Here is a 115,343-nt window from a genome sequence, read left to right on the forward strand (position 1 = left end):
GCCGTTACCTCACCAACTAGCTAATGCGCCGCGGGCCCATCTGTAAGTGTCAGCGTAAACCGACTTTCAGCTTTTCCTCATGAGAGGAAAAGGATTATCCGGTATTAGCACCGGTTTCCCGGTGTTATCCCAGTCTTACAGGCAGGTTGCCCACGTGTTACTCACCCGTCCGCCGCTAACCAAGAGGTGCAAGCACCTCAAGATTCGCTCGACTTGCATGTATTAGGCACGCCGCCAGCGTTCGTCCTGAGCCAGGATCAAACTCTCCAAGAAAGTTGATTAGCTCAAAAATGTTACGTTGGCTTAGCTTTTATAAAAAGCTAAAAAAATTGTTTGTTGACGTTCTTGTTTGTTTAGTTTTCAAAGATCAATTTTTCATTATCGCTCAGAAGCGACTTTATTAATATATCATCTATTAATAAGAATGTCAACGTCTAATTGTTTTTATCTTGCTTTACAATTACTAATCTTGCCGACTCAAATGAGTATACCAGCATTAATACTATCAATCAAGAGAAAAATACCAAAAAGCGATAATTAATTTGAAAAGGAGTACCAAACTAGGTACTCCTTTCAAATATAATTTATTCTTCAGTAGTTTCAGAGCTATCCTCTTCAGAATTCAACTCATCATCTGCAGCATGATCTTCACCTGTTTCAGCTGCTGCTTCTAAGCCTTCTGTGCCTTCCGTATCCTCTGAATCTGTTTCTTCTGAAACCTCTTCTTTTTCTACTTGTGCAACAGTTGCAACAAAATCATGCTCGTCGCCTTTAATACTAATTAATTTAACACCTTGTGTGTTTCGCCCCATAGTCGAAATGCCAGCTACATCAATACGGATAAGGACACCGCCAGTAGTGATTAACATTAAGTCTTCTTCGCCCGTTACAGCTCTTACGGAAACTAGAGGACCATTTTTCTCGGTAACGTGGCATGTTTTAATACCTTTACCGCCCCTGCCTTGAATACGGTACTCTTCTGCTGGTGTGCGCTTACCAAATCCGTTCTTGGTGACGATAAGGACACTGCTATTTTCCTCAAGTACTTCCATACCGACTACTTCATCATCACTATCTAAGGAAATCCCTTTTACGCCCGTTGCAGTTCTTCCCATAGACCTGACATCTGTTTCAGGAAAACGGATGAGCATTCCTTTTTTCGTACCAATAATCATATGCTTTGTTCCATCCGTTAAACGGACTGAAATCAGTTCATCACCTTCACGGAGACTCAACGCAATAAGACCATTATTACGAATATGTGCAAAAGAAGTTAATGGTGAACGCTTAGAAATACCCTCTTTTGTTGTAAAGAATAGGTACCAATCATCCACAAATTCCTCAATTGGAATAATGGCATTCACCCATTCTCCTTTTTCAATTCCAAGAAGATTAATGATTGGCAGTCCTTTAGCCGTACGGCTGTATTCAGGAATTTCATAACCCTTTGAGCGATAAACCTTCCCTTTATTCGTAAAGAAGAGAATTGTATCATGAGTAGACGTCGTGATTAAATGCTCAACAAAGTCATCTTCATTCGTACCCATTCCTTGTATACCGCGACCGCCTCTTCTTTGCGCGCGATACGTTGAAACAGGGAGGCGTTTAATATAGCCATTATGTGTAAGTGTAATGACAATATTTTCACGTGGAATGAGATCCTCATCTTCAATATTTTCAATTCCGCCCGTTTGAATTTCCGTGCGGCGAGTATCATTAAATCTCTCTTTAATTTCAATCAATTCTCCACGAATGATTTCAAGCACCTTTTCATCATCAGCTAAAATAGCTTTTAACTCAGCGATAAGCTGTACCAAGGCTTGATACTCTTCCTCAATTTTCTCTCTTTCTAAACCTGTCAAACGCTGCAAGCGCATATCCAGAATAGCCTGGGCTTGTTTTTCAGAAAGGTTAAATTGTGTCATTAAACCTTCGCGGGCAATATCCGTTGTCCGTGAACTTCTAATTAAACTAATGACGGCATCAAGATTATCTAAAGCAATCCTTAAACCATCCAAAATATGAGCACGTGCTTCTGCTTTACGTAACTCAAACTCTGTTCGTCTGCGAATAACCACTACTTGATGGTCTAAATAATGGACTAGACATTGTTTTAGATTTAATACCTTTGGATGCCCACTAACAAGAGCTAATGTATTGATTCCGAAGCTCGTTTGTAGTGATGTTTGTTTATATAAGTTGTTTAAGAGGACATTCGCATTCGCATCTTTACGAACCTCAATAACAATTCGCATCCCTTTGCGATCTGATTCATCTCTTAAATCGGTAATGCCTTCTATTTTTTTATCACGGTGTAATTCCGCAATTCTTTCAACTAATTTTGCTTTATTTACTTGGTATGGTAACTCATTAACAATAATAACTTCTTTACCATTTGATTTTTGTTCGATTACTACTTTCCCGCGAATGGTTATTGAACCTCTGCCAGTTTCGTATGCCTTACGAATACCACTTCGGCCCATGATGATTCCTCCGGTTGGAAAGTCGGGGCCAGGAATAATTTCCATTAACTCTTGAATTGTTATATCTGGATCCTTAGAAATAGCTAATACGCCATCAATCACCTCGCCAAGCTGGTGCGGTGGAATATTAGTAGCCATACCAACAGCAATTCCAGAAGAACCGTTAACTAAAAGGTTGGGAAATCTCGCTGGTAAAACGGATGGCTCTCTTTCCTCACCATCATAGTTATCTTGAAAATCAATCGTATCTTTGTTTAAATCTCTTAATAATTCCATTGAGATTTTAGACATCCTTGATTCTGTATAACGCATGGCTGCTGCTGAATCACCGTCTACCGAACCAAAGTTTCCATGTCCATCTACAAGCATATACCGATAGTTAAAATCCTGTGCCATCCGTACCATCGTTTCATAAACGGCGGAATCACCGTGAGGGTGATATTTACCGATTACATCACCGACGATACGGGCTGACTTTTTGTAAGGTTTATCAGCATGTATTCCTAGATCATGCATAGCGTATAGAATACGGCGGTGGACTGGTTTTAATCCATCTCGTACATCTGGAAGGGCACGTGAAACAATAACACTCATTGCATAGTCAAGAAAGGATGTTTTCATTTCATGACTGATATTAATATCTTTTATTTGAGAATTTGGTGTTTCTGCCATTTGAGTACCTCCTATTTTGGTGACAATCTGCCTTTGGATGTCATCCAGTGAAATCTATATAAACGAAAAAAGGAGGATAGTGGTAACCCCTCTATCCCTTTCTATATAGGCATTTCTTTATATATCTAAATTCTTCACGTATTGTGCGTTTGCTTCTATGAAGTTACGGCGCGGTTCTACTTTGTCACCCATTAACATTTCAAATGTCTCATCCGCTTCAATTGCATCTTCAAGACTAACCTGAAGCATGGTTCTAGTAGATGGGTCCATGGTTGTTTCCCATAATTGCTCAGGATTCATTTCACCTAACCCTTTATAACGTTGGATATTAGGCTTAGGCTGACTTGGCAGCTCTGCGAATATTTGATTCAGCTCTTTTTCATCATACGCATACCTAATTTTTTTACCTTGCTGTACTTTATATAATGGCGGCTGGGCAATATATACATAGCCAGCTTCTAATATTTTTCGAATATAACGGTAAAAGAAAGTTAACAATAGTGTTCGAATATGAGCACCATCAACATCCGCATCCGTCATAATGACTATTTTATGATATCTAGCTTTTGCAATATCAAAATCTTCTCCAATACCTGTTCCAATTGCCGTTATCATGGAACGAACCTCGTTATTAGATAGAATCCTGTCTAAACGTGCCTTCTCAACATTAAGGATTTTTCCTCTTAATGGGAGAATTGCTTGGAAATGACGGTCACGGCCCTGTTTAGCTGAACCGCCTGCTGAATCACCCTCTACAATGTACAATTCGCTAATAGAAGGGTCCTTTGATGAACAGTCTGCTAATTTCCCAGGTAAACTGGAAACTTCTAAAGCACTCTTACGTCGCGTCAGTTCCCTTGCCTTCTTAGCAGCCAGTCGTGCCCTTGCAGCCATAAGTCCTTTTTCAACAATTTTTTTAGCGACTTGAGGATTTTCTAATAAGAACTTATCAAAATGATTCGAGAATAATGAATCTGTTATGGTTCTTACTTCGGAGTTTCCAAGTTTTGTTTTCGTTTGTCCTTCGAATTGCGGATCTGGATGTTTGATTGAGACAATCGCTGTTAATCCTTCACGCACATCTTCACCAGATAAATTCGTGTCATTCTCTTTAATTAAACCATTTTTTCTTGCATAATCATTAATAACACGGGTTAATCCTGTTTTAAATCCAGATTCATGTGTTCCGCCTTCATAGGTATGGATGTTATTCGCAAAGGAGTAAATGCTATCTGTATATCCCTCATTGTATTGAAGAGCGACTTCAACACTAATACCATCGCGTTCTCCCTCAATAAAAATAGGTTCATCATGAATGACTTCCTTTGTGCGGTTTAAATGCTCTACATAGGATTTAATTCCGCCTTCATAGTAATATTCATTCTGTTTATTTTCCACACGATTATCTTTAATTGTGATTTTAATACCGCGATTTAAGAATGCCAATTCACGCAAACGAGTTGCCAGAATATCAAACTCATATTCCAATGTTTCCGTAAAAATTTCCCCGTCTGGTTTAAAGTGAGTAATCGTACCTGTTTTATCGGTAGTTCCAATTTTTTCTAATTCCTTGACTACAGCTCCACGTTCGAAATTAATGGCGTAAATATTACCGTCACGATGAACAAAGACCTCTAAATTGGTGGAAAGGGCATTAACAACTGAAGCACCTACACCATGCAGACCGCCTGAAACCTTATATCCGCCGCCGCCGAACTTACCTCCAGCATGGAGAACAGTCATAATAACTTCAACGGCTGGTCTTCCCATTTTTTCTTGAATTCCGACGGGAATCCCACGTCCGTTATCTTTAACGGTTATACTGTTATCTTCTTCAATGATGACATTGATTTCATCACAATAACCAGCCAAAGCCTCATCGATACTGTTATCTACAATTTCCCAGACAAGATGATGGAGACCCTTTCCGCTCGTTGAACCAATGTACATACCTGGTCTTTTTCTAACAGCTTCTAGGCCTTCTAGAACTTGTATTTGATCCGCGCCATATTCTTGTTCCTCGACTAATTTTTGTTCCATTGTCATACCGTTCACCCCGCACTTTCATTCAAAAAATACTCTATTCACCTAAAATGAAAAATAATAATTTCAATATACCTGCATTTCCTTTTGATTTGAACGTTTTTTTAATGTTCCGGAAGAAATAGGGGATAAATAAACCTTGTCATATGTAATTACGACCGATTTAAAGGGGTTTTTTGAAAGATTAACGAGCTTTTCCTTATGCTGTTTTAAGAATTCCTCAAGTAAGTTTGATGAATTCACGCACCCTTTATCAAGAATGGCGATGATATCCTTCGCCCTGATATTTAAATCTTCCCCAACATGTATATACACACTTCCACCTCAATTAACTTTATTGATAAAACCAGACTCTACTTCAAAAGTTGAAGCCTCTTTTAATGTTTGATGATGGATGCCGTCAACGCTAGTTGTTGTAACGAATGTTTGGACTTTCCCCTGAATGGTATTAAGCAAGTGTGACTGACGATAGTCATCTAATTCAGATAAGACATCGTCAAGGAGTAAGATTGGATATTCGCGAATTTCTGAATGAATTAACTCAATTTCGGCAAGTTTAACAGAAAGCGCGGTTGTTCTTTGCTGGCCCTGTGACCCAAACGTTGAGACATCTCTCTCATTGACAAAAAACAACAAATCATCACGATGAGGTCCAAATAGGGTTGTTCCTCGTTCTATTTCCCTTGTTCTAACTTTGCTAAATTTTTCCTCAAAGCATGCTTTCATTTTCGACAAATCTTGCTCTTCTAATACATCCACTGATGGTTTATAGACAATTTCCAATGATTCCAGTCCTCGAGAAATGCCTTTATGAATAGGTTTGGCCCAATTTTCAAGCAAATGAAGAAATTCAAATCTTTTTAATACAATTCTCACAGCCATATCAATAAACTGCTCTGTAAGAATTTCAAGCATGGTTTGGTCTGTCTGTTTTTTAATTTGCAGCATCTTCAAAAAATGATTTCGCTGTTGAAGTATTTTTTGATACTGACTCATATCATGTAAATAAATGGGCGAAACCTGCCCAATTTCCATATCAATAAACCGCCTTCTTATTTGAGGGCTGCCTTTAACTAAATTTAAATCTTCCGGTGCAAACATGACTACATTCATGTTCCCAACATATTGACTTAATTTTCGCTGTTCCATATGATTGCATCTGGCCTTTTTGCCTTTTTTAGAAATAATTAATTGCAAAGGCAAAGAACTGTATTGTTTTTGAACCCTGCCCTCTATTTTAGCATACTCCTGATCCCAGCGAATAAGATCTTTATCATTTGATGTTCGGTGGGATTTAGCCATGGCTAAAACATAGATAGACTCCATCACATTTGTTTTACCCTGGGCATTTTCCCCAAGGATCACATTTACTTTATTTTCAAATTCAACTGATAAGCTCTCATAATTCCGATAATTTCTTAGCGATAACTGTTCAATATACATGAAAACGACACAACCTTTAGTTACTCGGTTATCAAAAATTCTCCGTGGCCAGGAATTCTCACTTTATCTCCTACTCGAAGCTTTCTGCCTCTTCTTTGATCTTGTTCACCATTAATAAAAATATCGTTTTCACTTAAAAACCATTTGGCCATACCACCAGATTGGATGACGTCAGCTAATTTAAGAAATTGTCCTAACGTAATAAACTCTGTATTTAGCTTTATTTCTTCGGGCAATGTTTATCACTCATTTCTAAAATGGTCTCAATACTTTATTTTACTAAAAAAAGATAAATAAAGAAAGTCACCAAAATCATGGTGACTATTTGTAAAATTTATCTTAGTAAGTTCTAACTGGCAAAATCAATTGTAATGTTGTCTCGTCATGTAACGGTTTAATAACAAATGGCCGCATAGCACCAGTAAAACTCACTCTTATATCTGTACCCTCAAGTGCCTTTAAGGCATCCATCATATATTTAGCGCTAAAGGATATCTTTAATTCTTCTCCATCAATCGATTGACTTTGTATTTCCTCGACAACTTTCCCTACTTCAGGTGTGTTAGAAGAAATTTCAATTACACCGCTATCAAACGTTGAAAGTTTGACAACATTGTTTCTGCCTTCACGCGCTAATAGGGAAGCACGATCGATAGCATGAAGGAATTCCTTTGTATTAACAATGATTTCTGTTTTACTTTCATTCGGAATCAGTCTAGAAGTATCAGGATAATTCCCTTCCAGCAGCCTTGAGAAGAATAACAGATGCTTCGCTTTAAACAAAATTTGATTTTCAGTTATAACGATATCAATTAATTCGTTCGAGTCATCAATGATCTTACTCAATTCATTCAAACTCTTACCCGGTATGACTACATTGTAACTTTCATTATTTTCTGTTTCAATTTTTGCCTTTCTTAAAGCCAGCCGGTGACTATCTGTTGCAATACAGTTTAATTCGCCATTTTTCTTCGGGCAATGTTTATCACTCATTTCTAAAATGGTCTCAATACTTTAAAAAAAGATAAATAAAGAAAGTCACCAAAATCATGGTGACTATTTGTAAAATTTATCTTAGTAAGTTCTAACTGGCAAAATCAATTGTAATGTTGTCTCGTCATGTAACGGTTTAATAACAAATGGCCGCATAGCACCAGTAAAACTCACTCTTATATCTGTACCCTCAAGTGCCTTTAAGGCATCCATCATATATTTAGCGCTAAAGGATATCTTTAATTCTTCTCCATCAATCGATTGACTTTGTATTTCCTCGACAACTTTCCCTACTTCAGGTGTGTTAGAAGAAATTTCAATTACACCGCTATCAAACGTTGAAAGTTTGACAACATTGTTTCTGCCTTCACGCGCTAATAGGGAAGCACGATCGATAGCATGAAGGAATTCCTTTGTATTAACAATGATTTCTGTTTTACTTTCATTCGGAATCAGTCTAGAAGTATCAGGATAATTCCCTTCCAGCAGCCTTGAGAAGAATAACAGATGCTTCGCTTTAAACAAAATTTGATTTTCAGTTATAACGATATCAATTAATTCGTTCGAGTCATCAATGATCTTACTCAATTCATTCAAACTCTTACCCGGTATGACTACATTGTAACTTTCATTATTTTCTGTTTCAATTTTTGCCTTTCTTAAAGCCAGCCGGTGACTATCTGTTGCAATACAGTTTAATTCGCCATTTTCAATCTTCCAGTTTACACCTGTCAAGATGGGTCGTGTTTCGGAAGTGGACACTGCAAAAAAGGTCTGACGAATCATCATTTTTAACAAATCAGTAGCTATATGAAATTTATTATTTTCTTCTATCTGTGGCAGGTGCGGGTATTCTTCTGCATCCAATCCGTTCAAGTTAAATTCTGATTTACCAGAACGAATAACAGTCTGTAATGACCCAAGCACCTCAATTTCAACACTATCTGTAGGTAACTTTTTAACAATCTCACTAAAGAATTTTGCTTGAAGGACAATGGAACCACTTTGTTTAATCTCAACGATTTCGTCCCCGGATTCCTCATTTGGAATAAATGATTCAATTGAAATATCTGAATCACTTCCAGTTAGGGTAACTCCTTCGCTAGTAGCTGTAATTTTAATTCCTGTCAGTATTGGAATGGTTGTTCTTGATGTAACAGCCTTCATTACATCTTGGACACTTTGAACAAGACGGTCCCTTTGGATGATAAATCTCATATCAAAATCCTCCCAGCAATTTTTTATTTCTAAGTACGAATAAATGGCATTTCTTAAACATATAATAATAAGTTTTTTAAAAGAAAAAATAGTAGAAGTACTAGTAGGGCCTGTTGATATGTGGATAACTCATTTTTTACAATGGAAACACAGTCTATCAACATGTGGACAGACTGTGTGTAAACTAGGGCAAGTTATTCACAATTACACTAAACTTTCAACAGCTCATTTAATTCCTTCATCTGTTTTTGCAGCTGAAGATCAGATTGCAGCAGCTTGGATATCTTTTCATGAGCATGGATGACCGTAGTGTGATCACGTCCTCCAAACTCTTCTCCTATCTTTGGCAGAGAATAATCGGTTAATTCACGTGATAAATACATAGCAATTTGTCTAGGAAAAGCTACAGACTTTGTCCGTTTTTTGGCTTTAAAATCTTCAAGCTTAACGCTGTAGTGTTCACCGACAGTTCTTTGGATTTCATGAATCGTGATTACCCTTGGCTTTGAACTTGGAATGATATCCTTTAATGCTTCGGATGCTAAATCTGCATTAATATCCTTATTGATTAAGGATGAATAAGCAACTACACGGATTAATGCTCCTTCTAGCTCTCTGATATTTGTATCGATTTGATTAGCAATATAGAGCATAACTTCGTTTGGAATGTCTAAACCTTCTGCCTTCGCTTTTTTCCTGAGGATGGCAATTCTTGTTTCTAAATCTGGCGGCGTAATATCCGTAATTAATCCCCATTCAAAGCGTGAACGAAGGCGGTCCTCAAGTGTCGGGATTTCCCTTGGCGGACGATCACTCGAGATAACTATTTGCTTGCTTTCCTCATGAAGAGTATTAAAAGTATGGAAAAATTCCTCTTGAGTTGATTCTTTTCCAGCTAAGAATTGAATATCATCAATTAAAAGCACATCCACATTTCGATATTTATTGCGGAATTCTACCGCTTTATTGTCACGAATGGAATTAATAAATTCATTCGTGAATTTTTCTGAAGATAAATAAACCACTTTAGCGTTCGGCTTATGCTCTAAAACATAATGGCCAATCGCATGCATTAGGTGAGTTTTTCCTAATCCAACGCCCCCATAAATGAATAAGGGATTATACGCTTTTGCAGGTGCTTCAGCTACAGCAAGGGATGCAGCGTGAGCAAACCTGTTGCCAGAACCAATGACAAACGTATCAAACAGGTATTTAGGATTTAATATATTTTGCGGAAAATCATGTTGATCTTCTTCCTTTTTTGCCTTTTTAGCTGGCAATAATAAATCTGGGTCTTCCTCTTTTTGATTTTGCGGAATAATGAACTTGACAGATAGCTCTTCACCAGTAATTTCATACAGAATACCAGCAATTAACTGGGAATAACGCTCCTCGAGCCAATCACGTGCAAATTCATTTGGAGCAGTGATCACAAGTAGATTGCCTTGAAGGGAATGGGCCTTTGTGGACTTCAGCCAGGTGTCATAACTAGGTTTGCTAATCTTCTTCTCAATATTGGCTAGAGCAGCATTCCAAAGATCCGCAATATTCTCCAACGGTTGTCCCTCCTTTTTTCTTTTATCTATCTATTATTGAAATGCAATTTGCAGTATGTTTCTCGTCTAGACTCCATATATAGTGATATTTTTTCACAAAGTGTAAGGAAGTATCCTCATTCGTAATGAACAAAAGTTCTGTGAAAAAACAACGTTATACAAGCTGTACAACCTACTAATTTATAAATATACGAAACAATGGTTGTGGAAAAATATATTATAGGAAATAAAGTGGAGTTTCGACAATATCCACCGCTTGTGGACAAGTTTCTGCAGTATGCTAGAATAACTTGTCCACACCTTATCCACAATTTGTGGATAACATATTTTTATGACGAAGTTATTCAGAGTGAAAACACAAATATAATATCAAATAAAAGGCAGACGTGCAATGCCTTTTCGTGGTTTATCCACAACTGTAACAATATGTGATTAAAACTTGTCCACAAGTAGTGTGTCCTGTGCAAAAACTGTCAATATCTTGTGAAACTGCGTAAAAAAAGTCGAAAAAAATATCCACAGGGTAATTTTAATAGACATTTGGAAAATAATGATTTCGTGACTGAAAAAGATCTCACTGCAAAAAAATTAGATACTGGGGGACAATATGATTGGGCAGGTTGACAATATTGAGGTCACTCTTTATAATAAGTTAGACTGTCTTTAACAGCTATTCCTCAGGGAGGTGTCTTATAATGAAAAGAACATATCAACCAAATAAACGTAAACATAGTAAAGTTCACGGTTTCCGCAGTCGTATGAGCTCAGCTAACGGACGTAAAGTTCTAGCGCGCCGTCGTCTAAAAGGAAGAAAAGTATTATCAGCTTAGGCCACTGAAACATCAGTGGTCTTTTTTCTAATAAATATCTTTCTCAAAGGAAAAGTTTTTGCGTAAATGGAAGGTGTTTTCTATGAAGAAAGAATTACGGGTAAAGAAGAATAAGGAATTCCAAGGGGCATTTCAAAAGGGACAATCATTCGCAAATCGACAATTTGTTGTCTATAGTCTGAAGAAAGAGGATCAAGACTATTTTCGAATTGGGCTGTCTGTCAGCAAAAAAATTGGAAATGCTGTGATTAGAAATCAAATTAAAAGATACATAAGACAAGCTGTTTTCGAATTGTCAGATTTACTATTACCAGGTAATGATTATGTCATTATTGCTAGAAAACCTGCAGCCGAAATGGACTTTTTTGAGGTAAAAAAGAGCTTAACCCATGTATTTAAGGTTGGAAAGGTTTTAAAGAAAAGGTAGTCTGGCAAAATAATATTGTATTCGCTTTAAATTTATGAGACAAATTATTCTAATAGATGGTAAAATACCTATGAAATATTCCAATTTGATATTCACAAAAAAGGGTATTCATACTTAAATAGTATATATATTGTTCAAGGAGGAAAATTCGGTTGAAAAAACGAATATTACTATTGATTGGTATCGTTTCTGTGTTTTTGTTCTTAACAGGATGTACAGAAATTAATAAGCCGATTGATGCTGAAAGTACAGGCTTTTGGAACGAGTACATTGTCTATCCGCTTTCCTGGATCATTGTGAAAGGTGCAGAAATCCTTGGTGGAAGCTTTGGTTTTTCATTGATTGTCGTTACACTCTTAATTCGGTTAGCGATCTTACCACTGATGATAAAGCAGACTAGAAGCTCAAAGGCCATGCAGGCTTTGCAGCCAGAGATGAAGGCTCTTAGGGAAAAATACAGCTCCAAGGATCAGAAGACACAACAGAAATTACAGCAAGAAACCATGGCACTTTTTCAAAAGCATGGAGTAAATCCGATGGCTGGATGTTTTCCATTAATCGTCCAAATGCCTATCCTAATTGGTTTCTACCATGCAATTTCAAGAACAAGAGAAATTGCTGATCACAGTTTCCTGTGGTTTGATCTAGGGGATAAGGATCCTTTTTATATCTTACCGATTATTGCAGGTATCACCACATTTATTCAGCAAAAATTAATGATGGCCGGACAAGAGCATAATCCGCAAATGGCGATGATGCTTTGGATGATGCCGATTATGATTGTTATTTTTGCTTTTAATTTCCCTGCAGCTCTTTCCTTGTATTGGGTAGTAGGAAATCTTTTCATGATCGTTCAAACCTATTTCATTAAAGGACCGGATCTGAAAAAGGTGCAGGAATCCGGTAAAGCGGGAGGAGCAAAAAAGTGAAACAAGTAACTGCTACCGGACAAACAGTCGTAGAAGCAGTGGAATCAGCTTTAGCTCAATTAAACACAACAAGAGACCGCGCAGATGTAGCTATTATCGATGAAGGTAAAAAAGGTATATTTGGAATTTTTGGTTCGCGTCCAGCTGTCGTTAAGGTTACGGTGATTATTGACCCAATTGAGGAAGCAAGGAAGTTTCTGCTTCAGGTTAGTGAACAAATGGGAGCTCCCATCAGTATTGAAATGAAACGCGATGGAAAACAAGTTTTGTTCGTTATGACGGGAGAAAAAATTGCTCTTTTGATTGGAAAAAGAGGACAAACTTTAAATTCACTCCAATATTTAGCACAGCTAATCATTAATCGCTTTTCAAATCAATACTTAACACTTATCTTGGATGCGGAGGATTACCGGAATCGAAGAAATGATACGTTGATACAATTAGCTCATCGTCTTGCACTAAAGGCTTTAAAGACTGGCAAGGATGTAGCATTGGAACCGATGCCTTCATACGAGCGTAAAGTCATTCACACAGCTTTATCCGATAACAAACGAGTAAAAACTTTTTCAGATGGATCAGATCCACACAGACATATCGTTATTTCACCAGCCAAATAATATAATTCGAAAGACATCCTTTGTCGAAGGATGTCTTTTTTTGCCGTTTGTCGAAAGTTAGATTCAAAAAGCAGCGGTTTATAACAATTATATGAAATCTCTTGTTTTATTGTTATTCACATGTGGATAAGTTAAAATAATACGTAGTCATTAAACAGGTTGTGGATAATTAGCTAAAGGATTTCTGGTTTTTCAGATGAGGATTCTGTGGTATTCTAATAATTTGGTGCAAAATAACGTTTATATATATAGATTAATTTTAAAAAGAGTGGTGAAAGTAATGGAATTTGATACGATAGCTGCTATATCGACACCAATGGGTGAGGGAGCAATTGCAATTGTACGATTGAGTGGCGATGATTCCATTAAAATTGCGGATCAAGTTTTTCGAAGCATCGGTGGTAAAAGGTTGATAGAAGTTCCGACACATACGATCCATTATGGACATTTAATCAATCCTAAGAATGAGCAAGTGATTGAAGAAGTAATGATATCAGTTATGAAGGGCCCAAAAACTTTTACAAAAGAGGATGTAGTGGAAATTAATTGTCACGGCGGGATTGTTTCCGTTAATCGAGTACTGCAGCATGTATTAGCCTATGGGGCTCGGCTGGCAGAACCAGGTGAATTCACGAAACGGGCATTTTTAAACGGACGGATAGATTTATCTCAGGCAGAAGCTGTAATGGATTTGATTAGAGCCAAAACAGATCGGGCTATGAATGTAGCATTGGGCCAAATGGAAGGGCGATTATCAAAATTAATTAGGGGATTGCGCCAGGAAATTTTAGAGGTACTCGCACATGTTGAAGTGAACATCGATTATCCGGAATATGATGATGTCGAAGAAATGACTCATAAAATGCTATTAGAAAAAGCCATGTATGTTCGTGATGAACTAAAAAAATTGCTGCAAACTTCTCAGCAAGGAAAAATATTGCGTGAAGGACTTTCTACGGTCATTGTTGGCCGCCCAAACGTTGGAAAATCTTCGTTATTAAATAGTCTTGTACAGGAAAACAAAGCGATTGTCACAGATATACCTGGAACAACCCGTGATGTTATTGAGGAATATGTCAATGTACGCGGAGTGCCGCTTAGACTGTTAGACACGGCAGGAATAAGGGAAACAGAAGATATTGTTGAAAGAATCGGAGTTGAAAAATCCCGACAAGTTTTAAAAGAAGCCGATTTAATCTTGTTAGTGTTAAATCATGCTGATAAATTTACAAAAGAGGATGAAAATCTTTTTGAGGCTGTTAAAGGCATGGATGTGATTGTCATTGTCAATAAGACAGACCTCACGCAGCGAATTGATATGGATCGTGTAAGGGAATTGGCAAGAGAGCATAAAATTGTCACTACCTCATTATTAGAGGACCGTGGCGTGGATGAGCTTGAGGAAGCAATATCCTCCTTGTTCTTTGCAGGGACAATTGACGCTGGTGATATGACCTATCTATCGAACAGCCGCCATATTGCTTTGATTGGCCAAAGTTTGCATACAATAGAAGAAGCGATTGCTGGAGTAGAAATGGGAACTCCAATTGATATCGTTCAAATAGATATTACAAGGACCTGGGAATTGCTTGGTGAAGTAATCGGAGATAGTGTACACGAAAGCCTCATTGACCAGCTATTTTCACAGTTCTGTTTAGGTAAATAAGAAAAGCGGAGGCGGCTTCGGAACAAGCACAGCTTGTTCCTGCGAAGGCTATTCTAAGGAGTTTTCCTTAGTGTTCAGCCCCGACAAGCGCTGGACCGAAGTGACCTCGAGGGGCTAGACGCCGGAGCTAGACAATAGTTTTTGAAAGAGGAGGAAAGAGATGTCATACGAAGCAGGTAATTTTGACGTTGTGGTCATTGGTGCCGGACATGCTGGCTGTGAGGCGGGCCTCGCGGCGGCACGATTGGGTGCGAAAACATTAATGATTACCATTAACCTTGATATGGTTGCCTTTATGCCTTGTAATCCATCGATTGGCGGACCTGCAAAAGGAATTGTTGTCCGGGAAATAGATGCACTAGGCGGGGAAATGGGGAAAAATATAGATAAAACACATATTCAAATGAGAATGTTGAATACTGGAAAGGGTCCTGCAGTCCGTGCATTGCGGGCACAGGCAGATAAAGTTGACTATCAATCTGAAATGAAAAAAACGATTGAAGACACACCAAACCTGACACTCCTTCAAGGTATGGTTGAAAGACTGATTGTTGAGGACGGGATTTGTGTAGGGGTCATTACAAAAACAGGTGCCATTTACCGCGCAAAAACAGTTATTATTACGACGGGTACGTATCTTCGTGGTGAAATTATCCTTGGAGAATTGAAGTATTCAAGCGGCCCTAATAACCAACAGCCATCTATCAAGTTATCTGAGCATTTAGAAGAACTTGGGTTTGCGTTGGTTCGTTTTAAGACAGGAACTCCGCCACGGGTTAATAGTCATACGATTGATTACAGCAAAACAGAGATTCAGCCGGGCGACGAGGTTCCAAGAGCATTCTCGTATGAAACGACTAAATATATTACTGACCAGCTGCCATGTTGGTTAACTTATACAAATGAACAAACGCATACGTTAATTGATCAAAACCTGCATCGTTCACCGATGTATTCTGGAATGATCAAAGGAACAGGTCCGCGTTACTGTCCATCGATTGAAGATAAAGTGGTTCGTTTTAATGATAAACCGCGCCATCAAATTTTCCTTGAGCCAGAAGGAAGAAATACACATGAGGTTTATGTTCAAGGCTTATCGACTAGTCTGCCTGAGGATGTCCAGCAGCAGCTCCTTAGATCTATTCCAGGATTAGAAAATGTTCAAATGATGAGATCTGGATATGCGATTGAATATGATGCGATTGATCCAACTCAGCTTTGGCCGACACTTGAAACAAAGGTTGTAAAAAATCTCTTTACAGCTGGTCAAATTAACGGTACCTCCGGATATGAAGAAGCAGCGGGACAAGGTATTATGGCTGGTATTAATGCTGGATTGAATGCACTTGGAAAAGAACCGTTAATTCTTAGTCGTTCAGATGCCTATATTGGTGTGTTAATTGATGATTTAATCACAAAAGGAACAAGTGAACCGTATCGTTTGTTAACATCAAGAGCGGAGTATCGCTTGTTACTACGCCATGATAATGCTGACTTACGGTTAACGGAAATTGGTCACTCAATTGGTCTGATACCAGAGGAGCGTTATCAAAGATTTTTAGCTAAAAGGGACGCGGTTGAGGCGGAAAAAGAAAGACTTTCATCGGTCCGCATAAAACCTTCAACAGAAGTTCAAGAGTTAATCCGAAGCATGGGCGGCAGTGAGCTTAAAGATGGAATCCTTGCTGCAGATTTATTAAAACGACCTGAAATGTCCTATGAACACATTGAAAAGCTGACACCTAGTGAGGTGGAATTAGATCAGGACATTAAAGAGCAGGTAGAAATCCAAGTTAAATATGAAGGATACATTGAAAAATCGCTTCAGCAGGTTGAACGTTTAAAGAAGATGGAAAACAAGAAAATCCCTGAAAATATCGATTATGATTCCATATCAGGACTTGCAAATGAAGCAAAGCAAAATTTAAAACAAATCAAACCATTATCACTTGCCCAAGCTTCAAGAATCTCTGGAGTAAATCCAGCCGATATCTCAATCCTCCTTATCTATTTAGAACAAGGAAGAATAGCAAAAACAAGTAATTCATAATTTTTTTAAAAAGAGGAAGTTTTGCTGATGAACATCGAACAATTCAAAGCCATGCTTCTTGAGAAGGGGATTACCCTTAGCGATGAGCAGCTAGATCAATTTGAGAAATACTTTCATACCTTGGTTGAATGGAATGAGAAAATGAACCTAACGGCCATCACCGAACAAGGTGATGTCTATTTAAAACATTTCTATGATTCCATATCTGCTGCGTTTTATTTTGATTTCACGCAGCCCCTTCATCTCTGTGATGTCGGTGCAGGTGCAGGATTTCCAAGTATTCCATTAAAAATCGCCTTTCCTCATTTAGAAGTGACAATCGTTGATTCATTAAATAAGCGAATTTCCTTTTTAAATCATTTAGCAAATGTATTAAAATTGGAAAAGGTCCACTTCATTCATGATCGCGCTGAAACCTTTGGGGTTAATCCGTCCCATAGGGAGTCCTATGACCTTGTGACAGCCAGAGCCGTTGCTAGAATGTCAGTTCTTAGTGAACTTTGCCTTCCTCTTGTGAAAGTGGGAGGACATTTCGTCGCGATGAAGGCAGCTCATGCGAATGATGAATTAAGTGTTGGACAGAAGGCAATCAGTACACTTGGGGGAAAATTAGAACAGATGTTTACCTTCACTTTACCGATGGAAGAAAGTGAAAGAAATATCCTTGTGATTAAAAAAGAAAAGCAAACGCCGAAAAAATATCCGCGAAAACCAGGGACACCTGGTAAAATGCCAATTGAATAATCGAGTTAAGAGTGGATTATTTTGTTGAAATAATCAATCGGTTTTGGCAGGAAGAAAACAGTTTGATAGCGAAATAAGTAATAGGGAGTTTCGTAAAGGTGGTGTTGGGGATGAAGAATTCGTTTTCACGCTTTTTTGGCCTCGGCGAAAAAGGAGATCAAAAGGTTGAGTTAGAGAAAGAGCTTGAAACGGAGTTAGAAGAAGAGCTGGATGCTGTAAAAAATGAGGAAATAAAAAGGATTCCGATTGATAGTATTGTTCCAAATCGTTTTCAGCCTCGAACCGTATTTGATGATGAAAAAATAGAGGAATTATCACGAACAATTCATACTCACGGAATCATTCAGCCAATTGTAGTACGGCAGTTTGAAGGAAATTATGAAATTATTGCCGGTGAGCGCCGCTACCGGGCTATGAAGAAGCTCGGCTGGGAGGAAGCACCAGCAATTATAAAAAATTATTCAGACAGAGAAACCGCCTCTGTTGCTTTAATTGAAAACCTGCAGCGGGAAGAACTATCGCCTATTGAAGAGGCAATTGCTTATGGAAAGCTTCTTGAACTGCACAACTTAACGCAAGAAGCGCTTGCTCAGCGCCTCGGAAAAGGTCAGTCAACCGTTGCAAATAAGCTCAGACTTTTAAAGCTGCCACAGCTTATTCAAGAATCCTTGTTAAATAAAGAAATAACAGAACGGCATGCTCGAGCACTTATTCCACTTAAAGATCCTGAGAAGCAGGTTTTGTTCTTACAAGAAATAATTGAAAAGAATCTTAATGTAAAGCAAACAGAGGACAGAGTTGCCAGGATATTAGAAGAAAAGAACCAAAAACCAAAGCCAAAAAGGAAAGCATTCTCAAAAGATATGAGAATTGCTGTAAATACCATAAGGCAATCGTTAACTATGGTTTCTGATAATGGGATTAATCTCGACTCGGAAGAAGAAGAATTTGAAGATTATTATCAATTTACAATAAAAATTCCAAAGAAAAAATAAAATAATCACAAAATGGAACCAGACTTTTAAGCAGTTTGGTTTTTATTTTTGTATACAAGGAATCATTTTTGTAAAATAATGTAAAAGCAACTTCCATCTTCACTAATATTTTTTCAAAAAAAATAACAATAAATCAGTTTCATGATAAAATAAATAGCATGGAAATTTTAATTTACTAGTTTTACTAGTTTATATGACTAAATTTAGTATTTTATTTGAAACAAGGTAGGTGACATCGTGGGCAAAACCATTGCAATCGCGAATCAAAAGGGCGGAGTTGGAAAGACAACAACCTCTGTCAATCTAGGCGCCTGCTTAGCATACATTGGGAAAAAGGTTTTATTAGTAGACATTGATCCACAAGGGAATGCAACAAGCGGAATTGGTATTGAAAAAGCAGAAGTAGAACAGTGTATATATGATGTTTTGGTAGATGATGTGGAAGCAAAGGATGTTATAAAACCAACATCCGTAGAGAATTTATATGCTATACCAGCTACTATTCAGCTAGCAGGAGCAGAGATTGAGCTGGTTCCTACTATCTCAAGAGAAGTCCGATTAAAGCGGGCTCTTGAAGAAGTCAAGGATCAATTTGATTATATTATTATTGATTGCCCGCCTTCATTAGGATTATTGACGCTTAACTCCTTAACTGCTTCTGACTCTGTGTTAATCCCTGTTCAATGTGAATATTATGCTTTAGAAGGTTTGAGTCAGTTACTAAATACAGTGCGATTAGTACAAAAACACTTAAACCAAGACTTGAAAATAGAAGGCGTATTATTAACGATGCTCGATGCCCGAACCAATCTAGGCATCCAAGTAATCGAAGAAGTTAAAAAGTATTTTCAAGACAAAGTATATAAAACTATTATTCCAAGAAATGTACGTCTAAGTGAGGCTCCGAGTCATGGTGAACCAATTATTAATTATGATTCAAAATCTCGTGGGGCAGAAGTTTATTTAGATCTAGCAAAGGAAGTGGTCTCAAATGGCTAAAGGTTTAGGAAAAAAAGGCATAAATGCGTTTTTTACAAATATCGAAGCCGGTAAGGAAGAGACTGTCCAGGAAATTAGTTTAAAGGAATTGCGTCCAAATCCTTACCAGCCAAGAAAAACCTTCCAACAAGAGGCCATTGATGAGCTAAAGGCTTCTATATTAGAGCATGGAATACTCCAGCCTCTTGTGGTAAGAAAAAGCATAAAAGGGTATGAAATTGTTGTCGGAGAAAGACGCTTTCGAGCTGCTAAGGAAGCAAAACTAGACACTGTTCCAGCTGTTGTTAGAGAGTTAACAGAGCAGCAAATGATGGAATTAGCAGTATTGGAAAATCTTCAGCGGGAAGATCTAAACGCGATTGAAGAAGGACAAGCATACCAAACGTTAATGGAAAAGTTAAATTTTACCCAAGAAGAGGTAGCAAAGCGTCTAGGAAAAAGCCGCCCGCATGTAGCCAATCATATCCGTCTTCTCTCTCTACCTGCTAAGATTCAAGAGTTAATTTCAACCGAGAAAATTTCAATGGGACATGGCCGAGCACTCCTAGGGCTGAGACAAAAGGCAAAGCTGCCAGCTGTAGTTGATAAAATTATTCAGGAATCGTTGAATGTCCGCCAACTGGAAAAACTTATCCAACAATTAAATGAAAATGTTCCACGTGAAACAAAAAAGCCAGAAAAGAAAAAGGATGTGTTTATCCAGGAGCGTGAACACTCCCTTCGCGAACGCTTTGGTACGACGGTAAACATTAAGAAATCCAAAAATAAAGGGAAAATTGAAATTGAATTTTTCTCCGAAGAAGATTTAGAACGGATTCTAGAAATGCTAAGCAAGGAAGAAGCTTATTAAACCATCAGAGGATGGTTTATTTTTTTGAAAATAAATAACTTTTCAAGTCTGCTTAAACATGATAGTTTAATACTATTATAAATTTCGAGATTCGAAGAATAGGTGAATAGATAATGTTTTTATTAGGAACACTTGTAAATGGAGTACTAATTATAATTGGAGTGTTAATTGGAAGACTTTTAAACAGAATTCCGGAAAGCATGAAAACAACAGTCATGTACGCGATAGGACTATCAGTGATTGTCCTAGGCTTACAAATGGGATTGAAAAGTGAGAATTTCCTAATTGTGATTATTAGTTTGGTTATGGGAGCTGTTTTTGGGGAGCTTCTGCAATTGGAGGAAAAACTGAATCAACTTGGGCTTTGGCTGGAAAAGAAAATAGGTTCTAACGGAAAAGCTGCTGGAAAAGGCAGTATTGCTGAGGGATTCGTTACAGCAACCTTGATCTTTGTTATTGGCGCTATGGCAATAATAGGAGCACTGGATAGCGGAATACGCGGTGATCATGATGTTTTGTATACAAAAGGGCTCATCGATGGATTTACGTCTATTATTTTAACGACTACCTTAGGGATTGGTGTTATTTTTTCTGCCATTCCTGTTATGCTTTATCAAGGAATTATTGCCTTGTTTGCCACCCAAATTAATACATTTGTTCCACAATTGTTGATGGACCAGTTCATTGTTGAAATGACAGCGACAGGCGGTGTTATGATTTTCGCTATCGGTCTAAATCTAACAGGACTAGTGAAAATAAAGGTAGCAAACCTCCTCCCTGCTATTGTCGTGACAGGGCTTATCGTTACGATTCTCTATCTATATAATCTTTACTTGTAATAGTTTACAATTTTTGTAAAAACAAAAGAGCAATTGGAGTTATTCCAAATTGCTCTTTTAATTGGTTTTTTTCTGCTCTTGCTGTGCAAGTTCTTGCAGTCTTCCTTTTGTATGAAGAATACTTGCCTGATAAATTCCATTTGCGATTGTTTTTGCCATTTTCATAACCAGGTTAAGCCGTGTATTTTGTAAGACAAAAAACTCCATAAAGCCGCTTACGTTGACGATCCCTGTTATGTGGATATTTCCAACGGCAGGAAGTTCTTTATTTACACCAGCACCAGGTTTAACCGGGCCATCACCTACCTGGATAACTCCAACATTTTTCATTCGTCCTAAACAGGCATCAATCCCAATAATATAGGGATCATGATGTTTTATCGTTATTTCTTGCAAACGTTCATTTAGATTTACAGCATGAATGGGCTCATCTAGAGTACCATACACATGAAAGGAAGAAATGTCCTTTTCCTCTAGTAGTGATCCTACAAGTGGTCCTAGTGAATCTCCGGTTGAGCGGTCAGTTCCAATACAAACAAAAACGATTGGCCGCTCCGCATTCCTTGGCAGGAACCTTAAGAGCTCCATCGAAAGATTGTCAACAGCTTGAATATCATCATGAGGTATTCGCTGCGTGTTAGCCCTCCTATCCAAGAAACTAGGTATCAGATTCATAAGTCCACTCCTCGGTCTTTTCTTTTTAACAGTATACGGAATATTAAGAAAATCTATACGTAGTCAAGCAAAGAATTCCAGTTGAAAAAATGAATAATTCACAATACTATAAAGTACAAAGGAAACTTGGTAAAATAAGTGTGATTCATCAGGTAAAGGGAAAGGGTGTTTAAATGAGTTCTACTCAAAGGATTATTCAAAGATTTATTGATAAATTCCAAAATGAAGATACGTGGCTCGCTATAGGGGAAGGTTTACTTAAGATTATTGCGATTATGATCGTTGCTAAAATTCTTATTAAGTTAGGCAGTCTGGCCATTGATAATGTTTTCAAAATAAGAACGCGGTCTCCACTTAAGACTTCCGAACGCAGGGAAGAAACATTATCAAAGCTTCTCGATAATGTACTTACATACGTTGTCTATTTTATTTCTTTTATGATGATTCTTTCTGTCTTAACCATTGATGTAAAAGCGCTGATTGCTGGGGCTGGGGTTGTCGGACTCGCCGTGGGTTTTGGAGCGCAGAGTCTTGTCAAAGATGTAATCAGCGGTTTCTTTATTATTTTTGAGGATCAGTTTTCAGTTGGTGATCACGTTCGAATAGACCAATTTGAAGGAACCGTTCAAACGATTGGTTTACGAACAACCAAGTTAAAAAGCTGGACAGGAGAAGTCCACATCCTGCCGAATGGAAGCATTATTCAGGTAACAAATTTCTCATTAAATAATAGCCTTGCCATTATTGATATCTCTGTGGCATATGAAGAAGATATCGAAAAAACGCAAAAGGTCATCAGGGATTTGCTTGAAAAAATGCCGGATCAATACGAAGAATTAACGAAGGCACCTGAGCTTTTAGGTGTCCAAACCTTAGGACCATCAGAGGTTGTTTTAAGAATTGTTGCTGAAACACTGCCAATGAAGCATGCGGGTGTTACAAGGAATATTAAAAGAGATGTTAAAGAATGTTTAGATGCGCATGGAATTGAAATTCCATATCCACGTATGGTCATGTACTCAAAGAATTCTGGAAATATCACTGAACCTGGTGTTTAGAAGGAGAGGATTTCAATGGAGGAAAAAGAATTTGGGTTAAATGATGTTGTTGAAATGAAGAAACAGCACCCATGTGGAACCAATCGCTGGAAAATTATTCGCATGGGGATGGATATTCGCATTAAATGTGAAGGCTGTGATCATAGTGTAATGATCCCGAGGCGTGAGTTTTCCCGGAAAATGAAGAAAATATTGGTGAAGCATGAACAGTAGTTCATGCTTCTTTTTTTGGCTTAAATATATTATCCTATTAAAAAAGTAGATAGATTATTTTGGGGGTGAGGGAATTTGGCTGAAGTTCTGAAATCAGCATGTCCTTTAAATTGCTGGGACAGCTGTGGTCTTCTTGTAACGATTGAAAATAATAAAGTAATAAAGGTCGAAGGTGACCCCTCGCACCCGATTACCAAGGGGAAAATTTGCGGCAGAGGAAGAATGCTCGAAACAAGGACCAATTCTCCTGAACGGATTCTATATCCCTTAAAAAAGGTGAATGGAGAGTTTAAGCAAATTTCATGGAACCAAGCACTTGATGAAATTTCACTTAAGTTGAAGGAAGTTAAAGAACAATATGGTTCCACTGCTGTCCTCCATAGTCATGATTATGCAAACAACGGAATACTAAAAAGTCTAGATCAACGATTTTTTAATGGTTATGGCGGCGTTACAGAAATTTTTGGATCACTTTGCTGGGGTGCGGGAATTGAGGCGCAAAAGTGGGATTTTGGTGATGCTTATGGTCATGAACCAGACGATATCCTAAATAGTAAAAACATTATTATTTGGGGAAGAAACGTCGCGCGGACCAACATGCACTTTTATGAAAAGCTACTAGAAGCAAAGAAAAATGGTCTGAAAATTTATGTAATAGATCCTCTATATAATGCAACTGCAAAAATAGCAGACGAATATATATCAGTAAAACCTGGAATGGATGGTCTACTTGCTGCCGGTATCATAAAGGAAATTCTCCGATTAGGAATAGAAGATCGTGGGTTTATTGACCAATATACGTATGGCTTTGAGGATTTAGAAAACCTTATTGATACTATTTCTTTAGAAAAAATCAGTGAAATGACAGAAGTACCAATTGAAACGATCCACTCTTTAGCAAAGGTCTTTACAGATAAACCAACAGCGACTTTTATGGGACTTGGCCTGCAGCGTTACAAAAACGGCGGGAATACGATCCGTTTGATTGATGCTCTTGTAGCGGTAAGCGGCAATATTGGAATTCTAGGCGGAGGCGCAAATTATGCAAATCTCCAAGTAGGTCAAAGCTTTGATATTGCTAATTTAACAATGAGTGATCGCAAGACCAGCCATAGACAGTTTTCGATTATGAAGCAAGCGGAGGAAGTACTCGCTGCCATTGATCCAGAAATTAAGATGATTATCGTCACCTGTGGCAATCCTCTTACACAGGTACCGGATTCATCCATCGTAGAAAAAGCCTTTGCGTCTGTTTCGACATTAGTGGTTATTGAGCAATTTATGACGGATACAGCGCAGCATGCTGATTATGTGCTGCCAACTACAACATCATTTGAAGAAGAAGATATTTATTATTCTTCTATGTATCATCATTATGTGAACTATGGTCCGAAACTCATTTCAGCCCCTGGAGAAGCAAAGTCGGATTTATGGATTTGGACACAGCTTGCACAGAGACTTGGATTTGGTGATGATTTTAAGTTTTCAAGAGAGCAGTTGTTGGAATTGTCTCTTCAGTCGTTAGCTGAAAAGGGAAAAACGTTAGATGAACTTAAAGAGAAAAGTGCTCTTGAATTGCCGGTAAAGCGAGTTCCATGGGAGGATTTCCAGTTCAAAACGGCCTCTGGGAAATATGAATTTACATCTATGAATAAGGGCGAAGAAGGTAAGTTGAAATTAGCCGTTCCTGAAGAATCAAAATGGAACAATCCCGACCTAGCTGAGAAGTTTCCATATAACTTATTAACCATCCATCCATTAAGATCAAATCACTCTCAAAATTATCATCTTTTTCCAAAGGAACCTCAACTGAAGGTAGAAGTGGCAGGGAATATTGCGGCTGACAAGGATCTTAAAGATGGGGACTTTGTAAGAGTATGGAATGATCGTGGTGAGGTGAAAGGATATCTCGCTATTTTGCCTAAAGCCCACCCAAACACGATAAATATCGATGAAGGGATTTGGAAGAGGTTTGGCGGTTCTGTAAATACCTTAACCTCAAGCGGTGAATCCGATAATGGACTAGGCAGTACCTTATATGATTGTCTTGTAAATATTGAAAAAATTAACTAACTGGTGACTCGTGCGCCAGTTTTTGTTGTTCTTGTCTTTTTAATAACTAATGCCTATAATTGTGAGAGGCATTTTTAATTAATTTCGTACTTATTTTTAATAAAATAGATGTGATTTCTAGAGGAGTGAATGTTATGGCTTTAACAGCAGGAATTGTAGGTTTACCGAATGTCGGGAAGTCTACATTATTTAATGCAATCACACAGGCTGGAGCTGAATCAGCTAACTATCCGTTCTGTACGATTGATCCAAACGTTGGGATTGTGGAAGTACCAGACCACCGTCTTAATAAATTGACGGAGCTTGTTCAGCCGAAAAAGACAGTTCCCACTGCATTTGAGTTTACGGATATTGCAGGAATTGTAAAGGGTGCAAGTAAAGGTGAAGGACTAGGAAATAAATTCTTATCACATATTCGTCAAGTAGACGCAATTTGTCAGGTTGTCCGCTGCTTTGCAGATGATAATATTACCCACGTTTCAGGGAAAGTCGATCCTATTTCAGATATTGAGGTCATTAACTTAGAGTTAATCCTTGCTGACATGGAATCGGTTGAGAAACGAATAAGCCGGGTTGAAAAACTAGCGAAGCAAAAAGATAAAGAGGCTGCGGCTGAGTTTGAAGTGCTTTCTATGCTTCGTGATGCTTTTGAAGCTGAAAAGCCGGCACGGACGGTTGAGTTTACTGAAGAACAGCTGAAAATCGCAAAAATGCTTCATCTTTTGACGATTAAGCCAGTTCTTTATGTGGCAAACGTAGGTGAAGATGATGTAGCAAATCCATCAGAAAACGAATATGTTCAGAAGGTTCGTGAGTTTGCAGCGGCAGACAATGCGGAAGTAATCGTGATTTGTGCAAAAATTGAAGAAGAAATTGCTGAACTCGAGGGCGAAGAAAAGCAAATGTTCCTTGAAGAGCTTGGAATTGAAGAATCTGGACTTGATCAATTAATACGTGCGGCTTATAACTTACTTGGATTAGCTACCTACTTTACAGCGGGTGTGCAAGAAGTTCGCGCGTGGACGTTTATAAACGGAATGAAGGCTCCACAATGTGCGGGTATCATTCACTCTGACTTTGAACGCGGATTTATTCGTGCCGAAACGGTTTCATATGATGACTTATTAGCAGCAGGAAGTCACAATGCCGCGAAGGAAGCAGGAAAAGTCCGTTTAGAAGGAAAAGAATATTTAGTAAAAGATGGAGACGTCATTCACTTCCGTTTCAATGTGTAAAATGATCAGCCTTGCGTTTGCAAGGCTTTTTACATGGAGAGACTAGCTAGGGGAAAAACTTGAATTTGTGAACAACCTTGCATTTCCTGATTAACTATGCTAAAATTTTACCTTGTGAGTAATGAATAATTGCTCCTTGCCCAAATGGGCCGTTTAGACCAAAAGGAGGTGACTGTGATGAATAAGTACGAAATCATGTACATCATCCGCCCAAATATTGAAGATGAATCGAAAAAAGCTCTTGTTGAGCGTTTCAACGGAATTCTTCTTGAAAACGGTGCGGAAACTGCTGAAACAAAAGATTGGGGTAAGCGTCGTTTAGCTTACGAAATCAACGATTTCCGTGATGGTTATTACGAAATCGTGAAAACTACATCTTCAGCTGACGCGGTACAAGAATTTTCTCGTCTTGCGAAAATCAGCGAAGATATCATTCGCCATTTAGTAATTAAAGAAGAAGCTTAATATAAATATATTTTTGGTCAGAATGTTTCACATGGAACATTCGCCGAGAAAAAAAGGAGTTGATTCTGATGATGAATCGTGTCGTGCTTGTTGGCCGTTTAACAAAAGATCCCGATTTGCGTTATACACCAAATGGGGTTCCTGTTGCTACCTTTACTTTAGCAGTTAACCGTCCGTTTTCTAGTCAGGCAGGTGAGCGTGAAGCAGACTTTATTAATTGTGTTGTTTGGCGTAAACCAGCTGAAAATGTGGCAAACTTCTTGAAAAAAGGCAGCCTTGCAGGAGTGGATGGCCGCATTCAAACCCGCAACTATGAAGGACAAGATGGTAAGCGTGTTTACGTTACAGAAGTTCAGGCAGAAAGTGTCCAATTTCTAGAACCTAAAAACTCCTCTGGCGGCGGCGGAAGAAGCGACAATGATCATTTCGGTGCCCCACCAAGAGAACCACAAGGAAATCCTTATGGCGGCGGCAATCAGAATCAACGTCAGTATCAAAACAATAATAATAGTAACAAAGGTTTTACTAAAGTGGATGATGATCCGTTCGCAGGTAACGGTCAGATAGACATCTCCGATGATGACTTACCATTTTAAAGTAAACTTTGAATGAACGTTTTGAAAATAACAGTAATGAAGGAGGGAATTTTCATGGCAGGTGGAGGACGTAAAGGCGGACGCGCGAAGCGCCGTAAAGTGTGCTATTTTACAGCAAATGGTATCTCTCGCATCGATTATAAAGATGTAGATTTACTTAAAAAGTTTATCTCTGAGCGTGGAAAGATTTTACCACGTCGTGTAACTGGTACTAGCGCTAAATATCAGCGTAAACTAACAGTTGCAATCAAACGTGCACGTCAAATGGCATTATTACCATTCGTTGCAGGTGAATAATAAAGCGTAAGCGCCTTGTTCAGGGGCGATAGTATAAGACAGCAGGGATCTTCCCTGGCTGTCTTTTTATTTTATCTTGCAGATTTGTTGAATAGCAGCGCGTATCTAGCTAAAATTAAGAAATAGGGTTTTTTGAATTAATTGGGGTGAAGCAGTGAAAAATGTTCGTAAATTAACAGAAGGTGCTATCCTTTTAGCAGCCTTTGCCGTTCTATTATTACTTACCATCTATGTTCCGTTTCTTGGGATGGTCGTAAACTTATTCTTAGCTGTGCCATTCATGCTTTTTGCGGCCAAGAATGATGGGAAAAGTCTTTTTGTTTTTATCATCGCCTCCCTTTTTCTATCATTCATTGTGGGAAGTATTATGTCGCTTCCATTAACACTTGCCTATGGAACAACGGGAGTCGTAATCGGGTACCTTATTCAAAAACAAAAGAATATGGGTATTCTATTCATCGCAGGTACGCTTGTCTTTTTAGTCAATTTAATTATTATTTACGTATCAAGTATTGTTCTTTTTAAAGTAGATATGATTACCGAAATGATTGAAATGATGCGTGAATCACTCAATGTTTCCGCAGATTTACTGAAGAATTTCGGGAATGCGCAAGACTCGGAAAAGGTATTGGAGCAATTTAATAATGGATTAAACTTAATTAAAACCTTAATCCCAACTTTATTTGTGCTCTCTTCCTTTTTCATCGTATTCATCATGCAGCTCGTATCGTTTCCGATTATTAAGAGATTTGGGGTTAAGATAGAAAAGTGGAAAAGCTTTAAAGACATTTCCTTACCAAAAAGCATATTATATTATTTTCTTCTTACTTTAATTCTCAGTATGTTTATGAATCCTGAAGAAGGTACCTTCTGGTATATGGCAATTATCAATATGACCTACATCCTGCAATTCCTAATAGTCCTGCAAGGATATACGTTTATATTTTATTACTTCGACCAAAAGGGTATTTCAAAAGCTATTTCTATAACAATAGCGATTGTCTCTTTCATCATTCCAATTTTCCTTTATATTGTAGGGATATTAGGTATAATTGACTTAGGCTTTGATTTACGAAAGGGCTTTACGAAAAAAGAGAGATGACTACTGTTTAGGAGCTGAAAAAATTGCCTGCATTTATTGAAAAACGCTCGATTCGTTACCCTTTTTACGGGCTAATAGGCATTACAGTGGTGCTGCTCATTGTCCTGTCCTACTATAACTGGATACTCAGCTTGGTTGGGTTATTTCTCATCATCCCGCCGCTGTACTATATGATAGTCATTGAAACTAGCCAAAGAAAAGAGATGGAAGATTATATCTCAACCCTTTCCTACCGAGTGAAAAGGGTGGGCGAAGAAGCGCTGATGGAGATGCCGATTGGAATTATGCTCATTAATGATGAGTATTCTATAGAGTGGACCAATCCCTTTCTTTCCTCCTATTTTGATGAAGATACCCTTATTGGAAAATCTCTTTATGAAATAGCTGACACGTTAATACCATTAATTAAACAGGAAGTGGAAACAGAAATCATTACCCTGCACGGGAGAAAGTTCCGCGTCATTCTTAAAAGCGAGGAAAAACTTCTTTACTTCTTTGATGTGACCGAACAAAAGGAAATTGAAAAACTGTATCATGATGAGCGGACCGTTATTGCGATTATCTTCTTAGATAATTACGATGAACTAACACAAGGTATGGATGATCAAATGCGTGGAAGCATCAACAATATGGTTACTTCCACCCTAAATAAATGGGCTCAGGACAACGGTATTTTTCTTAAAAGGATTTCCTCTGAACGGTTTATTGCTGTTTTTAATGAGGCGATCTTGCTGCTTCTCGAAAAAGAAAAATTTACTGTCCTTGATGAAATTAGAGAGATGACTTCTAAGCAGAATATCTCCTTTACACTCAGTATTGGTGTAGGTGCCGGGACACCATCCCTGCCTGAGTTAGGCGTATTGGCGCAATCAAGCCTTGATTTAGCCCTAGGAAGAGGCGGTGATCAGGTAGCCATCAAACATCCTAATGGCAAAGTGAAATTCTTTGGCGGCAAAACAAATCCAGTTGAAAAACGGACAAGGGTGCGTGCACGCGTTATTTCGCATGCATTAAAGGATCTAATTACTGCAAGTGATAAAGTAATTATTATGGGTCATAAAAATCCTGATATGGATTCTATTGGTTCTTCGATTGGCATTTACAAGGTTGCTCAAATGAATCAAAAAGAGGCCTACATAGTTTTGAACCCTCAAGAAATGGACGGCGCTGTTCATAGGCTCATGGAAGAAATTCGCCATCAAGAGCAATTATTTTCTCGATTCATAGGTCCAGAAGAGGCATTGGAAATCTCAACAGAAAAAACATTGTTAGTAATCGTCGATACCCATAAGCCAGCACTCGTCATTGAAGAACGGCTGCTTAATAAAATTGATAATGTTGTAGTGATTGACCATCATCGCCGTGGAGAAGAATTTATTACAAATCCAGTTCTTGTTTATATGGAGCCCTATGCTTCCTCCACTGCAGAGCTTGTAACCGAATTTCTTGAATACCAGCCGAAACGCGGTAAAATAGAAATGATAGAGGCAACGGCACTGCTCGCAGGAATTGTGGTAGATACGAAAAGCTTTACTTTACGAACAGGTGCTAGAACCTTCGATGCTGCTTCCTATTTACGCGGCCAAGGGGCAGATACCATCCTGGTACAGAAGTTTTTAAAAGAAAGCGTTAATACGTATATTAAGCGCGCTAAATTAATCGAATCGGTGTTTTTTTACCGCGATGGAATTGCGATTGCTAAAGGGGATGAAGGGGATCTTCATGATCAGGTCCTTCTCGCCCAGGCTGCGGATACACTTCTGACTATGGATGGTGTAGCGGCTTCCTTCGTGATTGCGAAACGAAATGAAGGGCTGATTGGAATTAGTGCGAGATCGCTTGGAAATGTAAATGTCCAAATTATTATGGAAAAGCTTCAAGGCGGCGGGCACCTGACAAATGCAGCCACCCAGTTGACCGGGATCTCCGTAATAGAAGCAGAAAGACAATTAAAGCTTGCGATTGAAGAATATTTTGAAGGTGGGAAAAAAGAATGAAGGTAATTTTTTTAAAAGATGTAAAAGGTAAAGGTAAAAAAGGTGAAGTGAAAAATGTTGCGGATGGATATGCGCAAAATTTCTTAATTAAGCAAGGCCTTGCTATTGAAGCGAGTAATGCAAACATCAGTACGCTTGAGGGTCAAAAGAAAAAGGAAGACAAACGTGCAGCAGAAGAGCTTGCAGAAGCTAAAAAGCTAGGAGAACAGTTGGAAAAAACTACAGTTGAGCTATCCGCAAAAGCCGGTGAAGGCGGCCGCCTTTTTGGTTCAATTACGACAAAGCAAATTGCGGAAGAACTTCAAAAGAAACACGGTATTAAAATCGATAAACGCAAAATGGAATTATCAGATGCGATTCGTACCCTAGGACATACAAAGGTTCCAGTTAAGCTTCATCATGAAGTTTTAGCAACGTTAACCGTTCATGTAAAAGAAGTAAATTAATTTCCAGTTCAAATTTTAGATAAACATGTTAAAATAATAAAAGTTAAAGGGAAAAGTTAGTTTCTTTTTCTTAAGTGAGTGATGTGATCGGTTGAGGCTGGTCACTTTTCTTTATTATGGACATATTTAGGTTTAATACTATTAATATATAAAATATCCTCTTCAAAATAGGAGGTTTTTGATAAATGAATGATTTATATGCAGATCGTCTGCCACCGCAAAATATTGAAGCTGAACAGGCTGTGTTAGGTGCGATATTCCTAGAGCCCTCTTCTTTAACGGTAGCTTCCGAAGTCTTAATACCAGAAGACTTTTATCGTGCTGCTCACCAAAAGATATTTAATGCGATGCTGAAGCTGAATGACGAAGGTAAGGTAGTTGACCTTGTAACGGTAACAGAGGAGTTAGCAGCAGCAAAGCTCATTGAAGATACTGGCGGGGTGAGTTATTTAAGTGAATTGGCCAGCTCTGTCCCGACAGCAGCCAATATTGAGTATTATGCGAGAATCGTAGAAGAAAAGTCGCTGCTGAGACGGTTAATCCGCACGGCAACAGAGATTGCTTCTGATGGTTATTCTCGTGAAGATGAAGTGGAAGCACTATTAAGCGAAGCTGAAAAAAATATCCTCGCTGTCGCTCAGCGGAAAAATGCTGGTGCCTTCCACAATATAAAAGATGTTCTTGTACGTACGTATGACAATATTGAAGAAATGCATAACCGCGTTGGAGAAATTACCGGTATTTCCACAGGATTTGCAGAGCTTGATCGAATGACTGCAGGATTTCAGCGAAATGATTTAATTATCGTTGGAGCCCGTCCTTCCGTTGGTAAAACCGCCTTTGCCTTAAACATTGCGTCAAACGTCGCAATCAAAACAGGAGAAAATGTTGCGATATTCAGTCTTGAGATGGGCGCGGAACAGCTGGTCATGCGTATGCTTTGTTCGGAGGGAAATATCGATGCACAGCGTCTGCGTACCGGCTCTCTTACCGATGACGACTGGGGCAAGCTGACGATGGCAATGGGTGCTCTTTCAAACTCAGGTATCTTTATTGACGATACGCCGGGGGTAAGAATCAGTGATATCCGTTCCAAGTGCCGCCGCTTAAAACAAGAGCACGGTTTAGGTATGATATTGATTGATTACTTGCAGTTGATCTTGGGAAGCGGCCGTGCCGGCGAGAACCGTCAGCAGGAAGTATCGGAAATTTCCCGTTCCCTTAAGCAATTAGCCCGTGAGCTTCAAGTACCAGTTATCGCCCTTTCTCAGCTTTCCCGTGGAGTTGAGCAGCGTCAGGATAAACGCCCGATGATGTCCGATATCCGTGAATCCGGTTCGATTGAGCAGGATGCCGATATCGTTGCCTTCCTATACCGTGATGATTACTACGATAAAGAATCCGAGAATAAAAACATCATCGAAATCATCATCGCTAAGCAGCGTAACGGCCCAACCGGCACCGTTTCCCTCGCCTTTGTAAAAGAATACAATAAATTCGTAAACCTCGAAACCAGGTACGATCCAAGTGCATAACTTTTTTGAGAGCTAGCCAAACCTTTGGCTGGCTTTTTTTTGATAGATTCGTAACTCTACAAAGCTAGGCTTGTAATGTTGAGGCTATTCGTGCCTATTCAAGCTGAAAAAGGAGGCCGGTGGTAACGAATAGAGGCTATTCGTGCCCGTTCAATCTGAAAAAGAAGGTTAGCGGTAACGAATAGAGGTTATTCGTGCCCGCTCTAGCTTAAAAAGTAGATAGACGGTAACGAATAGAAAAAATTACTGTTTTAAACTGTAATAAGATGATCTACTATGTCTTATTAGTTCAAGGTTTTTTGCTAAAATTCGTCTAATTGTTTTTTTAGACTTTATTATGTCGCACCAATCATGAATAGTATTTGTCGTAATTTTTTTATCTGGAAAAAGCAAGCTAAATTCGTTCACACTTCTTAATATAGCTGACTCAGCCTCCTCTATACATCCACAGTTCTTACATATCAGTGTTTCGTTAGTTAAAAAACGATTACAGTTGCAGCAAGCCATACCTTTATTCAATTTTTCAAAGTAATATTGAGGTAGTTTCGAATAGGGAGATTCAATTTTATGCAGACTTTCTAACTGCTCTGCTAATTGAAAATGCTTTTGGTTTAGTTTTACTGGTCGAGTATTTAGTTTTTTCAAAAAGCGGTTAAGCTGTGTTGGAAAAATAATGTCGGGTTGGGTTGAGGGTATATATAAATGAAACTCGGGGTTGTTGAAGATAAGATAGGATTCAATTGCAAAATGATTTCCTAAGTCGTGCAGCAATTTTTTAAGTAAGGTTTCACAGCGTTCAAGTTGGTGTAATGGGTTCTTTTGCAGGACACCAGCGGGGTTATACCATTTATCATCTTTGACAACGTAATCGCCTTCAAAATTTTTTACGTCTAATAGATAAATTTTCTCATAAGCAATGATTAACGTATCAATTTGGAAAGTAGATTGGCTATATTCAAGTAATAAGTCATGTAGAACTAACCAATTATCAGTTAGATTTAGCAGCCAAATATCGCTTCTTACCTCGCCTTCATACCCTTTATTGATTGCCCAAAAATGTTTTTTATCATTTTCTGAAAAATCCATTCTAGCATTTAAAAAGCGATTAAGCACTAATTTCAACGGTTCTGGCCTCTGTCTAAAAACCATATAACACTTCCTTCCTCTAATACCTATTTTATAAAAAACCAAACCTACTTACAAGCTAGATTCATAAATTAATATTTTACGAACATATTTTAATAAGTTTATATAAATCGTTCGTGTTTTATTGACTTTTACCTGTATTAATTGTTAAACTTGTGTGTGGAAAAAGAAAAACGTATTTAATTTGGAGGTGCCTATATGACGTCAGTAGTGGTAGTTGGTACACAATGGGGAGACGAAGGAAAAGGTAAAATTACCGATTTTCTTTCCGAAAATGCAGAGGCAATTGCTCGATATCAAGGTGGGAATAACGCAGGTCATACCATTAAATTCAACGGTGAAACATATAAATTACACCTTATTCCATCTGGGATATTTTATAAGGAGAAAGTTTGCGTGATTGGCAATGGAATGGTTGTCGATCCTAAGGCACTTGTTGCAGAACTTGCTTATCTACACGAAAAAGGGATTACAACCGATAACCTTCGCATTAGTAACCGCGCGCATGTTATCCTTCCTTACCATTTAAAACTTGATGTTGTCGAGGAAGAAAGTAAGGGGGCCAATAAAATTGGAACCACTAAAAAAGGAATCGGCCCTGCTTATATGGATAAAGCAGCACGAGTTGGAATCAGAATTGCTGACCTCCTAGAGCGTGATGTTTTTGAAGAAAAGCTTGAACGAAACCTAGCTGAAAAAAATCGACTATTTGAACGCATTTATGAGACAACGGGTTTTACAAAAGAAGAGATCTTGGATGAGTATTTCGAATATGGACAGCAAATTAAACAATATGTTTGTGATACATCAGTAGTATTAAATGATGCCCTGGATGAGGGCAAACGGGTTTTATTTGAAGGCGCTCAGGGAGTTATGTTGGATATTGACCAAGGTACGTATCCATTTGTTACTTCATCGAACCCAGTTGCAGGAGGAGTTACAATTGGATCTGGCGTAGGCCCGTCGAAAATTACCCACGTTGTGGGTGTTTGTAAAGCTTACACCTCTCGCGTAGGAGACGGACCATTCCCAACTGAGTTACATGATGAAATTGGCAGTCAAATTCGTGAGGTTGGCCGTGAATACGGTACAACAACTGGACGTCCACGCCGAATTGGCTGGTTTGACAGTGTAGTTGTTCGCCATGCACGTCGTGTTAGCGGCTTAACGGACCTATCGCTGAATTCCATTGATGTGTTGTCTGGTCTTGAGACGTTAAAAATCTGCACAGCCTATAGCTACAAAGGTGAACTGATTACGGAATATCCTGCCAGCCTTAAGGTGTTAGCGGAGTGTGAACCAGTCTATGAAGAGCTTCCAGGATGGTCTGAGGATATTACAGGAGTTAAATCATTAGATGAACTGCCAGTAAATGCACGTCATTACGTTGAACGGGTAACGCAGCTTACTGGAATTCCATTAACTACCTTCTCTGTAGGTCCAGACCGCAATCAAACAAATGTTGTTCGCAGTCCTTGGAGACAAATTTAATCACATGAAAGCCCTCAGTTTCTGAGGGCTTTCACTTTTAAAAAACTTTTATAAAAAAAGTATTGTACTTTACGTACAAGCCGTGTTATTATAAAAAGCGTCGTCACAAACGAGACGTTCTAAGTACGAGCCATTAGCTCAGTTGGTAGAGCATCTGACTTTTAATCAGAGGGTCGAAGGTTCGAATCCTTCATGGCTCACCAAAGTTTTTTTCGCGATAGCGAAAAATAACTTTCCTTTCACGGTAGCAAAATAACTTTCAATTTATGGCCCCTTGGTCAAGTGGTTAAGACACCTCCCTTTCACGGAGGTAACACGGGTTCGAATCCCGTAGGGGTCATTGGCGTTTGATTGTTGGCAAAACATCGGCAAGTCCGGTTGCTTGCTGACGATCAATATCATATGGTCTGGTAGTTCAGTTGGTTAGAATGCCTGCCTGTCACGCAGGAGGTCGCGGGTTCGAGTCCCGTCCAGACCGCCATCATAGTGGCTCAGTAGCTCAGTCGGTAGAGCAAAGGACTGAAAATCCTTGTGTCGGCGGTTCGATTCCGTCCTGAGCCATAATAAAAAAGAAGCTTGCAGATGTAAGCTTCTTTTTTATTTGTTACAAGCGTAATGCTATCGTAATAAAACATCCAATTATTTACATGATTTTGGCGAAGCTTGTCCCATTATGTAAAATGTGGTCATATAATATCACCTGCTAGAAACGTTGATATAATAACTTTTACCTATAAAAATAGGAGAAAATGCATAGATAATTCTTCTGCTTCAAACTCCTATGTTTGTAGTAAAATGTCAGCTATTATACAATTTTGTTACATTATCAAGACTAATCGTTATTCATTTTAAAAATATGCTAAAGTTATAGAGTAGAAAAAGAGGGAAATTTCTTTTGTAGTTATAAAGCACTAGATTAAGAGAGTTGTTTCCGTAATTTAGGAGGATTCCAATGTTATTTCATAATAAAGGAAGTAAATCAAGTAAATTAAAGAAAAAACAATCTTTGAAAACAGCTGTTATGACAGCGTTTGCGGCTTCTGCACTACTATTCAGCAGCGTGTCTGCAAGTGCTTCAGGTTCGTTCAATTTAACGACTGTTTACCATGTATACCATGATCAACAATATATAGGAACTGTTTCTGATAAAGCGGTTGTTGAAAACATTGTCGAAGAAAAGGAAAACCAGTTAAGAGAATCCATTAAGGATATGGACTTAAATTTGGGCTCAAACATTGAGTACATAAAGGAACAGGTTTTTCATTCAACAGCAAATGATAAAGAAACGATTCAAAAACTTGATAGTACCATCCAGATTCAAGCCGAAGCTTCCGCCATTATCATTGACGGAAAGCCTGTTGTTTTCTTAGAAAACCAAGAGACTGCAGAAGATGTTATGAAAAGACTTAAACTTGCCTATGTAACTCAAGCGCAGCTAGACGAAGTAGAAGCTAGAAAAGCTGCACCAGAAACGGAATTACAACCCTTGAAAGATAATGAAACTCGAATAATAGACGTAAAAGTAGCAGAAAATGTTTCATTCGATTCAGAAAAAGTTTCACCTGAAGAAATTTTGTCAGCTGAAGAAGCAGTTACCTTTTTACAAAAAGGTACGTTAGAAGAAAAGAAGTATGTAGTTAATGAAGGCGATGTTCTAGGAACGATTGCCAATAACCATGGATTAGCATTAGACCAATTTCTTGCTTTAAATCCTGGACTTACAGAAGATACTGTAGTGAAAATTGGTCAAGAGGTTAATGTTACAGCATTAAAGCCTGTTGTTAAAATTATTGTGGAAAAAGAAGAAAGTCGAAAAGAAGCAATAGCTTTTGCCAATGAAACCGTAAATGACGAGACTATGCCAAAAGGCGAAACAAAAGTAAAGCAAGAAGGTAAAAATGGAGAGCGGTCTGTTACCTATAAAATTTCGACGGAAAATGGAGCAACCACCAGCAGTGTAGTAACAAGTGAGAAAGTCCTTACGGAACCGGTTGCTCATATTGTTGTAAAAGGAACAAAGGTCATTCCTTCACGTGGCACCGGAAACCTTGCATGGCCTACTGTTGGCGGTTATATTTCTAGTAAGCAAGGCTACAGATGGGGAAAGAACCACAAGGGGATTGATATCGCAAGACCAAGCAATCGGACCATTAAAGCTGCTGATAATGGTAAAGTAGTATCTGCAGGCTATGATGGCGGCTATGGTAACAAAATCGTGATTGATCACCAAAATGGTCTACGTACCGTGTATGCCCATCTTGAAACGATCAGTGTAAGTGTAGGGCAAACTGTTTCTCAAGGCTCAGCTATTGGTGTAATGGGCTCAACTGGAAACTCAACCGGAGTGCATTTACATTTTGAAGTATACAAAAATGGAGCGCTTCAAAATCCCTTAAATTATGTACATCAATAATTCCACATTATACAAAAGAGTCTCTACTCGTACTAGAGGCTCTTTTCGTGTTAAATACTACTAATAGATGAATTACAACAGAAACAATGGTAAAGTAAACTAGAGTAGAAATGCCATTTAATATTTTTATCAATAGATTATTTTAAAAACAAAGGAGCAATGGGTATGGAAAAGAAAATTCTCGTAGTGGATGATGAAAAACCGATTGCGGATATTTTGCAATTTAACTTAAAAAAAGAGGGCTATGATGTTTACAGTGCTTATGATGGAAACGAGGCTCTCCAGATGGTAGATGAAGTTCAGCCCGACTTAATTCTCTTAGATATAATGCTGCCTTTAAAAGATGGAATGGAAGTTTGCCGCGAAGTCCGTAAGAAATATGATATGCCGATTATTATGCTGACGGCAAAGGATTCGGAAATAGATAAGGTATTAGGCCTTGAGCTTGGTGCAGATGATTATGTAACAAAACCTTTTAGTACGAGGGAATTAATCGCCAGAGTAAAAGCGAATCTGCGTCGACATCAGGTTGTCATTGCTCAGACAGATGAGGAAGTGGAAACAAATGAAATTGAAATTGGTTCACTTACCATCCATCCAAATGCCTATGTCGTTTCAAAACGCGGGGAGACGATTGAATTAACCCACCGTGAATTTGAACTCCTTTTCTATTTGGCAAAGCATATTGGACAGGTAATGACAAGGGAACATCTGCTGCAAACCGTATGGGGCTATGATTATTACGGAGATGTTCGAACAGTGGATGTAACGGTTCGCCGTTTACGTGAAAAGATTGAAGATAACCCTAGCCACCCTACGTGGATTGTCACTCGTAGAGGAGTGGGCTACTATTTGCGTAACCCTGATCAGGAGTAATGTTCTTCATGAAAAAGGTTAGTTTTTTTCGTTCTATACATGTGAAATTCGTGATCATCTATGTCCTGCTAATTTTAGTTGCGATGCAGATTATTGGCGTCTATTTTGTCAGGCAGCTCGAAGAAACGCTAAGGACAAATTTCCAAACCTCTATAAAAGAACGCGTCAATTTGCTTGCCTATAATGTGGTCGAAGAAATGGAAAGAAAAAGGACTCCTGAAGATCCTACCCTTGAGGAAGAAATTAAAAAGATTCTTCGTGATTTTGAATCTGCTGATATTTTTGAGGTTAGGGTTATAGAGGGAAAGTCTCGTAAAATTCTGGGAACCTCCGATGCAAACCAAGAGATCGTCGGACAGAGGACAACTGAGCTGAGGATTACGCAGTCCATCAACCTCGGGGAAGACTCGAGCAGTATCAGAATCGATAAAAAAGGCGGACACCGGATATGGGTTCTTTCGACGCCAATAAAATCAGGCAATAATGTTATTGGCGCTATTTATTTGGAAGCCAAAATAGAAAATGTATTTACCCAAATGAAGACCATCAATGGTATTTTTGCAACGGGTACAGGTATTGCATTAGCGATTACGGCTATTTTAGGAATACTGCTGGCACAGACCATAACCAGACCCATTACTGACATGAAAAAGCAAGCACTGGCGATGGCGAAAGGAAATTTTTCGCGAAAAGTAAGGGTATATGGACAGGATGAAATTGGAACTTTAGCACTTACCTTTAACAATTTAACGAAAAAGCTCCAAGAAGCTCAGGCTATGACCGAGGGAGAAAGAAGAAAGCTTTCTTCCGTGTTATCCTATATGACAGACGGGGTCATTGCGACTGACCGAAAAGGCAGAGTGATCTTAATCAATGAACCGGCGGCAGAGATGCTGAATGTTTCACGTGAAACAGTTCTCTCACAGCCAATAATTTCTCTATTAGGATTAAGTGATACGAATACATTTGAAGATTTATTAGAAGAAAAAGATTCGTTAATTCTGGATTATAGTACGAAGAAGGAACATTATATCCTTCGTGCAAACTTTTCAGTTATTCAAAAAGAGACTGGTTTTGTAAATGGATTAATTGCGGTCCTTCACGATATAACCGATCAGGAAAAAATTGACGCCGAAAGAAGAGAATTTGTTGCCAATGTATCACATGAGTTAAGAACACCTCTCACTACAATGAGAAGCTACTTAGAGGCATTGGCAGATGGTGCCTGGAAGGATGAAGAGATTGCGCCTAACTTTTTAGAGGTGACGCGGACCGAAACGGAAAGAATGATCCGCCTTGTCAACGACCTTCTGCAGCTATCTAAAATGGATAGTACAGATTATCGACTCTCAAAAGAATGGGTGAATTTTGTTGATTTCTTTGACCGCATTATTGATCGTTTTGAAATGTCCAAAGAACAAAATGTAAGCTTTCAAAGATTACTGCCAACTCATGCAATCTTCGTGGAAATAGATGAAGATAAAATGACACAGGTACTTTACAATATTATATCGAATGCACTTAAGTATTCTCCAGAAGGCGGACAGGTTACTTTTTCGATTAAAGAGGAAGAAGAAAAGATTGTCGTCAGTATTTCCGATGAAGGGATGGGAATTCCGAAGGAGAATATCTCTAAGATTTTTGATCGTTTTTATCGTGTGGATAAAGCGAGAACGAGAAAATTGGGTGGTACGGGATTAGGTTTGGCCATTGCAAAAGAAATGGTTAATGTTCATGGCGGCATGATTTGGGCTGTTAGTGAAGAGGGAAAAGGAACGGAAATTTCCTTTTCACTGCCATACGAGCAATCTGAAGAGGATGAATGGTCATGAGATATGAAAATAGTAAATCTGTCATATTAACAATTCTAATTCTGGTTAGTATTTTTTTAACCTGGAATCTGTGGACGTACCAGCCTAATTTTGACATGATGGATAACGGTAATAATGTTGCGGAGGTAATGTTAAAAGAAAAACGCGAAGTTCATAAGGTTATTACCCCTGATCTAGTGCTGTTTCATAGAAACGGGCAGCATAATGGAACCACTAATGCCGCGCTGCTAAATCAGATTATGAGTGAAATAAGGAAATGGTCTTTCTACGACGTAAAAAACTACTCTGAGAATGTAGAAGAAATCAAAGAATTAGTACATGGAAATGGCAATGCTGAAATTGTTTTTCCAACTGACATTCCGATTGAATTATATCGAAGTGTACTAAAATTTGAGGAGAAAAGAATTGATTCCTTCAATTTTAAACGAATGATTATTAATGTTGAGAATTCTGAAAAGGGAAATGGGACAGTATATTTCGTTTCTGCCGATTACCGGCAGGTTTTTATAAGCCATATATCCCCTGGGTTATTAAATGAATTCAAAAATGATTTTTATAAAAATGCTGAGCAATATCAGCGCTATTTCGCTTATGAAGCAACAGAAGAGCGGACTGTTTTTATCCCGGATGGAAATGTAGAAATGATGGAATATACCTATTTACCTGTTGTCCTTAACTCGGAGGCATTCAAAGAAGCATTGTTTAGTGACCCGCGTGTTGTACAAAGAGGAACGGTTTCCGGGGTAGAGGAATTTAGTGATGCCTCAAGTAAGATGACCGTTAATCATGATACCAATATGCTTCTTTATGTTAATCCTACTGGAGAGTCTGATTATGTTGACAATGCTTATGATTTATTAAAGAGGAGTATTGATTTTATTAATGGACATGGCGGCTGGACAGACCCTTATCGATACGTTGCTAAGGATGTAAAAAGGAAATCTGTTACATTTCGTTTATATAATAATGACGGTTATCCTGTCTTTAATGAGAGCGGCATGTCAGAGATTCAAGAAGTTTGGGGCAGAAATGAGATTTCGAGATATGTTAGGCCTAATATAGCTTTAGAGCTTCCATTAACGACAGAAATGGTAAAGGTAACACTTCCAACAGGGGCAGAGGTACTGGGATATCTCAAAAGTAGAAAGAATTATAAACCAGAATTACTAGAGCAACTTGTTTTAGGATATAGGATGACAAGGGATAAAGGTGAAAATAAACTGATTCTCCTAGAGCCTGCTTGGTTTTACCGCTATAACCAGACATGGGGACAAATCACGAAGGAAGACCTGGGGGGATTGTTACATGGATTGGAGTAAAATTAAGACGATTTTTATCTTAACTTTCTTGATACTGGATGTGTATCTTTTATTTCAATTTATGAAAATTAGAGATGCGGATCAATACGAATTCATCACAGAGGCCTCTTTTGAAGAAAAGCTAGAAGCAGAAGAGATTCGATATAAAGAGCTGCCAAAGGCACCTATTGAGGACCAGTATCTAAGTGCAAAGCCTAAAATGTTTACGAAGGATGATATCACAAAACTGAAGGGCCAAACAGCGCTTATAAAGGAACCCACGACAGCACTGATTGTGAAGCTGGATAAGCCGATATCTTTAAAGACGAAATTTGAAGCAGCTGAGTTAACACCATTTATTAAGGATAATGTTTTGTACGGCAGCCAGTATAAATTTTGGAAAAAAGATGATAAGAAAAATACCATCGTGTACTTCCAACATTATGAGAATATGACTTTATATGAAAATCTTAGTGGAATGCTTACTTTTCAAATTGATGATCATAATCAAATTGTATCCTATGAACAAACCTATCTAGAGGATATTGCAAAAATGACAGAAAAGGAGGAAATCCTCCCTCCTTTAAAGGCATTGGAAACTTTGCATCAAAAAGGTGCTCTAATGCCAAAAAGTAAAATTACAAAGGTTGAACTTGGTTATTCAACATTGATTCAGCTTGCGGCTTCACAGGCTTTAGCACCAACATGGCGTTTTGTGGTGGATGATAAAGAAAGTCTTTATGTTAATGCACTAGAAGGACAGATTATAGAATTTAACAGCGATGGAAATTAGATGTGGAGTGAGAAACTATGTCATTACGTTATAGCATTTTAGCGAGCGGTAGTACGGGGAATTCGCTTTATGTTGAATCAGACGAGCATTCCTTTCTAGTAGATGCAGGATTTAGCGGGAAGCAAATGGAAGCATTTTTTCAACATATAGATCGAGATATAAGTAAATTATCAGGCATTTTTGTAACCCATGAACACAGCGACCATATTAAAGGGATTGGTGTATTGGCCCGTAAATACAAACTGCCGGTTTATGCCAATGAAAATACCTGGCGGGCAATGGAACGGATGGTTGGAGATATTCCGACAGAACAAAAGATGGTTTTCGGTACAGAAAGCGTAAAAAGCTTTGGTGCAACAGATATTGAATCATTCGGGGTCTCACATGATGCAGCAGAGCCCATGTTTTATGTTTTTCATCACTCAGGCAAGAAATTGGTGCTAATCACAGATACAGGCTATGTAAGTGATCGGATGAAAGGGATCATATCCAATGCAGATGCCTATATTTTTGAGTCCAATCATGATGTGCAAATGCTAAGAATGGGGAGATATCCTTGGAATACGAAACGAAGGATTCTTAGCGACCTTGGTCACGTTTCAAATGAAGATGCAGGGATTGCGATGAGTGAAGTAATTGGAGACAATACAAAAAGAATATATCTTGCCCATTTAAGCCTTGATAACAATATGAAGGACTTAGCAAGAATGTCAGTAGCACAAACACTGCAAAGCCAAGGATTAATTGTTGGAGAGCAGTTTGACCTCTACGACACAGATCCTAAAGTTCCCACAATTTTAACAGCGGTATAGGTAAGAACAAAGATATCTTAATGGGTATCTTTGTTCTTTTTTTATAAAATGAGTGTGGACAGAGTATAATTATAAGTATAAGTCAAAATAAAAGATGTTGCTTACGAAAGGGAGACGTGGTGAAAATGGGTTATTATGATGATCATTCACAAGGGCGTTACCAAAAACAGAGTGGTAATAGAGGAGGATATTTTTTTGCCAGTATTATCGGTGCAGTACTGGGTGCTATGCTAGTTGTCATTTCAATTCCGGCATTATCCAGCCAAGGATTCCTTCCTTACAATGTGCAGCCAAACAATAACCAGCCTGCTGGCGGAAATAATGACAATCAAGACAATTTTATTCAACAGCAGGTGTCCTACGATGTAAATACGGATACAACAAAAGCCATTGATAAGGCCGCAGATGCAGTAGTTGGGATTAATAATATCCAAAATACAAATTTTTGGTACGATGAGTCGGGTGACGACCAAGGTCCTGCTGGAACAGGGTCAGGTGTTATTTATAAAAAGGCAGGAGATAAAGCATACGTCGTAACCAACCAGCATGTGGTAGAAGGTGCGACTCAGTTAGAGGTTACTTTAAATGACGGTACAAAAATACCTGCTAAATTGCTCGGAGGCGATGTTTGGACTGATTTAGCCGTTCTTGAAATTGATGCAGCCAAGATTAAAAAAATTGCTGAATTTGGCAATTCAGAGGCATTGAAAATGGGTGAACCCGTCATGGCAATTGGGAATCCGTTGGGTGCCACATTCTCTGGTTCTGTGACCCAAGGAATTATTTCAGGAATCAATCGAACCATTCCAGTAGATATCAATCAAGATGGCATTATGGATTGGAATGCAGAGGTATTGCAAACAGATGCAGCCATAAATCCAGGAAACAGCGGTGGTGCCTTAGTCAATATTGCTGGGCAGCTTATTGGGATTAACTCGATGAAAATTGCTCAAGATGCCGTGGAAGGGATTGGCTTGTCGATTCCAATTAATTATGCAAGACCAATTATTGAGGATTTGGAGCAATTCGGTGTGGTGAAACGACCATATATGGGAGTGGATTTGAAGTCTGTTGCTGAAATTCCTGGGTATTATCAAGAAGAGGCCTTGAAATTACCTAGAGATATCAACTATGGGGTAGCTCTTCGTCAAGTTGTTTCAAATTCTCCTGCCGCACAGGCTGGATTACAGGAGCTGGATGTTATTGTGGAAATGGATGGTATAACCATTCATAACGTCATTGATCTCAGAAAGCATTTATATCAAGAGACCAAGATCGGTGACCAGATGGAAGTAAAGTACTATCGAGAAGGAAAGTTGAAAACCACCACGATTACATTAGCAGAAGATAGGTCCTAAACGAAAGGCAGAAAGGTGTCATCACCTTTCTGTTTTTTTATGGTATGATAGGAAACTGAATGAAGCAAGTCGGAAAGTAAATAATAATGATACATAGCTTTTAGGAAATGTTGTATGAATAATGGTTTATTGCTGCGAGGAACATGTGGATTTAGCATTAGATTTGGTTATGGTTGGGTTTGAAACGCTTCCAATTTTATCTAAAGTAACTGGGGATAACTTATCAACAGGCTGTGAATATTGTCAAAATAGAGCTGTATATATTGTGGCGAACAAATGATTCCATACAAGATGTGGATAAAAATTGTGGACATGTGGATAACTTCTGTGGATAAGTTGTTTGTAAACTGTTTGTAATATAAAAAAGAGGGTTGTGGATTGTGAATATCTCGGTTGTCAGTGTTGGCAAATTAAAAGAAAAGTATTTAAAAATGGGAATTGAAGAATATTTAAAGCGAATGAATTCGTATGCGAAAGTGGAAGTCATTGAGGTGGCAGACGAAAAGGCACCAGAAGAACTAAGTGAGTTGGAAATGATTCAGGTAAAGCAAAAAGAGGGAGAAAGAATATTGGCTAAGATTAGCCAGGATACATATGTCATTGCACTCGCCATCAATGGGAAAATGCAATCCTCTGAAGAGCTAGCGGATACGTTAGACAAACTAGCCACGTATGGGAAAAGTAAGATTGCTTTTATTATCGGTGGATCGTTAGGTTTAAGTGAGGAAGTACTAAAACGTGCGAACGAAAAGCTTTCTTTTTCAAAAATGACCTTCCCCCATCAGCTGATGAAATTAATATTAGTAGAGCAGATTTATAGAGCTTTTAGAATTAATCGAAATGAACCGTACCATAAGTAAATGAGGTATAGCGGATACCTCTCCTTAAGGTTGGGGGATCAGCTTAAGGGCCCGATCTGATAAATAAACGGAGAAATTCCGCTTAGTTAGCGAATAACATCAAAAATAGTTTAAATAGACGGAGAAATTCCGCCTATGGACTCGAAAACCGTGAAAATGGAGGATTTCGCGTTGCATAAGCGGAAAACTTCCGCTTATATACCCCGAAACAAGCTTCATTCTGCAACTAACCGGAAAATCGAGACTGTCGATTAACTCATTTAACCTTTTAGAAAACGAAGATTCCAACTATTTTCTACCTAAATAGATATAAAAAACTATAAAAAGTAGCTAAAAAAGCAAATATTTGGTCACAATTTCATCAAATTGGAGTTGCTGAATTTCACTTGCATAATTAATCGACAGTCTCAAATCTCCGCTTATTTTACTTTGGCTGGTTACTTTAAGTTGGGTGCATCGATTTTAGTAATTCAAGAGTCCCCACTTTGATGCGTTACGGTGAACCTTACCATAAATGAAATCTCTCGATAAAATCAACGTAAGCAAGACTTAAGCGGATTTCCATTTAATTTTTATAGTTTCCATTATAATGGATATGGTATAGTGGTTTAGTTAAATAATTTTGAGATTAGAGGAGAAATTATGAGAAAAGAATGGATTCTTCGCTGGTCTTTTTTTGTTTTTGGACTGATTGTTTTAGCGCTAGGTGCTGCCTTAACGATTGAAGGAAAATTGTTAGGAGCAGGTCCCTGGGACGTGTTTCATTATGGGATGTTTCTGAAGCTGGGGCTGACGATTGGCACATGGTCGATCATTATAGGATTTCTATTGCTTACCGCTTCCTCCATTGCAACGAAAAAATTACCTAAAATCGGTGCGTTTTTAAATATGCTGTTACTTGGTTTATTCATAGACTTCTTTTTGTGGCTATTGCCAGGTATCGATAGTTTAACTGGCGCCTTACTATTCTTTGTTTTAGGAGTTATTCTAATGGGGTATGGAGTTGGACTCTATGTTTCCGCTGATTTGGGTTCTGGTCCACGAGATAGTATTATGCTTTTGATTGTGGAGAAAACCGGCTGGAGTTTACAATGGGTTCGTAATGGAATGGAAGTTCTCGTCCTCATTTTCGGTTGGGCATTAGGAGGACCAGTTGGAGTTGGCTCGGTGATGATTGCCTTTTTCTTGGGTCCAATTGTAGGCTTTTCCTTACCGCAATGTAAAACACTTTTAAAGAATTTACTTGTTAAAAAGAAACACCAAAAACTAGCAGCATAAATAGTCATACATTCGTGAATATCAAAAGGCGCAGAGCTTAATCTGCGCCTTTGTTTCATTTAGGTCTAATTCCACACCTTTTTGTAAAGAATGAGGAAGGTAAGTTTTATAGGTACAAGCTTAATGTAAAAATGGGAGGTTCAAGTTCATGAGTGATTGGCTTACAAGTTTAAAAACAGCAACACCTCAGGAGGGTTTTGAATTAGCCATTTTATTGGCCAGAAAAGGTGTAGCATATACCCAGCCCTCTACAGATGTAAGGAAAAAACTGAGGACAGAATATGAGGGAAACGCAGACAGTCTTACACTGGCTTCACATGTAATTGCCACTCATTTTCAAACAGTAAGTGCTGCTAATAATTATTGGAATTAAAGGAAGATGGACAAGGGGCACAAACCTTGTTCTTTTTTTGTCTTTTTAACTTGTACGCTCATATCCTTTATCTTATATCTAAACTTGTTCAAACAAGTTTATGGAAGAATATTGAGAATCTTTTAATTTTATAGTATTGTTTAATTAGCGGCAGTTTGCTAGTTTCTGTGCAAAAGGTGTCTACACTTGTATGCACAACTTTATAGAGATTGGAGGAGACTAAAAAGGTGAAAAAGTGCTTCATCATTATTGGTCCGTACAATGAATAGGAGGAGATAGGATGAAAAAGAAAGGTCTTTTTAAGAGTTTCATAACTGTTTTTCTAATACTGCTGTTGTTAATACCCATTAGTGCGTTTGGCAACGAGGCAGCAAGTAATTCGGAACCACTTGAGTTTAGAAATGCTTCCGTTCATGACCCTTCCATCATTAAAGATCCAAAAACAGGAACTTACTATGTCTATGGCTCACACATTGACGGTGCTAAATCAACAGACTTAGTAAATTGGGATAAATTTACGAATGGATATACTACCCCAGATAATAAAGTTTATGGAGATTTGTCAGCAAATCTTGCTGGTTCCTTTGAATGGGCTGGAGAGAATGATTCTGACAGCAGAGGCGGCTATGCCGTTTGGGCTCCAGATGTTTTTTGGAATAAACATTATGTAAATGAAGATGGTACAAAGGGTGCCTATATGATTTACTATAGTGTGTCTTCCACTTATATCCGTTCTGCAATCGGGATAGCGGTGTCGAAGAACATTGAAGGGCCATTTCAATATCTAGATACCATTATGTATTCAGGTTTTACCAACAATGAAGCTTATGATCGAAACAGTGATGTGAATAAGCACTGGGAGAATACGAATATCGCAGATCTCATTGAAGAGGGTGTGATCGATGAAGTAAATCCTGAGTGGTTTACGGAAAGCGGTGCGTATAATAATAAACTTTATACGAATGCAATTGATGCCAACATTCTTCAGGCTAAAAATAATAAGCTATACATGACTTACGGCTCCTGGTCTGGCGGGACCTTTATTTTAGAATTGGATAAGAAAACAGGTCTGCCAAAGTATCCTGGTAAAGATGGTAAAACAGAAGATGGAAGAATGATAGACAGATATTTCGGTACAAAAATTGCTTCCGGCTACGGCCGTTCGGCTGAAGGAACGTACGCGGTATATGATAAGGAAACCGGCTATTATTGTCTATACATTACGTATGGCGGTTTAGCATCTGATGGCGGTTATCAGATGAGACAGTTTAGATCAGAGAGTCCTGATGGTCCATATGTAGATGCAGAAGGAAACCCTGCGGTATTCTCAGAGTCATTTGATATCGGAGTAGGTAACTTCCCGAGTAATAAGGATCATAAAGATATCGGTAATAAAATGATTGGGAATTTCTTATTTAAAAGAGATCTTGGTGAAGCGGGCACAGGAATCGGTACAGGCTACCTATCTCCAGGACATAACTCTTACCTCATTGACGAAGAACTAGGCAAGGAATTTATCGTGACTCATACTCGTTTCCCGCAGCAAGGGGAAATGCATGAAGTTCGTGTACATCAAACATTTAAGAACCGTGAACAATGGCCAGTGCCGACACCATACCGCTATGCGGGTGAAACAATCAAGAAAGTTTCAGAAGCAGATGTGACGGGTGACTATAAATTCATTAACCACGGAAAAGAAATTACAGGAGAATTGACCGAATCTACATGGGTGAAGTTGAACAGTGATCACACTATTTCTGGTGCAGTAACCGGTACATGGAAACTGTATGGCAAGTACCGGGCGGAATTAACCATCGATAATGAAGGTACGTATGATGGTGTATTTATCCGCCAATATGACCCTACATCGGAGCAGTGGGTGATGACGTTTAGTGCAATGTCAGATGAAGGAATGGTCATTTGGGGAAGTCATGTGGAAGCCTCTTCTGATGAAGAATTAGTTCAGGCGATCAAACAAGAGTTAGGTACTAGTTTCCCGTCTACTGTAATTAGTGATTTAACGCTGCCAACCGTAGCAACAAGAGGAGCGCAAATCACCTGGGAATCTTCTAATCCAGAGGCAGTGTCCAATGAAGGCGTGGTTACACGACCAAGCTATGACGCTGAAGACGCTGTGGTAAACTTAACGGCGGAGATTACATTAGGTGATGCGACCGAAACATTAACCATAACCGTTACAGTGACCAAAAGGGCAGAAGGCGGCTTAGCGGCTTTTTACGATTTTAATGATGGTTTTAAAGATCGTTCTGGGACAAATAAGGCGGACGCAACCGTGACGGGAGATCGTCTTGATAATACTGGCGGACAAATTCCATTTGCCGAAGGTGTTGCAGGACAAGCAGCTAAATTCGATGGAAATTCAGGACTGCGGTTAGCTGACGGCTTAATTACGAGTGATACATACTCTGTATCATTATGGGTAAAACCAGATCAAATTACTGAATTTACAACCTCATTCTTTGGGGCAAAAACCGCGAATAATTGGATTAGTGTTGTACCTAAAACTGGATGGGGTAATACGATGGTTTGGTCACACAATGGTGACCAGTGGTATGATGCGGTAACGGATCGGACCATAACTATAGGTGAGTGGTCACATCTTACTTTAACGGTAAAAGAAGGCAACGTTGTTTTTTATGTTAATGGTGCAGCGAAATTTACAGGGACCAACTTCCCGAATGTATTTACCTCCATTAATGCAGCATTTGGTTTAGGTGTGAACTACTGGGATACTCCTTTTAAAGGATTAATGGATGAAGTACGAGTATATGATGGATTAGCCCTTCCTGAAAGCGAAGTTCAGTCTCTTTATCAAAATCCAGCTGGAGAGTAACAACTGTTGAAAAAACAGGAATAGAATTTTGAGGTTCATCCCCTTTTGCTGATAAAAGAGCAAAAGGGGATTTTTAATTATATGGATGTTTTCGCAAAAGATTGTTGTTTTTATTATTGGTTACTACGTTTTTTGCTTTAGTCTCCTCTGGTTCGGACACCATGCCTCTTAATTTCATCAAGCTTGTCTGAAGTTGCCTTTGGTATTTGTACAGAAAACAACAAAGTTTACGAAAGAGCCATTTTTATAAAATTCATTTTGATGAACATCACGTATCATTCCAATTGAAATTATAGGGTATTTTGCGAAAAAGAGAGGATTTTGTCAATAAAAGAAGAAAAATATTTCGATAATTTTCAATATTTAATCTTTAATTATTTCCATATAGTTAGTATGATTGAAACGTCTAGAAAGATATAAGGAGGAAACAGACATGGACCAAAGCTTTAACTTTTATGATATGTGGAAGGATTATTATTCCCAAACTAGTAAATTATTTGATGAAAAAATCAGCAAGGAGTTCCCTTCTGAAGGGATGGGGCAGATTTTGGAGATGAATCTTCAATTTAAAAAGATGATTGATGAATCAACATTAAAGTACTTGGAGTTTATGAATGTACCAAGTCGAAATGACATTGCGAACATTTCTTCGTTGATTGTTAATGTGGATGCAAAAGTGGATGATTTAGAAGAAAAATTAGAAGAGAAATTGGAAAGCCAAGATGTTCAGGAATCATTTAAAGCGGAATTGACTCATATAAAGAAAGATATGAAGAGCTTGGACACTAAATTGAATCAAATTCTTACCATGTTAAAATCACAAGAAAAAGTGAAATAGAAAAGTATTACATAGATTTATTAACAACTACTATAGACGGGGTGGATAAAGATGACAGGATTAAGAGATAAAGTAGCAATCGTAACTGGCGGCAGCAGAGGAATCGGAGCAGCAATTGCATTGGAACTGGCTAAAAACGGAGCGAAGGTTGTCATTAACTATAATACTCGCAAAGAATTAGCGGATAGAATCGTTGCAGAAATAAATGAATTCGGCGGAGATGCTTATGCCATTCAAGCAGATGTTTCGGAAAGTAATGAGTCAGCATATCTTGTACAAGAAACAATCAATCATTATGGCAAATTAGATATTCTGGTTAATAATGCAGGAATTACAAGAGACAGCACGTTTAAAAAATTAACAGAGGAAGATTGGAGAGAAGTAATCAATGTTAATTTAAACAGCGTTTACAACAATACTTCTGCAGCTTTACCGTATCTTCTAGAATCAGATGCAGGCCGCATCATCAACATCTCGTCTATTATTGGACAAGCTGGCGGGTTTGGACAAACCAACTATGCTGCTGCAAAAGCAGGACTAATTGGATATACTAAATCTCTTGCTCTTGAACTTGCTAAAAGTAACGTAACTGTTAATGCGATTTGCCCAGGATTTATTGGAACTGAAATGGTCCAAGCCATTCCTGAAAAGGTCCTTGCAGGAATCGTTGAAAAAGTACCACAAAAGCGTTTAGGCAAACCAGAAGAAATCGCTCGTGGTGTTGTTTTCCTATGTAAAGATGGTGACTATATTACTGGTCAGCAATTAAATATTAACGGTGGACTTTACATGTAATTGTCATGAAGGTCAGGCTTTATTAATAAATTGATAGAGTAAATAAATCATGTAAGGAGTGAACAGTCATTAGCGTACTTATGCCAAACGATTGGAATGAACTGCTCGAATTTACACCTCCGCAATACAAGGAGATGTATCAACGTGCAGTAAGAGCAAATCAAGTGCTAACAACAGATGCTGAACCGGAAGTTGCGCCAACACCGAAAGAACTTGTATGGACAAGAAATAAAACGAAGCTTTATCGCTATATTTCTGAAAATCCAAAAAAACATAAAATTCCTCTTCTTTTGGTTTATGCCCTAATTAATAAACCTTATGTATTGGATTTAACAAAGGGTGGAAGTTTAGTAGAGTATTTGGTTAATCGCGGTTTTGATGTTTATCTGCTTGACTGGGGTGAACCAGGTTACGAAGATCGAAATATGAAACTCGATGATTACATTATGGACTATATCCCGCGTGCGGTTCGTAAAGTTCTGAGAAAATCAAAAGTGGATGAAGTTTCAATCCTTGGTTATTGCATGGGGGGAACAATCACGGCTGCATTTGCAGCAATGCACCCTGAATTACCGATCCGGAATCTTATCTTTATGACAAGTCCTTTTGATTTTGAAAAGACAGGCTCATATGGTGCGATGTTAGATGAACGATATTTTAATATTGATAAAGTTGTAGATACCCTAGGCGTTATTCCACCTGAAATGATTGACTTTGGAAACAAAATGATCAATCCAATGGGTACGAACTATGGACCATATATTAGTCTTTATGAACGTGCGGATAACGAAAAGTTCATAAAGAGCTATAAGCTATTGCAAAAATGGTTAAACGACGGAATTCAGTTCCCAGGTGAAGCTTACCGTCAGTGGATTAGAGACTTTTATCAGCAAAACAAACTGATAAAAGGAGAAATGGTTATTCGTGGTAAGAAGGTTAACCTTGAAAATATTACGGCTAACGTGCTCAATTTATCTGGTAAAAACGACCTTATCGCCCAGCCGCACCAAGTGGAAGCATTGATGAATGCTATATCTAGTGAAGATAAAGAATATAAATGTTTGCCAGTGGGTCACACATCGATTACATTTGGCAGTCAAGCTACAAAAATAACCTATCCAACCATTGCTGACTGGCTGGAAGAACGATCCAACTAAATATTCTAATAGGAAGTGTCCCAGATTAATCATTTGGGGCACTTTTTTTTATCAAAACAATATAGAGATAGTGGTAAAGATAATTATATTAAATTTTCAGACAATAGACAATCCTGAATGTTCAATTAGGATAGTTTCTTGAATTGCAACAAACAAACGATATTGCATCAAATAAATATCGTAATAAAAAAAGGGAGAAATACCAAATTGGCATTTCTCCCTTTTACTATAAATTTTTTACTCCTCGCCTACGTCTGCCCATTTATATTCGTATGTTGCACCGAATGGGTTCACAAACACACCTTGAACTCTTGGAGAAATCAATTGTGCACGAGAAGCTTGGTAAACAGGAGCAATTGCTGCATCTTCAAATAGCACTTTTTCAGCATCTAAGAAGTTCTTATAACGCGCTTCATTATCTGTAGCAAATTTTGTAGCTGTTTCAGTAACTAATCTGTCATATTCTGCACTAGAATATCCAGTCATATTGTTTCCGCCATCCGTAACCCATAAGTTCATGAATGTAAATGGATCAAGGAAGTCAGGGCCCCATCTAGAAAGCTGCAGCTCATAATCCATAGCAGTATCTAAATCAAGACGCTGTTCTTTTGGTACTTGTTTAATGTTCACTTTTAATCCTTCAAGATTGGTTGAAAGCTGGTTTGCAACATATTCAACTAATAATTTTGTTGTCTTGTCATCATCAGCTAAGAACTCAAGTACCACTGAATCTGTACCTAACTCGGCTAATCCTTTTGCCCAGAATTCTTTCGCTGCTTCAAGGTCATAGGTAACAAGGTCTCCGCTCACCTTTCGGAAATCCTCACCTGTTCCAGGCATTGGAGTAAAATCAGTTGGAACAAGTCCATTTGCAACGATTGATCCGTTGTTAAGGATCTCATTTACTAAGCCTTCTTTGTCAAAAGCTCTGCTGAGTGCAGCACGGATATTCTTATTTGCTAAAGCATCTGATGTTGTTTGGTTAAACTTCAGGAAGTAGACAAATGTATCAGCCGAAACTAAATAATCATCATTTGTAGAATATTGGTCGACTAAATCGGATGTTAAATCCATTCGATCAACTGTACCTTCTTCATATAAATCTAGAGCCGTTTGTGGATCCTTTACAACTTTGTATGTCAGTTTATCCATTTTTACTGTTTTTGCATCCCAATAATCTTTATTCTTCACAAGTTCCCATGTATCACTTGTACTAGTCCAATTGTTAATAGTGTAGGGACCATTCGCTAATAAGTTTTCAGAGCTGGTTGCGAAACTATCGCCTTTCTCCTCTACAAACTTTTTGTTTAATGGGAAGAATGTCCCGAAAGTTGTTAATGTTTCAAAGTATGGTGTTGGGTTTTCTAATTCAACTACAAGTGTATAATCGCCATCCGCTTTAACACCTAGCTGGTCAACTGCTGCTTCACCTTTGCTTACAGCTGTTGCATTTTTAATGACGCCATTCATCATATACGGACCATATTCAGATCCAGTTGCTGGGTCAACTGCACGCTGCCATGCAAATACAAAATCATGAGCTGTTACTGAATCGCCATTTGACCATTTAGCGTCTTCACGTAACGTAAAGGTCCAAGTTAAACCATCAGTACTAACTTCATGCTTGGTAGCAATCCCTGGAGATGGTTGTGTTTTTTCATCTAATCGGTAAAGACCCTCTAATGTTGCAGCTAAGTAGATAAAGGAAGACTCATCCGTAGCTAAAGAAGGGTCCATCGAAGGAATGGCTTCTGGGTTTAAAAAGCTAAGTACTTTTTCTCCCTTTTCCTCCTCCTTAGCATCTGTACCTGCTGGTTCCTTTGACTCATCTCCGGAACACGCTGCTAGTACACTTAGCAATAATCCAAATGTTAAAAGCAATAACCAATGTTTGACCTTCATTCGTTTTTCCCCCTAAATTGTGTTTGATTCTGAATATTATCTATCTACAGAAAATTGAGACTCTAAGAATGATTATACTCATTAACTTGTTTTCTTGTAAAGTATTGTTGGATAATTTAGGTAGTGAACTTATTAGACATAGAATAGTAGAAAAACAAAAAAAGCCCTGAAAATCAGGACCTTTTCATATTAGTCTATAATTTTTAGTGAGATTTTCATTGCTTCATGGTCTTCGGTAGCACCACAAATAGTAGAACAAATTAATTCATATTCACCTGTTGTTTCTGCAGTAAACTCAGATGGAGTGTCAGCTTTGAGGTCAATTCCTAAGTCCTCATTACTAATAGTATGCATGCCTTCTTCATTTACTAAGTTAATTTTAACCTTCGTACCTTTTTTGATCGTCAATTCTTTATCAGAAGAGAAATCCCAGTTCGTTGCCGTGATTGTGAATTCTTCTGCATCTGATGCAGATGCTGCTGTATCAACTGTTTCTGCCTCTTCCTTTGGAGCTGCCTCTTCATCTGCTCCTCCACAAGCTGCCAAGCCAAATAGGATTGCACCCATTAATAATAATAATCTGAACTTCTTCATAATATGTAGTCTCCTTTTCCTCTTTGTTTTTACTATTTTAATTTAAGGTATTATGCCATTCATTTCCTTGACATAGGTCAAGAAAATGAATGTTTTATGAGGAAAGAGAAACATATTTGAAAAGACGAATTAGAAATTATTGCCCAGATTCTACAATTTCTTCTATTTTATCTGAGATTAGTGGATAAAAGTTACTCTTAGCACTATTTGTGGAATTACCGCCAAAAAAACCGGTGCCAGGACAGGATTTAACATTATAACTAGCTGTGGCATCTAAGACTCTTTCCTTCGTTTTTAGGTGCCACCAATGGTGATACGTAATACTGTCAATGGAGGGTATCAGCCCAAACTTTATACAAAGCAAAGCATTAATGTAAAGAATAGTTTCCCTTTGTTCCTTGGTCATGACATCCTGTCCGATATCAAAGTTTCCAACATGCTCAATGGCAATTCCAACTGAATTAGCAATGGGACCAATTGTTCCTTCAGGAATGACGTTAAGTGGTCTGGAAACAGCAATTTTTCCATCTGGAAAGGTGGTGATGTTTTGGGCTATATTACTCCAGCCCATTGTTTTTTTATGATGATTCTCCATACCCATCAACATGCGGAAATGATTAGAACCATTAAAATGCTTATAGGAAGGTAACCAGGTATGATGCTGTTGGATTAACTTTATTTCACGGTTAACTTGGGTGTTAGATAACCATTCCTTAAATTCCCCTCTCGTCATAAGGATATGTTGTCCTTGAATTTCAGTTGCATGGACTGGAGCTGTAGGAAGGAACATTAAACTAAAAATGACTCCAATAACAAGTATAAGATTTTTTTTCATTTGGGTATCCTTTCAAACCTTTTAGGTATAGTTTGAAGATTAACCATAAGATTATTCTCTAAAAAACTCCTATAATATCCCCAACACTTCACTGCTTATAAACGTTATCTAGATGAGAACGATAATAACAAACGAACCTAATTGAATTTGAGAAGGAGGAAATAACCATGACCTTAAATATTTTCTTTTTCACCATAATCATAAAACCCCGTAAAGTCACACTAGATGAAGCTATTCATAGAGAGATGGTTGAAAAACGTATGCAGGAGAATTTGGATCGTAATATTTATAGGATGGGCAGGTAGTAAAGCTTACACAAAAGAAAAGAGACCGAATTTGAATTTCGGTCTCTTTGGCGAATAACTATACGTCAAATTCACTCATTAATGCATGCGTATTATCTTCACTGTCTTTAAAAAAGGCCATCCATGTTTCCGATTGTCCTATTTTTGCTATTAGGTGTGGTTCGTCGATAAATGTAACTTCCTTACGTAACAATTCATCATAAGCACCATGAATATTTTCTACTTGAAAATAGATAATAGAACTAGATTGAGCAAATTCTTCTTTCTCAGGAACACTTAGTAAAAGACGCAAACCGTTGCAGTCAAAGAATGCTAATCCGTTTGAAGAAAATAAATGAGGAAGTTCAAGTTTTTCTTTATAAAACTGTATCGCTCAATCTAGTTTCTTAACAGGTACCGCAATTTGACCAACCTTTTGAATTTCCATAGATAGATTCTCCCTTGCAGGTTATTTTATAGTGCATAGTATAGGAAAAGTAAAATGATAAGCAGCACGAATAAAGAAATAGCTTGGAATTTAAGACGTTGATAGATAGAAGCATTAAAGTTTTCAGAAGGAAGTGGTTTATCAAGATATTCTTCGAGATAACCATTTCGCGTAAACATGATACTTTTGAATCTTCTAAATCCGAAGGTAACACCATCAAAAAAGCCTCCTTTTGAGGTATACATAAACAAAACAACAATCACATAAACAAAACAAAGATAAAATACCGAATTAATAAAGTGCAGGAGATTATAGTCAGCTGCAAAAATTAGAAAGAATAAACAGGTTAATAAAATATTTATCATCAAAAACTTCCATTTATCCTTGAACATTTCCATTTCACCTTTTCATTTATAAAATTATTTTAGACATGCTATTAAGAATAAAGGTATTTTAACCCAATTCGCTTTGAAAGTATACTTTACCTGTTTTTAGGCATTAAAAAAGAAAACGCATTCCTATTTTAGAATAAAGTTTATTTCAAACATCTTCAGGAAAAGTATTGGTATATCAACTGTAATGTTAATGTAATCTATAATGATATAATAATTTTTTGACTCTTTTATATATTTAGTCTTTACAAGAGTAGGAGAAAAATAGTATGATTTCCTTAGCTTCTTTTTTAAGAGCGAATTGACAGAAAAATAAAACAATAGGAGGTCATTTTTGTTATGAAGAAAAAGTATGCATGGCTTTTAGCTCTAAGTCTTGTGCTAAGCATGTTTTTAGCAGCTTGCTCAGGCGGCGACAAGAATACAGCTGATGATGGCAAAAAACCAGCTGATGATGCGCCAGAAGTTGAACAAGTATTACACTTTATTAATGGGGATACAATTCCTTCAATGGACCCTGGTATGGTAACAGATGAATACGGTATCCAATTCACTGCTGCTATTATGGAAGGTTTATACCGTCTTGATGAAAGCGGAAAACCAACTGATGGTATTGCTACTAAGCACGAAGTAAGTGCAGACGGTAAAACTTGGACTTTCACTTTACGTGAAGATGCAAAATGGGAAAATGGTGACCCTGTAACAGCTAACGACTTCGTATTTTCTTGGCGTCGTGCAGTAGACCCAAAGCAAGGATCTGAATATGGTCCATACATGATGGGCGGCGTTATCAAAAACGCAACTGCTGTTAACAAAGGTGAAGTTCCTGTAGATCAATTAGGTGTTAAAGCTGATGGCGATTTTAAACTAGTTGTTGAACTTGAAAATCCAACTCCTTATTTTGAATCTTTAACAACCTTCCCAACTTTCTTCCCATTAAATGAGAAGTTTGTAACGGAAAAAGGTGACACATATGCAACTAGCGCTGATACATTATTAGCTAACGGACCATTTAAGTTCGCATCTTGGACTAGTACTGCTAATGAGTGGGAATTAGTTAAGAACGAAACTTACTGGGATGCAAAAACTGTAAAGTTAGAAAAAATGACTTATGTAGTAGTAAAAGAAGCACAAACAGGTGTTGACTTATATGAAAAAGGTGAAGTTGACCGTGCTGGTTTATCATCTGACCTAGTTGATACATACTCAACTCATGATGATTACACAGTTGAACCTGATAACTCTGTATTCTATATTAAAATGAACCAAACAAGAAACCCAGCTCTTAAGAACGTAAACGTACGTAAAGCTATCTCTAGAGCATTTGATAAGCAAGCATTAGTAGATGAAATCTTAAACAACGGTTCTATCGTTGCTAACGGTTTAGTTCCAAAAGATTTCGTTGCAACTCCTGACGGAAAAGACTTCCGCGAAGTTAGTGGAGACCTTGTGGAATTTGACGTTAAAGAAGCACAAAAGTTCTGGGAACAAGCTAAAACTGAATTAGGAACTGATACAGTTGAAATTGAATTCCTTGGCGGCGACAACGATGTTTCTAAAATGATGAACCAATATCTTGCAAACCAGTTATCAACTAACCTTCCTGGTTTAAAAGTTACTTTAAAAGAAGTACCATTTGAACAGCGTTTAGAATTAGATACTGCTATGGATTATGACATGCAGTTTGCTGGATGGGGACCAGACTTCCTTGATCCATATACCTTTATGAATCTTTGGTTAACTGGCGGCGGTAATAACCAAATGGGCTATTCTAACCCAGAATATGATAAGTTAATAAATGAAACTGCAACAACTTTAGCTCAAGATCCAGATGCACGTTATGAAAACTTCTTAAAAGCAGAAAAAGTTTTATTTGAAGATGCAGCAATTGCTCCTGTATATCAAAGAGCAGGCGCTTTGTTAGTATCTCCGAAAATACAAGGTGTGTTTACAAACCAATTCGGAGCAACTTACGAATACAAGTGGGCTAGCGTTGGTGCTGAAGAATAATCAGCAAAAAATAGTATAATTGCTATTATGAAAAATTGAAGAGAGTGTATGCTTTTAAGGCATATACTCTCTTTTCTCCTGTTTGGACCTGAATATTCCGATTATAACAAAAATTTATAATCGACTAGATATAACATATAATAAAGAGAAATTTAGGAGGTGCAAACATGACTCGATATTTACTTCGTCGCGTATGGTATATGCTAATAACACTATTTATTATTGCGACATTCTCGTTCTTTCTTATGAAAATCTTGCCGGGGAGCCCGTTACAGGCAGAAGATAAATTGACTGAAGAACAAAAAGAAATTATTTTAGAAAAGTATGGATTGAATGATCCAATACCTGTTCAGTATGCCAAATATCTTGGCGGACTTGTAAAAGGTGATTTGGGTGTATCCTTTAAATTTGATAATACACCGGTAACAACAATCTTGTTTGATAGAATCGGGCCATCTGCACTATTAGGTTTTCAGGCATTAGTGATAGGCTCTATCTTGGGAATATTCCTTGGATTAATGGCCTCAATCTTCCGAAATAGTCCGATTGACTTTTCATCCACAATCATTGCGGTTATCGGAACCTCGATACCTTCGTTTGTATTTGCAGGATTATTACAATATGTTTTTGCAGTAAAATTAGGCTGGTTCCCGGTTGCTCTTTGGGGTACACCTGCACATACCATTTTGCCAACGATCGCTTTGGCCATTCACCCGATGGCAACAGCTGCTCGTTTTACAAGAACAGAAATGGTAGAAGTGTTACATTCTAATTACATCATAACTGCACGTGCTAAAGGTGTTGCTGAATCTGGAATTATTTTAAAACATGGATTGCGTAATGCACTTATCCCGTTAATTACAGTATTGGGTCCAATGGCAGTTGGTTTGATGACAGGCTCAATGGTTATTGAGCAAATTTTTGCGATTCCTGGTATTGGTGAGCAATTCGTTACATCTGTAATGGTAAATGACTACCCAACCATTATGGGTACAACATTGTTATTTGCATTTGGCTTTATTGTGATTATCTTAATCATTGACCTCCTATACGGATTAATTGATCCTAGGATAAGACTAGCAGGGGGGAAATAAGTAAAATGGATAAAAATAACCTAAATAATATACCAAAAGATTTATTTGTCCCTCTTGTTCGTAAAGAGGATACGAGCGAAAAAATTTCAGCTCCCAGCAGAACGTTTTTTCAGGATGCGAAAAGAACCCTTTTCAATAATAAACCTGCTGTTTTCAGCATGATTCTTATCCTGTTTATTATCATCATGAGTATTGTTGGTCCGTGGATGAACAATTATGGTTCCGATGAACAGGATTTAAACAGGGCAAAAATGCCTCCACGTGTACCGGCTTTGGAGAATGTCTCTTGGCTTGGTATGAATGGTACTTTATCTGGAACGTTCCAAGGTAAAGATGTTCAGCAGGCAACGGCCAAGGCAAATGCAAGATTTGATAATAAAGAAGAGTTTATTGATCTTGAAGTCATTAATAAAGGTGACGGCACTAGAAATTCTGCTGAAGTGAAAGCTACCTATCGTATTTATGAAGCGAAAGATATGAAAGACACCTATTTCTGGTTTGGCAGTGATGCCTTAGGACGTGACCAATGGACAAGGCTTTGGGAAGGGACAAGGGTTTCATTAATTATCGCTTTTGTTGCTGCACTTCTTGACCTTGCCATTGGAGTTTCTTATGGTGGGATTTCTGCATTTTATGGTGGCAGAGTTGATAATATCATGCAGCGAATTGCCGAGATTTTAGTTGGTATTCCTAACTTGGTCATTATCCTCTTAATGATGCTTGTTCTTAAACCAGGTATTATATCGATTGTTATTGCTTTGTCAATAACAGGCTGGATTGGTATGTCCCGGATTGTCCGTGGTGAAGTACTAAAGTTGAAAAATCAAGAGTTTGTTTTAGCTTCAAGAACTTTAGGAACATCTAACGGTACTATTATTAGAAAACACTTGGTTCCAAATATCAGTGGTATTATCATTATTAACACAATGTTTTCTGTTCCAGGCGCAATCTTTTTTGAAGCATTCTTAAGCTTTATCGGATTAGGTATTGTTCCTCCAGATGCTTCACTTGGTTCTTTAATTGACCTTGGGTTTGATAACCTCAGACTTTATCCATACATGCTTGTGTTCCCGGCAATTGTAATATCTGTTCTTATGATTGCATTTAATATCGTTGGTGATGGTTTGAGAGATGCATTCGATCCGAAAATGCATAAATAAGAAGGTAGGTGTTTAATAAATGAGTAAATTATTGGAAGTCAAAGATTTAAAAGTATCATTTAACACCTACAATGGTGAAGTGCATGCTGTACGAGGTGTTACCTTTGATTTAAATAAAGGTGAAACATTAGCAATCGTAGGTGAATCTGGTTCAGGTAAATCAGTAACCTCAAATGCGATTATGAGACTTCTTCCAGAGCCGCATGGCTTTATTAAAGAAGGTCAAATCCTTCTCGAGGGAGTAGACCTTGCTAAAAAAACAAGCAAAGAAATGCAAAAGATTCGTGGTAAAGATATCTCTATGGTCTTCCAAGATCCAATGTCGTCTCTTAACCCGACTATGAAAATTGGTTATCAAATCATGGAAGGTTTGATGAAGCACCAGAATATGAGCAAAACAGAGGCTAGAAAAACGGCTCTTGAACTTCTAACTCTAGTTGGTATTCCAAGACCGGATGTTCGTATTAATCAATATCCTCACCAATTCTCTGGCGGTATGCGTCAACGTGTGGTAGTAGCGATTGCATTAGCATGTAATCCGAAAATCTTAATTGCAGATGAACCAACTACAGCTCTTGACGTAACGATTCAAGCTCAAATCTTAGAATTGATGAAGAGTATTCAACAAAAAACCGATAGTGCGATTATTTTTATCACGCATGACCTTGGTGTTGTAGCAAACGTTGCAGACCGTGTTGCCGTCATGTATGCTGGAAAAATCGTTGAAATTGGGACAGTAGATGATATTTTCTACAATCCAAAGCACCCGTATACTTGGGGATTGATAGGCTCTATGCCAACATTGGATAGTTCAGATGAAGAGCTTTTTGCTATTCCTGGAAGCCCGCCAAACATGCTTACCCCTCCTGTAGGAGATGCGTTTGCTCCAAGAAATCAATTTGCTTTAGAAATTGATACAGTAATGGAACCGCCTATGTTTAAGGTTTCAGACACACATTATGCGGCAACCTGGCTGCTGCATCCAGATGCGCCGAAAATTGAGCCGCCTGATGCCGTTAAGCACAGGATGCAAGGTTTTGCTCAAACAGGTACTAAGGGCGGTGGAAAACGGTGACAAGAGAAAAGTTACTTGAAGTAAAAAATTTACAAAAACATTTTGCCGTTGGTAAAAAGAATACAATCAAGGCTGTTGATGGCGTTAGCTTTGATATCTTCAAAGGAGAAACGTTTGGATTAGTAGGTGAGTCTGGATGTGGAAAGTCTACAACAGGCAGAACCATTATCCGACTATATGACGCTACTGGTGGAGAAGTTAAATTTAACGGCGAAGATGTTCACGGGAAGAAAAATAAATCTGAACTGCTTAAATTTAACCGCAAAATGCAAATGATTTTCCAGGACCCTTCTTCTTCCTTAAATCCACGTATGACCGTTTTGGATATTATTGCGGAGGGACTAGACGTTCATAAGCTCGTAAAGAATGAGGCTGAACGAAAGCAAAAGGTTGAAGAATTATTAGAATCGGTTGGTTTAAATAAAGAGCACGCTACTCGTTTTCCACATGAATTTAGCGGCGGTCAAAGACAGCGTATTGGTATTGCTAGAGCGCTTGCTGTTGACCCTGAGTTTATAATTGCCGATGAACCTATCTCTGCATTGGATGTATCCATTCAAGCACAGGTAGTTAATCTGCTTAAGAAACTGCAAAAAGAACGTGGATTAACGTACTTGTTTATTGCCCATGACCTTTCAATGGTTAAATATATCTCTGACCGTATTGGCGTTATGTATATGGGTAATCTAGTTGAACTAGCTGATAGTGATGAATTATATAATAATCCTATTCATCCTTATACAAAATCATTGTTATCAGCGATTCCGTTGCCGGATCCAAGGTATGAGCGTGCTCGTAAGCGTATTAGTTATGATCCTGCTGTACATGATGCAAATGGTGAGTTTGAACTTAGAGAAGTTGTTCCAGGACACTTCGTACGTTGTACAGCAAAGGAATTTGAAAGATACCAAAATGAGCAAAAGTAAAATTAATAGAACCATGAGAATACTTCTGCTAAAAAATCCTTACTTATAAAAAAGTAAGGATTTTTTGTGTGAAATTCTTATGGAATTAAAAATGATTCATTTCTACTATGTAGTTTTTTTCTTTAAGGACTTTATATAGCATGTCGATATGTTCTTTATTCTTTGTTTCTACGGAAATTTCCAGACCAGCATAACCTGGATAAATATTCTTGCCCATGTGATTGAGATTTACGGATTGAATATTAGCATCTAAATCGGTTAGAGCACTTAGCACCTTTTGAAGTTCTCCAGGTTTGTCCTTTAAGGTGATTGTAAAAACAGCATACCGTCCTGATTCCACTAATCCTCGTTCGATGACCCTTGAAATAAAATTCATATCAACATTTCCGCCGCTTAAAACGGCCACAACCTTCTTTTCTTTCAACTTTACTTTTTCATATAGTAGGGCTGAGAGGGAACAAGCACCTGACCCTTCCACTAACAACTTATTTCTTTCTAAAACCATTAGCATCGTTCTAGCAATTTCCATCTCATCGACACAATAAATATCATCGACATATTTTTGGACGATGTCAAAGGATCTCAGTCCAGGCTTTTTAACAGCGATTCCATCTGCCATCGTGGGTGTTGATTCTACCATAACCGGTTTGTTTTCAAGTAATGACTGTTTCATACTAGGACAGGCCAGTGTCTGGACGCCATACACAGCGATATGAGGGTTTTTCTCCTTCACTGCCATTGCAACTCCTGCAATCAGCCCGCCGCCTCCTACGGGGCAAATAATAGCTTCTACATCGGGAAGCTGATCGAGTATCTCCAACCCAACCGTTCCTTGTCCAGCGATGATGGCATCATCATCAAAGGCATGGATAAAGGTAGCGTCCCTTTGCTCTTTAAGCTCTAAAGCAAAGGCTAGTGCATCATCAAATGTAGCTCCCTCTAAAAGTACCTCTGCACCATATTGCTTGGTAGCTAACACCTTACTAAGGGGTGCACCCTTTGGCATGACAATCGTACAGTTAATGCCAAGCATTTGACTAGAGTAAGCTACTCCTTGCGCATGGTTGCCCGCAGAGGCCGCCACAACCCCTTTTTGCAGCTCCTCCTGTGAAAGGGATATTAACTTATTATAAGAGCCTCTAGCTTTAAAGGAACCCGTTTTTTGAAGGTTCTCAAGCTTTAGATATACCTCGTTATGAGACAGCTGACTAAAGGTTTTCGAATAGTCCAACGGCGTCGTATGGACAACTCCTTTCATCTTCTCTCGTGCAATAATTATGTCATCTACATTCACATTTCTTCCTCCTGTTGTCATACTTTTCCTTAGGATGTGCTGTTGAAAATAAACTATGAAATATTTCCGGGAAATAATTCTCCTATAAAGACTCAGTACTTTTGTCAGAGTGAAAAATGAAATGAATATTCCTTTTTAGGTAAAAAGAAGTATTGGAAAAACAAGTAAAATCGGAGCTTTAGAATCATATGTTTGTGATTAATTAACTATATATTCAAAAAATTCATTATGTTAATATTATTTAGAATACATATATAGATATAAGGGAGGATCCAGAAGTTGAAAAAGAAAAAACTATTATCCATTCTATCAACGGGTGCATTAGCTCTATCACTTTTTGCTCCATTATCAGCTAATGACACAAAGGCATCTGCAGCTGAAGCTACAGCACCAAAATGGGATGTAGAGCGTTATGGAGATCGAGTAGATATTGACGGTCAACTAAATCTACTAAGTAACGATTCTTCATACTTAAAGCAGGCTGAAAAGAAGATTGCCGAACAAGCAGCTCAAATTAATTTTAATGAGGTAGAAGCAGCAGAAGACGATTCAGTAGAGAGTACTTTTACATTTGATGGGGGAACAAAGTACTTCCTAAATAGACAATTAAAATTTAAAACATTTACACTTCGTAGTGTTGGGGAAAATGTAGAGATTTGGGTAGCAAATGATTTATCCTTTCCAGATAACCGACCTGCACATGTAGTAACACAGGAACAAGTAGATAAACTTCGTAACGAATTTGACTCTAATATTTATCCAAAAGCTACAGAGTTCTTTGGAACACCTGATGTACATGATGGGTCACATTCACCACTAGCTGGCGTAAATGTACCAGCTGGATACTATGAAGGCAGCGACAAAGTAATCATGCTAGTAGATAACATTATCGATGAAGGTTACACCAATCCATCTTATCCATTCTTCGTTGCTGGTTTCTTCTGGCAAACACTAGAAAACTATATTGATAGAAATATCATTACCATCGATACAAATAGCTGGGAAACTCGTTTGGAGTCTACATTCTTTGGAACTACCATCCATGAGTTACAGCATTTAATTCATGCTGACAACGATGGTGCAGAAGAAACTTGGTTAAATGAAGGTATGTCTACTTTCTCTGAATATCTTGGTGGATATGGTCATGACGACAGCTCAATTAACTTTTACTTAGACCATCCAGAAAATTCACTAGTAAATTGGGATGAGCACCAAGGCGTTAAAACTGGTCCAGAAACAATTGCTGACTATGGTCAAGTTTACCTATTTACGTTATATATGAATGACAAATTTGGACGTGAATTTATTCGTGACTTAGCATTGAGTGAAACACAAGGCATGAACAGTGTTGACGAAGTTTTAAAAGCACATGGTTCTAGTCTAGACTTTACACAACTTTACCAAAATTTTATTACTGCATTAACACTAGATTCTGATCGAGTTGGTAATGGAGTATACAATTTTGACAGTATCGACCTTCGTAATGTTATTGTTAACGCGAAAACAGGTGAAACAAGAGGTAAGACTGTTGATTTTGAAAAAGCGGTAACATTTGAAAAAGAAGGCGTTCCAGCATGGGGCGGAGATTTTAAAGAATTAGATTTCCAAGATAAAATAAAAAGTATTTCGTTTGATGGTGTTGATTTCTTAGCATCTCCATGGCAATCCGTTGCAGATCCAACAGATGCAACAAACAAAGTATTATGGGGCAACCAGGGAGACGAGGCAGATAATGCCATAACTTTAGAAGCAGACTTATCAGCTGTAGAAGCCGCAACACTTAATTTCGACAATTATCTTGATATCGAAGAGCAATGGGATTTCGGAGTGGTTCAAGTATCAACAGATGACGGTGAGACTTGGAAGAGCTTAGCCAATGGAAATACACGCAGTGATGTTGTTGAAGAGGGTTATCCAAAAATTAAAGAAAACGTACCTGGTTTTACTGGGAATTTAAAAACTTGGCAAGAGGAATCGTTTGATTTAAGTGAGTATGCAGGTCAAAAGGTGTTGGTTTCCTTCCGTTATTTAACAGATTGGGGGCATACTGATAGCGGCTGGTTTATTGATAACATTGAAATTCCTGAAATCGGTTATAGCAATGATGGAAGCTCTACAGATGACTTTAAGTCCTTCCAAGAGTTAGCGGGACAATATGTAAACTACACCGTAACATTTATCAATGAAAAAGAAGTTGGTAATAAAAAGGGTGCGAAAACTAATTACAAGGTGATCACCGTTGATCCATTCAATGTAACTGAAGAGGATGCATTAACACTAAGACAGTTATTCAAAGATGGTAAGAACTATATGATTACATCTTATGCTGCTCCTGCAGATGATAAAAATCCGGTAGATTTTACTTATGAAATTAACTTAAAAAAGGCTAACCCAAAGAAATAGATAACTAGCAAAATTAAGCCCGGATAATGACTATAAAATAGGTCATTATCCGGGCTTTTTGCATTTTTAAAAAAATGACTCCAGCAAATCACTGAAGTCATCCATAGTAGATATTCAATTTTATTTAAAGATTAACACCTTACCAACAGTACCATCAGCACTTTCACCAACAACACGGAACTTCAATCCGTATTTTGGTACGTTACGTCCTGCGTCAACAAGACCAGGGTTACTATAGTTCGAACTGTCATCGAATAGTGGGTTAAGTTGAGTATAGTTATCCATCATGGTAAATTGACCTGGATAACTTATAAACATATTATTTGCTTTGGTTAGACTGAATGCAGCATCATGCATTTGGTAGCGGGTTGATGCAAGGGCTTTATCGCTCCAAGAAAGTGTATGCTGGTCTGCGTCAACAACTCCTAAAAACCCATCGCCAGGATGCATTCCAGTCCAGTTGTCACCATACGTTTCATCGACATACCAAACTACTAATCCTGGGTCATAGCTCATTAAGCTAGCACCACGACGGATATGTGCCAACCCTGCGTCAACACCATTGTGTGCTCTCCACTCTAGTAGGTAATAGTGAGTAGCTGTTGTTTTTCCACTATCCTTTTTAAAGCCATCAAATGTAAATTTAGAATCCCCTTCAGCGCCATCAAAGAAAAATTCATTTCCATCAGCTGTAACCTTAATATTGTCAACATAGAAGCCTTCTAAATTAGCGCCCCAGTCTGACATAGAACGGAATTGAAGTTGAATTTCTTGCCCAGCGTAGGCGCTTAAATCAATTGTTTCATGAATCCAGCCATTACTTGAGCCTGTGTAACCTGGGAGATTTTCACTAATTGCTGGATATCCACCCTCAACTAAAGAAGAGCTAGTATTTGGTGTTGATAAGGAATTCCATGTTGTTCCACCATCAGTTGACACTTGGACCATTGCAAAATCCCAATCCTCTTCAATGTTATACCAAGCATCAAAATCAAGTGTAGCTGCAGTTGCACTTGTTAAGTCAACAGTAGTAACCATTTTATGATCGACTTCATCACCTTTACCGCCATGGTATTCAAACTCACCCGTTGCTGGCGTGTTTATCATAGTAACCTTTTTAGGTAAATCAATCCGTACAGCGTCGTTATTTGTACCCTTAGAGTTTGCTTGGTCAAGCAGGATTTCCATACCTTTGCTGGTTACATTTGCTTGATCAATAGTGGTACCAGTTAGCCAGTTACTTCCAGGCATGGAAGCTTGTAAAAATTCTCTAGCATACGGACTAAATCCAGTAGGCTCTGTTCCAGAAACATCACCTGCCCAGCTGCCGCTTGACATAATAGACCAATACTCAACTGGTTCACCGGCTCCAGAGTACATAGTGTCATATTCATCAGGAAGACCTAGGTCATGTCCATACTCATGGGCAAATACGCCTGCAGCACCATCTGCAGGTTCAATTGTATAGTCATATGCAGCCATATTTCCTCCCCAATAACGAACATCTGCTTTCGTACGTGGAAGTGTGGTCACTGCCCCAAGATCCCATCGGTGGGACCAAATGGCATCTGCTCCTAGGGAACCTCCTCCTGCTTCTTCACCAACACTAGAATGAACGATCATTAAATGATCAATTAATCCATCTGGCTCTCGGAGATTCCCGTCTCCATCCAAGTCATAACGATCTTCTTGGTCATAATTTTTTAGAATTACGCTTTTGTCTTTTGCAACTGCTAGCAGCGCTTCTTTAACGAGCCCACGGGCATTTTTATCATTATCACTTGAATCATTTCCACCATAATAGGCAGCTGGTTGAGAGGCTTTATACCATCCTGCAACTTGCCCATCGATGGAATAGCTACCACCAGATTGCTGCTCGTAATATTGTTTAACCGATACTAGAGTTTGACCATTAGGTCCTTTATATCCATTGTCACCAAAAATCATATCTTCATAATGCTGTTTTGTGTAATCTTCATAGAACATATCCGTCTCATCTGACTTAATATTTGCAGCTGGAAAATCGGGATATTCGATAAGTAAAACTAAAACATTATCTTTTCTTTGGCTTCCCTTCCAAGTTTCTTCAGTAACAGAATTAACTGTAGTTGATTGTCCCAATTTATTACCTTTACCGCTAACTAAGCCTGTATTAGCGAGGTTTTCTTTTAATGTACTTTGTAAAGCCTTGTCGTGCTTATGGAGTTCACCAATTTCCTTTGAAGCGCCGGATGCTTTATTTTTTAAAAACTTTTGTAATGCTTTTTCAGCGTCTGCTGGAGTAGCATTTTTAGCAATGGTGCCATTCATCTTTAGCATTTCTATTAATCTCTCATCATTTGCTATACCTAAATCTACAGGAGAACCTGTAGACGCAATTTTGCTGGTAAAATCATTTGCCTTAACACTTGGTGAGACTGAAGCAACATTAAACAACCCTAGTCCTAAAGATAGGGTTAATGCAGTAGATAGAATTTTCCTCTTCTTCATATTAAGCCTCCCTTTATTTGTTTTTCTACTTCTCAGCGTACAACTATGTAAGGATACCCCCTTATTAAATAGAATCTACTATCTTAAAATGGTTCGAGTCCCTAATAATATAGTAGTGTAATATGATAATATATTAATAATAGAAAATTGTAAATATTTAAAAAGTATAATACAAAACTAGTGTTAAATATTCTTAAACCGACATTTTCTCTCAGTAATTCCTTGCAAAAGGATACAATATATTAACTTTTTCGATATTGTACGTAAAGAGGGGATGGAGAAAATTGTTACAAGGGTATACTTTTTAGTAGGATATTTTGCTAGAATTTAGCTTTTTTGCAGCTAAATAGGTATGAGAAACAGGTAAAATGAAATACTATTATCATGTTCTGAAAGCCTTTATATTAAGTTGGTGAGAGGAAGGTTTTAAAATGACGGAAATATCTCCTATATTAAAAAAGTTGAATTTTAAGGATCAAGGACAGCCGGTTTTGGTTATCAATGCCCCAAAGTCTTATGATGATATTAAGGCTGCCTTTGAAGGGGAGGTCCATCAACAGGCTGAGCTGGAGATTTACGATTTTGTTCAGGTGTTTGGATCAAGTAATGAAGAGCTTCAATCTAACGCTAAAAAGGCAGCTGCCTATGTAAAGGATGATGGTTTATTTTGGCTCTGCTACCCTAAGAAATCATCAAAGACCTATAAAGGCTCCGATTGCAGCCGTGAAACGGTCACGGGCATGCTCTCTGAAGAAGGCTATGAACCAGTACGGCAAATTGCGATTGACGATGATTGGTCTGCATTAAGGTTCCGTAAGCCTGGCAAAATCAAGAAAATGGTTCGAGACTTTGCTGTAACGGATGAAGGAATCAAACGGACGAAGAAGGAATAGCTCCCTTACCCATGGGGTCTATTTTTTTGTATACAGAATGTGTATACATGTTTACGGAAAATGTACACTTGTTTACAATGTTGTATACATCGTGTTTACAAAAAATGTTTACATGTACACAAATCTGTACACATGTTGATATAGAGCGATGTGTACAGGTTTGTAATCGTTGTAAACATAATTGTATACAACGATTACGTATTGTTTACAATTTTACACTTTCATTTCTTTTTGTCTGGGATATTGAAGAATCTAGTAAACTTCTATACTCTTATACTAGAGAAGTTAGATACATATCTTCATTAACATCTAAATTAATAGAATGAAAGGATGACAATTTTGAATAATACTAGAATTGCAGCTATTGATGTAGGAAATGATTCAATTAAGGCTATTTTTGGAGAATTAGAATATGAACTTAACATCCCAAATATTATCGCAAGGGACACGGAAGACCGCCCTGTTATTGGTATAGAGGAATTAGATGATAAAAATCCACTAGATGGGATCCATGTAAAAGTGCACTCTCCTGCATTAAAGGAGAATAACGCCATCTATCGTGTCGGAAATCTAGCAACTAAAAGTAACAATGGTACTGAATTAGATCCTGGCAGCAGTAAGTCTGAAGAAGATCAAACGTTAATTCTACTCTTTACTACGTTGGCTTTGGACGCTGTGAAGGAAGGAAATAAGAATAATTTCCGTCAAACGAAAAATGTCATTGATGCGAACTACACACTAGGAACTGGCCTCCCTCTTCGTGAAGTTAAGGAAGGCAAGGACGCAGGCTATCGATCTAAGTTAATTGGATCTGTCCATCAAGTTGAGTTCCTTGTCACACCTAAATACCAAGGATTAAAGGTAAATATCAAGTTTGATGAAATTAAGGTATATCCTGAAGGATTTGCTGCTTATATTAACCTAGTAATGGATAATAACTCAAAAATTATTAATAAAGACTTAATCGATAAGCGGATTCTTATTCAAGATATCGGAGGATTATCAACAGATATCGCCGTTATTAAAAACCGCAATGTAGATGATGATAAGGCACAAGGGTTTAATCTCGGGGTTTCAGAATCATTAGAAGCAATCCGTGAAGAAATTAGAACAAAGCACGGTGTTGAATTAGACAGCCGTCGTGATGTTGTTGAAATCATCACTAAGAAAAATGACCGTAATCATATCATGGTTAAAGGAAGCAGAACAAGTGTTCATGATATAACTGACCGCATTCTACTAGATTTAGCTAAGAAGCAATATCGTTTATTACGAAATGTTTGGTCAAAGAACTCCCAAACAGAAATTTGCTACTTTGTCGGCGGTGGTGCTACCGTTTTAAAGGATTATCTTAAAACATTAAATAACAATCTCGATGGTTTTAATATTGATTTCTTTGAAGATGAAAAAGAAAGCATTTGGATGATGGCAAATGCCTATTATAAGCTAATTCAGGATTTTGTTAAAAAGGCAGAGAAACAAAAGGCTGAACAAACTAAAAAACCTGTTACCAATTAATAGGGTGATGATATGAAAAAAGCTGGAACACATGAAATTCAGCGGGGACAGGCGATTTCCTTCCGTATTCCTTCTGATACACCTGACCATTTGGTTAAGAAACTGCAAAAGTTAAAGGAAACAGAAAGAAGGAATTTTTCCAGCAAGATTGCAGAGTTTGTGATGGAGGGTGTCAGTAACGTTAATGCAAGAGAACGTGAGATGATTAACGTCCCGCTGCCAAAAAAGCTAACGAAGGCTCAGCGTGACTGGTTGAAGCACGAGCATTCAGAGGCGTTATTGGGAAGTATTATCTATCAGTTAATTTCCGACCCAGTAAGGTCTACCTCCCTGCTTGCGAGTTTAAATAGCCGTTCACTAGACATTGATGAGGCATTATATCTTCAAGAGGAAAGTGTTCCTGAAATTCATTCTTATCGAGACAATGACAGCGCCGAAGAGGAAATCGCTGCTTCGATTGATTTAAGTGATATGGATGATGACCTGAGCGGATTTGATTGGGATAATGCGAAACCAGTAATGGAAGAAGAAAAGGTTGAAGAAGAGCCTGATTTAGATGATCTGCTTGGCGGATTTCTGGCGAGTATGAATAAATAGAGAAATGGGACCCGATGAATAGGGTCCCATTTTCTATCATTACTGAATCCAAAGTTTAAATAACCCTTCGGTTACGCCTAAGTTATACATGTAGTAAATACCAAATACAGTACTAATCACTCCTGTAACCTGGGTAAGGGTTTTATTCAAGCTTAACTTTTTTGCACTAAAAACAAATGGAATCCCAATCAAGGTAGTAAAGAAGAGCATTCCAATGACGGTACCCACTCCAAATATAAGGATATAGATCGCACCCTCCCAGGCACTATTTACTGTACTCATAGTCAGAACTACCATTGCTCCGCTTCCGGCAAGACCGTGAACGAGGCCAATAAACATGGATTTTAGATAAGAGACCTTTCTATGCTGGTCATGATGCTCGTGAACGCCGCTATGATCATGAGAATGGACATGATTATGTAAATGAATATTTTTAAAGGATCGAATCGTAGTAATCCCAAGATAAACGAGCATAATTCCTACTAAAAACTCTAATGACATTGCCCATTTTTCCGGGATTTCACCTTTCATGAGTATGAGAATAATTCCAATAATAAATAATGTTGCAGTGTGGCCTATTCCCCAATATACACCGGCTAATGACGATCGCAATAACTTTTTGCTTTGGCTGGCGATGGTTGATACTGCAATAACATGGTCCGGTTCAATGGCATGTTTGATCCCAAGGACAAGCCCCAAACCGAGTACGGAAAGTAAACCTATTTCCATCCATTCTCCCCCTATACTTTTGAAAATAAGAATTGTGTTTATTATAGCATAGAAGGATTTTAATAATATTTTAATCGACTTTAATATTAAAGGACTTTTAGTATAAAATATCCTTTCTATTCAGTAGGTTTAAAATTATAATCATATAATAGGAAGTGAAAATGTGAACAAACACTTTCCTTTAATAGCATACTAAAGGAGAAAAAGTATGGAAAAATTAAAGAATTATCGTTTTCCTATTATACTATTGCTATCGATTTTACTTGGCGCAATTTTAGGTTTAGTCATGAAAGAAGGCGCTGTCATCTTACAGCCGATTGGCGATGTCTTTTTAAATCTTTTATTCACGATTATCGTTCCGCTGATATTCTTCACCATTTCATCTTCGATCGCAACGATGAATGGTGCAAAAAGATTAGGGAAAATTATTAGCTGGATGTTTGGAACCTTCTTGTTTACAGGACTTATTTCAGCGATTTATATGTATTTTGTCGTAAAGTTGGTGAATCCTGGTGAGGGTGTTAGTTTAAAACTGGTTAAACCAGAAGCGGCGGAGGAATTAAATCCGGTCGCACAAATCGTTAAAACTTTTACTGTACCAGACTTTGTTGAATTGTTCTCAAGGAGCAATATGCTGGCGCTCATTGTGATTTCTATTTTGGTTGGATTTGCTGCCCAATCAATTGGTGAACGCGGTAAGCCTTTTACCAGCTTTTTAAGCTCAGGTTCTGAGGTGATGATGAAGGTCGTATCCTTGATTATGTACTTAGCGCCAGTCGGTCTTGGAGCTTATTTTGCAACGCTGGTGGGACAGTATGGTCCGATTTTATTAGGCTCATATATCAAAGCAGGTATTACTTATTATGTGGCTTCGATCGTCTACTTCTTTATTGCCTTTACGATTTATGCCTTTATGGCAGGAAAGGGAAAAGGAATACGAGTGTTTTGGAGCAATATGCTTGCACCTTCGATTACGGCGCTTGCCACCTGCTCAAGTGCTGCGTCTATCCCTGTTAACTTAGAAGCTTCAAAAAGAATGGGAATCAAGCAGGATATTCGTGATACAACGATTCCATTAGGAGCAGCCTTGCACAAAGATGGGTCTGTTCTTGGCGGCGTATTAAAAATTGTCTTCCTGTTTGGGATTTTTGATATGAATAACACAGGAATTGGAACGTTTTTCTTAATTATCAGTGTATCTCTTTTAGTCGGAGCCGTAATGGGAGCAATTCCGAGCGGTGGGATGATTGGGGAAATGTTAATCCTAAGTCTATTTGGATTCCCTCCTGAGGCATTACCAATTATCGCAGCGATTTCTACGCTAATTGACCCGCCTGCTACGATGCTGAATGCAAGCGGCGATAATGTTGCGGGGATGATGGTTTCGAGGATGGTAGAAGGCAAGAATTGGCTTAAAAAAACGGCATAAAATAAGGGTGCTCCATCTTGGAGCACCCTTTGTAATTTAAATAACACCCTGTGCGATCATTGCATCTGCTACTTTTAAGAATCCTGCGATATTGGCGCCGACAACGAGGTTGCCTGGGTAGCCATATTCTTCGGCAGCATTCATACTGTTGCGATAGATATTGATCATAATTTGGTGCAATTTTGCATCGACTTCTTCAAAAGTCCAAGAAAGTCTTTGGCTATTTTGAGCCATTTCTAGAGCAGATACTGCTACACCGCCGGCATTTGCAGCTTTTCCAGGGGCAAATAAAATATCACTTTCTAAAAATACTTCAATCGCTTCAAGCGTGGATGGCATATTCGCACCTTCTCCAACCGCCTTTACGCCATTTGAAACAAGTAGTTTAGCTGCTGTGTGATCAATTTCATTTTGAGTTGCGCAAGGTAAGGCGATATCGCATGGAATCGACCAAATACCTGAGCAGCCTTCGAAGTATTGAGCTGCTGGATGCTCAAGAACATATTCACTGATTCTTTTACGTTCTACTTCTTTAATTCGTTTCACGGTTTCAAGTTTGATGCCTGATGGATCATAGATAAATCCGTTTGAATCGCTGCAGGCTACAACCTTTGCTCCAAGTTGGGTTGCTTTTTCAATCGCATAAATAGAAACGTTGCCTGAACCAGAAACGACTACTGTACTTCCTTCAAAGCTAAGGCCCTTATCAGCAAGCATTTCGTGTACAAAGTATACAGTCCCATAACCAGTGGCTTCTGTACGTGCTAAACTGCCGCCATAACCAAGTCCTTTACCAGTCAACACACCTGCTTCATAGGCACCGCGGATTTTTTTATACTGTCCAAACATATAACCGATTTCACGGGCACCTACGCCGATATCTCCTGCTGGTACATCGACATCAGGTCCAATATGTCGGTAAAGCTCTGACATGAAGCTTTGTGTAAAGCGCATGATTTCGTTATCTGATTTTCCTTTAGGATCAAAGTCAGAACCACCCTTTCCTCCGCCAATTGGCTGACCAGTAAGTGAGTTCTTAAGGATTTGCTCAAAGCCTAGGAATTTAATAATGCTTAAATTCACGGATGGGTGGAAGCGTAATCCGCCTTTATAAGGTCCGATTGCACTATTAAATTGAACACGGAAGCCTCGGTTTACTTGAACTTTTCCGTTATCATCAACCCAAGGAACACGGAAGGAAATGACTCTTTCAGGTTCTACGATTCTTTCAAGAATACTTTGCTCCATGTATTTTGGGTGTTTTGTAAAAACAGGAATCAGTGAGTCAAAAATTTCCTTAACGGCTTGTTGAAACTCAGATTCATATGGATTGCGGCACATTACTGAATTAAACACCTCATCCACATATTGAAGTGCTGTACTTTGATTATCTTGTTTTAACTGTTCAATTGTTTTCACGTTATCCACCTCTTAAATGAAAAATTAAATTTTTAAATTATTAGAATATTAATAAGGAATATTTTATAATTAAATAACAATCTAAACAATGCTAATAATAGATAACATTCATCTCGAAATGAGATGAATGGAGGTGAACTCTTTGGAATTAAGACAAATTCAGTACTTTATGGAAGTTGCCAAGCGAGAGCATGTTACGGAGGCAGCATTGGCTCTGGTATGCATGATTTCTTTTCCAGATTAGACCGATATCAAATGTAAAAGAAAGCCCAACTTTTCAGCTGGGCTTTCTTTTATGCTTTTTGTTCAAAAAGTTTCGTAATTTCGATGACTGTGTTTGTTGCTTTAATCATGTTATCAACTGAAATAAACTCATATTTTCCGTGGAAATTTTCCCCGCCTGTAAAAATATTTGGAGTTGGCAATCCCATATAGGATAGCTGTGAGCCATCTGTACCGCCGCGGATTGGTTTGATCAGCGGCTTAATGTCGAGGTTCTCCATTGCCTGCTGCGCAATGTCGACAATCTCCATAACCGGTTTGATTTTTTCCCCCATATTGTAATATTGGTCTTTTAATTCTAGAAGAATGGTATCCTTGCCATGTCTTTCATTGAGCAGGTTGACAATGTTCTGCATTCTGGTTTTTCTAGCTTCGAATATTTCCTTGTCATGATCTCGGATAATATAGTACAACTTCGTTTGCTCGACATCACCGTTAAAGGAAATCAGGTGGTAGAACCCTTCATAACCTTCCGTATGTTCAGGTGCTTCCAATACGGGCAGCTGGCTATGTAATTCCATGGCAATCTTCATTGAATTCACCATTTTGTCCTTCGCAGAACCTGGATGGATATTTGTTCCCTTGATTGTAATTTTTGCTGCCGCCGCATTGAAGCTTTCGTATTCTAACTCCCCAAGCGGACCGCCATCTACGGTATACGCATACTTGGCATTGAACGCCGCAACGTCAAACTTATGTGGACCTCTGCCAATTTCCTCATCGGGCGTGAACGCAACGCGGACCTTACCGTGCTTGATTTCTGGATGTTGTATCAGATGAGCCATTGCGGTCATGATTTCGGCAATCCCCGCTTTGTTGTCTGCACCTAACAGAGTCGTGCCATCCGTTGTGATCAGCGTGTGTCCTTTGTAGCTCGGCAGTGCTGGAAAATCCTTCGTTGACATGGTGACGTTTGGGTTAAGTGCGATATCGTTACCGTCATAGTTTTCAATGATCTGCGGGTTAACATTGGTGCCCGTGAAATCAGTTGCAGTATCGACATGAGCCAGGAACCCGATGGTTGGCACATCCTTATCACTATTGGACGGCAGGGTCGCCATCACATAGCCGTTATTGTCGATTGTTACCTCTTCCATCCCAATTGACTTTAACTCCTCCACCAGCATATTGGCTAATGTGAGCTGTCCTGATGTCGAAGGACAGTTTTCATTGCTCTCATTCGACTGTGTATCCACCTTTACATAGGAAGTAAACCTTTCAATAATCTCATTCTTCACGTTTGCAGCACTCCCCTTTCAATAATTTACCACTTAATAATAGCATGATGAGTGGGCCGGGTGGAAATGGGGGAATGGGGTTGCTGAAAAAAGGTATTTTTGGGTGGAATACTGGCGGGTGGCCGGAAACACTGGCGGATAGCAAGAAACACTGGCGGATGGCCGGAAACACTGGCGGATAGCGAGAAATACTGGCGGATAGCCAGAAACACTGGCGGATGGCTGAAAACACTGGCGGATAGCCAGAAACACTGGCGGATAGCAAGAAACACTGGCGGATAGCAAGAAACACTGGCGGATGGCCGGAAACACTGGTGGATGGCCGGAAACACTGGCGGATGGCCGGAAACACTGGCGGATGGCCGGAAACACTGGCGGATAGCGAGAAATACTGGCGGATAGCCGGAAACACTGGCGGATGGCGAGAAACACTGGCGGATGGCCGGAAACACTGGCGGATGGCCGGAAACACTGGCGGATGGCCGGAAACACTGGCGGATAGCAAGAAACACTGGCGGATAGCAAGAAACACTGGCGGATAGCAAGAAACACTGGCGGATAGCCGGAAACACTGGCGGATAGCAAGAAACACTGGCGGAAAGCCAGAAACACTGGCGGATGGCCGGAAACACTGGCTGATAAGAGCAATATTACCTTTTTTTAGAAAAATCCATCCTATAGGACCTATCTCTAAATTTGCCACAGGTTATCAAATCCATACTCAGTAAAATTCGCTTTGCGGTATGTATATCCACACCCAAAAACTCCCGGCACTCACGATTAGTAATACTCCTCTTCACCACTAGAAACCACTCGGCCAAGGTCGCCTGATGAGCCAGATGATTGTTCACATTACAAGTTGGACAATGCCAGGTTCGTGGTAATTTCTCCATCCCGATCTTCCCGCAGGCCACACACCGCACTCCAGGTTGAATATCCTCCAAGGGAATTTGGTACGATTCACAAATAGGTTTTGGTATATAGGTTTGATGGCTATTTAGTAGTTCCTTAGAAAGTCTATGAAACGCCGAAGGATCCAGCCCCTTTCCTTCCTGTGGAAGACCTTTAATAAATGGTGGAATCAGGTTAGGGAATAATACCTTGGTATTAGCAGGTGGAATTTCCACATGCTGCTTGGGATAGGCTAATACAATGGCACCATAAAGAGGAAAATCGATATTTCGCTGTGACAGCCAAGCCGACATAAGCTCCATATTCCGTTCTAATTGTACGACGGGACTCTCGTAATACTTTATCTGTCCGTCTTCCCGCTTTTGAATAAGCTGGGGCGGATTATCCCTGAATTCTAAACTGCCTGCCATATTTTTGGTTTCTAAAATAAGGACAAAATGGGGTGTTTTAAAAAGATGGTCCATTTGAAAGTAGGTATCTGAAGAAAGGGATAAATCGTGGAAAATGTTGTTTTTGAATGGAAATCGGTACTTTTGAAGGACTTCAGCAACCCGTTGCTCACCGCCAATACCTGCCTCAATACTCGATTGTTTTGAAGCAAGAGTAGAAATCATTGGATGCGTTTTGGAAAGCCTGCTTTGGGCAGCAATCAAGCCCTTTAATGTAAGAGAGTCAGAACGTTCTTTCATTTTTCACCTCCACATGTATCCTAGCACATCCTTCCCCTTAAATATATGAACTTCATAATTTTGTAAAAAATTTAACTTGTCTAGTATTGACCAGAGTAGTCAATAGGGATTAAACTAAGGTTGACTGAAGTGGTCAACGATAAATGGAAAGGGGGCTGCCAGTTTGTTTTCGAAGTTTTTTAACCTGGATTCTGAAAAACAGGACCGTATCATTAACGCAGCAATTAAGGAATTTGCCCAAAAGGGGTATGATAACGCCTCGACAAATGAAATGGTTAAAGAGGCTGGCATTTCAAAGGGACTTCTCTTTCATTATTTTAAGAACAAAAAGCAGTTGTTTTTCTTCCTGTTTGATTATTGCTACAACCTGGTTGCTGATGAGTTTTATAAAAAGGTCGATTTAACAGAGAGAGATTTTTTTAAGAGAATTCGCCAGGCAGTGCTGATAAAAATGGATTTGCAAACGCAATATCCAGATATTATAACGTTTATCCAAGAGGCTTTTATGCAGGATTCCCCAGAAATAAAAGAAGAGTTTGATAAAAAGAAACAGGAACTTAACGCTGTTAATATTGGAATTATTTATGATGGGATCGACCTCTCTAAATTCAGGGATGACGTTGATGTCCAGAAAATCCTAAAGATTATTTCATGGACGTTTGAAAAAATGAGTGATGACGAGCTCCTCAAGGCCAAGATGGTCCCTGGTCACAAGATTGATTATGAAAAGGTCTTTCTGGAAGCAGAAGAGTATTTTGAGATTTTCATTAAATGCTTTTATAAATAGGGGGCAGTGATGATGAATGTGATTGAGATTAAGAATCTAACAAAGACTTACGGCAAAGCAAGAGGAATCAGCGATATTAGCTTTTCTGTCGAGGAGGGTGAGATTTTTGGCTTTATCGGTCCGAATGGTGCAGGGAAATCGACCACGATTCGGACTCTCCTCTCCCTCATTTACCCTACCAGCGGCAGTGCGGCTATTTTTGGAAAGGATTCTGTCCAATTTGCTCCAGAAATCAAAAAGGAAATTGGCTATTTACCATCAGAAGTTTTCTATTACGACAATATGAAGGTCAAGGATCTATTAAACTATTCAGCTAGTTTTTATAAAAAGGATTGCAGTAAGAGAATAAAAGAGTTGGCTGAGATTATGGATTTAGATCTCACGAAAAAAATTGATGACCTTTCACTGGGAAATAAAAAGAAGGTCGGGATTGTTCAGGGGCTGCTACATGAGCCGAAACTGATTATTCTCGATGAACCTACTAGCGGACTAGACCCGCTCATGCAGCAGAAATTCTTTGAATTGCTTGAGGAAGAGAATAGGAAGGGCGCGACGATTCTGTTTTCCTCTCATATTTTAACCGAGGTTCAGCGGCTATGTAATCGTGTGGCAATTATTAAAGAAGGCAAGATTGTTACTGTTGAAAAGATAAGTACCTTGAAAGAAAACACGTATAAAAAGTTCAAAGTAGAAACAAAATCAATCCTGGATCCAAATTACTTCAACCTAGCAGGTGTGAATAAATTAGAGGTCAAGGCCAACCTTACCAGCTTCCTATTTAAAGGGAATATTAACGAAGTCATGAGGAAAATAGCGGACGTTGAAATTAGTAATCTATGGATTGAAGAGCCGGACCTTGAAGAGATTTTTATGCACTATTACGAAAAGGAGGCATAAAAGACGATGAACATTTTGTTGCATGAATTGAGGGCTTATCGAAAGTCTACGATTATTTGGACGATATCATTAGTTGCTATTGTAGCGCTGTTCATGTCATTTTTCCCTTCTTTTACAAAGGATACGGAGGAGTTTACAAAGCTGCTTGAAGGATATCCGGCGGCACTGAGAGAAGCATTCGGGATTAATCTCGATAATTTCTTTTCGATTCTTGGATTCTACTGTTATGGGCTTTCCTTTGTGACGCTTTGCGGAGCGATTCAGGCTATGAATCTAGGAACGAGTATAGTCAGTAAGGAGGTCCGCGAAAAAACAGCTGACTTCCTGCTAACGAAGCCTGTTACACGTACAGCTGTATTGAGTAACAAATTATTGGCAGCACTAATTTCAATTATACTAACCAATATTGTCTACTTAGCCGCGACGACACTCATTGCCTTTCAGGTAAAAACGGAGGATTTTAGTGTCAGTATTTTTATCCTCCTTTCATTGACAGTCTTTTTCGTACAGTTGATTTTTCTAGCAATCGGAATCATTATTTCTGTGATTGTTTCTAAGATAAAATCTGTGTTGACGATTTCGCTCGCAACCGTTTTTGCCTTTTACTTTTTAGGAATGTTCAGTGCTACCTCTGGTGATGAAGTGAAACGATATCTTTCTCCGTTTAAATATTTTGATACTGCTTATATCATTGAGAGCTCTGGTTATGAGATTCCCTTTTTAATCACCGGAGCAGTGGTTATTATTGCAGCGATTGGGGCTAGCTTTATGATTTATGCCAAAAAGGATATTCACTCGGTTTAACAAGGAGGGGTGATGCTAAAATGAATATATTTTTAAAAGAAATGAAGTCATATAGAAAATCGCTTGTTTTTTGGAGTATTGGCATTTTCCTTATGGTTGCATCAGGGATGGTTAAATATGAGAGTCTAGCTTCTTCTGGCCAGCACATGAATGAAATGCTGGCGGGAATGCCAAAATCTATGCTTGCCGTACTAGGTATAGGGGATTTTGATATTTCGACCGCAACCGGTTATTACGGGTTGCTGTTCATTTATTTGCTCTTAATGGCAACCATTCATGCTGCGATGCTCGGGGCAACGATAATTGCTAAAGAAGAACGCGACAAAACCTCGGAGTTTCTATTTGTTAAACCCGTATCAAGAAATCGGGTTATTACAGCAAAATTGCTGGCAGCTTTCTTAAATATCCTAATCTTGAATTTGGTTACCTTTGTTTCTTCAGTAGGATTGGTGGGGAAATACAGCAATGGTGAAGTGGTTACCAAGGATATTGCGATCACAATGGCTGGTATGTTCATTTTACAACTCCTATTTATGGTAATCGGCAGTTCCCTTGCAGCTGTTAAAAAGAAGTCAAAAAGTGCAGCTTCTTTAGCAACCGGCGTTCTTTTGCTTACGTATGTCATCTCGGTTGCGATTGACTTGAATGAAAAGATAGAAGGCTTAAAATACCTCACTCCGTTTAAATACTTTGAAGCGAAAAATGTAATGTTCGGCGGTGGGTTTGAGTTCATCTTTGTACTGTTATCAGGTATTCTAATTGCGGTCCTTACGGCGGTGACATTCTTATTTTTTAAAAAAAGAGATTTGAATGTGTGAGTATGCTTTTTAATAATATGGTGATAGTGTAAAATAGGGGAGTCGAATTGGAAATAGGAGGAATAGGATATGCAAAATGAAAACACTACACTACCGCCAAAATCATGCTCAGTTGAACGTTTAGTTACAATGGAAAGTGATGTTAAATTGGTGCTTTCCGGTAAGAAGACAGCAACAAGACGAAATGGAAGATATGCAGATCCAGGCGAAGTCATGACATTAGAAGGACGTAAATTTGTCGTAGAACGAGTTTACTCACAAAGCTTAGGTGAACTGACAGATGATGACGCTCGCAGTGAGGGTTTCTCGACGGTTGAAGAATATAAGCAATCGATTCTTGCTTATCACCCAGGAATGCCATGGCTTCCGCATATGCGCGTTTGGGTTCATGAGTTTCGCCCTCTAGAAGATTAAGTAAAAGTATGAGTTCTTTTCATAGGACTCATACTTTTTTTTGTTATAATATCTGTATTCAAAAGATTTCCATATGGGTGTCGGGGTGAAAAATTCATGGGGTTTTTAGCAAAATACATAAAGAAGTATTGGAAGTCTTTTAGCTTAGCAGTATTATTTTTAACCTTTGAAGCGGTTAGTGATTTGATGATGCCAACCATCATGGCAAAAATTATCGATGTCGGTGTCGCAGGCAGAGATTTAGATTATGTACTTAAAATGGGCGGATTAATGCTTTTGATTACGCTTTTTGGTGCGATTGCGGCTTCGACTAGAAGTATCATTGCCAGCAATGTCTCACAAAGCTTTGGGGCTGAGTTAAGGTCGGATCTATATAAAAAGATTCAAACGCTGTCCTTCAAAAATATTGATCGATTTGAACGCGCATCGTTAATCACAAGGCTGACCAATGATGTCACTCAGGTGCAGGTTTTTGCGAATGGCTTAATGCGAATTTTTGTTAAATCTCCGTTATTAGCGATCGGGGGCTTAATCATGGCAACCCGGTTAAATATCCATTTATCGGTCGTATTAATTGTCGTTGTCCCGATTGTGGCTATCTTTATCATTTTAAATCTAAGACTTGGATTCCCTATGTTTTCCAAAGTACAAAAGGCACTTGACCGGGTGAATGGCGTGATGCGTGAATATTTGTCCGGGGTACGTGTGGTCAAAGCGTTCAATCGTTTCGATGTCGAGGTAAACAAATTCGAGAAAACGAATGATGATTTTAAAAAGCAATCGATTGCTGCAACGAGGCTGATGGCTGTGTTCAGCCCGGCGATTATGCTGAGTGTTAACCTTGGAATTGTCGCTGTCCTCTGGATTGGCGGCTTCGGTGTGACAAATGGCAATGTTCAAGTAGGTCATATCATCGCATTTATTAACTACATGACCCAAATTCTGTTTTCACTGATGATGATTTCGATGGTATTTAATATGTTTGTCCGTGCGAAAACCTCTGCTGTAAGGATTAGCGAGGTATTTGTCCAGGAAGATGATCTAACTTGGAAAGATGAAGCGGGTGAAGCCGCTGTTGAACAAGGAAAAATTGAATTTGATCATGTAACATTTTCATATGAAGGGACAAGCGGTGAACCTGTGCTAAAAGATATTAACCTGACCATCCTGCCGGGAGAAACAGTCGGAATCATTGGTTCGACCGGCTCTGGTAAAAGCACCCTTGTCGGATTAATTCCCCGTTTTTATGATGTGAGTGCTGGCAGTATCAAAGTAGATGGTGAGGATATCCACCTTGTGGACCCAAAAAGACTAAGAGAAAAGATTGCTTTTGTTCCGCAAAAAAACATTCTTTTTACCGGGAGTGTGGAGGAAAACATCAAATGGGGAAAAGAAGATGCCTCAATGGAAGAAATTGAAAAGGCGGCAGAGATTGCTGGTGCACATGATTTTATCTCCTCCTCGAAAGAAGGGTATCAAACCAGGATAGGCCAAGGCGGTGTAAACTTTTCAGGGGGTCAAAAGCAGCGAATCTCGATCGCGAGGGCATTAATTAAAAACCCGAAAATTTTAATATTAGATGATAGCACCAGTGCAGTTGACGTTACCACGGAGGCAGGAATTAAGGCTGGATTAAAAAAATATGCAAAAGGGCTGACGTGTATCCTTATTGCCCAGCGGATTACCTCCATTATAGATGCTGATAAAATTGTTGTCATGGATCATGGTGAAATGGTCGGCATAGGAAAACATGAAGAATTAGTACGAAACTGCAAGGTTTACCAGGAAATCTATCAATCACAGGTGGGCAAGGAGGTGGCACTCTAAATGTCGAAGGCAGCAAATCAATCCAGTAACACACCACCTCCCCTCTCCATCCCGGGAAGACCCGGCGGTTTTGGAGGCGGCAATCGCCGGGGTGCCCCCATTGTAAAACCGAAGAACTTTAAAGAGACAATAAAGAGGTTATGGCATTATTTTGGAAATGAGAGAAAAATGCTTAGTATTGTGTTTTTACTCATTCTATTCAGCTCAGCACTATCATTGCTCTCTCCGTTTTTAATCGGAAAAGCGGTGGATGCGATAAGCCTTGAAAACAAAGTAGACTTTAATTTTCTAGAAGTGATGGTCATGATCCTGATCACTGCCTATATTTTAGATGGTGTGTTAACGTTTATGCAGGGCTGGTTGATGGCTGGTGTCTCACAAAGGATCGTAAAAAGGCTGCGGGATGCATTGTTTAAAAAGCTTCAAAATCTCCCAGTCTCCTTTTTTGACAAGCGGACACATGGAGAATTAATGAGCAGACTTTCAAATGATATCGATAATGTCAGCAGTACCATCTCGCAATCGACGACACAGCTGATGTCAGGGGTCATTGTGATTGTGGGTTCGTTTATTATGATGCTGATCCTTAGTCCGATTTTGACGGCAGCGAGTTTACTGACCGTTCCCCTTGTCTTTCTTTTAACCAAGAGTATTGCCAAAAGAACAAGTGTTTACTTTAAAGAACAGCAAATTCAGCTTGGGAAGTTAAATGGACAAATTGAAGAAACGATTTCAGGTATTGAGGTTGTTAAAGCATTTAATCATGAGGAGAAGGTTATTTCTGAATTTGAAGAGGTCAATCAAAAACTGCGTGAGGTTGGCCTTAAGGCGCAAATTTGGTCCGGCTTTCTGATGCCCATCATGAACGTGATTAATAATTTAGGCTTTGCGATTGTGGCCGTAACGGGAGGATTTCTTGCTGTAAAGGGCATGATTACCATCGGTGCGATTGCGAGTTTTATTACCTATTCGAGGCAGTTTGTCCGGCCGCTTAACGATCTTGCCCAAATTTTTAACATGCTGCAGTCCGGTGTAGCCGGTGCGGAGCGGGTTTTTGAAATTCTCGATGAGCAAGAGGAGCCTGATGATAGAAAGGATGCCATTGTGTTAGACAAGCCAAAGGGGCATGTTGTGTTTGATAATGTCAGCTTCGGCTATCGCGGGGATGTACCAATTTTAAAAAATGTTAGTTTTGAAAGTGATGTTGGGAGCAGCACGGCATTAGTCGGCCCTACTGGCGCGGGGAAAACGACGATTGTTAATTTATTGACACGTTTTTATGACGTCACAGAGGGCAGAATTTTGTTAGATGGTCATGATATTAGAGACTATACACGGGATAGCCTGCGAAGCTGTTTTGGATTTGTTCTGCAGGATACCTATCTGTTTTCAGGTAGTATTAAGGAGAATATTAAGTACGGTAAGCCTTCGGCAAGTGATGAGGAGGTTATCATGGCTGCGAAAATGGCCAATGCAGATTCTTTTATAAGACGTTTGCCCAACCAGTATGAAACATCCCTTTCAGAAAATGGCGGAAACTTAAGTCAAGGGCAGCGCCAATTGATTGCCATTGCCAGGGTTATTCTTGCAAAGCCTGCAGTCCTGATACTAGACGAGGCAACAAGCAGTATTGATACCCGTACAGAGCTTCATATTCAAGAGGCACTGTTAACTTTAATGGAGGGACGGACTAGTTTTATTATCGCGCATCGGTTAAACACGATTCGTGATGCGGATAGCATTATGGTGATTGAAAATGGTCAAATCCTAGAAAAGGGAAATCACGGCGAACTCATGAACCAGCAAGGGAAATATCATCATATGTTCTTTAATCAATTTAAAAATGTAGAAATTGCGGTAGATTAATGAAAGATCCTGCATTAGGGAATAATGTAGTCTTAAAGGGGGCTGTTTATGAAGAAGGAAGTTTCTAACCGGAAATTACTCTGGGTTTCCGGAACAGGCTGGATGTTTGATGCAATGGATGTCGGTATGCTTTCCTTCATTATTGCAGCATTGAAAGTAGAATGGGATTTATCGGCCGAACAAATGGGCTGGATTGGAAGTGTCCAATCGATCGGGATGGCTGTAGGAGCATTAATTTTCGGATTAATGGCAGACCGAGTCGGCCGGAAAAATGTTTTTATCATTACATTATTATTATTTTCAATTGGCAGTGGAATTTCAGCCTTTGCCACATCGATTGCCGTTTTTCTTATATTAAGATTTTTTATTGGGATGGGTCTTGGCGGTGAGCTTCCCGTTGCCTCGACACTTGTTTCTGAAAGTGTTCCTGCCGAAAAACGAGGACGAATTGTCGTGTTGCTCGAAAGCTTTTGGGCAGCTGGCTGGCTGATTGCTGCAGTCATTTCTTATTTTATTATTCCGAGGTTTGGCTGGTCGACGGCGTTGTTAATTAGTGCGACGCCTGCACTATATGCCTTATATTTACGAGTCGGCTTACCGGACTCACCGAGATTTGAAGCGATTAAGAAAAAAGAAAAGATTTCTCCGTTTCAAAGTCTTGCGAATCTATGGACGAATGAGTACCGCCGCCGTACTGCCATGCTTTGGATTGTGTGGTTTTGCGTGGTTTTCTCCTACTATGGAATGTTTCTATGGCTTCCAAGTGTGATGGTATTGAAAGGTTTTAGTCTAATCAAAAGCTTTGGATATGTTTTAATTATGACCCTTGCCCAATTACCGGGTTATTTTACAGCAGCATGGGCGATTGAAAAATTTGGCCGGAAATTTGTCTTGGCTGTCTATCTAATCGGAACGGCGATCAGTGCTTTTCTATTTGGAAATGCAGAGTCAACGGCCCTGTTAATCACCTCGGGCATTCTTTTATCCTTCTTTAACCTTGGGGCATGGGGAGGATTATATGCCTATACGCCGGAACAATATCCGACGATTATCCGTGGAACGGGTTCAGGATCGGCAGCGGCTTTTGGCCGGTTAGGCGGAGTGCTTGGACCGTTATTGGTTGGTTATTTAGTGGCACAAAATACATCCATCTCCACCATCTTTACAATCTTTTGTATATCGGTTTTCATTGCTGCCTTAGCCGTTATTTTTTTAGGAAAAGAAACGAAAAATAAAGTATTAGTATAATGTTTCGTTGAGGGAGATTTCCAAATGGGAGTCTCTCTTTTATTTTTTAACACAGCGTCATTTTATCCCTTTAAAGGGTGAAAGCTTTTGAAAGCCTTTTTATTCCTAGGATGATAGTTGGAGATAATTAAAATATTTATTTTTCAGAATTATATTAAAATAACGCATTTTACTACTAGACGAATAGGAATTTATTTTGTACAATGTTTTCAGAATATTATCTTTTTTTAAACATCTTTTTGGGTAAACATCGAGTAAAAAGGGGAATTTTATTCAAATTTAGGGGGTATAGACAGTGAGAAAGAAAAAACTTGCAGGTATTTTTATGTCGTTCATGATGGCGGCGGGTGTGTTAGCAGGCTGTGCGGGTTCTTCCAGTACAAGCGGTGAAAAAGACAGCGAAATAATTAAAATTGGTGCTAACCTTGAACTTTCAGGCGGAGTGGCTTCTTATGGTCAGTCGATTGAAGAAGGTATCAAATTAGCATTAGAAGAAATCAATAAAGAAGGCATTGACGGGAAGAAGCTAGAGCTTGTAACCTTTGATAATAAATCTGATGCCGCGGAAGCAACAAGCGGTACAACTAAGTTAATCAGCCAAGATAAGGTATCAGCCATTATCGGTGCGGCAACAAGTACAAACACATTAGCACAAGTACAAATTGCTCAGAAAAATAAGATTCCTTTGCTAACACCAACTGGAACAAATCCAACCATTACGAATAAAGACGGTGTCCTAAGTGACTTCGTATTCCGTACTTGCTTCATCGACCCTTTCCAAGGAACTGTTGCAGCAAACTTTGCTTCGAAAGATCTTAAGGTGAAAAATGCAGCGATTATTATCGATAGCTCAAGTGACTACGCAAAAGGACTTGCAGCGGCATTCACAGAAGCATTTGAAGCAAATGGCGGAAAAATTGTGAAAGAAGAAGCTTATGTTGCGAAGGATACAGATTTCAATGCAATCTTAACCAACATTAAATCTTCAAATCCTGATTTTATTTTCCTTCCTGGATATTATGAGGAAGTCGGCTTAATTATTAAACAAGCTCGTGCCCTTGGTATTGAAGCTCCATTTATGGGCGGAGATGGCTGGGATTCTCCTAAACTAGTAGAAATCGCTGGCGCTGATCCATTAAACAATACGTTCATCACGAACCACTATTCTTCTGGTGACTCTGATCCAAAAGTACAAGATTTCGTTAAAGCATTTGAAGCAAAATATGATGGTAAATCTCCTGATGCCTTTAATGCATTAGGCTATGACTCACTATACTTCCTTGCAGATGCGATTAAGCGTGCTGGAAGTGCTGACCCTGAAAAGATTCAAAAAGCACTTGAAGAAACAGATGGTCTGCAGTTAGTTTCTGGAACGATGAAGCTGGATAAAAACCACGATCCAATTAAATCTGCCGTAATCCTTGAATATAAAGGCGGAAAGCAAGAATTTAATACTAAAGTTGATCCTGAATAAAAAGAAAAGTGGAAGCGCTTAAGCGCTGGAGCTAGACAAATAAAATAGTGAACAAAAAGAATAGGGAGCGATAGTGCCTCCCTTTTCCTTATTTAGATGATATTTTCCTTATTTTAGGAGGAGACTTAGACATGGAATTTTTACAACAGCTGGTCAACGGGGTGTCGTTAGGCAGTATTTATGCCTTGATTGCCCTTGGTTACACGATGGTTTACGGAATTGTAAAATTAATTAACTTTGCCCATGGAGACGTCTTCATGGTCGGTGCCTTTATCGGCTTTTACTCTATTACGATACTAGACTTGGGATTCTTCCCTTCCCTGCTTATTTCCATGGCCGTTTGTGCCATCCTAGGGGTTCTTATTGAAAGAATTGCCTACAAACCTTTGCGTAATGCCACGAGGATTGCGGCTCTTATTACGGCAATTGGGGTATCATTGTTAATTGAATATGGAGTCATTTATGTCCGCGGTGCCCAGCCTGAAGCATATCCTGGTGACTTAATCCCGGCAACAAGCTTAGATTTCCTAGGTGTAACGGTAAGCAGTCAGTCGCTGCTAATTTTAGGTACCTCTGTAGTATTAATGATCTTATTACAATTTATCGTTCATAAAACAAAGATTGGAAAAGCCATGCGTGCTGTTTCCCATGATATGGATGCGGCAAGATTGATGGGAATTAACGTTAACAATACGATTTCCGCAACATTCGCCATTGGGTCAGCGTTAGCGGGTGCAGCTGGTGTTGCTTTCGGAATGTATTATACAAAAATTGAACCATTAATGGGAATTATCCCTGGCCTGAAAGCCTTCGTTGCAGCCGTATTAGGCGGTATTGGAATTATTCCAGGTGCAATGGTTGGCGGTTTGTTATTAGGTGTCATCGAGTCACTGGTAAGTGCAGCAGGCTTCTCACTTTGGCGAGATGGTGTGGCATTTGTCGTATTGATCTTAATTTTGATTTTCCGTCCAGCCGGTTTATTCGGTAAAAATGTACGGGAAAAAGTGTAAGGGGGGCTATAGCGATGAATATACTCAAAGGTGCGAAAGGTTTTTGGTCATCAATCGTTTTAGCCATTGTTTTTGGTGTTGTGATGCAATTTTTAATTACCGGAGAAATAATTAACTTTTTCTATGTGAACACGCTATACTTTATTGGGATTAATATTATTCTTGCTGCCAGCTTACATTTGATTATTGGAATTACTGGACAGTTTTCGATTGGACATGCAGGCTTCCTGGCTGTGGGTGCATATGCCTCTGCCATTATTACAATGAAATTAGAACTTCCCTTCTCTCTTGGTCTATTAGCGGGAGGAGTAGCAGCTGCGATTGCAGGCTTAATTATTGGAATTCCTACACTTCGGCTAAAAGGAGATTATCTAGCGATTGCCACACTTGGGTTTGGTGAAATTGTCCGGATTGTCTTTTTAAATATTGAATATGTTGGCGGAGCAAGCGGGATGACCGTTACCCAGCTTACGACTTGGCCATGGCTATTTGGAAGTATCCTTCTAACACTTCTTGTCATCAGAAACTTTACCAATTCAACTCATGGACGAGCCTGTATTTCTGTCAGAGAAAATGAAATTGCAGCGGACGCCATGGGGATTAACACAACTTACTATAAGGTGGTCGCGTTTGCCATCGGAGCCTTTTTTGCTGGTGTCGCAGGTGCTTTATATGCACATAACTTTTTCATTATCCAGCCGACAAACTTCGGTTTCTTAAAATCGTTTGATATCTTAATCTTTGTGGTTCTTGGCGGGTTAGGAAGTATGTCTGGTGCGGTACTGGCTGCGATTCTCCTAACAATCGTTTCGACATACTTGCAAAGCTTTCCTGAATTACGAATGATTATTTATAGCTTAGTATTGGTACTGATGATGCTTTACCGTCCACAGGGAATTATGGGAACAAGAGAATTGACCTCATTCTTTAAGTTTGGCAAGTCTGCAAAAGGAGGAGTCAACTCATGAAAGTAAACACCCCGTTGCTTAAAGTAAATAATGCAGGTATCCGTTTTGGCGGATTAAAGGCTGTTTCAGATGTGAATCTCGAATTGAAGCAAGGCGAATTAGTAGGGTTGATTGGACCAAATGGTGCCGGAAAAACGACCTTTTTCAACCTGTTAACTGGGGTATATGTACCTACAGAAGGCAGTATTGAATTAGACGGAGATAAATTAAATGGTTTAGCACCCTATAAGATTACCAAAAAAGGAATAAGCAGAACCTTTCAAAACATTCGGTTGTTTAGTGAATTGTCTGTGCTTGATAATGTTAAGGTGGCTTACCACTCATTGGCAAAGCATTCGATCATGAGTTCAATCTTCCGCCTCCCTAAGCACTTTTCAGAAGAAAAGTATATGGAAGAAAAGGCAATTGAATTTTTGAAGATTTTTAATTTAGATAATGTCATGCATGAGACGGCAAAGAATCTCCCGTACGGTCAGCAGCGCCGTCTAGAGATTGCGAGAGCGCTCGCGGCCAATCCCAAGCTTTTGCTGCTGGACGAACCTGCAGCGGGTATGAATCCACAGGAAACAGAAGAATTAATGAATTTAATTGCGTTAATTCGTAAAAGGTTTGATTTAACAATCCTTTTAATTGAGCATGACATGCTCCTTGTAATGGGTGTATGTGAGCGAATTTATGTACTAGACCACGGTCAGCTTATTGCAGATGGGACTCCTGAACAAATCAGAAATAATCCAAAAGTCATCGAAGCGTATCTTGGGGAGGAGGTTTCGTAATGCTGAAAATTGAGGATATCAACGTGTACTATGGTAATATTCATGCCTTAAAGGGCGTTTCTCTTGATATTAATGAAGGGGAAATCGTTACCTTAATTGGAGCGAATGGCGCGGGGAAAAGTACGCTGTTAAAAACGATTTCCGGGTTACTTAAACCAAAGAACGGAAATATCTTGTTTGAAGGTCAATCCATTTCAGGTAAGGTAGCTCAGTCCATCGTGAAACAAGGACTTTCCCATGTTCCTGAAGGTCGTCGTGTGTTTGCCAACATGTCTGTAGAAGAGAATCTTGAATTAGGAGCTTATTTACGGAAGGATAAGCAAGGGATTAAGGAGGACTTTGAAAAGGTTTATAACCTTTTCCCTCGTCTTCTCGAACGGCGTAAGCAGCTGTCTGGTACGTTATCAGGCGGTGAGCAGCAAATGCTGGCAATGGGCAGAGCCTTGATGGCTCGGCCGAAGCTCTTACTATTGGACGAACCCTCCATGGGGCTGGCACCACTTTTAGTTAAGACGATTTTTCGGATTATCGAAGAAATCAATCAGTCAGGCACTACGATTCTGTTGGTTGAGCAAAATGCAAACATGGCGTTATCCATCGCTGACCGCGCCTATGTAATCGAGACCGGAAAAATCGTGATCTCAGGCTCTTCTGAGGAGTTAAACCAAAGCGACCAAATACGAATGGCCTACCTGGGCGGCCATTAATAGAAGGAAAAAGGCGTGTGAGTTTAAATTCACACGTCTTTTTGCGGATTATGGAAAACACTCTCGGATAGCAGAAACATTCTCTTACATTTTTGCCTTTTGTTGTTCAGTTTCTAGTTTAAATTGATGGCGAAGCTTTGGTTGTAAGGAATGTTTGATTTTTATTACATACTCTTCATAGAGCTGCTCTAAACCAACTAATGCAAGGGAGAAAAAGTTCGCATAATTCTTTTGGACTTCCCACTTTAACTCGTTCTTACCGCAAATACTATATTTATTTAACTCTTCAATTTCCTTCTGAATTAAATCCAATTCCGCCTTCTGCTCTTCTTCAGGCAGCGAAAGAACATAATCAATTTTTTCAATATAGGCTTGTGATTTTTCAATTTTGCCTTTGATTTCCTCGTAGCCAGCTTGATCAATTAGACCGTATTTTGATTTAAACACATTTAATTTTTGAGCAGAATCATAGGTAGATCTTACGATATCATCACGTGTCATTTGTGTCGTTTCATAGCTGAGCATATGCTTCCAGGATGGCTGGGTAATCGCCTTGCGGTGGTCCTCAAGGGTATGACAGAATTTCTTAAAGCCATGAAGCTCTGGATTTTCAAATGCCGGGCTTGCAGGGTCAAGGAACGGTGCAAGCGGAGCCACAAAGTAGAAAAGTCTAGGGTCTTGATTGCAGGCAAGGTGGATTTCCTCACAAAAATCAATATTTTCAATGGCACTTTGATAGGTTTGACTAGGAATACCTGTCATAAAGAACAAGTCTATTTTTTTAGCACCATGCTTTAAGGCAAAGTTAAGCGTTTCGATTACTTTAGGGTTGGTACAATTGAATTTTCCATTATAACGTCTAATTTTTTCATCATGAGTTTCCAGGGTAATCTCAATACTGTATTTAGAACAGCTGTCATTCATCATTTGGAAAAACTCTTCGCCGGCGTATTGGAATAATTCAAAGACGATTTCATTTTTAAGATTAAGCTGCTTAAGACGGCTAAAGAACTCTTTTACATATTCACGGCCGCCTTGCCTTAGATCATGCAGAATAAAGATTGGTGCACGGCTAAAGCGTGAAATAAACTGAATGTCATCAATAAGCTTTTCTGGTGAACGCAGTGCTAGAGAGCTTCTTCCACAGTTTTGATCATAGGCATCCTTTGAACCGCCGCAGATGAGACAGTTTTGCGAACAGCCTCTTGCTGTTAGTAACGCAGTGTTGGGATATTCAAGCCAGCCCTTGTATGGCAGTGGATCCAGGAAGTTGCGATATTTAAACACGGATCGGACTGTATAGCGATAGCCTGGTACGTCAAGATCATCTAAATCCTTTGGTACGTAAGTAATAGGATTATAGCCAATTTCGCTGCCTTTTTTCCAGGTCAAGTTTGGAATGTCAGCATAATGAGTATTTCCGAGTTCTAATTTATTCATTAAGAGAAGCATAAGCTTTTCTGTTGAGTCCCCGCGCATAACGAAATCAATAAATGGATAATCAATTAGCTCTTTATGATAATAGGTAGCGGATAAGCCTCCAAAAATCATCGGTGTATCAGGGTGCATTTTTTTAACAATTTTAGCTAATTCAATACTGCCGTGTGCATGTGGCAGCCAGTGCAGGTCAATTCCGAAGGCACGTGTATTGATTTTTTTAAGCTTCTTTTCTACATCGAATTTCTCACTCATCAGCATCCGGTTGGCAATGTTGATAATTTTAACGCGAAGTCCATACCGTTCTAAATAGTCAGCAATACTTGTTAATCCAATGGGATACATTTCAAATACTGGTGATGACGGTACTACATCGCTTATGGGTCCTGCAAGCAGGGAATTTTTTCGAAAGTCATAAACACTTGGTGCGTGTAAAAGGACTAAATCATACTTCATATAAGCCACCCTTTTCTATTTTAAATATATATAGTAATTATTGTGAAGAAGTTCACATGATTTCTTTGTATTAACTGTGACTAAGGGATTAACCTGATAAATGGTTTCCTCATTCACAACTGTAAGTATTTTCTAGCTACCTTTATTTTACTATAATGATGGATTTATAGAGTGACAAACGGGTGACAACAATGTGGAGATTAGGTGTATGGTTGGGCTTTATAGAGTATGGCTGACCACTCACCATGTTAGGCAGAAAACATATAGTAGAGGGAAAACATATTAAAGGAGGAATATGCCCTTGTATTATTATGGTTATGAAATGCCCTATATCCCTTCACGGTTTGGCGGTGGACAGCAGCCTGGATTCCCTCCCCCTGGATTCCAGCCCCCTCCATTTGGTGGTGGACAGCAAGGTTTCCCGCCGTTTGGAGGAGGACAACAACAAGATGGACCGCCATCTTCACCGCCACCATCCTACACGCCACAAGAATCACCCTCTTTATACGCTGTTGACCCTGGAGCGATCAGAGGATGCCTTTACCGCTATACCTATATTTGGCTGAACAGTGGCAGTAGTTTCTGGTTTTATCCAACATATGTTGGAAGAGATTCAGTTGCCGGGTATCGTTGGAGAAACTTCCGCTGGGTATATTATGGAACCGATCTAAGAAGAATTCGATCATTTAGATGCTCATAGATCTATAAATGGGGTAGTAAACCGTATGGTTCGTTACCCTATTTTTATTATTTTGCGCGTGAAATTGGTATAATCATTGTAAAAAATAAAGGATGAGGAAAATGGCTAAGGTGAAAACAAACGCCATTCGGATTCTCGATGCAAAGAAGATGGCCTATGAGGTGCTTACATACGATAATCTGGATGGAAAAATCGATGGGGTGTCAGTAGCTGGAAAAATTGGAAGAGACCCAAAGGAAGTATATAAGACACTGGTGGCGCAAGGAGCAAGTAAAAGTATCTATGTTTATGTGATACCGGTTGAGTCGGAATTAGACTTAAAAAAGGCTGCAAAGGCCGCGGGGGAAAAGAATGTCGAGATGATCCCTGTTAAGGACATTCTGAAATGGACAGGGTATATCCGCGGAGGCTGCTCCCCAATTGGCATGAAAAAGGAATATAAGACATTTTTAGACGAAAGTTGTTTAGAGCTTGAGCGAATGGTGGTCAGTGCTGGGAAAATAGGCGTTCAAATCGTCATTGATCCAAAAATGTTAGTAGATCTGACAAGGGCTGAAACACCTGATGTTAGAAAATAATTTAATAGGCATTCACCTATAAAACTGGCATTGCATAGGATATGGAGAAATGAAAAGCGGAAGCGCCTTGAACAGGGAAAAATGCAGTTCAATTTTTCCTAGGCGCTGCAGCTAGACAATTTAAACTACGCTATGTCACGTAAAGGAGAGTGTTCAGTGTGGCAGGTAAGATAAAAAATTATTTTGCAGGCGGGAATACCGCTAAAGGATTCCATAGCCTGTATGATTCAAATCTTCAAGGACTCGAACGGATCTATATTCTTAAAGGCGGTCCTGGGACAGGAAAATCCTCACTGATGAAAAAAATAGGCAATGAATGGGTCGATAAAGGATATGATATTGAATACTTACATTGCTCATCAGATAATCATTCCATTGATGGTGTCATCATCCGCGCCTTAAAGGTAGGAATCGTTGATGGGACAGCTCCACATGTCATCGAACCCAAGGCACCAGGTGCAGTAGAACAGTATATCAATTTGGGTGAGGCATGGGACGCAAAAGCGCTTGCCGCTGAGAAAAAGAACATTGAGCGCTTAACAAAACAAATTAGTGCTTCCTTTCATTTAGCTTACTCAACCTTTAAACAGGCATTAGATGTACATGATGATTGGGAGAAAATTTATATTGAAAATATGGATTTTGAAAAAGCAGACCAGCTGACCAATAAATTAATTCAATCGTTTTTTGGTAAGTTAAAAATAAATAAGCAATCCGATATCCGCCATCGATTCCTTGGGGCAGCGACACCAATTGGTGCAGTCGATTTTGTTCCGAATTTAACAGAGGATATTGAAAAGCGTTATTTTATTAAAGGACGTCCTGGTTCTGGAAAATCGACTATGTTAAAGAAATTAGCAGCTGCTGCAGAAGCTAGAGGGATTGATATAGAGGTTTTTCACTGCGGATTTGACCCGAATAGTCTGGATATGGTTATTTTTAGAGAGCTGGGCATTGCCATCTTTGACAGTACAGCACCACACGAGTATTTCCCAAGCCGTGCCGGCGATGAAATTATCGATATGTATGAACTTCTGATTACTCCGGGAACAGATGAAATCTATGAAGATCAAATTAAACCTATTGCGGCAAGCTATAAAAGTAAAATGAAGGAAGCGATCTCTTATTTAGCGCGAGCAAAAGAACTTCATGATAAGCTTGAAGCGATATACGTCCCAGCAATGGATTTTTCTGTGGTTGAAGATATTAAGAATAGGATTGCAGAAGAAATTAGGGAATTAGAATTAAACAATATTGTCAACACTCAGTAGGAAAAGAGCAATTTATCAACTGTCTCACATCGGGACAGTTTTTTTGTGATACTTATGTGCTGGCTGGGAAAGATAACGGTATGTTCTTTAACAAACGATTAGGGAGATGTTTACCGTGAAAAATGACCCGAATTCAGCAAATGATACTGTAGAAGCGAATATTGAAATAAATAGACAATTGGAAGATGGAAAGGTCCATGCCCCCGTTGAGGCACAATCAGAAGCAGAAAGAGCCAACATAGATTTACAAAATCAGTTCAATAATGAAGGAAATAAAGACATACGTACTTCACCTGCAGCCATTTCCACCCCTCAATAGATGAAAGCAAAGTCGGCCTCCCAATGTGGAAAGCCGACTTCTTTTCTATTGGGGATTGGTTTTGCTTTGCTGGCTTTTATTTCGCTTATTGCCCTTGCTGTTATCTCCGCTGACAAATTCACTAGCGAATTCAGCCTCTGCATGGCCTGCCTGAGGTGAATTTTGGTTTTTACTGCCTTTATTAACCTTTTTCGTCATAAAATCCTCTCCTTTCATCCTTTGGTACAGTTTAGTTTGGCATTTAGGGCAGTCATTATGCATTTTAATAGAGGGTATTGTGTGGGTTTATAGAATTATTAAAAGAGCTAAAATAGCACTATAGTGATTTTTCAGGAGTGAGAATTTTGAAAAATGATGTAGAAAAACTAACCGCTTTGCTTGAAGAGCATCGAAATGCTGATAATGCCGGACCCATGAAAAAATATATGAAGGATCACTTCCCTTTCTTAGGGATTAAGTCACCGTTACGAAAAGAGCTGGAAAAGCAATTTTTTAAAGAGACAGGAATACTGAAAGAGGAATTTAACAAGGATTTCGTAGAAGGTCTTTGGGAAAAGGATGAAAGGGAATATCACTATACAGCCATTACATATATGGGGAAGTTCATAAAGAAACTTCCAAGAGATGTGATTTCCTTCTTTGAAACATTAATTATAACTAAATCCTGGTGGGATAGTGTGGATTCAATTGCTCCTCTAGTGGGAGAGCTTGCTCGAAAATATCCTGAGCTAGTCGAAGAGACCATTAATCAATGGTCAGTACATGATAACCTTTGGCTGCGGAGAGCCTCGATTCTCTTTCAATTAAAATATAAGAATGAAACGAATGAAGCACTTCTCTATGAATACATGGTGAAGAATGCCGAGAGTAAAGAATTCTTCATTCAAAAAGCGATTGGCTGGGCTTTAAGAGAATACTCCAAAACAAACCCTGAGTCCGTTAAGGCGTTTATTGAGGGAAATCAGCTGGCACCGTTAAGTATCAGAGAAGGAAGCAAGTATCTTTCCTGAGCAGAATGGTGAAAATGTCTAGTGGAATCATGTTAGAATGGCAGTAACTTTTAAAAAGGGAACAGGTGGACAACATGATTAAGTGTATTGCAACAGATATGGATGGTACATTATTAAATTCCGTGCAACAAATTAGCCAGGAAAACAAAGAGGCCATTTTAAAAGCACAGGCACAGGGAATTGATGTGGTTGTGGCAACCGGAAGGTCGTATCAGGAAGCGAGTTATGTCTTAGAGGAAGCTGGATTACAATGCCCTGTTATTGGTGTCAATGGTGCAGAGGTTCGCAGCAGAGAAGGTGAAGTTCTGTCATCTGTACCACTTAATAAACAAGTAGCGAGGAAAGCTGCAGACAAGCTAACAAAGAGTGATATCTATTTTGAAGCTTACACGAACAAAGGTACATACAGTGTAGATCTTGAAAAGGCAGTTTCCATTCTATTTGATATTGTGGTCAGCGCCAACCCGGACGCTGATCAAGAAAAAGTCCTTTATGCAGCAGGAGCTAGAGTTCGAGATGGCTTGGTTCACGGTATTGAAAGCTATGACCTGCTATTTTCAGATGATGACGTTCAAATTTATAAATTTTTAGCCTTTTCCTTTGACTCTGAGAGACTGGAGGCTGCAGCTAACGAACTTTATGAGTTAGAAGAACTCGTTGTTTCCAGTTCTGGACATGAAAATTTAGAGATTACCAATAAGAATGCACAAAAGGGAATAGCGCTAGAAGCGTTTGTGAAGGCAAAGGGAATACAATTAGCTGAGACCATGGCAATGGGCGATAGTTTTAATGACGTCTCGATGTTAGAAAGAGTCGGGAGAGCGGTTGCGATGGGAAATGCAGCCGATGAAATAAAATCGCTTTGTGATGTGATTACCGCATCAAATGATGAGCACGGAGTAGCCAAGGCAATTCTGGAAGTTTTATAGGAAGGAAAGGCTGGTGTGAATATGACGACAAAAAGCAATAAATTACAATATGGATGGACACTGATTGCTCATCCTACTTATCAAATCTTTACAAACAAAAACTCTTACGCCATCATCGATGAAGACAATGACGTCATGCTCAGATTTACCCTCCAAGAAAACGAAATCGAAATTCAAGGCGCAAACTGGAACCTTAACTACAAAATTAACCTGGGCTTCAAAACCCTAAAAATCATCAACACACCTGAAGACTAAAAAACAGGCACCATTTATACAAAATACGATGCATAAGCAGCGGATTTTGCATAAATGGTGCCTGTCACCGTTAACGGTATCACCGCTAAAGGATGACTATTTTCATTGAGTTAACCTGCGATACTAGCAGTTCTTCGTATTGTTTTTGGGCTTGGAAGTTGATTTCTTGCTGGCCCATTTTAGGGTTTTCTTTTTTTACTTTTTCGATGATGTCTTTTTGTACTTTTTGGGAGAGGACGATGAGTTGATATTGCTGCTTTTCGATTTCCCAAAATTTATCTTCTCCGTATTCGTTGATCATCGCCTTCGCGGATTCATACTGGCTGTATTGGTCGCGGACTTTAGTGATTTCTGTTTCGACCTCCGCGTCTGTGGCGGTGTGTCCCTTTTCTTCAGCGAGCATTGCCATCGAGCGGAGTCGGATGATTTGCGTTAATAATTGATTTTGATCTTCTACCAGCTTTTCCTGTGAATCCCAGTAAGTTAATGCTTCTTTTAGCTGGTCGCCAGTATAGCGCTTTTGATCAGTTTCACGGTTGATGGCTAGCTGAAGATAGTTGATAAACTTGTAAAACTCAATATCCTCATTGGTAATCCATTCTCCGTTAATGGAAGCAACGCCTTCCGACTGCTTGACCTCATAATTGATGACCTTTTCTGCCTTTTTCCCGTCCTTTTCTAACACAAAGAAAATTTCATATTTACCGGTCATGGGGAGTTCGACCTTACCGGAATGAATCCCATCTTCTGCTTCTGTTAGTTCCACTTCCGTTGTGCCGTGGTCCATATTTGTCATTGAAAACTCAGCCGATACGTTAAGTCCGGATGCTGCCTCCTCTTTTTCTGTAACCTTTATTTCAAAGGGCATTTCTTTATCTGCTAGTTGATAGATTGGTTTTACCACTTCAATACTATACTCAGGGTCGGCACTACAGCCTGCCAATACGGCAAGGAGCAGCAGTGCGGTCAGCCTCATCACTTTTTTCATGATTCAATTCCTCCAAGATTATGTGTTTGTAAAAATTCCTCTACAGTATACTTCTCCATTTTTCCATTATTTAAATAAGCGACATGTGTACAAACCTGCTTGATTTCATCTAGATGGTGCGAGGAGAGAAGGATGGTTTTATCATGAAGCGATTTTAACACCTCTAAAATTTCCTTTCGTCCCATCGGGTCAATCCCGCTTGTAGGCTCATCGAGAATCAGAATACTTGAATCCTGATAGAGGGTGATGGCCAACCCAAGGCGCTGCAGCATCCCTTTTGAATACTTCTTTACCTGAACACTGCGGTCCTCCCACAAACTTACCGACTTAAGGACGCTCTCGATACGGTCTTGTTCAACTTTCTTACAGGCGGCCTCAGCAAAGAAGGTAATATTCTCAAGCCCTGTCAACATGGGATAAAGCTGAAACTTTTCTGGCAGGTAAGCAATTGCTTTTTTCCAGTCATGATTTTTTTTGGTCACTTGACCTCCGTTAATGCTAATCGTGCCTTGTTTGACTGGAAGGAGCCCAAGCAGGCTGTTGATAAAAGTGGACTTTCCAGCACCATTACGCCCAACAAGGGCACAAATTTCATGTTTATTAATTTCAATATTGATAGACTCTAGAATTAATTTTTTCCCGAAGGATTGGTTTAAGTTGGATACCGTTATCATTCAAATCCCTCCTTACGGTGAAAAACAATGGCTGTGATGATGGAAGTGATCAGCCAGAATACAAGATTAAAAAGCAAGAAGAATGCTGGTTTAGTCCACATGAAGGCCTGCAGCAGCCGTGACATATGACCAAACGAATAAACGCCCATCCCGGTTTCTAAGAACATTCGAACAGACTGCAGGGGATTTAAAAAATACAGTGATGAAAATAATTTTACATTTTCATGGGTAACATCAGGTAAAAATGAGAGCAAAATAAAGTCGTGCAGGAAGAAAAAGTAAAACCAAACAAAAATCGTATAGCCGATAATCTGCATTCTTGAACTGCTGAAGCTGCCGATTGCCGCTCCCATCTGCAGGAACACCAGTGACAAGGTCACAATGGCTAAAATAAAGATGAAATACGCCTTCATATCCAGTTGGAAATTAAACTTGAGCAATAATAAATAGAGAAAAAACCAGACTAGGATTGGTATAAGGACGACGGCATAAAGTCCTAAACTTTTCCGCAGTAAAAAACTAGCATAAGAATCTTTTTTTGTCAGAAGCATGATTAACGTCTTTTGTTCCTTTTCTTGAAAAATAGAAAAGGCGCCAATAAACAAGCAGAGTATCGGGATAAAGTAAATAATCGTATCAAACAAATTAATTAAGAGAACATAGTAGCCTTTGTCAAATGAAAGGGCAGTGGAACGAAACAAGATGCTGACTGATATGAGAACAATGATGCTTAAGGCGAGCCATAATCCTTTTCCTCTTATATTTTCCTTCCATTCCTTCCAAATGTAATGCATAGTAAATGTCTCCCTTTTAGTAATATCAGTATTGCGGCGACCCCTAACAGAGCAAAAAGTATAAGGTTGTGATTTCCTTTTGCAGCTGCGAGCGGATGTGGGTCATTAAACATCACCTTTTCATCCACCAATACTGCATTCATTTTTTCATAGATAGCGAGTGCTGGACTTTTTAAAAATAAATAAGATAATTCTTGGTCTTCAATTAATTGATATAACGATGATCGATAGGTTATTGGAAAGTCCCCAATGCCGTTCTGGTTTAAATCAGTGAGCGGGAAGGAGTTTCCCCAGTCATTGCCTTTGCCTTCATGACTCCAGAAATTGGTTTCTCCTGTTCCGCCTATTGTCACGGCGGGAATAGTGTTTTCGGTGATTAGATTTCCTGTAAAAACTTGTTCGTTAGAACTAGCCCAAAGCTCAATTCCAATTTGGTTTTGAGAGATTTTATTTCCTTGAATCGTATTTCTTGTCGCTTGATCAATGTAGATACCTCTTTGGTTCATATAAAAGGTATTGTTTTTTATTTGATTATCATTCGCTTGAAGTAGTAATAATCCGAACGATTGGTTTCCATAGTTTACGATAAAATGGTTATCCTCTAGGAGCAAACGATTGGAATTCATGACCGCAGCGCCGCCCGTATTCATTGTAAAGGTATTACTTTTAAAAATATTTTCATCGGAATACATGTAATGCAGGCCGTACCTTGTGTCGCTTATATTATTTTCATAGCTTTCGTTGTTGTTTGCGTAGTCAAAGAACATACCATCACGGGTGCCTTCAATGGTGTTATGGGTGAAGAGGTTATGATTTGCGTAATAGACATGGATTCCGTTGCCTTGTGGTGCAATTTCTCCTTTGCCCATTCCTTTTATTTCAACATGGTTGATAGTATTTTCGTGTGCTTGGCTTAAGTAGATCCCATGAAAGGAATCAGCAATTTTGACGTGTTCCACGACATTGCCGTTTGTATGAATCTTAATGCCCGCATATTCCTCAGCAGAGTTGCGGTCCATGCCGCTATTGGTAACAGTCAGCTTTCTAAGGGTCACATTGGGAGCTTGTATGGAGATAACATTCCCAGTTCCGTCACCCTTGATAACGGTATTTGCCTTTCCAATAAGGGTCAACTCTTTGTTGATAACAAGATTGCCTTCATACGTTTTATCTTCAAGCTTCAGAACTGCTCCTTCTTCCAAGCTGTCGATCGTGGCTTGCAAGTTTTCGGCAGCATTATTTTCCTCAGGGTTGATACAAAATGTGATAGAGAAAACGAATAGAAAGAGCAGTAATTTTTTCATCTTGTTCGATCCTTCCACAACGGAATGAGTAATAGGATAAAGGCTGCGATAAGGAAATACGCACCGTATCCAAGAATACTTTCAGTGACAAAGTTTGCAACTGTATTATGCCCTAAAAGGGGTGGAACAAAAGGGTCAATTTTTATCGGAGCGGTCGGGCTTAAGTTGGTACCGAATTTACGAAGTGCACGGGTAAGGTCCCAAACTCCAAGCGCACCGCCTATGATAAACAAACCAATTAATCCATAAAGCACTGCCTTCTTGCGCAGGATGGCCGTCAAGAGGGTAAGTGCAGCTAAACCAATGACTAAGTATGATAGATACGCTAATTCAGGGAAATTCTCTTCACTGAAATTTTCCATTCCAATATAGTGATTTAGGCCGTTAACAATATCGATTTCGCCTTCAAGCTTATTTGGATAAACAATTATATTTAACCCTTCTGGATATTGCGGCGCAAAGAAAATCATTTGCCACCATGGGAAAAATAATGAGAGTCCAACCAAGACAGCAGCAAGTGCAATCAGTATAGACGATACGAGTGATAATTTCTTTGCCTTCATGTAAAACAAGTCCCTTCTATACGGAGAAGGGTATCAATTGAATCAATTGATACCCACCGCCAACATATTGAGTCTAGCTCCAACGCCTAGGGGCTCGGGGTCATAAGCCCCTGAGCAAGGCGTTTCCGCTTTTCTGCTAATTCTTTGGTTTTACAAGGAAGTAGCCGGTCATTTCTTGGTGTAGTGCTGAACAGAAGTTAGTACAGTAAAGCGGGAACGTACCTGCTTTGTCTGCAGTAAATTCGATTGTATTCGTTTGACCTGGCTGAACCTCAATGTTTAAGTCATATTTGTTGATGGCAAATCCGTGGGTAATATCCTCATCAAAATCCGTATTCGTTAAGTGGATAAACACCTTATCTCCTTGATTGACTTCAATCACATCTGGACGTTTTGCTTTTGCGTCAAAGATAAACTTCGAACGCATCGCGATACCATAGACATGAACTTCGTTTCCTTTACGTTCGATCCTAGCCTGATCTTGCTTATACGTCGCAAGCTTATTGCTTTCATCCTTCGGATAAACTTCAATCGTTTTAATCTTATCTGCCTTAATGATTTGGGCATAGTGCGGCTCAGGGTTAACTGGTGAAGATTGAACAATCTCCATTTTGCCGCTAATATCAATCAATTGCATGGACTCAGGATGTGAAGGCCCAACGGATAAATAGCTGTCTTTTGCAATCTTGTTCAAGGCAATCAGCCATTTTCCATCAGGGGCAACGGTATCACCTTCAGCTGCTACAGAGTGTCCTGGTGAATACTGTACAGGAACACGATCTAATGTTTCGCCTGTTTTTGGATCCCATTTCACGATTTCAGAAGAAATGAACATGGTTGTGTAAGCCATTCCTTTGTCGTCAAACTGAGTGTGAAGCGGTCCAAGGGCGTTTTCAGGGTTAACTTCTCTTTCCATTACAGATTCATATTTTAGGATTGGAATACCGTTACGTTCACCAGAAAATTCTTGGTTTTTCACAGCTTCAAATGCTTTTTCAAAAGAGAATACGGTCATCGATGGTGCGAGTTTTCCAGAGGCAATAAAGTGCTTTCCATCAGGCGTTACGTCAACACCATGTGGTGATTTCGCAACAGGAACAAGGTAAATGCCGCCTTTATGCTTTTCAGGGAAAATCATTTTTTGACCAGTAACCTCGTCATATTGTCCGTCAGCAACCATTTTCTCAAGCTCTTTCCAGTTAAAAAGAACAATAAAGTCACGGTCAGCCTGGGAAGCATTAATTTCAAGATTCGTTGTTGCTTCTTCTGTGTTGTACGTTGTCATAACTGCCCAATCTCCAGAGTCTTTCTTACCAGCGTCAGATAAATCATAAGACCATGGCGGCAGGGCAACCTGATAGGCAACATTAAGTTTTTCTTTGTTTTGATCGAACGTTACGGCTGACATTACACCGCGGTACTGCTGGCTGTATTCGTCTAATGGCTTATATTCAGAGCCGATTGGTACTGCGAACCGTGTTGGCAGGAACATATACTCAGTGTTTTCCGTAACGAACGCCGCACAGTGTGGGCCGCTAGTATTTGGAACATTAATAATGTCCTTTACAGTAAACGTTTCTAAATCCATGGCAGCTGCACGGCTGTTTCCGACATCCGTTGCAAACATGTATTTACCGTCATAGTCACCCTTTGTTTCTGAAAATGCCGGGTGATGCAGGTCTCCCCATGTGTAGTCACCCATTAATTTCTTCGTATGCTCATCAAACCCATATCCTGTAGCAGAGTCTTGTGAGAATACTGGAACCGTTCGTATATGACGCATGGATGGAACACCATAGATAAACATTTGACCAGAGTGGCCGCCTGATGCGAATAGGTAGTAATCATCTTTTTCACCGAATGGTACATAAACCTTTTCTGCATTGCTTTTGTTATTACTAGAAGCAACTTGATTGTTCGTGCTTTTTGAAAAGTCAGCAAAGGATATCGTTGCTGCGACAAAGCCTGCTAGTAAACCTGAGGCGATTGGAATCCATTTCTTCATCTATTACACCACCTTATTATTTTTCTGAAGCTTGTTTCAACATATCTAACACTTGCGCGCGTTCTTCATCTGTTAATGGGCTGCCGCCAATAACGCTCGACATAACCGCGGAAGTTGGTTCTTTTAAGAATTCATCAAGTGACTTGCCATGCTTTCCTTCAACCTCTGTAAAGGCTTTGGAAAGATCTGGGCCCGTTGCCCCGCCATCGAGGCCAAGTTTATCAACTGCGTGACAGCCGAGACATCCTTTACTGCTAAGGATGTTATTGGCATCCACCGTTGCTGTTTCCTCTTTTGGATCTTCCTTTTGTCCTTCTGATTCAGTTGCTTTGTCTGTTTGTTCTGTTTGAGCGACTTGAGTCTGGTTATCGGAATCTCCCAAAATGACGCCAAATACCAAGTACCCAAGACCAAAACCAATTACGATGCTAACGACAAAGCTGATAATTGCCTTATTCATACTTCCCCCTCCTTCTGTCTAATGAACAACTTCATCCTAATTAGAAATCAATATTTAAAATGTGACGTTTCTCACATTTTTTTAGTCAACTTTGAACGTTTTGTGAAGGGCGTTGAAATGAAAGGGTTTTAAGAAATTGAACGTTTTGTGAAAATTATCACTTCAAGATGAGACGATTTTCACTACAATGGAGGTAACATATGTGGTATCACAGCGATTTTTAAAAAGGGAAGGAGGAGCAGAATGAATCCCGTACATGCTTTAGAGGAACAGCCATTTGGCAAAGTAAGAGAGTTGAAAATCGAGGACTTTCTACGAAAAATAGTCATTTTTAAGGATTTATCGGCAAAATCCATTCATCTAATCGCCAATCGGATTCAAACAGTAACCATTAAAAAAGGAGTACAGGTTATTTGTGAAGATGACGTGGCCAAAGGGGTATTTTTTATTCATTCGGGAGCGGTAAAGCTAACAAAGCAGGATGAACACGGTAATGAGATCATTGTTTGTATGAAGCAAAAGGGTGATGTGTTTGCGGAGGCTTGCCTATTCTCGAAAACCTCACAGCTCTATCCGGCGACGGCCACTATGCTCCAAGATGGTCAGCTTTTCTTTTTAGATAAAATGGAATTAGAGAAGGGTCTTCATGAATACCCCGAGCTAGCTGTTCAAATGATCGAATACATGAGCGATTCTCTTCGTGAAATGACTTCCACCTTAAGAGATGTTGCCTTGTTAGATGTTTATGCGAAGACGGTAAAGACGTTAGAGCGGTTAGGGAATAAATTTAATAATTCAACCTCGAGATGGAATATTGAAATCCCCTTAACGATTCAAGAGTTTGCTACAGTAGTCGGGACCACACGGGAAAGCGTAAGCCGTGTATTTTCGAAGCTGAAAAAAGAAGGAATCATCGATATGAAATCAAGGAAAATCATCATCCTTGATATGTGCAAATTGTGCACCTTAATGAATCCAGCTTATTAAAAAACCTTCGTCATGGACGAAGGCTTTTTTGCTGGTTAAGGACAAAACTCAATGAGACTATGAAAGATTTGTCCTTAATCAGGGCTATTTATGAAAAAGGTCAAATTTAATTATCAAATTTATACGTCCAGAATCGTTCATTATTGATCCAGACCATCATTTGCGGGTCTTGGTTTTTCAATTTTTCTGTTACGTCTCCAAACATTTGCTCCGTCTGCGAGCGATGGGCTTGAATGGCAGCCAGTTTTTTATCTGCAACACTAGTGATGTTATGGATAATGTCGGCCTCACCGAGTTCCTCCACGCAATTATTTGAAAAAGCAACGCAGTGCAGCTTCGGTCTTGCGTCGGCAGGAATCTTTTCGATTGCCCTTACCACCGCCGCACCGGTAGCGTCATGGTCGGGGTGAACAGAATAGCCAGGATAAAAAGTGATGACAAGTGATGGATTTACGTCATTAATTAATGACAACATCGCATTTGCCAGCTTCTCATCGTCTTCAAACTCAACCGTTTTATCACGGTACCCCAGCATTCGTAAATCTTGAATACCTAAGGCATCAGCGGCAGCCTTAAGCTCCTCTTTTCTAATTTTCGGGAGATTTTCTCGGTTGGTAAAAGGGGGATTCCCCATGTTACGGCCCATCTCACCCAAGGTTAAACAGGCGTAAGTGACAGGAGTACCATTTTGTATATGAGTGGCAATGGTTCCAGATACTCCAAAAGCTTCGTCGTCTGGATGTGGAAAGACGACTAATAGATGACGTTCTTTTTCCATAAAAGGCTCCTCCTTTCCATTACTCAAACGGTGTAGGGCTGATTTCTAGGGCAACCGCGAGTTTCCCTTTGTTATCATGGCCTGCTAACAGCAAGCGGTCTTCTTCATCGACTTCAAAATGAGTGAGACCTTCCGCATAAATCCAGCCAAGGTTAATTTTTAAGCCGACACGATAGGGGTCAGTTCCGGTGATTTTCCCATGTTCGTATCGGACCAGCGCATTTCGAATATAGGCACCTGCTGAAAAGAAGGTTTGATCATGGTGGGATGCATAGGCACCATTCGTGGTTTCCAGGTGAATATATACATCCTGATTCGCGAACCTGTTAATCACTTCTTGAACCTGGAGATGATTCTTAATCGGTTCCATATGTCTTTGCTCCTTTCCCTGTACATGGTATGTAATCTATAAATTAGTGTATTTAATAATGTATCTATCATACTAAAATCACATTGAAAAAGCGAAATGTTAGCCTTGTTTTTTATAATAAAGGCTCTATTAAACTTGGCTGTTGATTTGTGCTCCAGGCGCTTCGCTTTCCGCAGGCGGTTCGGGAAGCCTCCTCGCAGCTTCGCTCCTGCGGGGTCTCACTCAGCTCGTTCATCCCGCAGGAGTCAAGCGCCTTCCACTCCAATCAACAGGTTCTAAAGTCAACAGTATCCCTTTAACACAGCCTATAATTAAAAAAGCCGTTCGATATGAACGGCAAGTTGATTAACAATCTGTGCAGTATTCGGTTTTTGCTCCGCGGTAGGCACCGTGCCAAGTAGGTCCGACGAATTCATTTAAGCGGAAGCCTTGGCTGATCGCAGCAGAAATGAAGTCCTTTGCAACTTCAACTGCTTCGATAACGGAACGGCCCTTTGCCAGTTCTGCGGTAATAGCAGATGAGAAGGTACAGCCAGCACCATGAGTGAAGTTCGTCTCAATTTTTTCGGATTCAAAAATGGTGAAGTCTTTGCCATCAAATAAAAGGTCAATTGATTTTTCTTCGGTTAACAGCTTACTGCCGCCTTTAATTACCACATATTTAGCACCTAAATCGTGAATTTTTCGTGCTGCTTCCTTCATCTGTTCTAAGGTTTTAACGGGGCCTGTTTGAGCTAATTGGCCAGCCTCGAAAAGGTTAGGTGTCACAACTAATGCGCGTGGCAGTAATAATTCACGCATAGCGTCAGTGGTTTCCGGATTTAAGACTTCATCCTCACCCTTACACACCATAACAGGGTCAATGACGACGGTTTCCATTTTATGTTCATCGATCACCTTTGCGACTAACTCAATAATTTCAACTGTACCAAGCATACCTGTTTTCATGGCGTTAATTCCTACTGATAGGACGGTGTCGATTTGTGGTTTTAGCGTCTCAACGGAGATTGGAAACACGCTATGGTGCCAATCCTTAGGATCCATCGTAACGATGGTAGTCAGTGCCGTCATTCCGTACACACCTAGTTCTTGGAATGTTTTGATATCAGCCTGAATCCCTGCACCCCCGCTTGTGTCCGAACCCGCGATCGTCATAACCTTTTTAATTGTCATATGTACTCCTCCTAAAAACTAGTTGGTGAAAATCACTATTCCTATTATAAATCAAATGTAGAAATATAGCAGAAATTTTGCCATGGATTGATTTTGTCAGAAAGATGACAAATGACCGTTTTTATATTATTTAGATGTTTATATGTGATAATTCTTACTTCCGAGAAAAAAGACTCATCGTACGATAGTACTAAAGATACAAGAGACAATTTGGTATCGCTTACAAATGGCATTAAAGCAGGAAGTTTTGAAATAAATTCGATAATCTGACACAAAAAAGACCAAGGTTCGTCAAAGTCCTGAAATCTAGGCTTCGATATTGATTATAAATTTAAAAGGCATAGCTAATTCATTTGGATGTGCTGTAAATTGTGATAAATGTCGCTGAGAAGGCTGGTTAACATGATTACAATTGAAAAGTTCTAGAATGGTATTTCCTGAAAGGAGGGAAAACAATGTACCGCAAAGGATGTCCTGATGAATATCCGATTACCTTAATTTTAAATGGGTATGAGATAGCCGTATTTCAACTAACGAAACATGATTTAGAGGATTGGGCCTATGGTTATTTGTTTTCTGAAGGATTTATTCAGGAAGCGAGTGAGATTGAATCCATAACTATTAATGAAGAGATGGGAAGCATCAACGTCTCACTTCTGAATGGCTTTAATGAAGAAGAGTTATTTACGAAAAAGAAGCATTATACGGCTGGCTGCGGCCGCGGAGTCACGTTTTTCTCGATGACAGACGTGAAGAATTTTCAAAAAGTATCTTCTGAACACAGCTATAAATTAAGTTTTTTATTAAAAAAGCGAAGTGAATTTGCTCAAAATTCACCGTTTTACTTAGAAACCGGCGGCATGCATGGTGCTTGTATTGTTGAAGAAAATGGCACTATCACCGTCCGCGAAGACATAGGCAGGCACAATGCAGTCGATAAGATCATTGGCCACACATTACGATTGGGTTTACAGCCTGAACGGTTAGTTTTATTAACAACCGGCAGGGTTTCATATGAAATGCTCTCCAAAGCAGCGAAATTTGGCTTTCCTGTTATTGGTTCACGAACAGCAGCTACCAAGCAGGCCGTTCAATTGGCTAAATACTTAAACATTGAGGTTATTGGCTATTTACGAGGGAAAATGGCTAATATTTACACCTCAACAGGCAGAGTTGAAAATGATTTATTGGAAATACCCGCTGTCGAGATGCATTGAAGGGGGGAATTAACGACCAAGCAGTAATTAGATAGATAATGGGATGTTCTATTCAATTTATGGGAAGGAGATAGAAAAATGGTTGAAATCAACTTAAACCGCAGGCAATTCTTGAAGTTGTCTGGTGCCACTGCAGCGACGTTAGCAGTAGCTGAGCTAGGCTTTAATGAGAAAAAAGCGTATGCCAGCACAAAAGAATTCAAAATTGCCAAATCAACTGTTACACCAACCATTTGCTGCTTTTGCGGCGTTGGCTGTGGAATATTAGTCCATACAAAGGACAACACAGTGGTTTATACGGAAGGGGATCCGGATAACCCAATTAACGAAGGTAAGCTATGCAGTAAAGGAACAACAATTAGACAGTTATATACTTCTGAAAAACGTATTAAGAAACCGCTTTATCGTGCACCAGGAAGTAATAAGTGGGAAGAAAAAGATTGGGAATGGATGTATGAAACCATTGCCAAGCGTGCGAAAGAAACACGTGATAAAACATTTGTTGTAAGTGAAGACGGCATGACAGTGAATAAGACCGAGGCGATTGCAAGCCTTGGCGGAGCAGCTCTTGATAATGAAGAGACGTACCTGCTTTCTAAAATGATGAGAGGGCTTGGTGTCACCTATTTAGAGCACCAGGCACGAATATGACATAGTTCTACGGTTGCCGGTCTGGCACCTTCATATGGTCGTGGAGCAATGACTAACCATTGGAATGATCTGCAGTATACTGATTGTGCATTAATCATTGGCGCAAACCCTGCTGAAAACCATCCAATCAGCTTTAGATGGCTGCAAAAAGCAAAGGATAAAGGCGGTAAAATTGTCTCGGTTGACCCGCGTTATACAAGAACATCTTCTATGGCTGATGTGTATGCACCGCTTCGTTCTGGAACGGATATTCCGTTTATTGGGGGAATGATTAAATACGCGCTTGATCATGATTTAATTCACAAAGAGTATGTTGTTAACTATACAAACGCAAGCTTTATAGTAAAAGATACTTATAGTTTTGAAGATGGCTTGTTCTCTGGCTATGACGAAGCAAAACGCGCTTATGATAAAACAAAATGGGCATGGGAAAAGAACGAAGATGGAACACCTGTAAAAGATATGACGTTACAGGATCCTCGCTGTGTTTTCCAATTAATGAAGAAGCATTACTCACGTTATGATGTCGATACAGTAACAGCAGTAACGGGTACAGCTAAGGAAGATTACGTAAAGGTTTGTGAAACGTTCTGTGCAACTGGTCAGGTTGGAAAATCTGGAACAATCATGTATGCAATGGGTACAACCCAGCACACAGTTGGAACACAAAATGTACGTGCATATGCAATGCTTCAGCTTCTTTTAGGTAATATTGGTCTGCCTGGCGGCGGCGTAAACGCAATGCGCGGTGAATCTAACGTACAAGGTTCTACAGACTTTGGTCTGCTTTATGGAAACCTAACAGGCTATCTAAATTCACCAACCTCAAAGGTTCCAGAGAATGCAACACTTAAAGGCCATATGGAAAAAGAAACACCAAAAACAGGTTATTGGAGCAACAAGCCGAAGTTCATCGTCAGCTTATTGAAAGCATGGTATGGACCAAATGCTACAGCAAACAATGAATTTGGCTATCAATACCTGCCAAAAGGAAACAAGAACTACTCACACATTAACCTTTTTAAAGCTATGTATGATGGCACGCTGGAAGGTGCGTTCCTATTTGGAACAAACCCAGTCGTCGGCGGACCAAATGCGGGCAAGGAAAAAGAAGCACTTGGCAACCTGAAATGGTTAGTGGCTGTTGACCTTTGGGAAACAGAATCGGCATCGTTCTGGCAGAAAGAAGCAGGCAGTGACCCATCTAAGGTCAATACAGAAGTATTCCTTTTACCAGCATGTTCTTCTTATGAAAAGGAAGGAAGTATTTCAAACAGCTCCCGCTGGATGCAGTACCGCTGGCAGGCAATTAAGCCATTAGGAGAGTCAAAAGCAGACTTAGAAATCATTCATGAGCTGACTACAAGAATTAAAGCTCTTTATAAAAATGAAGCAGGCCCTGCTGCAGCACCAATCAATGCATTATATTGGAACTACGGCACAGGACATCATCCTGATATCGATCTAGTAGCGAAAGAAATCAATGGCTATGATGTGAATACAGGAAAATTAATTGCCGGTTTTGGTAATCTGAAAGATGATGGCTCAACATGCTCCGGTAACTGGATCTATTGCGGCTTCTACCCAGAGGAAGGCAAGAATCGTTCTAAAAACCGTGATAACAAAGACACGGGAATGAGCAACTACCTAAACTGGTCTTATGCTTGGCCGATGAACCGTCGTATTCTATACAACCGCTGTGCAGCAGATCTAAACGGTAAGCCATGGAGCAAGGACAAAGAAGTAATATGGTTTGATGCTGTTCAAGGTAAGTGGGTTGGACATGATGTACCAGATTTTGTCGCCATTAAGAAGCCAGGAGAACCTGGATTTACATCACCGTTTATCATGATGGCTGATGGAGTAGGCGGGTTATATGCACCAACATTAAATGATGGTCCATTCCCTGAACACTATGAACCATTTGAAAGTCCAATTCCAAATCCGTTCTCAAAGCAGGAAATTAACCCAGCGATTCAATTATTTGATGGGGAATTTAATAAGCGCGGCTTTAAAGCGGACTTCCCAATCGTGGCTACAACGTATCGTGTAAGTGAGCACTGGCAGTCCGGTTCCATGACACGTAACCAAGAATGGTTATCAGAGCTTGTTCCACATATGTACATCGAAATGAGTGAAGAGTTAGCTAAGGAAAAGGGCATTAAAAACAAAGATAAAATCATTGTCAGCTCAGCCCGTGGTGAGGTAAAAGCCTTCGCAATGGTGACGAAACGCTTTAAGCCTCATAAAATCAATGGCAAAAATGTTCATCAAATCGGAATGCCATGGCATTTTGGATATAAAGGAATCGCAACTGGGGATACAGCAAATCGCCTGACGCCTCATATCGGGGATGCCAATACAACCATTCCAGAATATAAGGCATTCCTCTGTGACGTAAGGAGGGCTGACTAATGGCTACTGAATATGTGAAATTTGTTGATGTGACCAAGTGTGACGGCTGTCGTGCCTGTATGGTTGCCTGCAAGAACTGGAATGACCTTCCGGCTGAACAACAGGACTTTCTAGGAAGCGCGCAGTCACATGCGAAAACAACAGCAGATACATGGAATGTATTGCAATATATCGAGCATGAAGATTCAAAAGGAAAACTTGACTATCTATTCCGTCACTCTGCATGCTTCCACTGTACGGATGCTGCCTGTGAAAAGGTTTGCCCGGAAAATGCAATCAGCTACACTGATTTTGGTACAGTTGTCATTGATCATGAGAAATGTGTAGGCTGTGGATACTGCGTCAATAACTGTCCATTTGAAGTCATTTCCCTTAAGGAATATGTTGATAAAAATGGTGACAAATACAGAAAAGCTCATAAATGTACCATGTGTACAGATCGTCTTGAAGAAGGCTTACAGCCTGCCTGCGTAACAACTTGTCACACAGGGGCAATGGAGTTTGGAAACAAAGATGAGATGATTGCAAAAGCAGAAAAGCGTGTTAGCGAAATCAAAGACCGTTATCCAAACGCAATGGT

General features: G+C 39.1%; 105 protein-coding genes, 4 tRNA genes, 1 rRNA gene and 3 pseudogenes (1 of these 113 running past the window's edge). 78 read left to right on the plus strand and 35 right to left on the minus strand.

From position 1 onward, the window contains the following. The 9 genes and pseudogenes from MLOOGBEN_RS08805 to dnaA form a co-directional block, all read right to left on the minus strand. Nucleotides 1-273, minus strand: a 16S ribosomal RNA gene (locus MLOOGBEN_RS08805); the annotation flags it as partial. Nucleotides 274-584: 311 nt separating this feature from the next. After that, a complete protein-coding gene (gene gyrA / locus MLOOGBEN_RS08810; RefSeq protein ID WP_179157900.1) occupies nucleotides 585-3,155 on the minus strand; it encodes a DNA gyrase subunit A in 2,571 nt (856 codons plus the stop codon). Nucleotides 3,156-3,272: 117 nt separating this feature from the next. After that, nucleotides 3,273-5,195 carry a DNA topoisomerase (ATP-hydrolyzing) subunit B gene (gene gyrB / locus MLOOGBEN_RS08815; protein ID WP_179158176.1) on the minus strand — a complete coding sequence of 641 codons (1,923 nt, stop codon included), beginning with the start codon at nucleotides 5,193-5,195 and terminating at the stop codon, nucleotides 3,273-3,275. A 69-nt stretch (nucleotides 5,196-5,264) separates the two neighbouring features. Next, a complete protein-coding gene (gene remB, locus MLOOGBEN_RS08820; protein WP_179157901.1) occupies nucleotides 5,265-5,513 on the minus strand; it encodes an extracellular matrix regulator RemB in 249 nt (82 codons plus the stop codon). Between the two features lie 9 nt (nucleotides 5,514-5,522). Next, nucleotides 5,523-6,641: a DNA replication/repair protein RecF gene (gene recF / locus MLOOGBEN_RS08825; RefSeq protein WP_179157902.1), complete on the minus strand. Its 1,119-nt coding sequence runs from the start codon at nucleotides 6,639-6,641 to the stop codon at nucleotides 5,523-5,525. A 20-nt stretch (nucleotides 6,642-6,661) separates the two neighbouring features. Next, the gene (yaaA, locus tag MLOOGBEN_RS08830) at nucleotides 6,662-6,877 is read right to left on the minus strand and encodes a S4 domain-containing protein YaaA (protein ID WP_179157903.1); all 216 of its coding nucleotides are present in this window, start codon (nucleotides 6,875-6,877) and stop codon (nucleotides 6,662-6,664) included. 103 nt (nucleotides 6,878-6,980) lie between these two features. Then, nucleotides 6,981-7,610: pseudogene (dnaN, locus tag MLOOGBEN_RS08835) on the minus strand (DNA polymerase III subunit beta); the annotation flags it as partial. 105 nt (nucleotides 7,611-7,715) lie between these two features. Then, nucleotides 7,716-8,852 carry a DNA polymerase III subunit beta gene (gene dnaN / locus MLOOGBEN_RS08840; protein ID WP_179157904.1) on the minus strand — a complete coding sequence of 379 codons (1,137 nt, stop codon included), beginning with the start codon at nucleotides 8,850-8,852 and terminating at the stop codon, nucleotides 7,716-7,718. Between the two features lie 209 nt (nucleotides 8,853-9,061). Next, a complete protein-coding gene (dnaA, locus tag MLOOGBEN_RS08845) occupies nucleotides 9,062-10,408 on the minus strand; it encodes a chromosomal replication initiator protein DnaA (RefSeq protein WP_179157905.1) in 1,347 nt (448 codons plus the stop codon). Nucleotides 10,409-11,103: 695 nt separating this feature from the next. Here dnaA and rpmH point away from each other — a divergent pair. The 11 genes from rpmH to MLOOGBEN_RS08900 all read left to right on the plus strand — a co-directional run bounded on the left by rpmH (nucleotide 11,104) and on the right by MLOOGBEN_RS08900 (nucleotide 21,354). Continuing rightward, nucleotides 11,104-11,238, plus strand: coding sequence for a 50S ribosomal protein L34 (gene rpmH / locus MLOOGBEN_RS08850; protein WP_007084526.1), 135 nt, complete (start codon nucleotides 11,104-11,106; stop codon nucleotides 11,236-11,238). An 82-nt stretch (nucleotides 11,239-11,320) separates the two neighbouring features. Beyond that, nucleotides 11,321-11,665 (plus strand): ribonuclease P protein component, encoded by a 345-nt coding sequence (rnpA, locus tag MLOOGBEN_RS08855; protein ID WP_179157906.1) that lies wholly within the window; start codon nucleotides 11,321-11,323, stop codon nucleotides 11,663-11,665. A gap of 152 nt (nucleotides 11,666-11,817) precedes the next feature. After that, nucleotides 11,818-12,594 carry a YidC family membrane integrase SpoIIIJ gene (gene spoIIIJ / locus MLOOGBEN_RS08860; RefSeq protein WP_179157907.1) on the plus strand — a complete coding sequence of 259 codons (777 nt, stop codon included), beginning with the start codon at nucleotides 11,818-11,820 and terminating at the stop codon, nucleotides 12,592-12,594. Next, nucleotides 12,591-13,211, plus strand: a complete 621-nt coding sequence (jag, locus tag MLOOGBEN_RS08865) for an RNA-binding cell elongation regulator Jag/EloR (protein ID WP_179157908.1) — start codon at nucleotides 12,591-12,593, stop codon at nucleotides 13,209-13,211. Before spoIIIJ ends, jag begins: the two co-directional genes overlap by 4 nt. A gap of 280 nt (nucleotides 13,212-13,491) precedes the next feature. Then, nucleotides 13,492-14,877 (plus strand): tRNA uridine-5-carboxymethylaminomethyl(34) synthesis GTPase MnmE, encoded by a 1,386-nt coding sequence (gene mnmE, locus MLOOGBEN_RS08870; protein WP_179157909.1) that lies wholly within the window; start codon nucleotides 13,492-13,494, stop codon nucleotides 14,875-14,877. Nucleotides 14,878-15,037: 160 nt separating this feature from the next. Continuing rightward, the gene (mnmG, locus tag MLOOGBEN_RS08875) at nucleotides 15,038-16,927 is read left to right on the plus strand and encodes a tRNA uridine-5-carboxymethylaminomethyl(34) synthesis enzyme MnmG (protein ID WP_179157910.1); all 1,890 of its coding nucleotides are present in this window, start codon (nucleotides 15,038-15,040) and stop codon (nucleotides 16,925-16,927) included. Nucleotides 16,928-16,954: 27 nt separating this feature from the next. Beyond that, on the plus strand, nucleotides 16,955-17,671 hold the full coding sequence (rsmG, locus tag MLOOGBEN_RS08880; RefSeq protein WP_179157911.1) for a 16S rRNA (guanine(527)-N(7))-methyltransferase RsmG: 717 nt from the start codon (nucleotides 16,955-16,957) through the stop codon (nucleotides 17,669-17,671). A 110-nt stretch (nucleotides 17,672-17,781) separates the two neighbouring features. Then, nucleotides 17,782-18,666 carry a nucleoid occlusion protein gene (gene noc / locus MLOOGBEN_RS08885; RefSeq protein WP_179157912.1) on the plus strand — a complete coding sequence of 295 codons (885 nt, stop codon included), beginning with the start codon at nucleotides 17,782-17,784 and terminating at the stop codon, nucleotides 18,664-18,666. A 237-nt stretch (nucleotides 18,667-18,903) separates the two neighbouring features. Next, nucleotides 18,904-19,665: a ParA family protein gene (locus tag MLOOGBEN_RS08890; RefSeq protein WP_179157913.1), complete on the plus strand. Its 762-nt coding sequence runs from the start codon at nucleotides 18,904-18,906 to the stop codon at nucleotides 19,663-19,665. After that, nucleotides 19,658-20,515, plus strand: a complete 858-nt coding sequence (locus MLOOGBEN_RS08895; RefSeq protein WP_179157914.1) for a ParB/RepB/Spo0J family partition protein — start codon at nucleotides 19,658-19,660, stop codon at nucleotides 20,513-20,515. The genes MLOOGBEN_RS08890 and MLOOGBEN_RS08895 overlap by 8 nt, the downstream gene beginning before the upstream one ends. Nucleotides 20,516-20,628: 113 nt before the next feature. Further along, nucleotides 20,629-21,354 (plus strand): DUF554 domain-containing protein, encoded by a 726-nt coding sequence (locus MLOOGBEN_RS08900; protein ID WP_179157915.1) that lies wholly within the window; start codon nucleotides 20,629-20,631, stop codon nucleotides 21,352-21,354. 57 nt (nucleotides 21,355-21,411) lie between these two features. On the opposite strand, the gene yyaC is transcribed toward MLOOGBEN_RS08900, so the two are convergent. Continuing rightward, nucleotides 21,412-22,029 (minus strand): spore protease YyaC, encoded by a 618-nt coding sequence (gene yyaC, locus MLOOGBEN_RS08905; protein WP_179157916.1) that lies wholly within the window; start codon nucleotides 22,027-22,029, stop codon nucleotides 21,412-21,414. Nucleotides 22,030-22,202: 173 nt separating this feature from the next. Here yyaC and MLOOGBEN_RS08910 point away from each other — a divergent pair, with 173 nt between their 5' ends. From MLOOGBEN_RS08910 to dnaB, 11 genes are all read left to right on the plus strand, one after another. Further along, entirely contained in the window at nucleotides 22,203-23,087 is an 885-nt protein-coding gene (locus tag MLOOGBEN_RS08910) for a mechanosensitive ion channel family protein (RefSeq protein ID WP_179157917.1), read from the plus strand. Between the two features lie 15 nt (nucleotides 23,088-23,102). Then, on the plus strand, nucleotides 23,103-23,300 hold the full coding sequence (locus MLOOGBEN_RS08915; RefSeq protein ID WP_095247385.1) for a DUF951 domain-containing protein: 198 nt from the start codon (nucleotides 23,103-23,105) through the stop codon (nucleotides 23,298-23,300). Nucleotides 23,301-23,375: 75 nt separating this feature from the next. Beyond that, the gene (locus MLOOGBEN_RS08920) at nucleotides 23,376-25,373 is read left to right on the plus strand and encodes a molybdopterin-dependent oxidoreductase (protein ID WP_179157918.1); all 1,998 of its coding nucleotides are present in this window, start codon (nucleotides 23,376-23,378) and stop codon (nucleotides 25,371-25,373) included. A gap of 134 nt (nucleotides 25,374-25,507) precedes the next feature. Next, nucleotides 25,508-26,608 carry a redox-regulated ATPase YchF gene (gene ychF, locus MLOOGBEN_RS08925; protein ID WP_179157919.1) on the plus strand — a complete coding sequence of 367 codons (1,101 nt, stop codon included), beginning with the start codon at nucleotides 25,508-25,510 and terminating at the stop codon, nucleotides 26,606-26,608. Between the two features lie 177 nt (nucleotides 26,609-26,785). Next, a complete protein-coding gene (gene rpsF, locus MLOOGBEN_RS08930; protein WP_179157920.1) occupies nucleotides 26,786-27,073 on the plus strand; it encodes a 30S ribosomal protein S6 in 288 nt (95 codons plus the stop codon). A gap of 68 nt (nucleotides 27,074-27,141) precedes the next feature. Next, nucleotides 27,142-27,669, plus strand: coding sequence for a single-stranded DNA-binding protein (gene ssb / locus MLOOGBEN_RS08935; RefSeq protein WP_179157921.1), 528 nt, complete (start codon nucleotides 27,142-27,144; stop codon nucleotides 27,667-27,669). 54 nt (nucleotides 27,670-27,723) lie between these two features. Further along, a complete protein-coding gene (gene rpsR, locus MLOOGBEN_RS08940) occupies nucleotides 27,724-27,966 on the plus strand; it encodes a 30S ribosomal protein S18 (protein ID WP_063255175.1) in 243 nt (80 codons plus the stop codon). 154 nt (nucleotides 27,967-28,120) lie between these two features. Beyond that, nucleotides 28,121-29,068, plus strand: a complete 948-nt coding sequence (locus tag MLOOGBEN_RS08945; protein ID WP_179157922.1) for a YybS family protein — start codon at nucleotides 28,121-28,123, stop codon at nucleotides 29,066-29,068. A gap of 23 nt (nucleotides 29,069-29,091) precedes the next feature. Then, nucleotides 29,092-31,065 (plus strand): DHH family phosphoesterase, encoded by a 1,974-nt coding sequence (locus MLOOGBEN_RS08950; protein WP_179157923.1) that lies wholly within the window; start codon nucleotides 29,092-29,094, stop codon nucleotides 31,063-31,065. Then, a complete protein-coding gene (gene rplI / locus MLOOGBEN_RS08955) occupies nucleotides 31,062-31,511 on the plus strand; it encodes a 50S ribosomal protein L9 (RefSeq protein WP_179157924.1) in 450 nt (149 codons plus the stop codon). The genes MLOOGBEN_RS08950 and rplI overlap by 4 nt, the downstream gene beginning before the upstream one ends. Before the next feature lie 185 nt (nucleotides 31,512-31,696). After that, nucleotides 31,697-33,046, plus strand: coding sequence for a replicative DNA helicase (dnaB, locus tag MLOOGBEN_RS08960; RefSeq protein ID WP_179157925.1), 1,350 nt, complete (start codon nucleotides 31,697-31,699; stop codon nucleotides 33,044-33,046). Nucleotides 33,047-33,289: 243 nt separating this feature from the next. On the opposite strand, the gene MLOOGBEN_RS08965 is transcribed toward dnaB, so the two are convergent. Next, the gene (locus MLOOGBEN_RS08965) at nucleotides 33,290-34,195 is read right to left on the minus strand and encodes a nuclease-related domain-containing protein (RefSeq protein ID WP_179157926.1); all 906 of its coding nucleotides are present in this window, start codon (nucleotides 34,193-34,195) and stop codon (nucleotides 33,290-33,292) included. A gap of 195 nt (nucleotides 34,196-34,390) precedes the next feature. Here MLOOGBEN_RS08965 and MLOOGBEN_RS08970 point away from each other — a divergent pair, with 195 nt between their 5' ends. The 20 genes from MLOOGBEN_RS08970 to phaC all read left to right on the plus strand — a co-directional run bounded on the left by MLOOGBEN_RS08970 (nucleotide 34,391) and on the right by phaC (nucleotide 53,220). Next, entirely contained in the window at nucleotides 34,391-35,683 is a 1,293-nt protein-coding gene (locus MLOOGBEN_RS08970) for an adenylosuccinate synthase (RefSeq protein WP_179157927.1), read from the plus strand. A gap of 127 nt (nucleotides 35,684-35,810) precedes the next feature. Then, a tRNA-Lys gene (locus MLOOGBEN_RS08975) sits at nucleotides 35,811-35,886 on the plus strand. Nucleotides 35,887-35,951: 65 nt separating this feature from the next. Continuing rightward, nucleotides 35,952-36,023: transfer RNA gene (locus MLOOGBEN_RS08980), tRNA-Glu, on the plus strand. A gap of 64 nt (nucleotides 36,024-36,087) precedes the next feature. Continuing rightward, nucleotides 36,088-36,164, plus strand: a tRNA-Asp gene (locus tag MLOOGBEN_RS08985). Nucleotides 36,165-36,171: 7 nt separating this feature from the next. Further along, a tRNA-Phe gene (locus MLOOGBEN_RS08990) sits at nucleotides 36,172-36,244 on the plus strand. Nucleotides 36,245-36,635: 391 nt separating this feature from the next. Further along, nucleotides 36,636-38,096 carry a M23 family metallopeptidase gene (locus MLOOGBEN_RS08995; protein WP_179157928.1) on the plus strand — a complete coding sequence of 487 codons (1,461 nt, stop codon included), beginning with the start codon at nucleotides 36,636-36,638 and terminating at the stop codon, nucleotides 38,094-38,096. A gap of 165 nt (nucleotides 38,097-38,261) precedes the next feature. Then, nucleotides 38,262-38,972 (plus strand): response regulator YycF, encoded by a 711-nt coding sequence (gene yycF / locus MLOOGBEN_RS09000; RefSeq protein ID WP_179157929.1) that lies wholly within the window; start codon nucleotides 38,262-38,264, stop codon nucleotides 38,970-38,972. 8 nt (nucleotides 38,973-38,980) lie between these two features. Further along, on the plus strand, nucleotides 38,981-40,804 hold the full coding sequence (gene walK / locus MLOOGBEN_RS09005; protein ID WP_179157930.1) for a cell wall metabolism sensor histidine kinase WalK: 1,824 nt from the start codon (nucleotides 38,981-38,983) through the stop codon (nucleotides 40,802-40,804). Then, nucleotides 40,801-42,123, plus strand: a complete 1,323-nt coding sequence (locus tag MLOOGBEN_RS09010) for a YycH family regulatory protein (protein ID WP_179157931.1) — start codon at nucleotides 40,801-40,803, stop codon at nucleotides 42,121-42,123. Before walK ends, MLOOGBEN_RS09010 begins: the two co-directional genes overlap by 4 nt. Beyond that, nucleotides 42,110-42,895: a two-component system regulatory protein YycI gene (locus MLOOGBEN_RS09015; RefSeq protein WP_179157932.1), complete on the plus strand. Its 786-nt coding sequence runs from the start codon at nucleotides 42,110-42,112 to the stop codon at nucleotides 42,893-42,895. The genes MLOOGBEN_RS09010 and MLOOGBEN_RS09015 overlap by 14 nt, the downstream gene beginning before the upstream one ends. A gap of 17 nt (nucleotides 42,896-42,912) precedes the next feature. After that, on the plus strand, nucleotides 42,913-43,707 hold the full coding sequence (locus MLOOGBEN_RS09020) for an MBL fold metallo-hydrolase (protein WP_179157933.1): 795 nt from the start codon (nucleotides 42,913-42,915) through the stop codon (nucleotides 43,705-43,707). A gap of 125 nt (nucleotides 43,708-43,832) precedes the next feature. After that, nucleotides 43,833-45,065, plus strand: a complete 1,233-nt coding sequence (locus MLOOGBEN_RS09025) for a S1C family serine protease (protein WP_179157934.1) — start codon at nucleotides 43,833-43,835, stop codon at nucleotides 45,063-45,065. A gap of 121 nt (nucleotides 45,066-45,186) precedes the next feature. Continuing rightward, nucleotides 45,187-45,345, plus strand: coding sequence for a CxxH/CxxC protein (locus MLOOGBEN_RS09030; protein WP_179157935.1), 159 nt, complete (start codon nucleotides 45,187-45,189; stop codon nucleotides 45,343-45,345). A gap of 100 nt (nucleotides 45,346-45,445) precedes the next feature. Continuing rightward, nucleotides 45,446-45,925 carry a 23S rRNA (pseudouridine(1915)-N(3))-methyltransferase RlmH gene (rlmH, locus tag MLOOGBEN_RS09035; RefSeq protein WP_179157936.1) on the plus strand — a complete coding sequence of 160 codons (480 nt, stop codon included), beginning with the start codon at nucleotides 45,446-45,448 and terminating at the stop codon, nucleotides 45,923-45,925. 642 nt (nucleotides 45,926-46,567) lie between these two features. Continuing rightward, complete coding sequence (locus MLOOGBEN_RS09040) at nucleotides 46,568-47,203, plus strand: YczE/YyaS/YitT family protein (RefSeq protein ID WP_179157937.1); 636 nt, start codon at nucleotides 46,568-46,570, stop codon at nucleotides 47,201-47,203. Nucleotides 47,204-47,351: 148 nt separating this feature from the next. Continuing rightward, entirely contained in the window at nucleotides 47,352-47,576 is a 225-nt protein-coding gene (locus MLOOGBEN_RS09045) for a hexameric tyrosine-coordinated heme protein (RefSeq protein ID WP_179157938.1), read from the plus strand. A 280-nt stretch (nucleotides 47,577-47,856) separates the two neighbouring features. Continuing rightward, nucleotides 47,857-50,430 carry a lipocalin-like domain-containing protein gene (locus MLOOGBEN_RS09050; RefSeq protein WP_179157939.1) on the plus strand — a complete coding sequence of 858 codons (2,574 nt, stop codon included), beginning with the start codon at nucleotides 47,857-47,859 and terminating at the stop codon, nucleotides 50,428-50,430. A gap of 433 nt (nucleotides 50,431-50,863) precedes the next feature. Continuing rightward, a complete protein-coding gene (locus MLOOGBEN_RS09055; protein ID WP_179157940.1) occupies nucleotides 50,864-51,268 on the plus strand; it encodes a polyhydroxyalkanoic acid synthase subunit PhaR in 405 nt (134 codons plus the stop codon). A 51-nt stretch (nucleotides 51,269-51,319) separates the two neighbouring features. Further along, nucleotides 51,320-52,063, plus strand: coding sequence for a 3-oxoacyl-ACP reductase (locus tag MLOOGBEN_RS09060; RefSeq protein ID WP_179157941.1), 744 nt, complete (start codon nucleotides 51,320-51,322; stop codon nucleotides 52,061-52,063). 80 nt (nucleotides 52,064-52,143) lie between these two features. Continuing rightward, nucleotides 52,144-53,220, plus strand: coding sequence for a class III poly(R)-hydroxyalkanoic acid synthase subunit PhaC (phaC, locus tag MLOOGBEN_RS09065; RefSeq protein ID WP_179157942.1), 1,077 nt, complete (start codon nucleotides 52,144-52,146; stop codon nucleotides 53,218-53,220). A gap of 237 nt (nucleotides 53,221-53,457) precedes the next feature. On the opposite strand, the gene MLOOGBEN_RS09070 is transcribed toward phaC, so the two are convergent. The 3 genes from MLOOGBEN_RS09070 to MLOOGBEN_RS09080 all read right to left on the minus strand — a co-directional run bounded on the left by MLOOGBEN_RS09070 (nucleotide 53,458) and on the right by MLOOGBEN_RS09080 (nucleotide 56,551). Continuing rightward, entirely contained in the window at nucleotides 53,458-55,122 is a 1,665-nt protein-coding gene (locus tag MLOOGBEN_RS09070) for a peptide ABC transporter substrate-binding protein (RefSeq protein ID WP_179157943.1), read from the minus strand. 189 nt (nucleotides 55,123-55,311) lie between these two features. After that, nucleotides 55,312-55,716, minus strand: a complete 405-nt coding sequence (locus tag MLOOGBEN_RS09075) for a cupredoxin domain-containing protein (protein ID WP_179157944.1) — start codon at nucleotides 55,714-55,716, stop codon at nucleotides 55,312-55,314. 136 nt (nucleotides 55,717-55,852) lie between these two features. Then, entirely contained in the window at nucleotides 55,853-56,551 is a 699-nt protein-coding gene (locus tag MLOOGBEN_RS09080; RefSeq protein ID WP_179157945.1) for a peptidoglycan recognition protein family protein, read from the minus strand. Nucleotides 56,552-56,718: 167 nt separating this feature from the next. Between MLOOGBEN_RS09080 and MLOOGBEN_RS09085 the strand changes: the two genes are divergently transcribed. After that, complete coding sequence (locus MLOOGBEN_RS09085; protein WP_179157946.1) at nucleotides 56,719-56,856, plus strand: YrzI family small protein; 138 nt, start codon at nucleotides 56,719-56,721, stop codon at nucleotides 56,854-56,856. A 58-nt stretch (nucleotides 56,857-56,914) separates the two neighbouring features. On the opposite strand, the gene MLOOGBEN_RS09090 is transcribed toward MLOOGBEN_RS09085, so the two are convergent. Both MLOOGBEN_RS09090 and MLOOGBEN_RS09095 read right to left on the minus strand, forming a co-directional pair. Further along, entirely contained in the window at nucleotides 56,915-57,226 is a 312-nt protein-coding gene (locus MLOOGBEN_RS09090) for a VOC family protein (protein ID WP_368737773.1), read from the minus strand. An 83-nt stretch (nucleotides 57,227-57,309) separates the two neighbouring features. After that, nucleotides 57,310-57,675: a DUF3899 domain-containing protein gene (locus MLOOGBEN_RS09095; protein WP_179157947.1), complete on the minus strand. Its 366-nt coding sequence runs from the start codon at nucleotides 57,673-57,675 to the stop codon at nucleotides 57,310-57,312. Nucleotides 57,676-58,014: 339 nt separating this feature from the next. Here MLOOGBEN_RS09095 and MLOOGBEN_RS09100 point away from each other — a divergent pair, with 339 nt between their 5' ends. From MLOOGBEN_RS09100 to MLOOGBEN_RS09120, 5 genes are all read left to right on the plus strand, one after another. Beyond that, nucleotides 58,015-59,685 (plus strand): peptide ABC transporter substrate-binding protein, encoded by a 1,671-nt coding sequence (locus tag MLOOGBEN_RS09100; RefSeq protein ID WP_179157948.1) that lies wholly within the window; start codon nucleotides 58,015-58,017, stop codon nucleotides 59,683-59,685. Nucleotides 59,686-59,852: 167 nt separating this feature from the next. After that, on the plus strand, nucleotides 59,853-60,779 hold the full coding sequence (opp3b, locus tag MLOOGBEN_RS09105; protein ID WP_095247424.1) for an oligopeptide ABC transporter permease: 927 nt from the start codon (nucleotides 59,853-59,855) through the stop codon (nucleotides 60,777-60,779). Nucleotides 60,780-60,784: 5 nt separating this feature from the next. Next, nucleotides 60,785-61,939: an oligopeptide ABC transporter permease gene (gene opp3C, locus MLOOGBEN_RS09110; protein WP_179157949.1), complete on the plus strand. Its 1,155-nt coding sequence runs from the start codon at nucleotides 60,785-60,787 to the stop codon at nucleotides 61,937-61,939. A gap of 19 nt (nucleotides 61,940-61,958) precedes the next feature. Next, nucleotides 61,959-63,014 (plus strand): ABC transporter ATP-binding protein, encoded by a 1,056-nt coding sequence (locus MLOOGBEN_RS09115; RefSeq protein ID WP_179157950.1) that lies wholly within the window; start codon nucleotides 61,959-61,961, stop codon nucleotides 63,012-63,014. Further along, a complete protein-coding gene (locus MLOOGBEN_RS09120; RefSeq protein ID WP_179157951.1) occupies nucleotides 63,011-63,940 on the plus strand; it encodes an ABC transporter ATP-binding protein in 930 nt (309 codons plus the stop codon). The genes MLOOGBEN_RS09115 and MLOOGBEN_RS09120 overlap by 4 nt, the downstream gene beginning before the upstream one ends. A gap of 85 nt (nucleotides 63,941-64,025) precedes the next feature. Here the strand turns inward: MLOOGBEN_RS09120 and ilvA are convergent, their stop codons facing one another. Then, the gene (gene ilvA / locus MLOOGBEN_RS09125; protein WP_179157952.1) at nucleotides 64,026-65,255 is read right to left on the minus strand and encodes a threonine ammonia-lyase; all 1,230 of its coding nucleotides are present in this window, start codon (nucleotides 65,253-65,255) and stop codon (nucleotides 64,026-64,028) included. Between the two features lie 258 nt (nucleotides 65,256-65,513). Between ilvA and MLOOGBEN_RS09130 the strand changes: the two genes are divergently transcribed. Further along, nucleotides 65,514-67,637, plus strand: coding sequence for a M6 family metallopeptidase (locus MLOOGBEN_RS09130; protein ID WP_179157953.1), 2,124 nt, complete (start codon nucleotides 65,514-65,516; stop codon nucleotides 67,635-67,637). 120 nt (nucleotides 67,638-67,757) lie between these two features. Here MLOOGBEN_RS09130 and MLOOGBEN_RS09135 read toward each other — a convergent pair whose 3' ends face one another. Then, nucleotides 67,758-70,127: an immune inhibitor A domain-containing protein gene (locus MLOOGBEN_RS09135; protein ID WP_179157954.1), complete on the minus strand. Its 2,370-nt coding sequence runs from the start codon at nucleotides 70,125-70,127 to the stop codon at nucleotides 67,758-67,760. 431 nt (nucleotides 70,128-70,558) lie between these two features. Here MLOOGBEN_RS09135 and MLOOGBEN_RS09140 point away from each other — a divergent pair, with 431 nt between their 5' ends. The 3 genes from MLOOGBEN_RS09140 (at nucleotide 70,559) to MLOOGBEN_RS09150 (ending at nucleotide 73,135) form a co-directional block, all read left to right on the plus strand. After that, nucleotides 70,559-71,020 carry a DUF3052 domain-containing protein gene (locus tag MLOOGBEN_RS09140; RefSeq protein ID WP_179157955.1) on the plus strand — a complete coding sequence of 154 codons (462 nt, stop codon included), beginning with the start codon at nucleotides 70,559-70,561 and terminating at the stop codon, nucleotides 71,018-71,020. Between the two features lie 339 nt (nucleotides 71,021-71,359). Continuing rightward, nucleotides 71,360-72,538, plus strand: a complete 1,179-nt coding sequence (locus tag MLOOGBEN_RS09145) for a ParM/StbA family protein (protein WP_179157956.1) — start codon at nucleotides 71,360-71,362, stop codon at nucleotides 72,536-72,538. 12 nt (nucleotides 72,539-72,550) lie between these two features. Further along, nucleotides 72,551-73,135 carry a hypothetical protein gene (locus MLOOGBEN_RS09150; RefSeq protein ID WP_179157957.1) on the plus strand — a complete coding sequence of 195 codons (585 nt, stop codon included), beginning with the start codon at nucleotides 72,551-72,553 and terminating at the stop codon, nucleotides 73,133-73,135. 39 nt (nucleotides 73,136-73,174) lie between these two features. Here the strand turns inward: MLOOGBEN_RS09150 and MLOOGBEN_RS09155 are convergent, their stop codons facing one another. Continuing rightward, the gene (locus MLOOGBEN_RS09155; protein ID WP_179157958.1) at nucleotides 73,175-73,864 is read right to left on the minus strand and encodes an urease accessory protein UreH domain-containing protein; all 690 of its coding nucleotides are present in this window, start codon (nucleotides 73,862-73,864) and stop codon (nucleotides 73,175-73,177) included. Nucleotides 73,865-74,072: 208 nt separating this feature from the next. Between MLOOGBEN_RS09155 and MLOOGBEN_RS09160 the strand changes: the two genes are divergently transcribed. After that, nucleotides 74,073-75,293, plus strand: coding sequence for a dicarboxylate/amino acid:cation symporter (locus MLOOGBEN_RS09160; protein ID WP_179157959.1), 1,221 nt, complete (start codon nucleotides 74,073-74,075; stop codon nucleotides 75,291-75,293). Nucleotides 75,294-75,329: 36 nt separating this feature from the next. Here the strand turns inward: MLOOGBEN_RS09160 and gdhA are convergent, their stop codons facing one another. From gdhA to MLOOGBEN_RS09180, 4 genes are all read right to left on the minus strand, one after another. Beyond that, nucleotides 75,330-76,712 carry an NADP-specific glutamate dehydrogenase gene (gdhA, locus tag MLOOGBEN_RS09165; protein WP_179157960.1) on the minus strand — a complete coding sequence of 461 codons (1,383 nt, stop codon included), beginning with the start codon at nucleotides 76,710-76,712 and terminating at the stop codon, nucleotides 75,330-75,332. A gap of 293 nt (nucleotides 76,713-77,005) precedes the next feature. Beyond that, a complete protein-coding gene (gene pepT / locus MLOOGBEN_RS09170) occupies nucleotides 77,006-78,232 on the minus strand; it encodes a peptidase T (RefSeq protein WP_179157961.1) in 1,227 nt (408 codons plus the stop codon). Then, a complete protein-coding gene (locus MLOOGBEN_RS09175) occupies nucleotides 78,222-78,935 on the minus strand; it encodes a hypothetical protein (protein WP_179157962.1) in 714 nt (237 codons plus the stop codon). Before MLOOGBEN_RS09175 ends, pepT begins: the two co-directional genes overlap by 11 nt. Continuing rightward, nucleotides 78,883-79,833 (minus strand): NERD domain-containing protein, encoded by a 951-nt coding sequence (locus tag MLOOGBEN_RS09180; protein WP_256989019.1) that lies wholly within the window; start codon nucleotides 79,831-79,833, stop codon nucleotides 78,883-78,885. Before MLOOGBEN_RS09180 ends, MLOOGBEN_RS09175 begins: the two co-directional genes overlap by 53 nt. A gap of 163 nt (nucleotides 79,834-79,996) precedes the next feature. Here MLOOGBEN_RS09180 and MLOOGBEN_RS09185 point away from each other — a divergent pair, with 163 nt between their 5' ends. The 13 genes and pseudogenes from MLOOGBEN_RS09185 (at nucleotide 79,997) to MLOOGBEN_RS09245 (ending at nucleotide 93,429) form a co-directional block, all read left to right on the plus strand. After that, nucleotides 79,997-80,620 (plus strand): TetR/AcrR family transcriptional regulator, encoded by a 624-nt coding sequence (locus MLOOGBEN_RS09185; RefSeq protein WP_179157963.1) that lies wholly within the window; start codon nucleotides 79,997-79,999, stop codon nucleotides 80,618-80,620. Nucleotides 80,621-80,632: 12 nt separating this feature from the next. Then, nucleotides 80,633-81,517 carry an ABC transporter ATP-binding protein gene (locus tag MLOOGBEN_RS09190; protein WP_179157964.1) on the plus strand — a complete coding sequence of 295 codons (885 nt, stop codon included), beginning with the start codon at nucleotides 80,633-80,635 and terminating at the stop codon, nucleotides 81,515-81,517. Between the two features lie 6 nt (nucleotides 81,518-81,523). Continuing rightward, entirely contained in the window at nucleotides 81,524-82,321 is a 798-nt protein-coding gene (locus MLOOGBEN_RS09195; RefSeq protein WP_179157965.1) for an ABC transporter permease subunit, read from the plus strand. 20 nt (nucleotides 82,322-82,341) lie between these two features. Further along, complete coding sequence (locus tag MLOOGBEN_RS09200) at nucleotides 82,342-83,139, plus strand: ABC transporter permease subunit (RefSeq protein WP_179157966.1); 798 nt, start codon at nucleotides 82,342-82,344, stop codon at nucleotides 83,137-83,139. A 69-nt stretch (nucleotides 83,140-83,208) separates the two neighbouring features. After that, a complete protein-coding gene (locus MLOOGBEN_RS09205) occupies nucleotides 83,209-83,553 on the plus strand; it encodes an ASCH domain-containing protein (protein ID WP_179157967.1) in 345 nt (114 codons plus the stop codon). A gap of 96 nt (nucleotides 83,554-83,649) precedes the next feature. Next, nucleotides 83,650-85,380 (plus strand): ABC transporter ATP-binding protein, encoded by a 1,731-nt coding sequence (locus MLOOGBEN_RS09210; RefSeq protein WP_179157968.1) that lies wholly within the window; start codon nucleotides 83,650-83,652, stop codon nucleotides 85,378-85,380. Continuing rightward, a complete protein-coding gene (locus MLOOGBEN_RS09215) occupies nucleotides 85,381-87,246 on the plus strand; it encodes an ABC transporter ATP-binding protein (protein ID WP_179157969.1) in 1,866 nt (621 codons plus the stop codon). A 48-nt stretch (nucleotides 87,247-87,294) separates the two neighbouring features. Then, on the plus strand, nucleotides 87,295-88,494 hold the full coding sequence (locus MLOOGBEN_RS09220; protein ID WP_306430735.1) for an MFS transporter: 1,200 nt from the start codon (nucleotides 87,295-87,297) through the stop codon (nucleotides 88,492-88,494). A gap of 295 nt (nucleotides 88,495-88,789) precedes the next feature. Continuing rightward, nucleotides 88,790-89,968, plus strand: a complete 1,179-nt coding sequence (locus tag MLOOGBEN_RS09225; RefSeq protein ID WP_179157970.1) for an ABC transporter substrate-binding protein — start codon at nucleotides 88,790-88,792, stop codon at nucleotides 89,966-89,968. A gap of 131 nt (nucleotides 89,969-90,099) precedes the next feature. Then, nucleotides 90,100-90,978 (plus strand): branched-chain amino acid ABC transporter permease, encoded by an 879-nt coding sequence (locus tag MLOOGBEN_RS09230; RefSeq protein ID WP_179157971.1) that lies wholly within the window; start codon nucleotides 90,100-90,102, stop codon nucleotides 90,976-90,978. A 14-nt stretch (nucleotides 90,979-90,992) separates the two neighbouring features. Further along, nucleotides 90,993-91,968, plus strand: a pseudogene (locus tag MLOOGBEN_RS09235) (branched-chain amino acid ABC transporter permease). Further along, complete coding sequence (locus tag MLOOGBEN_RS09240; RefSeq protein WP_464869457.1) at nucleotides 91,961-92,722, plus strand: ABC transporter ATP-binding protein; 762 nt, start codon at nucleotides 91,961-91,963, stop codon at nucleotides 92,720-92,722. The pseudogene MLOOGBEN_RS09235 and the gene MLOOGBEN_RS09240 overlap by 8 nt, the downstream one beginning before the upstream one ends. Continuing rightward, nucleotides 92,722-93,429, plus strand: a complete 708-nt coding sequence (locus MLOOGBEN_RS09245) for an ABC transporter ATP-binding protein (RefSeq protein WP_179157974.1) — start codon at nucleotides 92,722-92,724, stop codon at nucleotides 93,427-93,429. The genes MLOOGBEN_RS09240 and MLOOGBEN_RS09245 overlap by 1 nt, the downstream gene beginning before the upstream one ends. 84 nt (nucleotides 93,430-93,513) lie before the next feature. On the opposite strand, the gene MLOOGBEN_RS09250 is transcribed toward MLOOGBEN_RS09245, so the two are convergent. Next, nucleotides 93,514-95,322, minus strand: coding sequence for a TIGR04190 family B12-binding domain/radical SAM domain protein (locus tag MLOOGBEN_RS09250; RefSeq protein ID WP_179157975.1), 1,809 nt, complete (start codon nucleotides 95,320-95,322; stop codon nucleotides 93,514-93,516). Nucleotides 95,323-95,617: 295 nt separating this feature from the next. On the opposite strand from MLOOGBEN_RS09250, the gene MLOOGBEN_RS09255 reads away from it, so the two are divergent. From MLOOGBEN_RS09255 to MLOOGBEN_RS09270, 4 genes are all read left to right on the plus strand, one after another. Next, entirely contained in the window at nucleotides 95,618-96,022 is a 405-nt protein-coding gene (locus tag MLOOGBEN_RS09255) for a hypothetical protein (protein WP_483296384.1), read from the plus strand. A gap of 101 nt (nucleotides 96,023-96,123) precedes the next feature. After that, complete coding sequence (gene ybaK / locus MLOOGBEN_RS09260) at nucleotides 96,124-96,600, plus strand: Cys-tRNA(Pro) deacylase (protein ID WP_218781117.1); 477 nt, start codon at nucleotides 96,124-96,126, stop codon at nucleotides 96,598-96,600. A 158-nt stretch (nucleotides 96,601-96,758) separates the two neighbouring features. Further along, entirely contained in the window at nucleotides 96,759-97,871 is a 1,113-nt protein-coding gene (locus MLOOGBEN_RS09265; RefSeq protein WP_179157977.1) for a PRK06851 family protein, read from the plus strand. A gap of 115 nt (nucleotides 97,872-97,986) precedes the next feature. After that, complete coding sequence (locus tag MLOOGBEN_RS09270; protein ID WP_179157978.1) at nucleotides 97,987-98,190, plus strand: hypothetical protein; 204 nt, start codon at nucleotides 97,987-97,989, stop codon at nucleotides 98,188-98,190. A 45-nt stretch (nucleotides 98,191-98,235) separates the two neighbouring features. On the opposite strand, the gene MLOOGBEN_RS09275 is transcribed toward MLOOGBEN_RS09270, so the two are convergent. After that, complete coding sequence (locus MLOOGBEN_RS09275; protein ID WP_179157979.1) at nucleotides 98,236-98,388, minus strand: hypothetical protein; 153 nt, start codon at nucleotides 98,386-98,388, stop codon at nucleotides 98,236-98,238. Nucleotides 98,389-98,534: 146 nt separating this feature from the next. Here MLOOGBEN_RS09275 and MLOOGBEN_RS09280 point away from each other — a divergent pair, with 146 nt between their 5' ends. The 3 genes from MLOOGBEN_RS09280 to MLOOGBEN_RS09290 all read left to right on the plus strand — a co-directional run bounded on the left by MLOOGBEN_RS09280 (nucleotide 98,535) and on the right by MLOOGBEN_RS09290 (nucleotide 100,384). Further along, on the plus strand, nucleotides 98,535-99,200 hold the full coding sequence (locus MLOOGBEN_RS09280) for a DNA alkylation repair protein (protein ID WP_218781118.1): 666 nt from the start codon (nucleotides 98,535-98,537) through the stop codon (nucleotides 99,198-99,200). A gap of 74 nt (nucleotides 99,201-99,274) precedes the next feature. Then, nucleotides 99,275-100,129 (plus strand): Cof-type HAD-IIB family hydrolase, encoded by an 855-nt coding sequence (locus MLOOGBEN_RS09285; RefSeq protein WP_179157980.1) that lies wholly within the window; start codon nucleotides 99,275-99,277, stop codon nucleotides 100,127-100,129. A 21-nt stretch (nucleotides 100,130-100,150) separates the two neighbouring features. Further along, nucleotides 100,151-100,384, plus strand: a complete 234-nt coding sequence (locus MLOOGBEN_RS09290) for a hypothetical protein (protein WP_218781119.1) — start codon at nucleotides 100,151-100,153, stop codon at nucleotides 100,382-100,384. 85 nt (nucleotides 100,385-100,469) lie between these two features. On the opposite strand, the gene MLOOGBEN_RS09295 is transcribed toward MLOOGBEN_RS09290, so the two are convergent. The 7 genes from MLOOGBEN_RS09295 to MLOOGBEN_RS09325 form a co-directional block, all read right to left on the minus strand. Next, entirely contained in the window at nucleotides 100,470-101,372 is a 903-nt protein-coding gene (locus MLOOGBEN_RS09295; protein ID WP_179157982.1) for a FixH family protein, read from the minus strand. Then, entirely contained in the window at nucleotides 101,369-102,046 is a 678-nt protein-coding gene (locus MLOOGBEN_RS09300; RefSeq protein WP_179157983.1) for an ABC transporter ATP-binding protein, read from the minus strand. The genes MLOOGBEN_RS09295 and MLOOGBEN_RS09300 overlap by 4 nt, the downstream gene beginning before the upstream one ends. Continuing rightward, nucleotides 102,043-102,840 carry an ABC transporter permease gene (locus tag MLOOGBEN_RS09305; RefSeq protein ID WP_179157984.1) on the minus strand — a complete coding sequence of 266 codons (798 nt, stop codon included), beginning with the start codon at nucleotides 102,838-102,840 and terminating at the stop codon, nucleotides 102,043-102,045. Before MLOOGBEN_RS09305 ends, MLOOGBEN_RS09300 begins: the two co-directional genes overlap by 4 nt. Continuing rightward, nucleotides 102,804-104,144 carry a nitrous oxide reductase family maturation protein NosD gene (gene nosD / locus MLOOGBEN_RS09310; protein ID WP_179157985.1) on the minus strand — a complete coding sequence of 447 codons (1,341 nt, stop codon included), beginning with the start codon at nucleotides 104,142-104,144 and terminating at the stop codon, nucleotides 102,804-102,806. Before nosD ends, MLOOGBEN_RS09305 begins: the two co-directional genes overlap by 37 nt. Continuing rightward, a complete protein-coding gene (locus MLOOGBEN_RS09315) occupies nucleotides 104,141-104,707 on the minus strand; it encodes a hypothetical protein (RefSeq protein ID WP_179157986.1) in 567 nt (188 codons plus the stop codon). The genes nosD and MLOOGBEN_RS09315 overlap by 4 nt, the downstream gene beginning before the upstream one ends. 136 nt (nucleotides 104,708-104,843) lie before the next feature. Further along, a complete protein-coding gene (nosZ, locus tag MLOOGBEN_RS09320) occupies nucleotides 104,844-106,712 on the minus strand; it encodes a Sec-dependent nitrous-oxide reductase (RefSeq protein ID WP_179157987.1) in 1,869 nt (622 codons plus the stop codon). A 16-nt stretch (nucleotides 106,713-106,728) separates the two neighbouring features. Beyond that, complete coding sequence (locus tag MLOOGBEN_RS09325) at nucleotides 106,729-107,172, minus strand: cytochrome C (protein ID WP_179157988.1); 444 nt, start codon at nucleotides 107,170-107,172, stop codon at nucleotides 106,729-106,731. Nucleotides 107,173-107,415: 243 nt separating this feature from the next. Between MLOOGBEN_RS09325 and MLOOGBEN_RS09330 the strand changes: the two genes are divergently transcribed. Beyond that, nucleotides 107,416-108,159 carry a Crp/Fnr family transcriptional regulator gene (locus MLOOGBEN_RS09330; RefSeq protein WP_179157989.1) on the plus strand — a complete coding sequence of 248 codons (744 nt, stop codon included), beginning with the start codon at nucleotides 107,416-107,418 and terminating at the stop codon, nucleotides 108,157-108,159. A 106-nt stretch (nucleotides 108,160-108,265) separates the two neighbouring features. On the opposite strand, the gene bshB2 is transcribed toward MLOOGBEN_RS09330, so the two are convergent. The 3 genes from bshB2 to pdxK all read right to left on the minus strand — a co-directional run bounded on the left by bshB2 (nucleotide 108,266) and on the right by pdxK (nucleotide 110,480). Beyond that, nucleotides 108,266-108,937 (minus strand): bacillithiol biosynthesis deacetylase BshB2, encoded by a 672-nt coding sequence (bshB2, locus tag MLOOGBEN_RS09335; RefSeq protein ID WP_179158180.1) that lies wholly within the window; start codon nucleotides 108,935-108,937, stop codon nucleotides 108,266-108,268. Between the two features lie 19 nt (nucleotides 108,938-108,956). Continuing rightward, the gene (locus MLOOGBEN_RS09340) at nucleotides 108,957-109,307 is read right to left on the minus strand and encodes a YojF family protein (protein WP_179157990.1); all 351 of its coding nucleotides are present in this window, start codon (nucleotides 109,305-109,307) and stop codon (nucleotides 108,957-108,959) included. 345 nt (nucleotides 109,308-109,652) lie between these two features. Further along, the gene (gene pdxK / locus MLOOGBEN_RS09345; protein WP_179157991.1) at nucleotides 109,653-110,480 is read right to left on the minus strand and encodes a pyridoxine/pyridoxal/pyridoxamine kinase; all 828 of its coding nucleotides are present in this window, start codon (nucleotides 110,478-110,480) and stop codon (nucleotides 109,653-109,655) included. 455 nt (nucleotides 110,481-110,935) lie between these two features. Here pdxK and fdhD point away from each other — a divergent pair, with 455 nt between their 5' ends. From fdhD to MLOOGBEN_RS09360, 4 genes and pseudogenes are all read left to right on the plus strand, one after another. Continuing rightward, nucleotides 110,936-111,697 carry a formate dehydrogenase accessory sulfurtransferase FdhD gene (gene fdhD / locus MLOOGBEN_RS09350; RefSeq protein WP_179157992.1) on the plus strand — a complete coding sequence of 254 codons (762 nt, stop codon included), beginning with the start codon at nucleotides 110,936-110,938 and terminating at the stop codon, nucleotides 111,695-111,697. A gap of 78 nt (nucleotides 111,698-111,775) precedes the next feature. Then, nucleotides 111,776-112,348, plus strand: coding sequence for a twin-arginine translocation signal domain-containing protein (locus MLOOGBEN_RS29790; RefSeq protein WP_483296385.1), 573 nt, complete (start codon nucleotides 111,776-111,778; stop codon nucleotides 112,346-112,348). Nucleotides 112,349-112,360: 12 nt separating this feature from the next. After that, a pseudogene (gene fdnG, locus MLOOGBEN_RS09355) lies at nucleotides 112,361-114,763 on the plus strand (formate dehydrogenase-N subunit alpha); the annotation flags it as partial. Next, nucleotides 114,763-115,343 carry the 5' portion of a 4Fe-4S dicluster domain-containing protein gene (locus tag MLOOGBEN_RS09360; RefSeq protein WP_179157993.1) on the plus strand. The gene runs 250 nt beyond the window's last position, so only the first 581 of its 831 coding nucleotides appear in the window; it begins with the start codon at nucleotides 114,763-114,765; its stop codon lies off the right edge, out of view. The pseudogene fdnG and the gene MLOOGBEN_RS09360, both read left to right, overlap by 1 nt.

It is taken from the genome of Bacillus sp. EB106-08-02-XG196 (assembly GCF_013396335.1).
In the GTDB taxonomy this organism is placed as follows: Bacteria; Bacillota; Bacilli; order Bacillales; family Cytobacillaceae; genus Neobacillus.

Bases quoted from the DNA above. Each gene is read 5' to 3' on its own strand.
- gyrA (WP_179157900.1), bottom strand. From the start codon at position 3,155: ATGGCAGAAACACCAAATTCTCAAATAAAAGATATTAATATCAGTCAT.
- gyrB (WP_179158176.1), bottom strand. From the start codon at position 5,195: ATGGAACAAAAATTAGTCGAGGAACAAGAATATGGCGCGGATCAAATA.
- recF (WP_179157902.1), bottom strand. From the start codon at position 6,641: ATGTATATTGAACAGTTATCGCTAAGAAATTATCGGAATTATGAGAGC.
- dnaN (WP_179157904.1), bottom strand. From the start codon at position 8,852: ATGAGATTTATCATCCAAAGGGACCGTCTTGTTCAAAGTGTCCAAGAT.
- rpmH (WP_007084526.1), top strand. From the start codon at position 11,104: ATGAAAAGAACATATCAACCAAATAAACGTAAACATAGTAAAGTTCAC.
- rnpA (WP_179157906.1), top strand. From the start codon at position 11,321: ATGAAGAAAGAATTACGGGTAAAGAAGAATAAGGAATTCCAAGGGGCA.
- mnmE (WP_179157909.1), top strand. From the start codon at position 13,492: ATGGAATTTGATACGATAGCTGCTATATCGACACCAATGGGTGAGGGA.
- mnmG (WP_179157910.1), top strand. From the start codon at position 15,038: ATGTCATACGAAGCAGGTAATTTTGACGTTGTGGTCATTGGTGCCGGA.
- rsmG (WP_179157911.1), top strand. From the start codon at position 16,955: ATGAACATCGAACAATTCAAAGCCATGCTTCTTGAGAAGGGGATTACC.
- noc (WP_179157912.1), top strand. From the start codon at position 17,782: ATGAAGAATTCGTTTTCACGCTTTTTTGGCCTCGGCGAAAAAGGAGAT.
- MLOOGBEN_RS08895 (WP_179157914.1), top strand. From the start codon at position 19,658: ATGGCTAAAGGTTTAGGAAAAAAAGGCATAAATGCGTTTTTTACAAAT.
- MLOOGBEN_RS08900 (WP_179157915.1), top strand. From the start codon at position 20,629: ATGTTTTTATTAGGAACACTTGTAAATGGAGTACTAATTATAATTGGA.
- yyaC (WP_179157916.1), bottom strand. From the start codon at position 22,029: ATGAATCTGATACCTAGTTTCTTGGATAGGAGGGCTAACACGCAGCGA.
- MLOOGBEN_RS08910 (WP_179157917.1), top strand. From the start codon at position 22,203: ATGAGTTCTACTCAAAGGATTATTCAAAGATTTATTGATAAATTCCAA.
- MLOOGBEN_RS08915 (WP_095247385.1), top strand. From the start codon at position 23,103: ATGGAGGAAAAAGAATTTGGGTTAAATGATGTTGTTGAAATGAAGAAA.
- ychF (WP_179157919.1), top strand. From the start codon at position 25,508: ATGGCTTTAACAGCAGGAATTGTAGGTTTACCGAATGTCGGGAAGTCT.
- rpsF (WP_179157920.1), top strand. From the start codon at position 26,786: ATGAATAAGTACGAAATCATGTACATCATCCGCCCAAATATTGAAGAT.
- ssb (WP_179157921.1), top strand. From the start codon at position 27,142: ATGATGAATCGTGTCGTGCTTGTTGGCCGTTTAACAAAAGATCCCGAT.
- rpsR (WP_063255175.1), top strand. From the start codon at position 27,724: ATGGCAGGTGGAGGACGTAAAGGCGGACGCGCGAAGCGCCGTAAAGTG.
- rplI (WP_179157924.1), top strand. From the start codon at position 31,062: ATGAAGGTAATTTTTTTAAAAGATGTAAAAGGTAAAGGTAAAAAAGGT.
- dnaB (WP_179157925.1), top strand. From the start codon at position 31,697: ATGAATGATTTATATGCAGATCGTCTGCCACCGCAAAATATTGAAGCT.
- MLOOGBEN_RS08965 (WP_179157926.1), bottom strand. From the start codon at position 34,195: ATGGTTTTTAGACAGAGGCCAGAACCGTTGAAATTAGTGCTTAATCGC.
- MLOOGBEN_RS08970 (WP_179157927.1), top strand. From the start codon at position 34,391: ATGACGTCAGTAGTGGTAGTTGGTACACAATGGGGAGACGAAGGAAAA.
- MLOOGBEN_RS08995 (WP_179157928.1), top strand. From the start codon at position 36,636: ATGTTATTTCATAATAAAGGAAGTAAATCAAGTAAATTAAAGAAAAAA.
- yycF (WP_179157929.1), top strand. From the start codon at position 38,262: ATGGAAAAGAAAATTCTCGTAGTGGATGATGAAAAACCGATTGCGGAT.
- walK (WP_179157930.1), top strand. From the start codon at position 38,981: ATGAAAAAGGTTAGTTTTTTTCGTTCTATACATGTGAAATTCGTGATC.
- MLOOGBEN_RS09010 (WP_179157931.1), top strand. From the start codon at position 40,801: ATGAGATATGAAAATAGTAAATCTGTCATATTAACAATTCTAATTCTG.
- MLOOGBEN_RS09015 (WP_179157932.1), top strand. From the start codon at position 42,110: ATGGATTGGAGTAAAATTAAGACGATTTTTATCTTAACTTTCTTGATA.
- MLOOGBEN_RS09020 (WP_179157933.1), top strand. From the start codon at position 42,913: ATGTCATTACGTTATAGCATTTTAGCGAGCGGTAGTACGGGGAATTCG.
- MLOOGBEN_RS09025 (WP_179157934.1), top strand. From the start codon at position 43,833: ATGGGTTATTATGATGATCATTCACAAGGGCGTTACCAAAAACAGAGT.
- MLOOGBEN_RS09030 (WP_179157935.1), top strand. From the start codon at position 45,187: ATGGTTTATTGCTGCGAGGAACATGTGGATTTAGCATTAGATTTGGTT.
- MLOOGBEN_RS09040 (WP_179157937.1), top strand. From the start codon at position 46,568: ATGAGAAAAGAATGGATTCTTCGCTGGTCTTTTTTTGTTTTTGGACTG.
- MLOOGBEN_RS09045 (WP_179157938.1), top strand. From the start codon at position 47,352: ATGAGTGATTGGCTTACAAGTTTAAAAACAGCAACACCTCAGGAGGGT.
- MLOOGBEN_RS09050 (WP_179157939.1), top strand. From the start codon at position 47,857: ATGAAAAAGAAAGGTCTTTTTAAGAGTTTCATAACTGTTTTTCTAATA.
- MLOOGBEN_RS09055 (WP_179157940.1), top strand. From the start codon at position 50,864: ATGGACCAAAGCTTTAACTTTTATGATATGTGGAAGGATTATTATTCC.
- MLOOGBEN_RS09060 (WP_179157941.1), top strand. From the start codon at position 51,320: ATGACAGGATTAAGAGATAAAGTAGCAATCGTAACTGGCGGCAGCAGA.
- phaC (WP_179157942.1), top strand. From the start codon at position 52,144: ATGCCAAACGATTGGAATGAACTGCTCGAATTTACACCTCCGCAATAC.
- MLOOGBEN_RS09070 (WP_179157943.1), bottom strand. From the start codon at position 55,122: ATGAAGGTCAAACATTGGTTATTGCTTTTAACATTTGGATTATTGCTA.
- MLOOGBEN_RS09075 (WP_179157944.1), bottom strand. From the start codon at position 55,716: ATGAAGAAGTTCAGATTATTATTATTAATGGGTGCAATCCTATTTGGC.
- MLOOGBEN_RS09080 (WP_179157945.1), bottom strand. From the start codon at position 56,551: ATGAAAAAAAATCTTATACTTGTTATTGGAGTCATTTTTAGTTTAATG.
- MLOOGBEN_RS09085 (WP_179157946.1), top strand. From the start codon at position 56,719: ATGACCTTAAATATTTTCTTTTTCACCATAATCATAAAACCCCGTAAA.
- MLOOGBEN_RS09095 (WP_179157947.1), bottom strand. From the start codon at position 57,675: ATGTTCAAGGATAAATGGAAGTTTTTGATGATAAATATTTTATTAACC.
- MLOOGBEN_RS09100 (WP_179157948.1), top strand. From the start codon at position 58,015: ATGAAGAAAAAGTATGCATGGCTTTTAGCTCTAAGTCTTGTGCTAAGC.
- opp3b (WP_095247424.1), top strand. From the start codon at position 59,853: ATGACTCGATATTTACTTCGTCGCGTATGGTATATGCTAATAACACTA.
- opp3C (WP_179157949.1), top strand. From the start codon at position 60,785: ATGGATAAAAATAACCTAAATAATATACCAAAAGATTTATTTGTCCCT.
- MLOOGBEN_RS09115 (WP_179157950.1), top strand. From the start codon at position 61,959: ATGAGTAAATTATTGGAAGTCAAAGATTTAAAAGTATCATTTAACACC.
- ilvA (WP_179157952.1), bottom strand. From the start codon at position 65,255: ATGACAACAGGAGGAAGAAATGTGAATGTAGATGACATAATTATTGCA.
- MLOOGBEN_RS09135 (WP_179157954.1), bottom strand. From the start codon at position 70,127: ATGAAGAAGAGGAAAATTCTATCTACTGCATTAACCCTATCTTTAGGA.
- MLOOGBEN_RS09140 (WP_179157955.1), top strand. From the start codon at position 70,559: ATGACGGAAATATCTCCTATATTAAAAAAGTTGAATTTTAAGGATCAA.
- MLOOGBEN_RS09150 (WP_179157957.1), top strand. From the start codon at position 72,551: ATGAAAAAAGCTGGAACACATGAAATTCAGCGGGGACAGGCGATTTCC.
- MLOOGBEN_RS09155 (WP_179157958.1), bottom strand. From the start codon at position 73,864: ATGGAAATAGGTTTACTTTCCGTACTCGGTTTGGGGCTTGTCCTTGGG.
- MLOOGBEN_RS09160 (WP_179157959.1), top strand. From the start codon at position 74,073: ATGGAAAAATTAAAGAATTATCGTTTTCCTATTATACTATTGCTATCG.
- MLOOGBEN_RS09180 (WP_256989019.1), bottom strand. From the start codon at position 79,833: ATGAAAGAACGTTCTGACTCTCTTACATTAAAGGGCTTGATTGCTGCC.
- MLOOGBEN_RS09190 (WP_179157964.1), top strand. From the start codon at position 80,633: ATGAATGTGATTGAGATTAAGAATCTAACAAAGACTTACGGCAAAGCA.
- MLOOGBEN_RS09195 (WP_179157965.1), top strand. From the start codon at position 81,524: ATGAACATTTTGTTGCATGAATTGAGGGCTTATCGAAAGTCTACGATT.
- MLOOGBEN_RS09200 (WP_179157966.1), top strand. From the start codon at position 82,342: ATGAATATATTTTTAAAAGAAATGAAGTCATATAGAAAATCGCTTGTT.
- MLOOGBEN_RS09205 (WP_179157967.1), top strand. From the start codon at position 83,209: ATGCAAAATGAAAACACTACACTACCGCCAAAATCATGCTCAGTTGAA.
- MLOOGBEN_RS09210 (WP_179157968.1), top strand. From the start codon at position 83,650: ATGGGGTTTTTAGCAAAATACATAAAGAAGTATTGGAAGTCTTTTAGC.
- MLOOGBEN_RS09215 (WP_179157969.1), top strand. From the start codon at position 85,381: ATGTCGAAGGCAGCAAATCAATCCAGTAACACACCACCTCCCCTCTCC.
- MLOOGBEN_RS09220 (WP_306430735.1), top strand. From the start codon at position 87,295: ATGAAGAAGGAAGTTTCTAACCGGAAATTACTCTGGGTTTCCGGAACA.
- MLOOGBEN_RS09230 (WP_179157971.1), top strand. From the start codon at position 90,100: ATGGAATTTTTACAACAGCTGGTCAACGGGGTGTCGTTAGGCAGTATT.
- MLOOGBEN_RS09245 (WP_179157974.1), top strand. From the start codon at position 92,722: ATGCTGAAAATTGAGGATATCAACGTGTACTATGGTAATATTCATGCC.
- MLOOGBEN_RS09250 (WP_179157975.1), bottom strand. From the start codon at position 95,322: ATGAAGTATGATTTAGTCCTTTTACACGCACCAAGTGTTTATGACTTT.
- MLOOGBEN_RS09255 (WP_483296384.1), top strand. From the start codon at position 95,618: ATGCCCTTGTATTATTATGGTTATGAAATGCCCTATATCCCTTCACGG.
- ybaK (WP_218781117.1), top strand. From the start codon at position 96,124: ATGGCTAAGGTGAAAACAAACGCCATTCGGATTCTCGATGCAAAGAAG.
- MLOOGBEN_RS09275 (WP_179157979.1), bottom strand. From the start codon at position 98,388: ATGACGAAAAAGGTTAATAAAGGCAGTAAAAACCAAAATTCACCTCAG.
- MLOOGBEN_RS09285 (WP_179157980.1), top strand. From the start codon at position 99,275: ATGATTAAGTGTATTGCAACAGATATGGATGGTACATTATTAAATTCC.
- MLOOGBEN_RS09290 (WP_218781119.1), top strand. From the start codon at position 100,151: ATGACGACAAAAAGCAATAAATTACAATATGGATGGACACTGATTGCT.
- MLOOGBEN_RS09295 (WP_179157982.1), bottom strand. From the start codon at position 101,372: ATGAAAAAAGTGATGAGGCTGACCGCACTGCTGCTCCTTGCCGTATTG.
- MLOOGBEN_RS09300 (WP_179157983.1), bottom strand. From the start codon at position 102,046: ATGATAACGGTATCCAACTTAAACCAATCCTTCGGGAAAAAATTAATT.
- MLOOGBEN_RS09305 (WP_179157984.1), bottom strand. From the start codon at position 102,840: ATGCATTACATTTGGAAGGAATGGAAGGAAAATATAAGAGGAAAAGGA.
- nosD (WP_179157985.1), bottom strand. From the start codon at position 104,144: ATGAAAAAATTACTGCTCTTTCTATTCGTTTTCTCTATCACATTTTGT.
- MLOOGBEN_RS09315 (WP_179157986.1), bottom strand. From the start codon at position 104,707: ATGAAGGCAAAGAAATTATCACTCGTATCGTCTATACTGATTGCACTT.
- nosZ (WP_179157987.1), bottom strand. From the start codon at position 106,712: ATGAAGAAATGGATTCCAATCGCCTCAGGTTTACTAGCAGGCTTTGTC.
- MLOOGBEN_RS09325 (WP_179157988.1), bottom strand. From the start codon at position 107,172: ATGAATAAGGCAATTATCAGCTTTGTCGTTAGCATCGTAATTGGTTTT.
- MLOOGBEN_RS09330 (WP_179157989.1), top strand. From the start codon at position 107,416: ATGAATCCCGTACATGCTTTAGAGGAACAGCCATTTGGCAAAGTAAGA.
- bshB2 (WP_179158180.1), bottom strand. From the start codon at position 108,937: ATGGAAAAAGAACGTCATCTATTAGTCGTCTTTCCACATCCAGACGAC.
- MLOOGBEN_RS09340 (WP_179157990.1), bottom strand. From the start codon at position 109,307: ATGGAACCGATTAAGAATCATCTCCAGGTTCAAGAAGTGATTAACAGG.
- pdxK (WP_179157991.1), bottom strand. From the start codon at position 110,480: ATGACAATTAAAAAGGTTATGACGATCGCGGGTTCGGACACAAGCGGG.
- fdhD (WP_179157992.1), top strand. From the start codon at position 110,936: ATGTACCGCAAAGGATGTCCTGATGAATATCCGATTACCTTAATTTTA.
- MLOOGBEN_RS29790 (WP_483296385.1), top strand. From the start codon at position 111,776: ATGGTTGAAATCAACTTAAACCGCAGGCAATTCTTGAAGTTGTCTGGT.